Origin of the sequence: Desulfonauticus submarinus (genome assembly GCF_900104045.1) — a bacterium.
GTDB lineage: Bacteria > Desulfobacterota > Desulfovibrionia > Desulfovibrionales > Desulfonatronovibrionaceae > Desulfonauticus > Desulfonauticus submarinus.
On sequence record NZ_FNIN01000001.1, the window covers coordinates 57,672 to 173,014 of the forward strand.

At 31.4% G+C, this 115,343-nt stretch carries 107 protein-coding genes and 5 tRNA genes (2 of these 112 cut by a window edge); 82 read left to right on the forward strand and 30 right to left on the reverse strand.

The genetic code is table 11. The features are described from left to right. Together crcB and BLP60_RS00310 are read right to left on the reverse strand one after the other, a co-directional pair. A protein-coding gene (crcB, locus tag BLP60_RS00305; protein WP_234970918.1) for a fluoride efflux transporter CrcB crosses the window boundary here: on the reverse strand, positions 1 to 158 show its 5' portion. 223 nt of this gene lie to the left of the window's left edge; 158 of the gene's 381 nt are visible here — the first part of the coding sequence; the start codon lies at positions 156 to 158; the stop codon falls past the left edge of the window. A gap of 119 nt (positions 159 to 277) precedes the next feature. Continuing rightward, entirely contained in the window at positions 278 to 1,174 is an 897-nt protein-coding gene (locus BLP60_RS00310) for an NAD(P)/FAD-dependent oxidoreductase (protein WP_092061626.1), read from the reverse strand. 167 nt (positions 1,175 to 1,341) lie between these two features. Between BLP60_RS00310 and BLP60_RS00315 the strand changes: the two genes are divergently transcribed. From BLP60_RS00315 to BLP60_RS00355, 9 genes are all read left to right on the forward strand, one after another. Then, a complete protein-coding gene (locus BLP60_RS00315) occupies positions 1,342 to 2,004 on the forward strand; it encodes an AAA family ATPase (RefSeq protein ID WP_092061629.1) in 663 nt (220 codons plus the stop codon). Positions 2,005 to 2,192: 188 nt separating this feature from the next. Then, positions 2,193 to 2,858 (forward strand): response regulator transcription factor, encoded by a 666-nt coding sequence (locus BLP60_RS00320; RefSeq protein WP_092061633.1) that lies wholly within the window; start codon positions 2,193 to 2,195, stop codon positions 2,856 to 2,858. 176 nt (positions 2,859 to 3,034) lie between these two features. Next, on the forward strand, positions 3,035 to 3,673 hold the full coding sequence (locus BLP60_RS00325) for a histidine kinase (RefSeq protein WP_159427659.1): 639 nt from the start codon (positions 3,035 to 3,037) through the stop codon (positions 3,671 to 3,673). A 125-nt stretch (positions 3,674 to 3,798) separates the two neighbouring features. Further along, complete coding sequence (locus BLP60_RS00330; protein WP_092061639.1) at positions 3,799 to 4,152, forward strand: hypothetical protein; 354 nt, start codon at positions 3,799 to 3,801, stop codon at positions 4,150 to 4,152. Continuing rightward, on the forward strand, positions 4,140 to 7,679 hold the full coding sequence (locus tag BLP60_RS00335) for a pilus assembly protein (RefSeq protein ID WP_092061642.1): 3,540 nt from the start codon (positions 4,140 to 4,142) through the stop codon (positions 7,677 to 7,679). Before BLP60_RS00330 ends, BLP60_RS00335 begins: the two co-directional genes overlap by 13 nt. A gap of 14 nt (positions 7,680 to 7,693) precedes the next feature. Next, positions 7,694 to 8,149 (forward strand): pilus assembly FimT family protein, encoded by a 456-nt coding sequence (locus BLP60_RS00340; protein ID WP_092061645.1) that lies wholly within the window; start codon positions 7,694 to 7,696, stop codon positions 8,147 to 8,149. Then, complete coding sequence (locus BLP60_RS00345; protein ID WP_092061648.1) at positions 8,127 to 8,525, forward strand: prepilin-type N-terminal cleavage/methylation domain-containing protein; 399 nt, start codon at positions 8,127 to 8,129, stop codon at positions 8,523 to 8,525. The genes BLP60_RS00340 and BLP60_RS00345 overlap by 23 nt, the downstream gene beginning before the upstream one ends. A gap of 14 nt (positions 8,526 to 8,539) precedes the next feature. Beyond that, positions 8,540 to 9,424, forward strand: coding sequence for a PilW family protein (locus BLP60_RS00350; protein WP_092062831.1), 885 nt, complete (start codon positions 8,540 to 8,542; stop codon positions 9,422 to 9,424). A 13-nt stretch (positions 9,425 to 9,437) separates the two neighbouring features. Beyond that, positions 9,438 to 9,851 carry a hypothetical protein gene (locus tag BLP60_RS00355; RefSeq protein WP_092061651.1) on the forward strand — a complete coding sequence of 138 codons (414 nt, stop codon included), beginning with the start codon at positions 9,438 to 9,440 and terminating at the stop codon, positions 9,849 to 9,851. Between the two features lie 48 nt (positions 9,852 to 9,899). Here BLP60_RS00355 and BLP60_RS00360 read toward each other — a convergent pair whose 3' ends face one another. After that, positions 9,900 to 11,138 carry a uracil-xanthine permease family protein gene (locus BLP60_RS00360; protein WP_092061654.1) on the reverse strand — a complete coding sequence of 413 codons (1,239 nt, stop codon included), beginning with the start codon at positions 11,136 to 11,138 and terminating at the stop codon, positions 9,900 to 9,902. A gap of 64 nt (positions 11,139 to 11,202) precedes the next feature. Then, complete coding sequence (upp, locus tag BLP60_RS00365; RefSeq protein ID WP_092061657.1) at positions 11,203 to 11,829, reverse strand: uracil phosphoribosyltransferase; 627 nt, start codon at positions 11,827 to 11,829, stop codon at positions 11,203 to 11,205. 259 nt (positions 11,830 to 12,088) lie between these two features. On the opposite strand from upp, the gene BLP60_RS00370 reads away from it, so the two are divergent. The 3 genes from BLP60_RS00370 to hslU are packed head-to-tail and all read left to right on the forward strand — an operon-like array spanning position 12,089 to position 14,543. After that, positions 12,089 to 12,634 (forward strand): O-acetyl-ADP-ribose deacetylase, encoded by a 546-nt coding sequence (locus BLP60_RS00370; protein WP_092061660.1) that lies wholly within the window; start codon positions 12,089 to 12,091, stop codon positions 12,632 to 12,634. Positions 12,635 to 12,644: 10 nt separating this feature from the next. Then, positions 12,645 to 13,178, forward strand: coding sequence for an ATP-dependent protease subunit HslV (hslV, locus tag BLP60_RS00375; protein WP_092061663.1), 534 nt, complete (start codon positions 12,645 to 12,647; stop codon positions 13,176 to 13,178). Between the two features lie 51 nt (positions 13,179 to 13,229). Further along, on the forward strand, positions 13,230 to 14,543 hold the full coding sequence (hslU, locus tag BLP60_RS00380) for an ATP-dependent protease ATPase subunit HslU (protein ID WP_092061666.1): 1,314 nt from the start codon (positions 13,230 to 13,232) through the stop codon (positions 14,541 to 14,543). 99 nt (positions 14,544 to 14,642) lie between these two features. On the opposite strand, the gene BLP60_RS00385 is transcribed toward hslU, so the two are convergent. The 3 genes from BLP60_RS00385 to BLP60_RS00400 all read right to left on the reverse strand — a co-directional run bounded on the left by BLP60_RS00385 (position 14,643) and on the right by BLP60_RS00400 (position 15,901). Then, positions 14,643 to 15,314, reverse strand: coding sequence for an adenylate kinase (locus tag BLP60_RS00385; RefSeq protein WP_092061669.1), 672 nt, complete (start codon positions 15,312 to 15,314; stop codon positions 14,643 to 14,645). 423 nt (positions 15,315 to 15,737) lie between these two features. Next, positions 15,738 to 15,814, reverse strand: a tRNA-Asp gene (locus tag BLP60_RS00395). 11 nt (positions 15,815 to 15,825) lie between these two features. Continuing rightward, a tRNA-Val gene (locus BLP60_RS00400) sits at positions 15,826 to 15,901 on the reverse strand. Between the two features lie 123 nt (positions 15,902 to 16,024). On the opposite strand from BLP60_RS00400, the gene BLP60_RS00405 reads away from it, so the two are divergent. From BLP60_RS00405 to BLP60_RS00485, 17 genes are all read left to right on the forward strand, one after another. Then, a complete protein-coding gene (locus BLP60_RS00405; protein ID WP_092061675.1) occupies positions 16,025 to 16,618 on the forward strand; it encodes a TetR/AcrR family transcriptional regulator in 594 nt (197 codons plus the stop codon). A gap of 14 nt (positions 16,619 to 16,632) precedes the next feature. Next, positions 16,633 to 17,775 carry an efflux RND transporter periplasmic adaptor subunit gene (locus BLP60_RS00410; protein WP_200779087.1) on the forward strand — a complete coding sequence of 381 codons (1,143 nt, stop codon included), beginning with the start codon at positions 16,633 to 16,635 and terminating at the stop codon, positions 17,773 to 17,775. A gap of 142 nt (positions 17,776 to 17,917) precedes the next feature. After that, positions 17,918 to 21,064: an efflux RND transporter permease subunit gene (locus BLP60_RS00415; protein WP_092061678.1), complete on the forward strand. Its 3,147-nt coding sequence runs from the start codon at positions 17,918 to 17,920 to the stop codon at positions 21,062 to 21,064. 19 nt (positions 21,065 to 21,083) lie between these two features. Beyond that, positions 21,084 to 22,526, forward strand: coding sequence for an efflux transporter outer membrane subunit (locus BLP60_RS00420; RefSeq protein WP_159427660.1), 1,443 nt, complete (start codon positions 21,084 to 21,086; stop codon positions 22,524 to 22,526). Between the two features lie 549 nt (positions 22,527 to 23,075). Next, positions 23,076 to 24,743: a CTP synthase gene (gene pyrG, locus BLP60_RS00425; RefSeq protein WP_092061684.1), complete on the forward strand. Its 1,668-nt coding sequence runs from the start codon at positions 23,076 to 23,078 to the stop codon at positions 24,741 to 24,743. Positions 24,744 to 24,745: 2 nt separating this feature from the next. Continuing rightward, a complete protein-coding gene (kdsA, locus tag BLP60_RS00430; RefSeq protein WP_200779088.1) occupies positions 24,746 to 25,558 on the forward strand; it encodes a 3-deoxy-8-phosphooctulonate synthase in 813 nt (270 codons plus the stop codon). Continuing rightward, positions 25,548 to 26,081, forward strand: coding sequence for a KdsC family phosphatase (locus tag BLP60_RS00435; RefSeq protein ID WP_092061689.1), 534 nt, complete (start codon positions 25,548 to 25,550; stop codon positions 26,079 to 26,081). Before kdsA ends, BLP60_RS00435 begins: the two co-directional genes overlap by 11 nt. Further along, entirely contained in the window at positions 26,074 to 26,613 is a 540-nt protein-coding gene (locus BLP60_RS00440; RefSeq protein ID WP_092061692.1) for an LptA/OstA family protein, read from the forward strand. The genes BLP60_RS00435 and BLP60_RS00440 overlap by 8 nt, the downstream gene beginning before the upstream one ends. Then, the gene (lptA, locus tag BLP60_RS00445) at positions 26,597 to 27,115 is read left to right on the forward strand and encodes a lipopolysaccharide transport periplasmic protein LptA (protein WP_092061695.1); all 519 of its coding nucleotides are present in this window, start codon (positions 26,597 to 26,599) and stop codon (positions 27,113 to 27,115) included. The genes BLP60_RS00440 and lptA overlap by 17 nt, the downstream gene beginning before the upstream one ends. Further along, positions 27,108 to 27,830, forward strand: coding sequence for an LPS export ABC transporter ATP-binding protein (lptB, locus tag BLP60_RS00450; RefSeq protein WP_092061698.1), 723 nt, complete (start codon positions 27,108 to 27,110; stop codon positions 27,828 to 27,830). Before lptA ends, lptB begins: the two co-directional genes overlap by 8 nt. 134 nt (positions 27,831 to 27,964) lie before the next feature. Then, complete coding sequence (gene rpoN / locus BLP60_RS00455) at positions 27,965 to 29,398, forward strand: RNA polymerase factor sigma-54 (protein ID WP_092061701.1); 1,434 nt, start codon at positions 27,965 to 27,967, stop codon at positions 29,396 to 29,398. Between the two features lie 23 nt (positions 29,399 to 29,421). After that, positions 29,422 to 29,961, forward strand: coding sequence for a ribosome hibernation-promoting factor, HPF/YfiA family (hpf, locus tag BLP60_RS00460; RefSeq protein WP_092061704.1), 540 nt, complete (start codon positions 29,422 to 29,424; stop codon positions 29,959 to 29,961). Between the two features lie 3 nt (positions 29,962 to 29,964). Then, positions 29,965 to 30,414 carry a PTS sugar transporter subunit IIA gene (locus BLP60_RS00465; RefSeq protein WP_092061707.1) on the forward strand — a complete coding sequence of 150 codons (450 nt, stop codon included), beginning with the start codon at positions 29,965 to 29,967 and terminating at the stop codon, positions 30,412 to 30,414. Further along, entirely contained in the window at positions 30,414 to 31,292 is an 879-nt protein-coding gene (rapZ, locus tag BLP60_RS00470; RefSeq protein WP_092061710.1) for an RNase adapter RapZ, read from the forward strand. The genes BLP60_RS00465 and rapZ overlap by 1 nt, the downstream gene beginning before the upstream one ends. A gap of 1 nt (position 31,293) precedes the next feature. Then, on the forward strand, positions 31,294 to 31,704 hold the full coding sequence (locus BLP60_RS00475) for a PTS sugar transporter subunit IIA (protein ID WP_092061712.1): 411 nt from the start codon (positions 31,294 to 31,296) through the stop codon (positions 31,702 to 31,704). Positions 31,705 to 31,724: 20 nt separating this feature from the next. After that, positions 31,725 to 32,174, forward strand: a complete 450-nt coding sequence (locus BLP60_RS00480; RefSeq protein WP_092061715.1) for a PTS sugar transporter subunit IIB — start codon at positions 31,725 to 31,727, stop codon at positions 32,172 to 32,174. 76 nt (positions 32,175 to 32,250) lie between these two features. Then, positions 32,251 to 32,883, forward strand: a complete 633-nt coding sequence (locus BLP60_RS00485; protein WP_234970926.1) for a PTS sugar transporter subunit IIC — start codon at positions 32,251 to 32,253, stop codon at positions 32,881 to 32,883. Here the strand turns inward: BLP60_RS00485 and BLP60_RS00490 are convergent. The 3 genes from BLP60_RS00490 to BLP60_RS00500 are packed head-to-tail and all read right to left on the reverse strand — an operon-like array spanning position 32,819 to position 36,358. Further along, the gene (locus tag BLP60_RS00490; protein WP_092061721.1) at positions 32,819 to 33,553 is read right to left on the reverse strand and encodes an RsmE family RNA methyltransferase; all 735 of its coding nucleotides are present in this window, start codon (positions 33,551 to 33,553) and stop codon (positions 32,819 to 32,821) included. The two genes, BLP60_RS00485 and BLP60_RS00490, sit on opposite strands and share 65 nt — an antisense overlap. Before the next feature lie 7 nt (positions 33,554 to 33,560). Further along, complete coding sequence (gcvT, locus tag BLP60_RS00495) at positions 33,561 to 34,637, reverse strand: glycine cleavage system aminomethyltransferase GcvT (RefSeq protein ID WP_092061724.1); 1,077 nt, start codon at positions 34,635 to 34,637, stop codon at positions 33,561 to 33,563. Between the two features lie 11 nt (positions 34,638 to 34,648). Beyond that, positions 34,649 to 36,358, reverse strand: a complete 1,710-nt coding sequence (locus tag BLP60_RS00500) for a hypothetical protein (protein ID WP_092061726.1) — start codon at positions 36,356 to 36,358, stop codon at positions 34,649 to 34,651. Positions 36,359 to 36,483: 125 nt separating this feature from the next. On the opposite strand from BLP60_RS00500, the gene BLP60_RS00505 reads away from it, so the two are divergent. From BLP60_RS00505 to BLP60_RS00515, 3 genes are read left to right on the forward strand one after another with little or no spacing between them, the layout of a single operon-like run. Then, entirely contained in the window at positions 36,484 to 36,693 is a 210-nt protein-coding gene (locus BLP60_RS00505) for a DUF6485 family protein (RefSeq protein WP_092061729.1), read from the forward strand. Between the two features lie 2 nt (positions 36,694 to 36,695). After that, positions 36,696 to 37,643, forward strand: coding sequence for a GAF domain-containing protein (locus BLP60_RS00510; RefSeq protein ID WP_092061733.1), 948 nt, complete (start codon positions 36,696 to 36,698; stop codon positions 37,641 to 37,643). A 5-nt stretch (positions 37,644 to 37,648) separates the two neighbouring features. After that, a complete protein-coding gene (locus BLP60_RS00515; protein WP_092061736.1) occupies positions 37,649 to 38,671 on the forward strand; it encodes a rod shape-determining protein in 1,023 nt (340 codons plus the stop codon). On the opposite strand, the gene BLP60_RS00520 is transcribed toward BLP60_RS00515, so the two are convergent. Next, positions 38,668 to 39,159, reverse strand: coding sequence for an NUDIX hydrolase (locus tag BLP60_RS00520; protein WP_092061738.1), 492 nt, complete (start codon positions 39,157 to 39,159; stop codon positions 38,668 to 38,670). The genes BLP60_RS00515 and BLP60_RS00520 overlap by 4 nt on opposite strands. On the opposite strand from BLP60_RS00520, the gene rimI reads away from it, so the two are divergent. After that, positions 39,158 to 39,616 carry a ribosomal protein S18-alanine N-acetyltransferase gene (rimI, locus tag BLP60_RS00525; protein WP_092061742.1) on the forward strand — a complete coding sequence of 153 codons (459 nt, stop codon included), beginning with the start codon at positions 39,158 to 39,160 and terminating at the stop codon, positions 39,614 to 39,616. The two genes, BLP60_RS00520 and rimI, sit on opposite strands and share 2 nt — an antisense overlap. Then, positions 39,613 to 41,985, forward strand: a complete 2,373-nt coding sequence (locus BLP60_RS00530; RefSeq protein ID WP_092061745.1) for a transporter substrate-binding domain-containing protein — start codon at positions 39,613 to 39,615, stop codon at positions 41,983 to 41,985. Before rimI ends, BLP60_RS00530 begins: the two co-directional genes overlap by 4 nt. Positions 41,986 to 41,993: 8 nt before the next feature. Here the strand turns inward: BLP60_RS00530 and BLP60_RS00535 are convergent, their stop codons facing one another. Further along, positions 41,994 to 42,920, reverse strand: a complete 927-nt coding sequence (locus BLP60_RS00535; protein WP_092061748.1) for a radical SAM protein — start codon at positions 42,918 to 42,920, stop codon at positions 41,994 to 41,996. Between the two features lie 331 nt (positions 42,921 to 43,251). Here BLP60_RS00535 and BLP60_RS00540 point away from each other — a divergent pair, with 331 nt between their 5' ends. The 4 genes from BLP60_RS00540 (at position 43,252) to BLP60_RS00555 (ending at position 45,729) form a co-directional block, all read left to right on the forward strand. Beyond that, positions 43,252 to 44,454 (forward strand): phosphoglycerate kinase, encoded by a 1,203-nt coding sequence (locus tag BLP60_RS00540; RefSeq protein WP_092061751.1) that lies wholly within the window; start codon positions 43,252 to 43,254, stop codon positions 44,452 to 44,454. Further along, a complete protein-coding gene (gene tpiA, locus BLP60_RS00545) occupies positions 44,451 to 45,200 on the forward strand; it encodes a triose-phosphate isomerase (RefSeq protein WP_092061754.1) in 750 nt (249 codons plus the stop codon). The genes BLP60_RS00540 and tpiA overlap by 4 nt, the downstream gene beginning before the upstream one ends. Positions 45,201 to 45,227: 27 nt before the next feature. Continuing rightward, the gene (gene secG / locus BLP60_RS00550; RefSeq protein ID WP_092061757.1) at positions 45,228 to 45,581 is read left to right on the forward strand and encodes a preprotein translocase subunit SecG; all 354 of its coding nucleotides are present in this window, start codon (positions 45,228 to 45,230) and stop codon (positions 45,579 to 45,581) included. 62 nt (positions 45,582 to 45,643) lie between these two features. After that, positions 45,644 to 45,729 (forward strand) — tRNA-Leu (locus BLP60_RS00555). An 89-nt stretch (positions 45,730 to 45,818) separates the two neighbouring features. Here the strand turns inward: BLP60_RS00555 and BLP60_RS00560 are convergent. Next, positions 45,819 to 47,039 carry an LL-diaminopimelate aminotransferase gene (locus BLP60_RS00560; RefSeq protein WP_092061760.1) on the reverse strand — a complete coding sequence of 407 codons (1,221 nt, stop codon included), beginning with the start codon at positions 47,037 to 47,039 and terminating at the stop codon, positions 45,819 to 45,821. Between the two features lie 253 nt (positions 47,040 to 47,292). Here BLP60_RS00560 and BLP60_RS00565 point away from each other — a divergent pair, with 253 nt between their 5' ends. Next, the gene (locus BLP60_RS00565) at positions 47,293 to 48,198 is read left to right on the forward strand and encodes a DMT family transporter (protein ID WP_092061763.1); all 906 of its coding nucleotides are present in this window, start codon (positions 47,293 to 47,295) and stop codon (positions 48,196 to 48,198) included. On the opposite strand, the gene BLP60_RS00570 is transcribed toward BLP60_RS00565, so the two are convergent. Continuing rightward, positions 48,182 to 48,541, reverse strand: a complete 360-nt coding sequence (locus tag BLP60_RS00570) for a DUF4870 family protein (protein WP_092061766.1) — start codon at positions 48,539 to 48,541, stop codon at positions 48,182 to 48,184. The two genes, BLP60_RS00565 and BLP60_RS00570, sit on opposite strands and share 17 nt — an antisense overlap. 164 nt (positions 48,542 to 48,705) lie before the next feature. Beyond that, entirely contained in the window at positions 48,706 to 50,316 is a 1,611-nt protein-coding gene (locus tag BLP60_RS00575) for a B12-binding domain-containing radical SAM protein (protein ID WP_092061769.1), read from the reverse strand. 176 nt (positions 50,317 to 50,492) lie between these two features. On the opposite strand from BLP60_RS00575, the gene BLP60_RS00580 reads away from it, so the two are divergent. From BLP60_RS00580 to BLP60_RS00635, 12 genes are read left to right on the forward strand one after another with little or no spacing between them, the layout of a single operon-like run. Next, positions 50,493 to 51,146, forward strand: a complete 654-nt coding sequence (locus BLP60_RS00580) for a lactate utilization protein (protein ID WP_092061772.1) — start codon at positions 50,493 to 50,495, stop codon at positions 51,144 to 51,146. Positions 51,147 to 51,205: 59 nt separating this feature from the next. Continuing rightward, positions 51,206 to 54,673 (forward strand): DNA polymerase III subunit alpha, encoded by a 3,468-nt coding sequence (gene dnaE / locus BLP60_RS00585; RefSeq protein ID WP_092061775.1) that lies wholly within the window; start codon positions 51,206 to 51,208, stop codon positions 54,671 to 54,673. 1 nt (position 54,674) lies between these two features. After that, positions 54,675 to 55,055 (forward strand): 6-carboxytetrahydropterin synthase QueD, encoded by a 381-nt coding sequence (queD, locus tag BLP60_RS00590; RefSeq protein ID WP_092061778.1) that lies wholly within the window; start codon positions 54,675 to 54,677, stop codon positions 55,053 to 55,055. Next, the gene (dtd, locus tag BLP60_RS00595; RefSeq protein ID WP_092061781.1) at positions 55,056 to 55,514 is read left to right on the forward strand and encodes a D-aminoacyl-tRNA deacylase; all 459 of its coding nucleotides are present in this window, start codon (positions 55,056 to 55,058) and stop codon (positions 55,512 to 55,514) included. Positions 55,515 to 55,535: 21 nt separating this feature from the next. Next, on the forward strand, positions 55,536 to 56,669 hold the full coding sequence (locus BLP60_RS00600; RefSeq protein ID WP_092061784.1) for a PP2C family protein-serine/threonine phosphatase: 1,134 nt from the start codon (positions 55,536 to 55,538) through the stop codon (positions 56,667 to 56,669). Between the two features lies 1 nt (position 56,670). Beyond that, positions 56,671 to 57,090, forward strand: a complete 420-nt coding sequence (locus BLP60_RS00605) for an ATP-binding protein (RefSeq protein WP_092061787.1) — start codon at positions 56,671 to 56,673, stop codon at positions 57,088 to 57,090. Then, the gene (locus tag BLP60_RS00610) at positions 57,075 to 57,413 is read left to right on the forward strand and encodes an STAS domain-containing protein (RefSeq protein WP_092061790.1); all 339 of its coding nucleotides are present in this window, start codon (positions 57,075 to 57,077) and stop codon (positions 57,411 to 57,413) included. Before BLP60_RS00605 ends, BLP60_RS00610 begins: the two co-directional genes overlap by 16 nt. An 18-nt stretch (positions 57,414 to 57,431) precedes the next feature. After that, positions 57,432 to 58,544 carry a FapA family protein gene (locus BLP60_RS00615; RefSeq protein ID WP_092061793.1) on the forward strand — a complete coding sequence of 371 codons (1,113 nt, stop codon included), beginning with the start codon at positions 57,432 to 57,434 and terminating at the stop codon, positions 58,542 to 58,544. Between the two features lie 24 nt (positions 58,545 to 58,568). After that, on the forward strand, positions 58,569 to 59,327 hold the full coding sequence (locus tag BLP60_RS00620; protein ID WP_092061796.1) for a motility protein A: 759 nt from the start codon (positions 58,569 to 58,571) through the stop codon (positions 59,325 to 59,327). A 1-nt stretch (position 59,328) separates the two neighbouring features. Next, positions 59,329 to 60,054 carry an OmpA family protein gene (locus tag BLP60_RS00625; RefSeq protein WP_092061799.1) on the forward strand — a complete coding sequence of 242 codons (726 nt, stop codon included), beginning with the start codon at positions 59,329 to 59,331 and terminating at the stop codon, positions 60,052 to 60,054. Between the two features lie 21 nt (positions 60,055 to 60,075). Next, positions 60,076 to 61,659: a CgeB family protein gene (locus tag BLP60_RS00630; RefSeq protein WP_092061802.1), complete on the forward strand. Its 1,584-nt coding sequence runs from the start codon at positions 60,076 to 60,078 to the stop codon at positions 61,657 to 61,659. A gap of 1 nt (position 61,660) precedes the next feature. Continuing rightward, on the forward strand, positions 61,661 to 63,028 hold the full coding sequence (locus BLP60_RS00635) for a glycosyltransferase family 9 protein (RefSeq protein WP_092061805.1): 1,368 nt from the start codon (positions 61,661 to 61,663) through the stop codon (positions 63,026 to 63,028). On the opposite strand, the gene BLP60_RS00640 is transcribed toward BLP60_RS00635, so the two are convergent. The 4 genes from BLP60_RS00640 to BLP60_RS00655 are packed head-to-tail and all read right to left on the reverse strand — an operon-like array spanning position 63,025 to position 67,181. Continuing rightward, a complete protein-coding gene (locus BLP60_RS00640) occupies positions 63,025 to 63,585 on the reverse strand; it encodes a nucleoside deaminase (protein WP_200779089.1) in 561 nt (186 codons plus the stop codon). The genes BLP60_RS00635 and BLP60_RS00640 overlap by 4 nt on opposite strands. Then, positions 63,582 to 64,877: an L-cysteine desulfidase family protein gene (locus BLP60_RS00645; protein ID WP_092061807.1), complete on the reverse strand. Its 1,296-nt coding sequence runs from the start codon at positions 64,875 to 64,877 to the stop codon at positions 63,582 to 63,584. Before BLP60_RS00645 ends, BLP60_RS00640 begins: the two co-directional genes overlap by 4 nt. Positions 64,878 to 64,890: 13 nt before the next feature. Further along, positions 64,891 to 65,475, reverse strand: coding sequence for a hypothetical protein (locus BLP60_RS00650; protein ID WP_092061810.1), 585 nt, complete (start codon positions 65,473 to 65,475; stop codon positions 64,891 to 64,893). A 2-nt stretch (positions 65,476 to 65,477) separates the two neighbouring features. After that, positions 65,478 to 67,181: a long-chain-fatty-acid--CoA ligase gene (locus tag BLP60_RS00655; RefSeq protein ID WP_092061813.1), complete on the reverse strand. Its 1,704-nt coding sequence runs from the start codon at positions 67,179 to 67,181 to the stop codon at positions 65,478 to 65,480. A 192-nt stretch (positions 67,182 to 67,373) separates the two neighbouring features. Here BLP60_RS00655 and BLP60_RS00660 point away from each other — a divergent pair, with 192 nt between their 5' ends. The 9 genes from BLP60_RS00660 (at position 67,374) to BLP60_RS00700 (ending at position 75,470) form a co-directional block, all read left to right on the forward strand. Further along, positions 67,374 to 68,792: a DegQ family serine endoprotease gene (locus BLP60_RS00660; protein ID WP_092061816.1), complete on the forward strand. Its 1,419-nt coding sequence runs from the start codon at positions 67,374 to 67,376 to the stop codon at positions 68,790 to 68,792. Between the two features lie 8 nt (positions 68,793 to 68,800). After that, entirely contained in the window at positions 68,801 to 69,652 is an 852-nt protein-coding gene (ispE, locus tag BLP60_RS00665) for a 4-(cytidine 5'-diphospho)-2-C-methyl-D-erythritol kinase (RefSeq protein ID WP_092061819.1), read from the forward strand. 6 nt (positions 69,653 to 69,658) lie between these two features. Beyond that, positions 69,659 to 69,733 (forward strand) — tRNA-Gln (locus tag BLP60_RS00670). Between the two features lie 21 nt (positions 69,734 to 69,754). Then, positions 69,755 to 70,708: a ribose-phosphate diphosphokinase gene (locus BLP60_RS00675; protein WP_092061822.1), complete on the forward strand. Its 954-nt coding sequence runs from the start codon at positions 69,755 to 69,757 to the stop codon at positions 70,706 to 70,708. Between the two features lie 22 nt (positions 70,709 to 70,730). Then, a complete protein-coding gene (locus BLP60_RS00680; protein WP_092061825.1) occupies positions 70,731 to 71,336 on the forward strand; it encodes a 50S ribosomal protein L25 in 606 nt (201 codons plus the stop codon). Between the two features lie 69 nt (positions 71,337 to 71,405). Continuing rightward, positions 71,406 to 71,987 (forward strand): aminoacyl-tRNA hydrolase, encoded by a 582-nt coding sequence (gene pth / locus BLP60_RS00685; RefSeq protein WP_200779090.1) that lies wholly within the window; start codon positions 71,406 to 71,408, stop codon positions 71,985 to 71,987. A gap of 126 nt (positions 71,988 to 72,113) precedes the next feature. Beyond that, on the forward strand, positions 72,114 to 72,662 hold the full coding sequence (locus tag BLP60_RS00690; RefSeq protein WP_092061828.1) for a CarD family transcriptional regulator: 549 nt from the start codon (positions 72,114 to 72,116) through the stop codon (positions 72,660 to 72,662). Between the two features lie 184 nt (positions 72,663 to 72,846). Then, positions 72,847 to 74,094 carry a transcription termination factor Rho gene (rho, locus tag BLP60_RS00695; RefSeq protein ID WP_092061831.1) on the forward strand — a complete coding sequence of 416 codons (1,248 nt, stop codon included), beginning with the start codon at positions 72,847 to 72,849 and terminating at the stop codon, positions 74,092 to 74,094. Continuing rightward, complete coding sequence (locus BLP60_RS00700; RefSeq protein ID WP_092061834.1) at positions 74,091 to 75,470, forward strand: beta-barrel assembly-enhancing protease; 1,380 nt, start codon at positions 74,091 to 74,093, stop codon at positions 75,468 to 75,470. The genes rho and BLP60_RS00700 overlap by 4 nt, the downstream gene beginning before the upstream one ends. 8 nt (positions 75,471 to 75,478) lie before the next feature. Here BLP60_RS00700 and BLP60_RS00705 read toward each other — a convergent pair whose 3' ends face one another. The 8 genes from BLP60_RS00705 to BLP60_RS00740 are packed head-to-tail and all read right to left on the reverse strand — an operon-like array spanning position 75,479 to position 84,003. Continuing rightward, on the reverse strand, positions 75,479 to 76,699 hold the full coding sequence (locus tag BLP60_RS00705) for a phenylacetate--CoA ligase family protein (protein ID WP_143338897.1): 1,221 nt from the start codon (positions 76,697 to 76,699) through the stop codon (positions 75,479 to 75,481). Between the two features lie 20 nt (positions 76,700 to 76,719). Beyond that, positions 76,720 to 77,514 carry an ABC transporter ATP-binding protein gene (locus BLP60_RS00710; RefSeq protein WP_092061840.1) on the reverse strand — a complete coding sequence of 265 codons (795 nt, stop codon included), beginning with the start codon at positions 77,512 to 77,514 and terminating at the stop codon, positions 76,720 to 76,722. Between the two features lie 4 nt (positions 77,515 to 77,518). Further along, positions 77,519 to 78,688 carry an ABC transporter substrate-binding protein gene (locus BLP60_RS00715; protein WP_092061844.1) on the reverse strand — a complete coding sequence of 390 codons (1,170 nt, stop codon included), beginning with the start codon at positions 78,686 to 78,688 and terminating at the stop codon, positions 77,519 to 77,521. A 43-nt stretch (positions 78,689 to 78,731) separates the two neighbouring features. Continuing rightward, on the reverse strand, positions 78,732 to 79,781 hold the full coding sequence (locus tag BLP60_RS00720; protein ID WP_092061847.1) for a branched-chain amino acid ABC transporter permease: 1,050 nt from the start codon (positions 79,779 to 79,781) through the stop codon (positions 78,732 to 78,734). Further along, positions 79,778 to 80,665, reverse strand: coding sequence for a branched-chain amino acid ABC transporter permease (locus BLP60_RS00725; RefSeq protein ID WP_092061850.1), 888 nt, complete (start codon positions 80,663 to 80,665; stop codon positions 79,778 to 79,780). The genes BLP60_RS00720 and BLP60_RS00725 overlap by 4 nt, the downstream gene beginning before the upstream one ends. Before the next feature lie 2 nt (positions 80,666 to 80,667). Next, on the reverse strand, positions 80,668 to 82,560 hold the full coding sequence (locus tag BLP60_RS00730; RefSeq protein WP_092061853.1) for an AMP-binding protein: 1,893 nt from the start codon (positions 82,558 to 82,560) through the stop codon (positions 80,668 to 80,670). Positions 82,561 to 82,564: 4 nt separating this feature from the next. Further along, positions 82,565 to 83,359 (reverse strand): ABC transporter ATP-binding protein, encoded by a 795-nt coding sequence (locus BLP60_RS00735; RefSeq protein WP_092061856.1) that lies wholly within the window; start codon positions 83,357 to 83,359, stop codon positions 82,565 to 82,567. After that, a complete protein-coding gene (locus tag BLP60_RS00740) occupies positions 83,344 to 84,003 on the reverse strand; it encodes a CBS domain-containing protein (RefSeq protein ID WP_092061860.1) in 660 nt (219 codons plus the stop codon). Before BLP60_RS00740 ends, BLP60_RS00735 begins: the two co-directional genes overlap by 16 nt. A 342-nt stretch (positions 84,004 to 84,345) precedes the next feature. On the opposite strand from BLP60_RS00740, the gene BLP60_RS00745 reads away from it, so the two are divergent. The 5 genes from BLP60_RS00745 (at position 84,346) to BLP60_RS00765 (ending at position 90,560) form a co-directional block, all read left to right on the forward strand. Next, a complete protein-coding gene (locus BLP60_RS00745) occupies positions 84,346 to 86,355 on the forward strand; it encodes a PAS domain-containing sensor histidine kinase (protein WP_092061864.1) in 2,010 nt (669 codons plus the stop codon). A gap of 1 nt (position 86,356) precedes the next feature. Next, positions 86,357 to 87,547: a response regulator gene (locus BLP60_RS00750; RefSeq protein WP_159427661.1), complete on the forward strand. Its 1,191-nt coding sequence runs from the start codon at positions 86,357 to 86,359 to the stop codon at positions 87,545 to 87,547. Next, positions 87,544 to 88,740, forward strand: coding sequence for an HD domain-containing phosphohydrolase (locus BLP60_RS00755; RefSeq protein WP_092061870.1), 1,197 nt, complete (start codon positions 87,544 to 87,546; stop codon positions 88,738 to 88,740). The genes BLP60_RS00750 and BLP60_RS00755 overlap by 4 nt, the downstream gene beginning before the upstream one ends. After that, the gene (locus tag BLP60_RS00760; protein ID WP_092061873.1) at positions 88,733 to 89,950 is read left to right on the forward strand and encodes an MFS transporter; all 1,218 of its coding nucleotides are present in this window, start codon (positions 88,733 to 88,735) and stop codon (positions 89,948 to 89,950) included. The genes BLP60_RS00755 and BLP60_RS00760 overlap by 8 nt, the downstream gene beginning before the upstream one ends. Before the next feature lie 133 nt (positions 89,951 to 90,083). Beyond that, positions 90,084 to 90,560 (forward strand): chemotaxis protein CheX, encoded by a 477-nt coding sequence (locus BLP60_RS00765; protein WP_092061876.1) that lies wholly within the window; start codon positions 90,084 to 90,086, stop codon positions 90,558 to 90,560. A gap of 46 nt (positions 90,561 to 90,606) precedes the next feature. Here BLP60_RS00765 and BLP60_RS00770 read toward each other — a convergent pair whose 3' ends face one another. Both BLP60_RS00770 and BLP60_RS00775 read right to left on the reverse strand, forming a co-directional pair. Beyond that, complete coding sequence (locus BLP60_RS00770) at positions 90,607 to 91,302, reverse strand: metal-dependent hydrolase (RefSeq protein ID WP_092061879.1); 696 nt, start codon at positions 91,300 to 91,302, stop codon at positions 90,607 to 90,609. A 20-nt stretch (positions 91,303 to 91,322) separates the two neighbouring features. Then, positions 91,323 to 91,904, reverse strand: coding sequence for a UbiX family flavin prenyltransferase (locus BLP60_RS00775; RefSeq protein ID WP_092061882.1), 582 nt, complete (start codon positions 91,902 to 91,904; stop codon positions 91,323 to 91,325). Between the two features lie 73 nt (positions 91,905 to 91,977). Between BLP60_RS00775 and BLP60_RS00780 the strand changes: the two genes are divergently transcribed. Beyond that, positions 91,978 to 92,054: transfer RNA gene (locus BLP60_RS00780), tRNA-Arg, on the forward strand. 2 nt (positions 92,055 to 92,056) lie between these two features. Here BLP60_RS00780 and BLP60_RS00785 read toward each other — a convergent pair. Continuing rightward, complete coding sequence (locus BLP60_RS00785) at positions 92,057 to 93,307, reverse strand: sigma-54 interaction domain-containing protein (RefSeq protein WP_092061885.1); 1,251 nt, start codon at positions 93,305 to 93,307, stop codon at positions 92,057 to 92,059. A 231-nt stretch (positions 93,308 to 93,538) separates the two neighbouring features. Between BLP60_RS00785 and tssJ the strand changes: the two genes are divergently transcribed. The 16 genes in view from tssJ to BLP60_RS00865 are tightly spaced (at most 51 nt apart) and all read left to right on the forward strand, a layout consistent with a single transcriptional unit that may run on beyond the window. Then, complete coding sequence (tssJ, locus tag BLP60_RS00790; RefSeq protein ID WP_092061888.1) at positions 93,539 to 94,126, forward strand: type VI secretion system lipoprotein TssJ; 588 nt, start codon at positions 93,539 to 93,541, stop codon at positions 94,124 to 94,126. 1 nt (position 94,127) lies between these two features. Beyond that, positions 94,128 to 95,525, forward strand: a complete 1,398-nt coding sequence (gene tssK, locus BLP60_RS00795) for a type VI secretion system baseplate subunit TssK (protein ID WP_092061892.1) — start codon at positions 94,128 to 94,130, stop codon at positions 95,523 to 95,525. Between the two features lie 24 nt (positions 95,526 to 95,549). Beyond that, on the forward strand, positions 95,550 to 96,215 hold the full coding sequence (locus BLP60_RS00800) for a DotU family type IV/VI secretion system protein (RefSeq protein WP_092061895.1): 666 nt from the start codon (positions 95,550 to 95,552) through the stop codon (positions 96,213 to 96,215). A gap of 11 nt (positions 96,216 to 96,226) precedes the next feature. Continuing rightward, positions 96,227 to 99,706, forward strand: coding sequence for a type VI secretion protein IcmF/TssM N-terminal domain-containing protein (locus BLP60_RS00805; RefSeq protein WP_092061898.1), 3,480 nt, complete (start codon positions 96,227 to 96,229; stop codon positions 99,704 to 99,706). Beyond that, positions 99,669 to 100,397, forward strand: coding sequence for a hypothetical protein (locus tag BLP60_RS00810; RefSeq protein WP_092061901.1), 729 nt, complete (start codon positions 99,669 to 99,671; stop codon positions 100,395 to 100,397). Before BLP60_RS00805 ends, BLP60_RS00810 begins: the two co-directional genes overlap by 38 nt. A gap of 21 nt (positions 100,398 to 100,418) precedes the next feature. Then, on the forward strand, positions 100,419 to 101,978 hold the full coding sequence (tssA, locus tag BLP60_RS00815; RefSeq protein WP_092061905.1) for a type VI secretion system protein TssA: 1,560 nt from the start codon (positions 100,419 to 100,421) through the stop codon (positions 101,976 to 101,978). Positions 101,979 to 102,001: 23 nt separating this feature from the next. Next, positions 102,002 to 102,487: a type VI secretion system contractile sheath small subunit gene (tssB, locus tag BLP60_RS00820; RefSeq protein ID WP_092061908.1), complete on the forward strand. Its 486-nt coding sequence runs from the start codon at positions 102,002 to 102,004 to the stop codon at positions 102,485 to 102,487. A 14-nt stretch (positions 102,488 to 102,501) separates the two neighbouring features. Then, a complete protein-coding gene (gene tssC / locus BLP60_RS00825; protein WP_092061911.1) occupies positions 102,502 to 103,986 on the forward strand; it encodes a type VI secretion system contractile sheath large subunit in 1,485 nt (494 codons plus the stop codon). Between the two features lie 23 nt (positions 103,987 to 104,009). Continuing rightward, complete coding sequence (locus tag BLP60_RS00830; RefSeq protein ID WP_092061914.1) at positions 104,010 to 104,501, forward strand: Hcp family type VI secretion system effector; 492 nt, start codon at positions 104,010 to 104,012, stop codon at positions 104,499 to 104,501. Between the two features lie 51 nt (positions 104,502 to 104,552). Beyond that, positions 104,553 to 104,972: a type VI secretion system baseplate subunit TssE gene (gene tssE / locus BLP60_RS00835; protein ID WP_092061917.1), complete on the forward strand. Its 420-nt coding sequence runs from the start codon at positions 104,553 to 104,555 to the stop codon at positions 104,970 to 104,972. Further along, positions 104,972 to 106,690 carry a type VI secretion system baseplate subunit TssF gene (gene tssF / locus BLP60_RS00840; protein WP_092061920.1) on the forward strand — a complete coding sequence of 573 codons (1,719 nt, stop codon included), beginning with the start codon at positions 104,972 to 104,974 and terminating at the stop codon, positions 106,688 to 106,690. The genes tssE and tssF overlap by 1 nt, the downstream gene beginning before the upstream one ends. Next, positions 106,654 to 107,637, forward strand: a complete 984-nt coding sequence (tssG, locus tag BLP60_RS00845) for a type VI secretion system baseplate subunit TssG (RefSeq protein WP_092061922.1) — start codon at positions 106,654 to 106,656, stop codon at positions 107,635 to 107,637. The genes tssF and tssG overlap by 37 nt, the downstream gene beginning before the upstream one ends. A 44-nt stretch (positions 107,638 to 107,681) precedes the next feature. After that, positions 107,682 to 110,276, forward strand: coding sequence for a type VI secretion system ATPase TssH (tssH, locus tag BLP60_RS00850; protein ID WP_092061925.1), 2,595 nt, complete (start codon positions 107,682 to 107,684; stop codon positions 110,274 to 110,276). Positions 110,277 to 110,308: 32 nt separating this feature from the next. Then, on the forward strand, positions 110,309 to 112,648 hold the full coding sequence (locus BLP60_RS00855) for a type VI secretion system Vgr family protein (RefSeq protein ID WP_159427662.1): 2,340 nt from the start codon (positions 110,309 to 110,311) through the stop codon (positions 112,646 to 112,648). A 36-nt stretch (positions 112,649 to 112,684) separates the two neighbouring features. After that, the gene (locus BLP60_RS00860) at positions 112,685 to 113,740 is read left to right on the forward strand and encodes a pentapeptide repeat-containing protein (protein ID WP_092061931.1); all 1,056 of its coding nucleotides are present in this window, start codon (positions 112,685 to 112,687) and stop codon (positions 113,738 to 113,740) included. 27 nt (positions 113,741 to 113,767) lie between these two features. Then, positions 113,768 to 115,343: the beginning of a DUF2169 domain-containing protein gene (locus BLP60_RS00865; protein ID WP_092061934.1), read on the forward strand. It continues 2,168 nt past the right edge of the window; 1,576 of the gene's 3,744 nt are visible here — the first part of the coding sequence; the start codon lies at positions 113,768 to 113,770; its stop codon lies off the right edge, out of view.

A 115,343-nucleotide genomic window follows, 5' to 3' on the forward strand; every position in this document is an offset into this window, starting at 1 on the left:
ATTAAACCAAACAAAAAGCATCCAGTTATATTTACTATAAAAGTTCCATAAGGAAAGTTATGGCCTACAAATTTATAAATTAATCCTGATAGCCAATATCTACTTAGCGCTCCGCTTCCACCAAAGATAAAAATCCACATACCTTTTTGCCAAAACACCTAAACCTCCCTTAAAAATTAAAAATTAAGCTTAAATAAAGTAAAAGTCTAGGGTGAGTTTTGGGGAAATGAGGTTAGTTTGAAAAGTAAAGAGAGGACAAAAGCCCTCTCTTTGTTTTTTAGGATTTAGTAAGAGTTTTTATATAATTTAGTGCAGATTTACCAGCAATTGCGCCTTCTCCTACAGCAACACTTATTTGTAAAAATCTCCCCACACAGTCTCCTGCTGCAAATACTCCTGGAATATTTGTTTTTTGTTCAAAATCAGCTTCAATAAAAACTCCTTTTCTAGTAAGACCAAGGGTATAAGCAAAGTCTAAAGAACTTGCTTCTCCCATAGCAATAAATAGTCCATCTAATGGTTCTATGTCTCCATTTTCTAAAACTATTTGTTCTAGGCCTTTGTTTCCCTTAAGAGAAATAATTTTGTCTTTGCGTACAGGGATTTTAAAACTTTCTAGCTTTTTTGCAAATTCTTGAGAAAAAGAAGGTTTTTTCCCTTGGGTAAAGATAGTTATTTGTTTTGTATATTCTGTTAACTCTAAGGCTTGATTAGCAGCAAACACACCTTCTCCTAATACAGCTACTTTTTTATTTTTATAGAAAAATCCATCACAACTAACACAATAAGAAACACCTTTACCTTCATAATCCTTTAAATTATCAATTCCTGGTCTTACTCTGGTTACTCCTGTAGCTAAAATAATGGCTTTACTTTCATACTGATTTGTTTCTGTTTTTACTAGAAAGGTGTTTTGATTTGAAAAGTGAATTGAAAGTACTTTTTCGCATTTAATTTCTGCGCCAAATTTTTTTGCTTGTTCTATGCCTCTTTGAATGAGTTCTTTACCTGTGATTGGCTTAGGAAAGCCAAAATAGTTATCTATAACATATTCTCCTGCTACTTTTGGATTGCATCCTAAAACAAGAGTACTTGCTCCACCTCTTGCAGTATATATAGCAGCAGAAAGACCTGCTGGACCTGCGCCTATGATAATAATATCTTTTTGTTCCATAAAAAACTCCTTTTTTGGGATTATATTACATTTTTATTTTAAATTAGTTAAGATTTTTTTATTTATTAGTCTAGAGGAGTAAGTATTTTTTTAATTTTGTTAGTGGTTGACACAAACCTCACTCTAACTATACCTAAAAATTAAGACAAAAAATTAAGGGGCACTCAATGCAAAAGCTACCTATAGGTATTCAGACTTTTAAGAAGATTAGAAGTGCAGATTACGTGTATGTGGATAAGACTAAGTTTATCTACAAGTTAATTAGTGAAGGTACTAATTATTTTTTTCTTTCTCGTCCTAGAAGATTTGGTAAGAGTCTTTTTTTAAGCACATTAAAAGAGGTTTTTGAAGGAAACAAAGAGCTTTTCAAAGGTCTATACATTTATGACAAATATGATTTTACTCCTCATCCTGTGATTAGAATCTCCTTTGGTAGTGGAGATTATTCTATAATAGACAGTATTTATGAAGAAATAAACTATATTTTGAGAACCAATATAAAGCACCTTAAAGTAGAATGTTCAAATCTTGAATTTTATAAAAGTTGTTTTAAGGAGCTTATAGAAAATACTTATTTTAAATATAATTCTTCGGTAATAGTGTTGATAGATGAATATGACAAGCCTATTTTGGATAATATATTGGATAAAGACAAGGCAAGGACAGCTAGGGATATTTTAAAAAATTTCTATTCTGTTTTAAAAGATATGATTATAGAATTTAAAGTAGATAGTAAAGAAGACCCAATCAAACAAATAGAAGACAAAAAATATTATCAAAAATATCTAGCAGAAAATAAACCTATTTATCTGCTTTGGAATAAAATTTGATAGCAAAGATAAAAATATTACAACTTGGGAAGTTAAAAAATTATAAAAAATATTTATGATGAATTATTAAAGATTTTTAGGGGTGGAATAAATTAAATAATTAGCAAAATTTTTTTATGATGGTGGGGAAAATATTGTAAATGGAGAAAAGAATAATCTAATTTGTTTAAGAGGACGTTAAAGAGTTTATGCAAAGTAAAAAAACTCTTCTTTTAATAGAAGATGATGAATATTTAGGACTTGCTGTTAAAAAGTATTTGGAATCTAAACATTATATTGTAAAATGGTTTAAAGATGGAAGAAATATAGATAAAATAAATTTAAAAGATATAAATTTAGTTATTTTAGATTTAATGCTTCCTTATGTTAGTGGAGAAAAAATTTTATCAATTTTAAAAGATAGTTTTTATGATTTACCTATAATTATTTTAACTGCTAAAAATGAAATTTCTTCTAAAAAAGAATGTTTTGATAAAGGTGCTGATGATTATTTAACTAAACCTTTTGAAATTTTAGAATTAGAGCTTAGAATTAAATCTTTGTTAAAAAGATTTTCTAAGAGTCAAGTCCAAGGTAAAAAAGTTTGGATCGATGATATATGTGTTGATCTTGAAAGTGGTCAGATTTTTAAGCAAAATAAAGAGATAAAAATTAGTAAGAAATGTTGGGAGATATTAAAGATTTTGTGTTTAAAAAGAGGGGAGTTGGTTTCAAAAGAAGAAATCATGAAACTAGTTTGGGATAATGTGATAGTTGGAGAAGACACTTTAAGAACTTATATTAAAAATTTAAGAAAAATTTTACCATCTAATTCTATAGAGACTTATAAAGGAAGGGGATACAAATTAAAATAACAACAGAGAAATCTATACTTTTAAATTTTTGTCTAGTCTTAATATTGTGTCTTCTTTTATTGTCTATAGGTATTGGTGTTTCCTTTTATTCAGAGTTATTTTTCTATGGATTTGTTCCTGCACAAATTTTAGAGATATTAAAAAGATTATTTTTTCACTTGTTGTTATGGGAACTCGTGTTGGCAATAGCTATAAGTTATGTTTTTTTTAAATTATTTTATTCTTATGTCTTACAAAAAGAAGAGTTTGATGAATTTTTAACAATTTTATTTCAGTCTATTTCTCATAAATTTGGGAACTGGCTTTCTGCCCAAAAAATAAATCTTATTTTAGTAAAAGAAAATCAGGATATTGAAGCAATAGAGTGTATGCAAAAGTCAATTGATTTTATGGAAAAAGATTTGCGTCAAATTTTACAAGTAGTTTCTACGTTTCAGAGTGGGAAATATAGTATAGAAAATATAGATGTTGCTAAACTTATAACAGATATTATAAAGGAGTTAACTCCTTTATATTTCAAGAATACAAAAATTCATTTACAACCAATTAAAATAAATGCTCTTAAGGTAGAAATTAAGCTGATGTTATTTTTACTTTTAGAAAATGCTTTTAAATATTCTCAAAATAAAATTTTTATTCGTACTGGCAAATTCAAAAAAAGATATTTTTTTGTGTCTAATGATATTAATGATAATATTTCTTCTGGGTCTGGGTTGGGCCTTTTTTTGGTTAAAAAAATAGTAAAAAAAAGAAATATTTATTTTAGAGTAAAACAAAAAAATGGAAGATTTTTAGCCCTTATTGTTTGGACATAAGTTTCCACAATTTTCACGATTTTTCCATGAAAATGGGGTTGAATTTTGGGTTAAATAGTTTATTTAGAAAATATAATCTAAGTGAAGATTGTGTTTTTAAGACGGTAAAAAAGGAGAGAGTAAGAATGAAAATAAAACATGTGTTTTTTTTAGGCTTGTTTGTGATAGGAATAGTTTGTTTTTCAGGTATTAACTCTTATGCTCGAGAATGTTCTAGTATGGAAGATGCAATTTTGTTGGAGGGCAAGGTACTAAAAATAAATGAATATAAAAAGGCTGTTTTTATTAAGGTACTAGGTGAAAGTGTATATAGGGGTAAACATTGGTTTAAAGTAGCAAATAAAGAAGGAATGCAATGTATTGGGATAGGTAAAAAGATTTTTTTTGTGTTAATAGATGACTTTAAACCGTACTCTTATATTTGTATACCATGTAATAATATGCCTTTATTAAAAGGAGGGGCTAAATGTTTAAAATAAATAAATTAATATTAATCATTGGTTGTCTGGGATTGTTTTTGATGCCTGTTTTAACATGGGCTACAATGTCAGATTATTGTGCCACTCCTCCTTTTTTAAGTGCTTCTGTAAAACCCAATATATTATTTGTAATTGATAAAAGTGGAAGTATGGCCTGGCTGGCTTATGGAAATGCTTATGATAGCAGTGAGACGTATGAGGGATATTTTATCCCTACTAAGAATTATAAAAAAATAGATGGGGTATGGCAAGAGACTAATGATCCTGAAAGTTGTAGTTTTACTCAGGCAGCACGTACTTACGTTAGTGGAAGAAGTATTTCTGGAGTATGTAGTGGAAGTAAGCTTAACTTTGCTAGAATGGCAAGAATAGATTTGTTGCGCTGGGCTATTACTGGGGGAAGGCCAGATAGTTGTGGAGGAGTTACAGATAAAGATTGTGATCCTGATTTAGCGTGTACAGGAAGTTACTGTACATTAAAAACAAATTATGGAGTATTAGTAAAAGTACCCACGTCTAGAATAGATGGTCTTGTCCAACGTTTAAGAGAGGAAAAGCCAGAGTCAAGGCCGAGGCTAGGGGTGTTATTTTATAGTACGTATATTTATCCGGATAAAGTATATATAGGAGATTACCCTAATGGTGGAGAAGCAGATACTGATCATCCTTATACTTATTTTACTCGTTATATTAATGCAATTAATCCTGGTGGTTATACAGCTACAAGTCCAGCAATGTGGGAAGCTTATGATTATTTTAAACAACATAATGATCATCGATATTCTAATGGATTTTTAATGAAAGATAGTAGTCATTTGTTTAGAGATCCTTTGTATGTTTGTGATGCGAATAAGCAGAACTGTGAATTTGTGCCATGTGCTAAAAATTTCATTATATTAGCCTCAGATGGTCAATGGAATGTGGGAGGTAATCCTATCATAAGAACATGTAGTATTAATACTAATTTTGAAAATTATTCAGCAGACCCTGTAGTACCAGCGTATAGAGTTCATGCCGATGTTTTAAGGCAAGCTAATGGCATAGATGTCAACGTAAATAAGGTATATTCTCTCGGATTGTTTTTAGGAGGAACAGGAGAACTTTCTTTAAAAAACGTGGCTATGTATGGATCTTTTGATACTTCTGGGAATAAGAGATGGCCAGGGAATAAAAGTGGCTATCCTTTTGATGTTTGTTTTATGGATGACTGTGGCAATGGCGCTGGGAGTGCATGTACAAATTTACCTCCTTCAAGTTATGATTGGGATACTGACGGGAATGGTGAACCAGATACTTTTTTTAATGCTAAAACTGCTTCTGAAATTAAGGATACAATTACAGCTTTTATTCAGGCTATTTTAAAAGAAGCATCTTCTGGTACATCTGTGTCTGTGCTTTCCGAGAAAAGAAAACAAGGAGCTTTAATTCATCAGGCAGTTTTTTATCCGCAGAAAAGATTTTTTGATGCAAATGGAACGAGTAAAAAGGTAGATTGGATTGGGAATATATTTACTTATTGGTTCCTTAATACCAAGGAGGCTCAAAATATTCGGGAAGATACAGATCAAGATAAAATTTTAACAGTTTTAAGCGATAATATTTTAGGCTTTAGTGTGGATAATCAAACAGGTGAGCTTACAATAAATGTTTATAACAGTAGTGCTAACGGTAGTGCGGATGTGCAGGTTGGTTCGTATTCTGCTTTAGAAGAAATTAAAACTTTGATCAATGTAGGAAAAGTTTTGGAGCTTACTTCTGCAGATGATAGAAAAATTTATGGAGCATATACAGATACAGAGATGGCAGAATTTACTGTTGCTAATAAAACTAAATTTCAAAATTTATTGTATCAAGATTCATCTAAAGTTGATAGTTGTCTTACAAGTTCTGGAGATGTTGCAGAAAATATTATTAAATATATTAGAGGAGAAGATATTAGTGGCTGTAGAGTTAGAAGGATGGCTAATGGAGTTTGGAAATTAGGTGATATAATTTATTCTACTCCAGCTGTTGTAAATTATGGTGAGTATGGAGTAATTTTTACAGGTTCTAATGATGGTATGTTACATGCGTTTAAGGTGGGTAAAACAAGGGCTGATGGTCTTAGTAAAGGACAGGTAGTAAAGTTATGTGATGATAGTTCTGCGGTATGTCAAACAGTAGAACTTGGAAAGGAATTATGGGCGTTTATACCTAAAAATGCAATGCCTTATTTGCGGTATTTAGCTGATCCTGATTATCCTTCTTGTCATTTATATTATGTAGATATGCCTCCTTATATAATAGAAATGGGTTCTAAAACAATATTAATTGGAGGAATGAGGCTAGGCGGAGGATGTGGTGCTTCTGGAAGCGATGTGGTTCATCCACCTAGTGACGTATGTTCTGATCCTGCAAGTTCTAGTTGTGTGGGTAGATCATCTTATTTTGCTTTAGATATTACAGACCCAACAACCCCAAAATTCCTATGGGAATTTAGTAATAAAGATTTAGGTTTTACTTATTCTGGACCTGCACATATAAAATATGGTGGTAATCATTATATTATATTTGCCTCTGGCCCAACAAGTTATAGAGGAGATGTAGAACAAGATTTAAAGATATTTGTTCTTAAACTTACAAGTGAAGGAAAAATTGCTTTAAACTATCCAAAAACTATTAATATAGCGCAGAAAATTCCTTATTTTGCAAATTCTTTTGCAGGCAGACTGTTTAGTGAAGGGATAGATATGGATAGCAGTGGACGAAAAAATGGCTCTTCGGACTATTTGTATTTAGGTGTTAATAAAAAGGATGGAAGTTCATGGGTTGGGAATCTGTTGCTTATAAAAATAAATAATGATAATCCAGAATATTGGGGATATGAGAAAGTATTTAATACTGATTTGGAACCAGTTGTCTCTAAAGTAGAATATATGAAATGTTTTGATAAGAATTTTATTTACTTTGGTACTGGTAGGTGGTTTTATAAAGAAGATAGCCCTGGAAGTGGTTCAAGTGATGTTAATAGTTTATATGGCGTGAGAATTGACGATTGTATTCAAAATGATAATTGTGAGGTAAGTTCTATTGTTGAGACACCTGCAGATGCTTGTCATTCTATAGATACAAATGATCTTGGTTTTGCTTGGAGAAAGAAGTTAGATCCAGAAAGTGGTGGATACTTTAAAGAACGAATGATTTCAGATCCTGCTGTGGCTTCAGACTATGATGTAGTCTTTTTTGCTACTACAGAACCAAATGGAGATGTTTGCTCTTTTGGTGGAAGATCGAGGTTATGGGGGTTAAATTGTATTTCTGGAGCTGGTTTGACTCAGGATTGTAATGGAAAATATAAACCTAAAGCATTTGATAAAACCGTATATTTACAATTGTCTAAGGGAAATATTGAACAGATTAAAAAAGATGATTTAGGTGCAGATGGTTCAAGTGGATGGTTTACAGGAGTTACCCCGGAAACAGCTCCCATTATTCCTCCCTCTCCTGGAGGAAAAGTGGGTAAAATTTTATTATGGATTGAAAAATAGGAAGATTTGTGCTTATGAAAAAGAACAGTAGAGAAGGATTTACTTTAACTGAGGTTTTAATTGTTATAGTGATTATTGGGATTATGACGGCAATGGGAGTACCTGCTTTTACTAAATGGATTCAAAAATATCATATAGAATCTGATGTAAAAAATATGGCAGCTCTGTTACAAGAAGGAAGGGTGCGTGCTTTTACTCATAAAGTTAGTTTATCTTTTAGTATAAGTAATAAGCAGGCTTGCTTAAAAGAGAATACAGCTATTATAAAGTGTATAAATTTAAATACAGGATTTAATAATGCTACTCTTAACATAAGCAAAAGAGGATATTTTGAGAATCAATCTAGCGTTATTCCTAGTAATATCGCTAGTGTTGTTAATGTTAGTCCAGAATATTCTTGTATAACTGTTTCTAGGTTAAGAGTAAGAATGGGGGCAGTAGATAGAAATGGTGCGTGTATACTTAAATAAAAATAATATGAAAGGTTTTACTTTAGTTGAGGCTATTGTTTCAATGCTTATCTTGTCAATCCTATTAATAGGATTGCTTGCTTCTTTTTTAAAAGCAATAGATATTAATGTTTATAATTATTTAAGAGATGAGGCAGTGAAAATAGCTCAATTTGAATTAGAAGAGTGTAGAAATAAACCATTTTCTAACATTGTAAATAGTAATTCTACAGTAAATGTTCAATTTAGAAATTCTAATTATGTTTATAATGTAGTAAAAACAGTAAATGATTTAGTTGGTATGAAAGAGGTTAAGGTTCAGGTAGATTGGAGTTATAAGGGAAGAAATTGTTCTTATTCTGTAAGTACGGTAATTAGGGACCAATCAAACTACTAATTGGGAAGATTGTTATGAATAATAGAGAAAAAGGTGTTGGCTTAATCGAAGTATTGGTATCAATGGCAGTTATTTTATTAATTCTTGGCATTACGTATAAAAGTTATAATACTTTATTGGGTGGATTTAAAGAAGAAACTAAGTCTGTGGAAACTCAGATAGAAAAATTAACTTCTTTAGAACTCATTAGGTTAGATATTGAGCATGCTGGATATGGGATTGCTTCAGATACCAATGATAAAATTATTGCTTTTGATAATTCTACAAAAACATTAACTATTAGAAGTACAATCAACAATACTGACAAATCTACGCGAGGTTATGTGTTAGCTGATTGTATATCAAATAAATGGGAAGATAGAAGAGAAGATCAGACAAATAATAATTTAGTTTATATTTCATTAGGAAACAAAACATTTGTCTCTAATGGAGTATATAATACTTGTCCTGGGACAGATGTTTATTTAGGCTTTCCTTATGAAACAAATGCCACAGGATGTAGTTCACAAAAATGTAGCAAAATAGAATACGCTTTAAGCAATAATCAGGATTTGGATAAATGTAATCCATATACTCGTAATTTGCAGAGATTGGTTGGAGGAGGAACGACTCCTATTGTTAATTGCGTGGCTGATTTTCAAATTCGGTTTGAACTTGATACAAATGATGATGGAGTAATTGATAATATAACTACAACTGCTCCTACTACTAATAGTGATATTAGAAAACAACTAAAAGCTGTGAGAGTTTATTTATTGGTTCAAGAAGGACAAGAGGATAAGAAATATAATTTTACAGGTAACTCTACAATTGATGGCATAAATTTACAACTTCCTACAGATTATCAACATTATAGATGGAAGGTTATTAAAATGATTGTGAAACCTCTTAATTTATAAACAGAGGATAATAATGATGAGAACAAAATATAATGAATCAGGTATTGCTTTAATAAGCACTTTAGTTTTAGGTTTAATTGCAATGGGATTTATCTCTGCCTTGTTTTATATGCTAACAACAGGTAGTACTCTTTCTGGAAGTCAGAAAAAATATGAAGGAGCATTAGAAGTCAGTAAAGGTGTAACTGACTATATAATTGTTAAAATTCTTGATGATCAACTAACATGCAATGGAGGCGGTACATGCAATAAAAATAGTACGGTTGATATTGTTGGTTTTAATGTTCCTGGGTATACAATGAATGCAACTTTAGTAGATAAAATTGGCACTGTTAATTATTCTATTTATGCATTTCAGATAGATGTTAATTCTACAGTAGGTGGAGAAAAGGCCTCTATTGAATTTGTGTATAGGGTTGATTTGTAATTTTGATTTTTGAGATAATGAACAAAAAGGGGGATATATCCCCCTTTTTTATTCTCTTTTTCCAGGTAAAATCAAATTTAAAAATACACCAACAATACCTGCAAGTCCAATTCCTTTTAGAGTAAACTCGCCTGCAGAAAAAGCCATTCCTCCTACACCAAAAATAACTATAATTGCCACTATAGCAAGATTACGGGCTTCCATTAAGTCTGTTTGAGCTTTTACTAATGTATTTATTCCTACAACCATAATGGCTCCAAAAAGTAAAATAAGTATTCCTCCCATTACAGGCACAGGAATAGTTTGAAGAAATGCGCCTAATTTCCCTACAAATGAAAGTAAAATAGCACAAATTGCTGCCCAGGTCATAATTGCAGGATTAAATATTTTTATTAAAGCTACAGCTCCTGTAACTTCTGAATAAGTTGTATTTGGTGGGCCTCCTAAAAAAGAGGCTAAAGAAGTTGCAAGACCGTCTCCTAAAAGTGTCTTATGTACTCCAGGATCTTTTAAATAGTCTTTTCCTGTAACTGAACTTATAGCTAAAATATCTCCAAAATGTTCAATTGCAGGTGCAATGGCTACTGGTGCTATAAATAATATAGCTTGAAGGTTCCATTCTGGAAAAGTAAAGTTTGGTATTGCAAACCAAGGGGCTTTTAAAACTGGGCTAAAGTCTACTAAGCCTAGGGGAATAGAAATAATATAACCTACGATTATACCACATAAGATAGGAATAAGTTTAAATATACCCTTTCCAAAAAGGGATACTATTACAGTAGTAATTAACGATATCATAGATACTGCAATAGCTATTTTTTCAGGTACTAATACAACACTTCCGTCTCCTGTTTTTCCCATTGCCATATGCACTGCAACAGGAGCTAAGATAAGTCCTATAACCATAATAACAGGACCAGTAACAATCGGAGGAAGCAGATTTTCTAAAATTCTTACTCCTTTAATGGATATGAGTATACTTAAAAGAATATAAATTACCCCTGCTGCTGCCAAACCACACAAAGTACCTGGTATGCCCCATGTTTTTACTCCGTATATGATAGGGGCAATAAAGGCAAAGGAAGATGCAAGAAATACAGGTACTTTGCCTTTAGTAATTATTTGAAAAAGTAGAGTTCCTGCCCCTGCAGTAAATAGAGCTACATTAGGATCAAGTCCTGTTAAAATTGGTACTAATACTAATGCACCAAAGGCTACAAAAAGCATTTGTGCTCCGATAATAGAGTCTTTTAGCCTAAAATTGTACTTTGTTGGATCTTGCGCCATAAAACCTCCTTTTACCGTTCAATGGTTTTTAAAAAGATCAAAAAAATAGGCACCCTTTTGGTGCCTATTTAGTGCCAAATATTTTATCTCCTGCATCTCCAAGCCCAGGTAAGATATATCCTTTGTCGTTTAGTCGATCATCTATAGCAGCAGTAAATATTTCCACATCAGGATGTTTTTCTGTAACCTTTTTTAATCCTTCTGGTGCAGAGACTAAAAAAAGTCCTTTTATTTTTTGACAACCAGCTTTTTTTAAAAGTTCTATGGTAGCTATTAAAGTTCCGCCAGTAGCTAACATAGGGTCTAGAATAAGGGCAATTCTATTTTTGATATTTTTAGCTAGTTTTACATAATATTGAACAGGTTTTAATGTTTCTTCATTCCTATATAATCCTACAATACTGACTTTTGCCCCAGGTATTAGGTCTAAAACACCATCTAACATGCCAAGTCCTGCTCTTAAAATAGGTACAACAGTGATTTTTTTACCTTTTATGGTTTCTACTTCTACATTACCAGCCCATCCTTGAATTATCATTTTTTCTGTTTCTAAGTCTTTAGTTGCCTCGTAAGTTAACAGTCTTGCTATTTCTGAGGCTAGTTCTCGAAAATTTTTAGTGCTTATATCGTGTTTGCGCATTATCCCAAGTTTATGTTTTACAAGGGGATGGTCTACTAGAGTTACAGCCATTTTTTCCTCCTTTTTTTGCCAAATTGCCTATGCTTAATCGGAAATGGTTTGTTGGGTCAAGTAAAGTTTTGAATATAAAAAGGTAGAAGTCAGGCTTGAAAATTAGATAAGATAATTACTTATTTTTTTGTTTAACTTATATAATTTTTTGTAATTGTTAGGATTTTTTAATTTTTTGTTAATTAAAGAATGATGGACTTGACTTTTTGATGATAATGCTCATCTTTTTATTATTTTTTTGAGTTAAAAAGAGGGAGCTATGGATAAGATAAGAATAGGTCCAGAAAATTTTTATCTTGTACACGGAGATATTACAAAGGCTAAAGTTGATGCTATTGTAAATGCAGCTAATCCACAATTAGCTGGTGGGGGTGGCGTAGATGGAGCTATTCATAGAGCTGCTGGCCCTGATCTTTTAAAAGCAGGACAAGAAATAGTAGCTAAGCAAGGATTTCTTGCTACTGGAGAAGCTGTGATTACTCCAGGCTTTAACCTTTATGCAAGGCATGTTATTCATACAGTGGGTCCTATCTGGCAAGGAGGGCGTAATAGAGAAAAAGAGCTATTAAAAAAAGCATATTTTTCTTGTTTAAAGTTAGCATATGATTATAAGATTAAAACAATTGCCTTTCCAGCTATAAGTTGTGGAGTATATGGTTTTCCTTTAGATTTGGCAGCACCTATTGCCTTGGATGCTTTGAATGAAGGTTTAAAAAATAAATGGATCCAAGAGATTTATTTTTATCTTTACAATAAGGAAGTGTTTAGAGTGTTTTTAGAGGAAGCTAAAAGATTGTTTAAATAGGAGTGAATTTATGGAAGTTAGAGGTACAACTATTTTGGCTGTTAGAGCTAAAGATGAAGTGGCTATGGGAGGTGATGGCCAAGTAACAATGGGACAAGCTATTGTTTTAAAACATAAAGCCAAAAAAGTAAGACGTCTTTATCAAGGAAAGGTTTTAGCTGGTTTTGCAGGAGCTACAGCAGATGCATTTACTTTATTTGAAAAGTTTGAAGGGAAACTGGAAGAATTTAATGGTAATATCTTACGGGCAAGTGTGGAATTGGCCAAAGAATGGAGAATGGATAAATATTTAAGACGATTAGAGGCTATGTTAATAGTAGCAGATAAAGAACATATTCTAGTTTTAAGTGGTACAGGAGATGTAATTGAACCAGATGATGGGGTTGTGGCAATTGGTTCTGGGGGAGCATACGCCTTAGCTGCTGCTAGAGCTTTACTGAGGAATACAGATTTAAAAGCAAGAGAAATAGTTAAGGATTCTTTAAATATAGCTGCTGAAATTTGTGTTTATACAAATCAAAATATTGTTTTAGAGGTTTTATAATTTTTAATTGGTCAAGCCAATAAGTTAGAAAATATCAAAGAGGAGATGCATATGGAAAGTACTCTTACTCCACGAGAAATAGTTTCAGAGTTGGATAAATTTATTATAGGACAACAAGAAGCAAAAAAAATGGTAGCTATTGCCCTTAGAAATAGGTGGAGAAGACGTCAACTTGATCCTGAGCTTAGGGATGAAATTGCACCTAAAAATATTTTAATGATTGGTCCTACTGGAGTAGGAAAAACAGAGATCGCTAGAAGACTTGCTAAATTAGCAGGTTCGCCTTTTTATAAAGTTGAGGCAACAAAATTTACAGAAGTAGGTTATGTGGGACGAGATGTGGAATCTATGATCCGAGATTTAATGGAAATAGGTGTTAATATGGTTAAAGAAGAAGAGGCAAAGAGAGTTAGGTTGAAAGCTGAAGCCAATGCTGAAGAAAAATTATTGGATATTTTGTTGCCCAATATTAAAAGTGATGACTCTCATAATACAAGAGAAAAATTTAGAGAATTGTGGAGACAAGGTAAACTAGATGATAGATTAGTAGAAGTGAATATAAGATCTTCAAGTGGTCCTAGAATAGAAGTAATGGCTATTCCAGGTATGGAAGATATGGAAATGCAGTTTAAAGATATGTTTAGTAGATTTTTTCCTAAGAAGAAAAAGAGTAAAAAAGTAAAGGTAAAAGAAGCCTTTGAATTATTAGTGCAAGAAGAATGTGAACGTTTAGTGGATATGGATAAAGTTATAGAAATGGCTAAAGAAAGAGTAGAACAAAGTGGCATTATTTTTATTGATGAAATAGATAAAATTTGTGGTGGAAATGGACAAACTAAGGCAGAAGTTTCTAGGGAAGGAGTACAAAGAGATTTGTTGCCAGTAGTGGAAGGGTGTGTGGTAAATACAAAGTATGGAATGGTTAAAACAGATCATATTTTATTTATTGCTGCTGGTGCTTTTCATCTTTCCAAACCTTCTGATTTGGTACCAGAGTTACAGGGTAGGTTTCCTTTAAGGGTAGAATTAAAATCTTTAACCAAAGATGATTTTTATCGCATTCTCACAGAACCTCAAAATGCTTTGACTAAACAATATAAAGCTCTACTTGCTACTGAAGATATAGATCTAGAGTTTACAGATAGTGCTTTAAAAGAGATGGCAAGCTTTGCTCAAAAGATAAATGAAGAAACAGAGAATATAGGAGCTAGAAGGCTTTATACTTTAATGGAAAAGATTTTAGCAGACTTGTCTTTTGAAGCTCCTGAAATGAAAGGACAAAAAGTAGTGATAGATGCAGAGTACGTTAAAGATAAACTTAAAGATGTAGAGGAAAATAGAGATTTATCTAGATATATTTTATAAGTAGTGTTGTTTAAAAGAGGAAATAAAAATGGGGGCACTTTAAAAAGTGCCCCCATCTGCTAAAGAAAAGATTGTGGATTTAAAGATTGTAATCTTAAGTTAATCTAATTGGGCTAAAAGAGTATCTTTTATTTCTTCTATTGTCCCTTCGCCATTTAATTCTATATATTTAAACCCTGCTTTAGGTGCTAATTCTTTAAAATAGTAAGCTGCAGCAAGAGTTCCTGTATTAGTATCATAATAAATATCATGTCTTTTGTTGATAGCAGCTTCGTCTTGATCATCTGAGCGGCTTTTTAACTCGCCACCACATACTCTACATTTTCCATCCACAGGCTTTATAGCATCGATATAGATATTGTTAGGATGATTAGGATCATTCACGCAGATACGACGTCCCATAATTCTATTTTTAGCTATTTCTCTGGGTAATAAAATTTCTATTACATAGTCTAATTTCATTCCAGCTTCTTGAAGGGCTTCCCATAATTTTTTAGCTTGATTGATATTGCGAGGGAATCCATCTAATAACCAACCATCTTTTCCTTTTTCTTTTAATGTTTCTAAAACCATAGGAATAGTAATTTCATCAGGCACTAATTCGCCTTTATCAATATACTCTTTTGCTTTTTTACCTAATTCTGTGCCTTGAGAAATATGTTCTCTAAAAATAGCCCCAGATTCAATATGGGCTAAATTGTATTTTTTCTTAACTAAAGATCCTTGAGTCCCTTTACCACTTCCATTTGGTCCAAAAATTAGAATATTCAATTTTACTCCTCCTTTTTATTTCTTTTTATTTAAGAAAATTTTCACAATCCTAAACTCTTTGTCTTGTTTTGTCAATTAGTGGGAATAACGGTGTTTAAAAACTTAGGAATAATATTTTTAGTTGTTAGTTTGGTCAGTTGTTAGTTAATTTTAAGCAAAGAAAAATGGAAATAATTGCTTAATTAAAGATATTTTTTTCACAAACAATATGGACTTTAATAAACAATTCAGCGTATACTCAGGCACAGGCCTTCACATACTACAGCTTGATATTTACAATAGGGGCGTTCAAGTTTGTTTAGAGGAAGTTTTTGGTGGCAAGAAGGTGAGTGAAATTTTTTGGCATTTAAAAAAAGAAAAAACCTCTTATGAAAGAGGCTTTTTAAAAAGTGCCAAACAAAGCTAATATGCGTTCAGTTTTAATGGCGGGGTCGACGGGACTTGAACCCGCGGCCTCCGGCGTGACAGGCCGGCGTTATTACCATCTTAACTACGACCCCGCTTATCAAAGTGGTGGGCGGAACAGGGCTCGAACCTGTGACCCCCGGCTTGTAAGGCCGATGCTCTCCCAACTGAGCTACCCGCCCCCGTGAGGCACACTTTTTATATATTTGGGTATTGCTTGTCAACATTTTTTTTAAATGAAAAAAAGATGACATTTTAAAATAGTTGTGTTAGTAAGTGCTAACTTTCATTACTTGGGGGATGTGATGAATAAAGTAGAAAGTACAAGGGATAAAATTATTACAGCAGCATACAATTGTTTTTCTGAAAAAGGGTATTTAGGTACAAGCACAAAAGAAATCGCAAAAGTTGCAGGTGTTTCTGAAATTACTTTGTTTAGGCATTTTGGTAAAAAAGAGGGTATTTTTGAAGCTGTTATTAGGAATTATTCGATTTTATCTGAATTACAAAAAATTTCTTTTCGGATAGAAGGGGCAAGTTTGTATGATACTTTAAAAATTATTGCTGAAAGGCTTTATTTTACATTAAAAGATAGAAAAAAATTTATAAAAATTGTGTTTTCTGAAATTAATAGATATTCTGATAAAATTAGAGAAATTTATAAAAATTTTATTGAAGAATTAGATAATCTTATAGTAGATATACTTGTAAAATATCATAAAAAATCTATATCTAAAGATATAGATATAAAAATAGCTGTGAAAGGTTTTATTGGTATGGTTTTTTGTTATTTTCAAACTAATGAAATTTTCTTATGTGAAGAAGTAAGCTTTGAAGATATAGACATTGCTTTATCAACTTTTGTTAATATTTTTTTAAAAGCTTTAAAAAATATGTAATTTGGAGGTATGGTATGAATGTAAAACGCATTATTTGTGTGAAAATTTTAATAATAAATTTTTTGTTAATATGTTTACTTGTTGCTTGTGATAGGGAAGAAAAAAAATCTTCTATGTCGAGGCAGCTGCCTAAAGTTTCATACATAATAGTTAAGCCTGAAAAAGTGGTATTAAAAACAGAGTTGCCTGGTAGAGTTTCTTCGTTTCAGTCTGCTCCAATTATTCCCCAAGTAAGTGGTCTTATAAAGAAGAGGCTTTTTAAAGAAGGTTCTATGGTAAAAAAGGGAGATTTACTCTATATAATTGATTTTTCAAGATATGAGGCAACACTAGACGCAGCCAAAGCTTCTCTTGAAATGGCTCAGGCTAAGTTATTGGCTTTGGAAAAAAAGTGTAAGCGTTTTAGTGAACTTATTAAGACAAAATCTATTAGTCAGCAGGCTTATGATGATACTTTGGCTGCGTTAAAACAGTTAAAGGCAAATATAAAACTTTATAAAGCTCAGATAAAATTAGCTCAAATTAATTTGAATTATTGCTATATCAAAGCTCCTATTTCTGGTAAAATTGGCAAATCATTTATCACAGAAGGAGCAACAGTTGTTGCTTATCAGCCATCTCCTCTTGCTATTATCCAGAATTTTGATCCCGTTTATGTGGATATTCCTCGTTCTATTGCTGAACTTGAGGAGTTAAAAAGGAAAATTAAATATGGTGTGTTAAAAAGTGGTGACAAATTAAGAAATAATGTTGAATTAATTTTAGATAACGGGAGAATTTATAAATATAAAGGAAGATTACAATTTGAAGATGTTACAGTTGATAAAACAACAGGATCAATTAATTTAAGAGCTATTTTTCCAAATAAAAAATATGAATTATTGCCAGGAATGTTTGTAAAAGCAGTTATTACTGAAGGAATAAAGCAAGATGCTATTTTAGTCCCTCAGGAAAGTGTTTTAAGAGATCATAAAGGAACTCCTTATGTGTATGTAGTAAACGATGATAATAAATTGCAAATAAAATATATAAAGGTAGATAGAGTTATAAAAAATAAATGGTTTGTAAGAAGTGGTTTAAAATCAGGTGATAAGGTAGTTGTTTATGGGATTCAATTTATTAGGCCGGATATTTCTGTAATGGCAGAACCACTTTAAATTTTATAGGAAGTGTTTTGTAATTTGAAAGCTGGAGATTACAGGTGGTTAGTTAGAAATAACTTTTCTAAGTAAGATGAAGATTTATGTTTTTTAAAATTAGCTGTTTTTAAGTATTAGTGATAGAAGTAGGAGGCTTTGAATGTCGCGATTTTTTTTAAAACGTCCAGTTTTTGCATGGGTAATTGCTATTGCTATTATGTCTTTTGGACTTTTGGGAATAAAATTTTTACCTGTTTCTCAGTATCCAGAATTAGCTCCTCCTATGATTTCAGTAGAAGCATTTTATCCTGGAGCTTCAGCTGAAACAGTAGAGAGTACTGTAACGCAAATTATTGAGCAAAAATTAACAGGACTTGATGGTCTTTGGTATATAAGTGCAAAAAGTAGTTCTTCTGGACAAAGTAGAATAGATCTTACTTTTGCTCCGGGGACAGATCCTGATATTGCTTGGTCAAAAGTGCAAAATAAGGTGCAATTAGCTACAGCGAGCTTGCCTGACGTAGTACAGCAACAGGGAGTTAGGGTTAGTAAATCTACAAAAAATTATCTTTTGATTTTAGGTATTGTTTCTAATGATGGGAAATACACAGGAAATGATTTAAAAGACTATGCAAAATCAAATATTGAGACAATTTTGGCAAGAATACCTGGTGTTGGAGAAGTAGAAGTCTTTGGTACAGAGTATGCGATGCGTATTTGGTTAAATCCAGATAAGCTTAATAAATATAACTTAACTATAGAAGATATTGTTAAAGTTTTAAAATCTTATAATGTAGAGGTTTCTGCAGGACAATTGGGTGGTGCTCCGTCTGTAAAAGGTCAAAGGCTTAATGCTGTAATTATTGTGCAACATTATCTTCAAACTCCAGAAGAATTTTATAAAATACCTATAAAAATTAAACAAAATGGTAGTTCTATTTATATCAAAGATGTTGCAAAAGTAGAATTAGGTACTGAACGTTATGATATATTAGCACATTATAATGGAAAACCATCTGCATTTTTAGCTATTAGAAAGCAGGCTGGAACAAATTCTCTTGAGGTCGCAGATAAAATAAAAGAAAAAATGGAAGAAATGAGCAAATATTTTCCTCAAGGAGTAAAAGTAGTATATCCTTATGATACTACTCCTTTTACAAAGGTTGCAATTCATGAAGTTGTAAAAACACTTTATGAAGCTATAATTTTGGTTTTCATTGTTATGTTTATATTTTTGGGGAGTTTTAGAGCAACAATTATACCTACAATTGCAGTTCCTGTTGTAGTTCTTGGAACGTTTGGTGTTATTTGGGTCTTAGGTTTTTCAATAAACATGCTTACAATGTTTGCAATGGTTCTTGCTATTGGTTTGCTTGTTGATGATGCTATTGTGGTAGTGGAAAATGTAGATAGAATCATGGAGGAACAAGGTTTATCTCCAAGAGAAGCAGCTCTTAAATCCATGGAGGAAATTTCAGGGGCGTTGATTGGGATTGGACTGGTTCTCTCTGCAGTTTTTTTACCAATGGCATTTTTCCCAGGCTCTACTGGAATTATTTATCGGCAGTTTTCAGTAACTATTGCTGCAGCAATGTTACTATCTGTTATAGTCGCTTTAATTTTGACTCCTGTGCTTTGTGCAACAATATTAAAGCCTAAGAAAAGAGGACAGCCTATTTATGAAAACACATTTTTTCTTTTTAAACCATTGTTAAAGATATTTAATAAGGGTTTAGATAAAGGTAGAAATATTTATATTTCTGTTGTTGGGTATACGCTTGAAAAAAAAGTAAGGCTTATTTTTATTTATATTATTATTGTAAGTATTACTGGTTATTTATTTCTTAATATGAAAACAGGTTATTTACCAAATGAAGATCAGGGAATTTTACTCGTACAGGCAGTGTTGCCTTCTGGTTCTACATTAGAACAGACTGAACAAGTTATGAAGAAAATAACAAAATATATTGATGAAAATGAGAAAAATGCAATAAAATCTTTTGCCTATGCAGCAGGAATGTCTTTTGGAGGACAAGCGCAAAATGTGGCTTTGGGTTTTATAAGTTTAAAAGATTGGAATCTAAGACAAAAAGAGAATTTATCTGCCACTGCAATTGCAGGACGTTTAATGAGATATGTATCAACTTTTAATGAGGCAAGGGTTTTTGCTTTTCTACCTCCTGCTATTATAGAGTTAGGCAATGCAGCAGGTTTTGATTTTGAGCTTCTTGATTATGGAGGGGGTGGTTATCAAAAATTAATGCAAGCAAGAAATAAATTGTTGTATATGGCAATGAAAGATCCACGATTGATAAGAGTAAGACCAAATGGCATGGATCCAGTTGCTGAATATAAAATTGATGTGGATTGGGAAAAAGCAGGTAGCTTAAAATTACCTATTCAATCTATAAATTTAAATATAGCTGCTGCTTTTGGAGGAATGTATGTAAATAATTTTGTAAAAAGTGGACGAGTGAAAAAGGTATATCTACAGTATGATGCTCCTTATAGAATGTTACCAGAAGATTTAAAAAAGATTTATATTAGAAATATAGAAGGTAAAATGGTTCCTTTTAGCTCATTTGCTAAAGGGAGATGGATATACGGCCCCCAACAACTTGAAAGATACAATGGTTTTCCTTCTATCAATATATGGGGAGAGCCAGCTCCAGGCTATAGTTCTGGTGATGCTATGAAAATTATGGAAGAACTTGTTAGTAAATTGCCAAAAGAAATAGGTTATGCTTGGACAGGATTATCATATCAGGAGAAGATGGCGACAAATCAGGGTCCCCTTGTGTATGCCTTTGCGATTTTTGTTATTTTTTTAGTACTTGCTGCTCTTTATGAGAGTTGGCCAATACCAATTGCTATTTTGTTAAGCATGCCTTTAGGCGTAATTGGTGGAATTATTGCAACAAACTGGAGGGGATTTGATAATGATGTGTATTTTCAAATAGGCCTTATTACTACTCTTGGATTGACCACTAAAAATGCTATTTTGATTGTTCAATTTGCTAGAGAAAGAGTTGATGCAGGTTATGAATTAATAAAAGCTGTACTGGAAGCTGCAAAGCTTAGGCTTCGTCCTATTTTGATGACTTCTTTTGCTTTTGGATTTGGTGTTTTGCCCCTTGCTATATCAAATGGTGCTGGAGCTGGAGCACAAAATGCAATAGGAACAGTTGTTTTAGGCGGTACAATAACTTCTACATTTCTTGCTACTTTATTAATTCCACTTTTTTATGTTCTCATATATAAACTATTAGGAAAATATAAAAATAAAATTGAAGTGAAAAAGTTGTAAAGAGAAAATGGGAGGTGTAATGAAAAAAGAATTTATTATAATTTTATTTATATTTACTATGCTTAGTAGTTGTAGTTTTAAACCAAAATATGTAAGACCTAATGCTCCGATTCCTAAAGAATTACCTACAGATGGAGTCTATAGTAATATTTCTTATGAAAATATAGATATTCCAAATAAATTAAAATGGGAAGATTTTTTTATAGATTCAAAGTTAAAAAATATTATAAAAATAGCACTGGAAAATAATCGTGATTTAAGACTTGCCATTTTAAATGTAGAAAAAGCAAGACAAATTTATGGCATTAAGCGGGCTGATTTATATCCTTCTATATATGCTACTGCCAATAGCAGTAGAAAACGTATCTCAGATGATCTTTCTCCATTAGGAAAAGGATATATTCAAAGTGAATATAGTGTAAATTTAGGACTTGCAGAATGGGAAATAGATTTTTTTGGTAGAATTCGTAGTTTAAAAGAAGAAGCATTAGAACATTTTTTTGCGGCTAAAGAGAATAGAAGGTCGGCACAGATTTCCTTAATTACAGAAGTTGCTCGAGTATATTTTATTTTAGCATCTGATATAGAACATTATAAAATTGCAAATAAACTTTATAAAATTGCTGAACATAATTTTAAGTTAATAGATAGTCAGTATAAAGCTGGCATTGCAAGTGATATTGATTTAAACAGAGCAAAAAGTGTTTTAAATGAAATAAAAATAAATATAATAACTTATGAGCAACAAATAGAAAAAGATAAAAATGCTTTGAATTTGCTTGTAGGAAATAAAGTTAGTAAAGATTTATTACCAAGTGGTTTGCAATCTAACTTTCCAATGAAAGATTTTTCGCCAGGACTTTCTTCTTTGGTCCTTTTAAATAGGCCTGATATTTTAGCTTTAGAACATAAACTTAAAGCAGCTTATGCTAACATAGGGGCTGCAAGAGCTGCTCTTTTTCCTAGAATAAGTCTTTTAGCAGGAATTGGGACAGCAAGCAATGAGCTTTCTGGATTATTTGGTTCTGGTTCTTATGTGTGGAAAATAAGCGGAAATGCGGCTTTGCCTGTATTTGATGCTAGAGTATGGACAGCATATAAATTAAGTAAATTACAGAGAAAATTATATTTAATTCAATATGAAAGGACAATACAGAACGCATTTAAAGAGGTTTTGGATACGTTGGTTATTAGATCTACTATTGATAAGCAAATAGCATCGCAAAAAAATGTTATACAATCATTGCAACATATTTATAATCTTGCCTATAATAGGTATAGGCAAGGTATAGATAGTTATTTTTTTGTGCTTACAGCTCATAAAAATTTGTTATATGCAAAACAAAAACTTATAAGATTAAAATTAGCTAAATACATAAATCATGTAATGATGTATTCTGCTTTTGGTGGTGGAGGAGATTTTAATGAAGAGAATGATAAAAATATTTTAAGTGAAAAGTAAATATTTTTTTAAAATATATTTTTTAAAGAAGATGTTAATAAGGTTAAGTTAGAACTTAATTAAAATGATTTTTATTTAAAATTTTTAGTATACATTAACTTTGATTTATTTTTATTTTATTCAACTAAAATCAATTATTTAAGAATAAATGTGAAAATTGTTTAGGATAAATATGTTTATGAGCTTGATTTAAAAATTATCTTGAGATAGTTAGAAAAACAATTAGAGAAATTGGATTTATATATAAAAAATATTAAACAATTTTTTATTATACTAATATAAAAAATTGATTTCTATAATATTTATCTATTTATTAAAAAATAAAAAGTAAGATTCATTGCAAAGAGGTTATGGTTAGTTGTTATGGAGATTGTGCTCAAAAATATAGTGTTTTAAAAGATAAAGCTTACCTGATTATTAAAAAATAAGGTCTTTTTTTGTTTTGTAATTTTTTCTTCAAAAACATTCCCTTGGCAAAAAACTAGGTCTAAGTTATAAAGTCTAATTGTGAGTTTTGGTATAAGTACTTTTTAAACAAAGGAAGGAAAAATGAGTGCTATTGTTAATTCTAAATTAAAGACCAAGTTTATTTTTATAACAGGAGGAGTTTTATCCTCGTTGGGCAAAGGTTTAGCAGCAGCATCTTTAGGAGCATTGTTAAAAGCGAGAGGATTGAAAGTAACAATTCAAAAATTAGATCCTTATATTAATGTTGATCCTGGAACAATGAATCCATTTCAACATGGAGAGGTATATGTTACCGAGGATGGTGCTGAGACAGATTTGGATTTGGGGCATTATGAGAGATATTTGGATCAGTATTTTGGACAGATTAATAATTTTACGTCTGGTCGTATTTATCATTCGGTTATTTCTAAAGAAAGAAGAGGAGATTACTTAGGAGGAACTGTTCAAGTTATTCCTCATGTAACAGATGAAATTAAAAGAGCTATTTTAAGTGTAGCTCAAAATGAAGAAGATGTGGCTATTATTGAGATAGGGGGTACAGTAGGAGATATAGAGGGGCTTCCTTTTCTAGAAGCAATTAGGCAGCTTAGAACAGACTTGGGTAAAGAGAATGTTTTATATATTCATTTAACTTTAGTTCCTATTATTCGAGTGTCTGGAGAATTAAAAACTAAGCCTACTCAACATAGTGTTAAGGAACTTAGAAGTATTGGTATCCAGCCAGATATTATTTTATGCCGTTCCGAAGTTGATTTATCAGATGAAATAAAGGCAAAAATTGCTCTTTTTTGTAATGTAGATAGGGATGCAGTATTTACTGCCAAAGATGTAGAAAATATATATGAAGTTCCTTTGGCTTTATATGACGAAGGAATTGACCAAAAAGTAGCAATTTTACTTAGGCTTCCTGCTAAAAATCCAAATTTAGATCAATGGGAGCAACTTGTTTATAAATTAAAACATCCCAAAGGCGAGGTTACCATTGGTATTGTTGGGAAGTATGTAGAGTTAAAAGAGTCTTATAAAAGTTTACACGAAGCATTAGTTCATGGTGGAGTAGCTAATGACCTTAAAGTAAAATTAAAATATATTAACTCTGAAGAATTAGATAAAAAGAATTTGGAAGTTAAACTTAGTGGAGTAGATGGAATACTTGTTCCTGGTGGATTTGGTTCAAGAGGCGTGGAAGGTAAAATTTTAGCGATTAAATATGCAAGAGAAAACAAAATACCTTTTTTTGGTATTTGTTTGGGAATGCAGTGTGCTGTTATTGAGTTTGCAAGAAATGTTTTGGAACTTGAAAATGCAAATTCTGAAGAGTTTGATCCAAAAACAGATCATCCTGTTATTTATCTTATAACAGAATGGTATGATTATCGCGCAAATAAAATTCAAAAAAGAGATAAGAATAGTGATAAAGGTGGGACTATGCGTTTGGGGGCCTATCCTTGTGTATTAAAAGAGGGCACAAAGGCTTTTGATGCTTATAAAAAGCGAGAAATTATGGAAAGGCATAGGCATAGATATGAGTTTAATAAAAAATATGCTAAAGACATGGAAAAGGCAGGCCTTATTATTAGTGGAGCTTCTCCTGATGGAGAATTAGTTGAAATTGTAGAATTAAAAGAACATCCGTGGTTTTTAGGATGTCAGTTTCATCCAGAATTTAAATCTAACCCTATGAAGCCTCATCCTCTTTTTAGAGATTTTATAGCAAGCGCAAAAAGTTATAAAAATAAGAAAGGTTAATTATGGATTGTTTCAAACTTTTTGAACAAACTAAAAAAAAATTGTTTTTTATTGCAGGGCCATGTGTCTTAGAAAATTTAGATTTGGCTTTAAAAGTAGGTGAAGAACTTGCAGAGATCAGGAATAAATTAGGAGTTACAATTGTTTTTAAAAGTTCTTTTGATAAGGCTAATAGAACATCCTTAGAAAGTTTTAGAGGTCCTGGCTTAGATTTAGGTTTAAAATGGCTGGAAAAGATAAAAAAAATTACAGAACTTCCTGTTTTAACAGATTATCACTTGCCTGAACAAGCTAACGTTGTTGCTGAAGTGGCAGATATTTTACAAGTCCCTGCATTTTTATGTAGACAGACAGATTTACTAATAGCTGGAGCAAAGACAAATAGGATTGTAAATATAAAGAAAGGTCAGTTTATTGCACCTTGGGATATGAAAGCAGTAGTTGGTAAAGTTGAGTCTTTTGGGAATAAAAAAATTTGGCTCACTGAAAGAGGCTTTTCATTTGGATATAACAATTTGGTAGTGGATATGAGAAGTGTGCCTTTAATGGCAGAGTTGGGTTATCCTGTTGTTTTTGATGCCACTCATTCAGTTCAAATACCTGGAGGAAGAGGCACTAGCTCTGGTGGAAATAGAGAATTTGTTCCTTGTTTAGCAAAGGCAGCTGTTGCTGCAGGAGCTTCTGGAGTGTTTATGGAAGTTCATCCTGATCCTGACAAGGCTTTATGCGATGGTCCAAATTCTTGGCCTTTAAATCAAACTTATTCTCTTATGAAAAAATTATTGGAAATATGGGAAGTTGTTTATGAAAAGTAGAGTCTTTGATTTGGCTAAGAAAATAAAATTATTGGTTTTAGATGTTGATGGAGTATTAACTGATGGTGGACTTTATTATAATTTAAATGGTCAAGTTTTAAAACGGTTTGATGTTCAAGATGGGATGGGCATAAAAATTGCCCAAAGGGTGGGCTTAAAAATAGCAGTTATTTCTGGTTTAAGATCAGAAGTGGTGAAGGCTAGATTAGATGAATTAGGAGTATTAGATTATTTTCCTGGATATAATCATAAATTACCTAAATTAAAAGAGTTAAAAGAAAAAAACGTGTTACAATGGTCAGAAATAGCTTATTTAGGAGATGATTGGGTAGATGCTGCACCTCTAAAACAAGTGGGATTGCCAATGGCAGTGGCTAATGCTGTACCAGAAATTAAAAAACTTGCTCTTTGGGTTAGTTCTAAAAAAGGAGGGCATGGAGCAGTAAGAGAAGCCATTATGTTTATTTTGACTGCGCAAAATAAATTAGATGCTGTCTGGAAAGAGTGGGTTAGTCTTGATTAAAAAAATTGGTACTATAGGTCTGATTTTTTTACTTGGTTTAATTTTGTTTTATTTTATTGGAAAAGAGGAAGTTCCTTCTTCTTTAAAAATTAGTAAAATTAGGGGTAAAATGCATCTACAAGGGATTGAACTCTTGGCTGGAAATAGTGGAAAGTTAAAATGGAAGCTTAAGGCGAAGCAAGCAGACTATGTAGGAAAGGAGATAATATTAAAAAATATAGTTTTTGAGTATATGTTAGATAAACATATTTTTGTATATAGTGATGAAGGCAAAATAATAGATAATAACTCTCTTATTTTATTATATCCGCGTGTAAAAATAAAAATGAGTGATGTTATTTTATTTTGTGATAAATTTATTTATGATAAAAATAAAAAGAAAATATTTATGAATGATAATTTTGAGATGAAAAAAGATAATTATTTTAAAGTAATATCCAATAAAGCTTTATTTGATATAAAAAGTAATAGCTTTTATATTTTAAAAAATGTTAAAAGTATATGGTGGTTAGAAAATGAGAACAATATGTAATATATTAATGTTTTTTTTAATGTTTCAAGCTATATGCTGGGCAGAAACGAATAAAGAGCCTATTAAGATTGATTCTGATAAAATGGTCTATAAAAAGGAAAAAAATATTGTAGAATTTGTAGGTAATGTTCACGTTGTTCAAGGAAAATTAAATTTATGGGCTGATAAAATAGATGTATATTTAAAGGGGAATACAAATAAGGTGAGTTTAGATTTAGCAAATTCTGCTCAGAAACAGAAAATAGAAAAGATTATTGCGAGGAATAATGTAAAAATTCAACAGGAAGATAAGTTTGCTATTTGTGGTAAAGCTGTTTATTGGCCTGCATCTCAAAAGATTGTTTTAGAGTTAGAGCCAAAACTGAGACAAAAGAAAAATGAGATTAAGGGAGAAAAAATAGTTTTTTATCTTAATAATAGCTCAGTGGAGGTTCTAGGTAGTAAAAAGAAAAGAGTGGAAGCGATATTTTTTCAGGATTTAAAGGATAAGAAAGGTGAGTAAGTTAGAGGGGATAGACTTAAGAAAACGTTATGGTCAGAGAGAAGTTGTTCGAGGTATTCGTTTAGAAGTTTTGCAAGGAGAGGTTGTAGGTCTTTTGGGGCCAAATGGGGCAGGAAAAACTACTACTTTTTATATGTTGGTGGGAATAATTTCTCCTACAAAAGGAAAAGTTTTTTTAGATGGGAAAGAGATTACTTTTTTATCTTTGCCCAAAAGAGCTAAACTGGGAATTAGTTATTTGCCTCAGGAAAACTCTATTTTTAAAAAGCTAACTGTAGAGGAAAATTTACTTATTATTTTAGAGTATACTAAATTGAGTAAAAAGGAACAAAAAGAACGAGCAGAAGAATTAATGGAAGAATTAGGTATTAGCAAACTGGCTAAACAAAAAGCCTCTTATTTGTCTGGAGGAGAAAGGAGACGTCTAGAAATTGCAAGATGTTTAATTTTAAGCCCTAAGTTTATTCTTTTAGATGAGCCTTTTGCAGGTATTGATCCCATCGCCATAGATGATATTCAAAAGATTATTATGCGTTTGAAAGAGAAAAATATAGGGGTGTTGATTTCAGATCACAATGTGAGAGAAACTTTGAGAATATGCGATAGGGCTTATTTGGTTTATGATGGGCAAGTATTTTTAGAAGGAAGTCCTAAGGATATTGCTAATGATGCTCAGGCTAGAAAACTATATTTAGGTGAGACTTTTTCTTTGTGATTAAATTTAAATTTTTTTAACTTAATAATCTTAGTAAGATAATGCCCCTCATGATATTGTTTCTATTAAAAGATTTACACCATAGAATTTGTTGATTATATTTATAATAATTAGGTTATTTAGAAGGAATAAATATGGCTCTTCAGTTGAAACAACAATTAAAACTTAGTCAGCAGCTAGTAATGACTCCTCAACTTCAGCAGGCAATCAAGCTGCTGCAGCTTTCGAGAATAGAATTAGTAGATTTAGTTCAACAGGAGCTGTTAGAAAATCCTCTTTTAGAGGAAGCTGAGAATAATGAGAGTATTGAAAAGATACAAAAGGAAGAAGATGAATTTTCTGAATTTAAAGTAGAAGAAGAAAGTTTAATTAAAAATGCCGAATGGGAAAATTATTTGGGCCAGTTTTCTAGTTTTTCTAAGGATTATAAGGAATTGGAAATTCCAGAAGAAATACTTTCTGTAGAAGCTAGGTATGCTCCTAAGCCTAGTTTAGAAGGTCATCTGCTGTGGCAATTAAATTTAGCTCCTTTTACAGAGAAACAAAAGGAAATAGGTAGAGAAATTATAGGTAATCTTGATTCGAGAGGATATCTGACAGTAAATACTTCAGAGATTGCATCATCTTTAGATGTAAAAGAGGAGGAAGTAGAAGAAGTCTTAAAAAGGATACAACAGTTTGATCCTATTGGGATAGCAAGTAGAAACTTAAAAGAGTGTCTTTTGATTCAATTAAAACATTTTGACTATGATGATCCTATATTAAATTTGCTAGTAGAGCATCATTTAGAGGATATAGAAAAAAGAAAGATTGATAATATATTAAAAAAATTAGGTATTTCAAAAGAAAAGTTACATGAATATATAGAGATATTAAAGTCATTAGATCCTTATCCTGGATCTCAATATTCTAATGAAGATGTTGTTTATATTAGTCCAGATGTATATGTGTTTAAATATGAAGATGAGTTTGTTATTTTATTAAATGAAGATGGTATTCCTAATCTACGTTTAAATCCTTTATTTGAAGAAATAGAAATTAAGAGGGGGCGTAAAAAAAAGAACTCAAGTAAAGATATAGAATATCTACAAGAAAAAATGCGTTCTGCTGTTTGGTTGATTAAGAGTTTACAGCAAAGGCAAAGGACCTTGTATAAGGTAGTAGAAAGTATACTTTATTTTCAAAAAGATTTTTTTGAAAAAGGTGTTTCTTGTTTAAAACCTCTTACATTACGGGATGTGGCAGAGTATATTGGTATGCACGAATCTACTATTAGCAGAGTAACAAGCAATAAATATATTTCTACTCCTTTTGGCTTATTTGAGTTAAAATTCTTTTTTAATAGTGGACTTAGTACCAAAGATGGTAGTAATGTAGGTTCTGAGAGTATTAGAGCTAGAATAAAAGAGATTATTGATGCAGAAGATAAAAAAAAGCCTTTAAGTGATGAGGCTATTGCCAAAAGATTACAAAAAGAGTTAGGAGTTAGTATAGCAAGAAGAACGGTTGCAAAATATAGAGCTGCTTTAAATATTCCTTCTTCTTCAAGGAGGAAGAAGATATTTTAACCTTAAACTGTTAGGAGGCGTGTATGCAAATTAAATTTAATTTTAAAAATTTTGAGCCGTCTGATCATTTAAAAAGTTATGCTCAAACTAGATTTGAAAAATTAGCCAAATATCTAAGCAAAAACGATAATCCTGAACTTCAAGTGAACTTTGAAGTAGAAAAATATAGACATATAATAGAGGCAATTTTAACTGCTAAAAATTTACATATTTCTGCTACAGAAGAAAATGAGGATATGTATGCTAGTGTAGACCTGGTTTTAGATAAACTAGAAGCTCAGGTTAGAAAAATAAGAGAAAAGGCAAAGGATAAACATAAAAGTAAAAGTAAGACTAAAGTTAGAATGGATATTATTAAATTTAATAAAGAAGAAAAAAGTGGTCCTATTATTGAAAAAACAGATCATTTTGAACCAAAACCAATGAGTGTGGAAGAGGCTGCCTTGCAGTTGGATACTTTAAAATATGACTTTTTAGTATTTTTAAATGCAGAGAATGAAAGGGTAAATGTTATTTATAAAAGAAAAGATGGAAATTTTGGTTTAATTGATCCAGGAATATAATTTATGAAGTTATCTAATTATATTAATGAAAAATTAATTATTTCAAACCTTTCTGCCAGGACTAAAGTAGATGTCCTGGCAGAAATGGTTAAGTATGTGGAGAAATTATATCCATCTCTTCAAGATAAAAATGTCTATGAACTATTAGTTGATAGAGAAAAATTGGGCACTACAGGCATTGGCAATGGAGTTGCTATCCCCCATACTAAGCTAGAAGGAATAGATAGAGTAATTTTATTAGTAGCTCGAAGTATTGAAGGAGTAGACTTTGAATCATTAGATCAGAATCCAGTGCACATTTTTTTCTTATTGCTTGCTCCTGAAGAGAATCTTGGAGAGCATCTTAGGATTTTAGCCTATATATCTCGTCTTTTACAAGACGAAAGTTTTAGAAAAGCATTTTTAGAAGCTCAAGATAAAGGTGAATTGTATATGCTTTTAAAAGGTGTCTAATGAATTATACATTTTCTCTTGTTCTTATAAGTGGGTTATCTGGTGCTGGTAAAAGTACAGCGTTGAAAGTTTTTGAAGATTTGGGTTTTTTTTGTATTGATGGATTGCCTTTTTCTTTAATAAAACCTTTAATTGAGTTGTTTGAACAAAATTCTCTTAAAAAATATCGTGGTCTTGCCTTAGGAATTGATATTAGACAATTTGATTTTGGGTCTGGTTGGGATGAATTAGAGTCAACTCTTAAAAAGAGAAATGTTTATTTTGAACTTATATTTTTAGAGGCCAGTGAAGAGATAATAGTTAAAAGATATTTTACCACAAGACGTCCCCATCCCTTAAGTAGTGAGGGTAAAGGATTAGAAAAAGCTATTTTGGAAGAAAAACAAAAACTTTCTGTGCTTAGAGAAAAGGCCCATTTGGTTATTGATACTACATTTTTTTCTATTCATGATTTAAGACGCACTTTACAAGAGAAATGGATATGTCATGATAGTGTTTGTGCAGGGCTTCGAGTTCATCTTATTTCTTTTGGATTTAAGTATGGTGTCCCTTTGGAAGCAGATATTGTCCTTGATTTAAGATTTTTGCCAAATCCTTATTTTAAGGAAGAGCTTAGGGATTTATCTGGTCAAGAAAAGATAGTCCAAGAGTTTATTTATGGAAATAAGGAATCTAAAAAATTTTTAGAAAAATTAAAAGAGTTTTTAGAGTTTACTTTACCTCTTTATGCTAAGGAGGGAAGGTATAGACTTACCATAGGTTTTGGTTGTACTGGAGGAAGACATAGATCTGTTGCTACTACAGAATTAATAGCATTGTTTTTAAGAGAGAAAAAATATTTAATATCAGTAGAACATCGTCATTTGGAGTTAGGTTAAAATGGTTGGATTTGTAATTGTTACTCATGGTAAATTTGGAGATGGACTTTTGAATGCAGCTGAAATGATAGTAGGGGATATTCCACACTGTACTGTTATTAGTGTGGATGCTAAAAGACCAATAGAGCAAATTTTAAAAGAAATTGAGCAGTCTGTTAAACTCACAGATAATGGAGATGGGGTATTGGTTTTTACTGATATGTTTGGTGGAACGCCTACGACATTGAGTCTTTCTTTATTGGGTAAGAAGTCTAATTTAGAAGTTATTACAGGTGTTAATCTACCTATACTTATAAAAGCTGCTACCTCTAGAAATTTGTCTCTTTTAGAGTTGGCGAGTGAATTAAAAAAGGCTGGAAGGCAGGGGATTAAAGTTGCTGGAGAAATATTAAAAAACCCAGTAAACAGTTAATTTCTTGATGGGTAAAGAGTATGTGGGTTAGGATAGATAATAGATTGCTTCATGGCCAGGTATTAGAAACATGGCTTCCTTATGTGAATGCAAAAACTATCCTTGTAGTAAATGATCCTTTAGCAGCTAATACCATTCAACAAGATATAATGCGTCTAGCTGTTCCAAGAGGAATAGATATTTATTTTCTTTCTTTAAGACAAGTTTTGACTTTTTTAAAAAATAAAAAATGTACAGATGCTCTGGTTCTATTTGCTAATTGTGCTGATGCAAAGATAGCCTTTGACAGGGGATTTACTTTTAAGATATTGAATATTGGTAATCTTCATTATGAACCAGGCAAAGAACAAGTTTGTGATCATATTGCTTTAAGCAAGGAGGATATTTCTTGTTTACGTTATTTAATTAGAAAGGGAGTAAGCTTAGATTTTAGGTGCGTTCCCCATAAACAGGTACAGGTTACTTTATGAGCTTTTTAAACTATCAAATAATTCTTTTAATTAGTTTTTTTTTGCTCTTTTTTCTGCCTTTCGTTTTCAAATCAATATAGGATTTTTTGAACGACCCTTAGTTTTATCTTTTTTTTGGTCTCTTGTTTTTAAAGATAACCTTCCTTATCTAAATATAGGAATATTTTTTGAGCTTTTTTGGTTAGATCTTTTTCCTGTTGGAACATTTGTGCCTCCACAACATATTGTTTCTACTATAATCAGTCTATTTATAGTATATACTTTCAAAGTAAAAAGCTTAAATCATATTTTATTTATTATTATTATGGCTAATTTATTTAGTTATTTTTGGGATTGGTTTGAAGTTAAAACTAGGCAATGGAATAATTATATTTATAATAAAATATTAAAAAGTTTAAAATTACGTTCTGAGATAAATATGTCTAATATAATATTATCTTCTATTGGAAAGATGTTTATAATGAATTTTATAATCTTTTTTGTTGTTTTGATTTTTAGTTTTTATATATACGAATATATATCTTTTTATATACCACAAACAAAAATTTTAACTTGGAATGTTTTATTTATTATATCGTTAGTTGGTGCTGTATTAGGATTACGCTTACAAAAGTTATATATAGTTTTATCTTTAGGTATTATGTTTATTCTTTTTTGTTATTTAATTGTTTGGAATGGTTGGATAAATATAAATATCCTAAACCTATAATAGTTGCTGTCTCTATTCTTAAAATAGAATTACCTAAAGATATAGGTAAAAATTTTTGCTCAATTAAAAACTTATATTCCTGGGGACAAAATCCACCTTCTGGACCGATTATTACTAAAATGTCTTTTCTAAATTTGAAGTTGGAGATAAGATTTTTTTTTTCTTTTTCCCAAAAGAAGATCTTATTCTCAATAGTATCATAGCTCGAACAGAGATCTCTTAAACTAGAATAGAGTTTAATTTGAGGGATCCATAAATTTTGAGATTGTTTGGCCGCAGAAATTATTTTTTTTTCCCAAGAAGATTTTTTTTCTTTAGGAAAAGGTGGAGAATATGTTCCGGGCCAAAATATTATTTCCCAACATTGAAGTTCTACACATTTTTCTAAAATAAGATCTCTTTTATTTGCTCTTTGCCATGCTAATCCTACGATAATTTTACTTTGAGGTTCAGGATGCACTTTTATATTTAAACATTCTAATTCAATTTGTTTTTTTTGAATGTTTTTTACTTTAAAAAGACCTTCTTTTCCTTGGCCATCAAAAAGTCTTATAATATCCCCTTTTTTACCTCTTAATACTTTTAAAAAGTGATAACTTTCCTCTTTGTCCAAATGAAAAGGGGGCGTCCATTTTTGAGGACAAAGATAAAAAGAATTTAACCTAGGCATTGGAATGTTAAATTAATTTTATTCTTGCTGTGCCCTTTTTATAAAAAGGAAGAGTTGTTTTTTGGGCTGGAAGTTCTTTTTTCCCTTGGTTGATAGAAAAATTTTCTTTATCAGCATATTCTTTTTTTACATAAGCGAGAGCGATAGAGTGTCCTAATGACGGAGCAAAAGAGCCGCTGGTTATTTTGCCTATTTTTTGTTCTTCAAAGTAAATAATATCATTATGTCTAGGACTACGCCTACTTTTAATTTCTAATGCTATTAGTTTTTCTTTGATTTTAGCTAAATTATTTTTTCCAATAAAGTTTTTTTGAGAAGTGATTAAAAATCCGTATCCTGCTTCTATAGGAGTATGATTTTCATCTAATTCTTGTCCATATAAAGGTAAACCCACTTCTAAACGTAGTGTATCTCGTGCTCCCAAACCAGCTGGTTTTACTAAAGAATGAGATAATAAGGTTGTCCATATGAGCTCGGCCTTATCCCATGGTAGGTAAAGCTCGTATCCTAATTCACCTGTATAACCTGTACGGCTTATTAAAATAGAGAAGTCTTTAAACTTTGTTTGGATAAAAGAAAAATATTTTAAGTTATGAAAGTCTTGTTTAAATACCTCTTCTATAACCTGAATGGATTCTGGACCCTGAACATCAATTTTAGCAGTTTCAAAAGATTTGTCTTCTATTGTACTGGTTTTTAAATGTTCTTTTAACCAATTAAAATCTTTTTCTATTCTAGCTGCATTTACTACTATCATAAAGCTTGTAGGGCTAAGTTCATAGACAATCAGATCGTCAATAACGCCGCCATTTTCATTTAACATAAAACCATATTTGCATTTTCCTGGAGATAACTTATCAAAATCATGCGTTAATATAGAAGCCAATTCTTCTTTAGCATTATTACCAGAGACAATAAATTCTCCCATATGAGATATGTCAAAAATACACACTTTTTCTCTGCAATGCTTATGTTCTTTAATTATTCCTTCATATTGAACAGGCATTTCCCAACCGCCAAACTCTACCATTTTTCCTTTATTATTTTTATGCCAGGAATTAAGTGGTGTTTTATGTAATGTCATTATTTTCTCCTTTATTGCACTTTATTTTTTTGGATTGCTTTTAGTTCGTCAAATAAGGCTACTAATCTTCCGTAAAGTTTTTTTATTTTTAGGCCATATGTTGTTAACTTTTCATCTTTTTGTTGGATATATTTTTTTTGTAAGTATCTATCATTTAAGATTTTTTCAATTATCGAGATAGCTTTAGAAATAATATCTTCAAAATAATTTACAGCTTCAAATCGTAAGTCGTTTAAAATTTGTATACATAATTCTAACATAGTAAGGTAGTCAATTTTTTTATTGTTATACACTCTATTTTTCAAGTCTTCTAAGGTTTTTATTTTTCTTGCTTGTCTAATATAACTATATTTTTCCCATACCTCTCTATAGAGAAGATTATATTCATTAAAAATATCAAACATATCAGAGTTTAATAGATAATTATCTAAAACTTTTGTAACATTAGCATAAAATTCATCTGAATATCCTATAATTCTTCTTTGATGTTTAGATAACCAAGAATATAAAAATTTTAACCTTTTTTCGTGTGTATCTGTTCCTTCAACAATTTCTCTCTTATATTTTACTCTACCTGTAAATTCGCCTTTAATTATGTCATTAAGTTTTAGCACTAAAGTATAGGTGTCTTTTATAATATTGATATTATTTATAACCTCTCCAGTTAAAGGATGTATGATTTCTTGTTCACTAATTGATAAAGCTCTATCTTCTCTTATGTTATTTGGGTCATACTTATGTTGCTTATATAATACTCTTAAGATAACTACTTTTCTTTTTTCATCTAGATAGAATCCGTTTTTCATTAAAAAGGAGTGGACATCTTTTTTAGGGTTATCAACTTCTACCAAAGCTATTTTTTCAACTTTTGGATAAAATTTATTGCTAGGATGATAATAAAGAGTGGTAATAGTTCTATCTGATTGGCCTAAAACTCTAATAAGAAATTTTTCTCCCAGTTTATAAAGTCTGCGAGCAAAGAGAGCAGCAGAGGTTCTTCTTTCCGAGACAATGGGAAAACCATATAGTTCCATTAAAAATTGATAAACAAAATTGCGGTTTAACTCGTAAAGAATGTTGTCATTGGGTTTAAATTTTTTTATCCTTAACCCAAATCTTTTGAGCTCTGTATCTAAATCTGATGGAAATGAGGCGTAAATTCCTGCTAGATAGAAGTTTTTTTCCCCGTTTAAGGCCAAAACATGGCCTCTATCCATTTGAAGAATAAAAGGTAATAAATCTGGATAACTAGCAAGAGAGGTTAAGTCTTGGATCTTAAATTTAGTTCTAAATTTTTCTTGAAGTGTTTTGGGTAGTCTGGCTAAAAAAGTGTTGAGGTTGTTTTCTTGAATTATATCAGGAAGAGGGCATACTTCTTGATTTTCACCATGTTCTTTTAAAGAGTGAAGAATATCAAATTGAAAAATTTCATTGAAATAATCTAAATTTCTTTCAAGCGCTACTAAACTAAAGCCAGGGAGGTTTTCATATTCGTACAAATCTGCTTCAAAAGAGGGTAAAAGTTCTCGTGCTTCTACTATGGGATATTTAGGGAGTGTAAAGTAGGGTTTTACTAAACAGAGTTTTATCTGGACGATATCTAAAAAAAATTTTAGATTAGCAATGGAGTTTAATTTGCACGCACACGAGGGAGTTGTATTGTTTAGCCAGTTTGTATTAGGTATTTGCGTAAAAAGTTCTTTCCAAGATTTTAAACCCATCTTAGCTCCCTTAAAAAAACTAATATTCTTTAGCTCAAAAGAGAAAAATATTCAATACTTAAATTGTATTGACCTCTTAGGTGCTGTGTCTTACAAAGGACTGAATTTATAAAAAGGAGGAAACTATGAGTAAAACAGATAAGTGTCCTCGAGCAAAGATAAATGCTAGTTATTGTACGTGTACATATCCTGGTTGTCCTAGACATGGACTTTGTTGTGAATGTTTACATTATCATCGGCAACGAGGAGAGCTTCCAGCCTGTTATTTTACAGAAGAAGAAGAGAAAACATATAATCGTTCTATTGAATTTTACTGTCAACGCCATATAAAGTAATTATGATTAATACAGGGTGTTTAGATAAAATACTTTCTTTGGTTTGTACTGTTTTTGATGCGTATTCTGCAGTATTTTTTTCTAGAATAACTGATTCTAAGTATATTTTGAAGTCTCATTTTAGTTTAGGAGATAGTATATCTCGGGATATAGAAGTAGATTGTGGTTGTGGGTTAGTAGGGTGGATTTTAAAGCATGATAAACCGTTGCGACTAAATAAGTTCAACAGGGAGCAATCATGCTTAGGATATTATGAGAAAGGCGAGGAAAATAAAATAAAGGCTTTTATGGGATGTCCTCTCCCAGAGGGAAGAGGAGTTTTATGTGTTGACAGTAAGAGAACACATCATTTTAGTGAGAAAGATTTAAAAATTTTGATTCAATTTGCTGATTTAATAGATTTATTAGATCAGAAATTATGTCAAGCAAGTTTAGAATTTAAAAAGATATTATATTATACTTATTTAAAATTAGCTATTTCTTTACCAAAACAGTCATTAAGATGGGATGAATTTTTGAAAAAATTATTAAAGATTCTTCAAGATGCTTCTGGATTTAAGTATGCTTTTTTTGTGGTTAGGGATGAATTGGGCAAGGCTTTTTTAGTAGAAGGAATGAATAAAGAAATAGAGGGTATTCAGGTTGGGGAAAAATATCCTATGTCTACAGGCTTACTTGGCTGGGTTTTTAACTATGGAAAAGATATTATTAGGAGTGAACATGGTAAAAGAGATTTGTGTCTTTTAGCTGGACAAGATAGTAGAATAGAATTTAGGAGTTTTGTTTGCTTACCTCTCAAAGTTAATAAGAAAACTCGGTCTGTTTTAGTGATAGCTGATGATGAATTTAAGGAGATAGATAGCGAGTTAGAAGAATTTTTGTATGCTTTAAAAGACTACTTAAGCTTATTTTTAGAAGATTTGTATTTTAAAAACAAAGCAAAAGGGTAAAATTTATGTTGAGAAAATTATTTGGAATGTTTGGAAAAAGTTTGGCTATGGATTTAGGAACTGCCAATACTCTTTTGTATACTCCTAAGGATGGTATAGTTTTAAACCAACCTTCTGTAGTGGCTGTAGATGTGAAAGGAGATAAAGTTTTAGCAGTTGGAAATGAGGCCAAAGAGTTTTTAGGTAGAACTCCAGATAAGATACGAGCTATTAGGCCACTAAAGGATGGAGTAATTGCTGATTTTGAAGTTACTAAAGTTATGATAATGTATTTTTTAAAGGAAGTGATAAAAGGTTTTAAGTTGTTCAAACCAAAGCTAGTAATCGGAGTTCCTTCTGGAATAACTCAGGTAGAAAAAAGAGCTGTTATCGAGTCAGGTCTTCAATCTGGGGCAAGAGAAGTTAAGTTAATAGAAGAACCAATGGCAGCTGCCATTGGAGCAGGTTTACCTATTCATGAACCTAGAGGGAATATGGTAGTGGATATTGGCGGTGGCACTACAGAGGTAGCAGTGATTTCTTTATCTGCTATAGCTTATGCTGAATCTGTTCGAGTTGCAGGTGATGAAATGAATGAGTCTATTCAAAGATATATGCAAGAAGAATTTAAGGTACTTATTGGCGAAAATATGGCTGAAGAAATTAAAATAAGAGTAGGGTCAGCTTATCCTCTTTCTGAAAAGCTTATTTGTCGAGTTTTGGGGAAAAATTTAATAGATGGCACGCCAAAATCTGTAGAAGTTACAGATGGTCATATTAGGGAAGCAATTGCTGAACCTGTTAATATTATTGTGAAATCAGTTCATATCGCTTTAGAAAAAACACCTCCAGAGTTGGTAGGAGATATAGTAGACAATGGGTTATTATTAGCAGGTGGAGGAGCATTGATTAGAGGCCTTGATAAACTTATTTCTAAAAAAATAGGTGTAAAAGTTAACATAGATTCTGAACCTCTTACCACAGTAGTAAGAGGTGCTGGACAAACTCTTCTAGAAGAAAAGAAGTTTAATCAGGTTTTTATAAATTAGAGGTATATTTTTTCTAATATAGAAATACATAAGGGAGTAAATAGAATTTTAGATTTTAAGACTGTGATTTCGTGAGGAAAAATACATAATAAATCTTTTGTTTGCAGAATATTGCTCTCTTGATTGATAGTACATTTATAAAGATAAATAAATTCATTGCAGAGAGTATAGTTAGATTTGATAATATATAAAAAATCAATTCTATTGGGATGAGGTTTAAGTGAGGAATAAATAATATTTTGAGCTAACTCTATGCTACTATAAGTAGGGTAAAAATGGATATTGATTAAGTCATAGTGCCCGAAATAGGGCTTATTTTTATTTTTTCGTTTTTTTAAAATAATTTTTTTATCTTTAGAAAAAGCTAATACTGCAATTAGACGATGTAATAATCCTTGTTTATGGATTTCATTTTCAGGTAAGTGGGCAATTACTCTGTTTTGTTTATCTACTACCTCTAAAAAATTAATTTTTTTTTGTATCCCCATGAGTTTAAATTTTAATCAAATTTTTCTAGAAAATCTAGAGCAATTATGGTATATTGAAAATAGCTGTTTTCCATACCCTTGGACAAAAAAACAATTAGAGAGTGCTTTAAAACAAAGCAAAGTATATTTTTTTGGGATTTTTGTTCAAGAAAAAATAATAGCATATACTTCATTAGTGTGCTTAGGTTGGGAAGGAGAGATCTGGAATTTAGCTGTTTTACCTAATTGGCGAAGGCAAGGGGTTGGCTCTTATTTACTTTCTAAAAGTTTGGACTTTTTTAATGATAAGGATGTAAAAGAAGTGTTTTTAGAAGTACGAGAAAGTAATATACCAGCACTTCAGCTTTATTTAAAATTTGGTTTTAAAAAGATTGGTATAAGAAAAAATTATTATCCAGATACCAAAGAAGATGCGATTGTGATGAAAAAAGTTTTAATATTGGATAGGATGAAATGAGATTTATAGGGTTAAGTATAATTTTTATTTGTTTATTTAGTGAAATTTGCTTTGCCCAAAAGATAGTAGTTGTTGGAGATAAAAACTATGCTCCTTTTGAGTTTTTAGATGCTAATAATATTCCTCAAGGTATTTCTGTAGATATTTGGAAGTTGTGGTCTAAGAAAACAGGGATAAAAGTTGAATATAGACTAATGGAGTGGAATAAGGCTTTGGAGGCAGTTAAAAATGGAGAGGCAGATGTAGTAGGAGGCATTTTTTATAGCAAAAAAAGAAATAAATTTTTTGATTTCTCAAACCCTTATTTTTCCATAGATACAAGAGTATTTTTTAGTAAAAAAATTTTTGGTTTAAAAAACTTGAATTTAAAAGGATTTGAGGTTGGGGTAGTAAAAGGTGATTATGCTGAAGAATTTTTGAAAACAAAGTATCCTCATTTACGATTAAAAGATTTTTCTAGTATAGATGATTTAGTAAAAGTAGCTATAACTGGTAAAATAAATGTTTTTGTTGGAGATAGGCCAGTTGTTTTGTTTTATCTTGCTAAATATAATAAAATGGATTCATTTAAATACTCAAATGATATATTATATGAAATGTCTTTACATGCAGCAGTTAAAAAAGGAAATAAAAAGTTATTGTCAATAGTAAAGCAAGGTTTTGATTTAATTTCAAAAGAAGAAATAGATAAAATTGTTAAAGAATGGACAGGAATAAATGAATATAAGATTTTTTGGAGAAAATATAAAATTGTTTTTATTACCATTATATGGATAACTGTTTTCTTTTTTATTTTAAGTATTATTTTTAAATTACAGGTTAAGAAGGCTACAAAAAAGATTAATGAGCAAAACAAACAGCTAAAGGAAATTAATGAAAGGCTAAATATAACATTAGAATCTATTGGAGATGGGGTAATTGCTACAGATAGTAGGGGAAAAATTACAATGTTTAATTCAGTTGCAGAAGAGCTTACAGGCTGGAAAAGAGATGAAGCCCTAGGTACTTCTTTTGATTTGGTGTTTGAGATTGTAAATGAAAAAACAGGAGAGAAGGGAATTAGTCCATTTGAAAAGGTGTTAAATACTGGCAAGATTGTAGGGTTAGCAAATCATACTGCGTTAATAAGAAAAGATGGAAAACGCTTACCTATTTTAGATAGCGGAGCTCCTATAAAAACAGAGCAAGGAGAAATTATAGGAGTGGTAATCGTATTTAGGGATGCCACTCCTCAAAGAAAACGGGAAAATGAGTTAATTCGAATGGAAAAGTTGGAGTCTCTTTCTTTAATAGCAAGTGGTATTGCTCATGATTTTAATAATTTGTTAACTGCTATGATAGCTAATATTGATCTTTTAAAACGAGGTATTTCTGAAGAAAAAGATATGCAAAGGTTATCTAGAATAGAACGGGCTTCTTTTAAAGCTAAAGAGATGGTCCAACGTTTGATGGTATTTGCTAAAAATTGGGAGCCAGTAAAAAAAGGTTTTTTTTACACTGACAAATTGCGGGAAACTGTGGAATTTATTTTAGCTGGCTCAGGGATTAAAGTTGAATTTAATATATCAGAAGATTTATTTCCTATTTTTGGAAGTGAAACACAAATTAGCCAAGTGATTGAAAATATAGTGTTAAATGCTAGAGAGGCCATGCACGATAATGGTATTTTAAAAGTTTCTGCTGAGAATTTTATATATTCTGGCAAAAATAATAAATTACCTTTAAATCCAGGAGAATATATTAAGATTAAAATTGAAGATAGTGGGCCAGGAATTCCTCCTGAAATTAGAGAACATATTTTTGAGCCTTATTTTTCTACCAAAGAAAAAGGATCTGGGTTAGGATTAGCAGTAAGCCATCAAATTGTTGAGGATCATAAAGGATATCTTGAGTTAGTGGATACAGAACAAGGAGCCTGCTTTGTTATTTATTTGCCAAAAGCAGAAGTTCGTGTAAAAGATAAACAAAAAGAAAATTTATTTGATTTAGATTTGACTAATAAAAAAATATTGTTTTTAGACGATGAAGAATTAATAAGAGAAATGATGCAAGATGCATTTAGTGAATTAAATGCACATATTGATACATTTGCTTTAGGAGAAGATGCTTATAAAGCTTATGAAAGATCTTATAGAAATAAACAACCTTATGATTTAGTTTTTTTAGATTTGACTATTCCTGGCGGTATAGGAGGAAAGGAGGTTGGGGAGAGAATTTTAGCCTTAAATCCTCAGGCTAAGATGGTTTTAGTAAGTGGATATAGTGATAGTTTTATTTTAAAAAACTATAAAAAATATGGTTTTTGTGCTATGTTAAGAAAACCTTTTAGTATAGATGAATTGGTTCATATCTTGCGTAAGATAATTTGAAATTTATCTTAAGTAATTTTTATGAATTTAAATATTTTGGGTATACTGTTATCTATATATTTAAATCCCATTTTTTTAGCTAGGTTAATATATTTAGCTATAGTTTCATAACTTACACTTTGATTAAGTTCTGGATATTTATCTGCTAGGTAGTGAGGATAGTATTGGCTCATTATATTCAAATAGATATTGTGTAGTTTGTGTTTATGCAAAAAAAAGAGCCATTTTTCCGTTTCACTTAAATTATTTGGCAATACAAGATGTCTGATAATTAATCCTTTATTAGCAATATTATTTTTTAATTTAATCCCACCAACTTGCTCATACATTTCTAATATATTTTGTTTTGCTATTTTTGAATAGTTTTTCGCATTACAATATTTTTGAGATTTGTCTCTAGAAAAGAATTTAATATCAGCTAAATAAATATCTACAATATTTTTTAACTTTTTTAGTGTTTTAATTCCATCAAAACTGCTTGTATTGTAAACTATAGGAATAGATAGCCCTTGTTGTAATGCTATCTCGAGTGCTTTTAATATAGCATATACAACATGAGATGGTGTTACCAAGTTGATATTATGAGCTCCTTTTTTTTGTAGTTTAAGCATTATATAGGCAAGTTGATTATGATGCATGGTTTGGAATTCTGAGTTAGTTTGACTTATTTCATGATTTTGACAAAAAACACAACCCAAATTGCAATGAGCAAAGAAAATAGTTCCAGAGCCTTTTTGGCCTACTAAGATATCCTCTTCGCCAAAGTGAAGGTTAAAACTTGCTACTTGGGAGAGAGCAAGAGTTTTGCAAAATCCTTTTTCTTGTTTTAAGCGGTTTACTTTGCAATTTCTTGGGCAAAGATTACAGTTTTGTAAATTTTTTTTAAACCACGGAATAATTTTTTGGATTGCTTTAGTTTTAGCGTTTTTATTCATTTAAGTTAACTTTTAATTTTTAAGATTGTCATCTAATAAATTTTGGACTGAGAGGTTTATTAATTCAAGAATTATTTGAAAACAAGTTTTTATAGTATGAATTAAAGACATATTGTTGAGAATATAACAAGAGAATATAAATCTTAGAATACTATATTCTTAAAAAGTTTTAAAAAGAAATTTGAAGGTTATTTTAAAATTTGCTGTATGTTTTGTTTTTGATTCTTCTAAGAGTTGAAAATTGGTATTTTTTCGGTTAATAAAATATCGAGTTAACCTATTTTTTTAGAGGAAAAACCTTTAAAATATTTTTATTTTAGGAGTTTATTGTATGCGTTATTTAGCTGATATTGATGTAAAAAATAAAAAAGTTTTGGTAAGAGTGGATTTTAATGTTCCTTTAGAAGATGGAGTAGTGCGAGATGATACTAGAATTAGGGCTAGTTTAAAAACTATTGACCATCTTCAAGAACAAGGGGCAAAGATTATTTTATGTTCCCACCTTGGAAAACCAAAGGGAGAAAAAAATCTTAAATTTTCTTTAAAACCAGTGGCTCAACGTTTAGGTGAACTTTTACATAAAGAAGTTAAATTTTGTCCTGATTGTATAGGAGAAATAGCTCAAAGCATGGTAAAGGAACTTAAAAGTGGAGAAGTTTTGCTTTTGGAAAATCTTAGATTTTATCCAGGAGAGCAGCAAAATGATTTAGATTTTGCCAAGGAATTAGCAAAATTGGCAGATATTTATATAAATGATGCCTTTGGTGTTGCCCATAGAGCCCATGCTTCTGTGGTAGGAGTAACTAAGGCAGTAAAAGAGTGTGGTGCTGGTTTCCTGTTGCAGAAGGAAATAGAGTATTTATCCAAGGCCTTGAAACAGCCAAAGCGTCCTTTTGTGGCAGTACTGGGAGGAGCTAAGGTTTCTACTAAATTGGGAATTTTAAAGGCATTTTTAGAAAAAGTAGATAAAATTATAGTTGGCGGAGCAATGGCTAACACGTTTTTAAGTGCGAAAGGCTATAAATTAGGTGCCTCTTTAGTGGAAGTAGATTTGTTGGAAACAGCACGAGAAATTTTAAATAAAGCCAAGAAAAAGAATGTTGCCTTTTATTTACCTGTAGATTTTATTTGTGGTCCTGGTCCTGAAGAAAAGGTAGGCAAAGGCGTATGTCCTTTTTTGGAAATACCTGAAAATGAAATGGCTTTAGATATAGGTCCTGCTACTTCTATTTTATATGCAGAAGCTTTAAAAGATGCTAAAACAGTAGTTTGGAACGGACCTATGGGAGCTTTTGAAAATCCAGCATTTTCTCAAGGATCTTTAAATCTTGCTGAAGATATTTCAAGGGTAGACGGTCTTACTATTGTAGGAGGAGGAGATACTGACGCTCTTATTCATAAAGCAGGAGTTGTAGAAAAATTGAGTTTTGTTTCTACAGGTGGAGGCTCTTTTTTAAAGTTTATGGAAGGTAATGAATTACCTGCGTTGTTGGCTTTGGAAGAATGTGAACAGAAAAAAGGAGAAAGGAAATGAAACAACTAATAGCAGCTAATTGGAAAATGTATAAAAAGTGGGAAGAGGCCTTAAGTACTGCAAGAGAAATATTAGTGGGGACTCATAAACAACTTCCTGATAACAGGGAAGTTCTTATTTTCCCCTCATTTCCTTTATTAAAAGTAGTGAGCGAAATTATTGCTGAGCAAAAGGGATATTATTTAGGTGGCCAAAATTTTTATCCTGCTTTAGAAGGAGCTTTTACTGGAGAAGTGAGTCCTGTTCAACTTTTGGACTTGGGGTGTTCTTATGCATTGGTAGGCCATTCTGAACGTAGACATATTTTTAAAGAAGATGATTCTTTTTTAGCAAAAAAAGTAAAGTTTGGATTAGAGCAAGGTCTTAAAATAGTTTTTTGTATAGGAGAAAAATTAGAAGAAAGAAAAGCTAATAAAGTAAAAGAAGTTTTGCTCTATCAATTAGAAACTGGCTTACAAGATATTGTCCTTGAAGATTCTGAAACATTAACTATTGCTTATGAGCCTGTTTGGGCAATTGGGACCGGAGAGGTTGCTAACACAGAAGATATTTTAGAAGCTCATAAAATTATTAGGGATTTTTTAAAAGAGAGATTTAAATTTGGAGAAGAGATTAGGATTCTTTATGGAGGAAGTGTAAAGCCGGCTAATGCCTCTCAAATACTATCCCTTGACAATGTGAATGGAGTCTTGGTAGGTGGAGCAAGTTTAAGTGCTGATAGTTTTAATCAAATTATCTTGGCTTAAAAATAGCTTTTTAAGGAGGCGGTTAAGTTGGAAACTTTTATTATAACTATCCATATTATTGCCTGTATTGCTTTGGTTATTTTAGTTTTATTGCAGTCAGGAAAAGAAGGAATGGGAGTTATTTTTGGAGGAGGGAGTAGTACAGTATTTGGGAGTTCGGGCGCTGGAGGATTGTTGGCTAAACTTACTGCTGGAGCTGCGATTATTTTTTTCTGTACTTCTCTTACATTTACGTATCTTTCTGCTAAAAAACACGTGCAAGAGAAGTCTTCTGTAATTTTAGACAATCCTGTAGAGCAGCCAGCTTCTACTAGTCCTGCACCAAATGTGAACCCAAATAAGTCTGATATTCAAGAAAAAACTGGACAAAATAAAAAGTAGAGGATATAAGCCCATCTTCTTAAAGTTAAAGCAATGTTAATGTTCTTTAAAATCAAATAGATGCCGAAGTGGTGGAACTGGTAGACACGCCATCTTGAGGGGGTGGTGGGCCACGCCCGTGGGGGTTCGAGTCCCCCCTTCGGCACCATTTTTTTAATTAAGAAATTAAGAAAATAAAAAACCCAGCTTGTAAGCTGGGTTTTTTATTTGGGTAGTTTATTAAAGATATGATTACAATTAGAGTATATTTTTAATTCTTTGCATTGCTTCTTCTACATTTTCTTTGCTATTAAAGGCGCTAAGTCTAATATATCCCTCTCCACATTTACCAAAACCTTCTCCAGGAGTACATACTATTCCTGCTTTTTCGAGTAAAAAATCAAAAAAGTCCCACGAGTTTTGTTTACATTCTATCCATATATATGGTGAATTTTCTCCACCTACACAATGGAATCCTAAATTTTGGATAGTGTTTTTAATAAGTTTTGCATTATTTAAATAATAGGTAATATTTTGTTTTACCTCTGTTTTACCTTCAGGAGAATATACTGCTTCAGCAGCCCGTTGAACAGGATAAGAGACTCCGTTGAACTTTGTTGACTGGCGTCTTAGCCAGAGACTATGAAGTGATACAGGTTTTCCATTTTCAGTATAAGCAACACATTCTTTAGGCACCACAGTAAAAGCGCATCTTGTGCCAGTAAATCCTGCAGTTTTAGAAAAACTTCTAAATTCAACCGCAACTTTCTTGGCATTTGGTATTTCAAATATAGAGTGTGGGATGTTAGGCTCTTGAATAAAAGCTTCATATGCAGCATCAAAAAGAATGAGAGCTTTATTTTCTAATGCAAAGTCAACCCACTTTTGGAGTGTGTTTCTATCAATAGTGGCTCCAGTAGGATTATTGGGGAAACATAAATAGATTAGATCTACTTTTTGGTTGGGAAGATCAGGTAAATAATTGTTTTGTTTAGTAGAAGATAAATAAAATAAATTTTTATATTGCCCATTTTTAAATTCACCTGTTCTTCCTGCCATTACATTAGTATCTACATATACAGGATAAACAGGATCAGGGACTGCTACTTTAATTGTCTGGGAAAAAAGTTCTTGAAAATTACCTGTATCACATTTAGCTCCATCACTAATAAAAATTTCATCAGGTTCAATGTCAATATTATTTTTTTGAAAATCAAATTTGGCTATTTTTTCTCTTAAAAATAGATAACCTTGTTCTGGTCCATATCCTTTAAAAGTAGATGTATCTGCCATTTCATCTATGGCACAATGCATCGCTTTAATACATGCAGGTGGTAAAGGTAAAGTTACATCACCTATTCCCATTTTAATAATAGATACATTTGGATTTTGTTCTTGAAATTTTTTTACTCGTTTAGCTATTTCAGAAAATAGATAAGATGACTTTAGCTTTAAAAAATTCTCATTTACCTTAATCATAACATCTCCTTTTTACAATTTTACATTGACTTATTGTTTTGAGATAAAAAAGAAAATTTTAATTAACTATGTTGTAAAAAATTGTTTTAATGGATTAATTTTTGAATGATCTGAATTTATTTATTATATTTATAAATATATAGGTATGTCAATTTTTTTGCTTTATTTTGAATTGACAGATTAACTAAAAAAGATAAAAAACACGTTTTTTATCCTTTTAATAGATTATTAAAAATAATTTTGAGTGAGAAAAATGAGAGATAATTTTAGAATATTAAAAGCTGATATTTTTTTATTAGTAGCTGCATTTATTTGGGGTGCTGCTTTTGTGGCTCAGCGCGTTGGAATGGATTACCTTCCTCCGTTTTATTTTAATGGAATTAGATTTTTGTTGGGAGGAATAACTTTATTACCCTTAGTTTTGATAAATAGTAAAAAATCTAATCAATTAAACTTTTTTCAAAAAAGAGATGTAAAGGGAGTATTAGTTGGAGGGTTTTGTTTAGGTAGTATTTTATTCGTGGCTAGTAGTTTACAGCAAATAGGGATGATTTACACTACAGCTGGAAAAGCTGGATTTATTACAGGTCTATATGTAGTAATAGTTCCTATTGTAGGATATTTTTTAAAGCAAGATATTCATTTTGGAGTTGTTATTGGAGTTATTTTATCTGTTATCGGTTTATATCTCTTGTCGATAAATGAAGATTTTACAATCGATAAGGGAGATTTTTTTGTATTTCTATGTTCAGTGATGTTTTCTTTTCATGTTATAGCAATTGGATATTTTGCTCCTAAATATGATTGTATCTTTCTTTCTTGCATTCAATTTTTTGTTAATGCTTGTTTAAGTTTAATTGTAGCGTTTTTTTGGGAAAGTATTTCTTGGCAAGCTATATATGGTGGATTGTGGCCTATTTTATATGGTGGTTTTATGTCTGCTGGTATTGCCTTTACTTTACAAGTTGTAGCCCAAAAAGATGCACCCCCAGCTCATGCTTCTATTATTATGAGTTTAGAATCAGTATTTGCTGCTTTAACAGGTTGGTGGATTCTCGGAGAAGTTTTGTCTTTAAGAGCCCGCTGGGGGTGCATCTTTATGTTTATTGGTGCTGTTTTAGCTCAAATTTGGCCCTATGTTTTTAAAAGAAATAAGTAGTTACGTTTTCTACTTCTTTATGTTCATTTAACCACTTTAATCCTTTGACACATCGTATTATCCACCAGATAAATAGGGCAATAAATAAAAGATACCCTATAAGGATCACACACAATAAGGCAGAAATAAAACCTCCAATAAAACTTATCCAAAAAGTTCTAATTTGCCATCTAAAGTGGGTGTTTATCCACTCTGGGTTGCTGTCTTTTTTGTAAATGTAGGCCATAATAACTCCAATAATGCTGGTCACACCAAATATAAGTGCTGCTAAATAAAGAAAATAAACAATTTTGGCAGTTTTTACGAGTTGTTGTTCTTGGCCGGATAAGACTTCATTTGTCATAATGACCCCCTCTTTGTTTTTTTGATATTTTTTAGATTTGCCATTGACAAGTTTGATACTTTCTAACTCAAGATAAAATTTTTGTAAATTTATTTGTTATTTAAGTAATAATCTTTGTTGTAAAAAATAGTCGAATAGTGTGTAGAAAGATAGCTGGCGCGTATCTATATGAATATTTTTTGTCCTGTTTTAGAGGTAATAAATTTTAACCTAGAAAATAATTTATAGAAAATTTCCCATTTAAACTTTTTTAATTCCACAAATTGTTTACCTGTATAGGCATGTAATTTTTTTTCATAGATTAGTTTTCTAAGAATTTCTAATCCTATATTGATACGTTTATTAGATGTTTTATGGGATAATAAAAGATTGTTGAGGCTTGTATTGATATCAAATTGTTTTAAAAAATTAATAATTCGAGTACAAATAAAAAGAGAATAAATGTCTTCTCTAGAGAAATGTTTAGTTTCTATTGCCATGGCTGAAGATCTCGCAAGAAAAAAGTCTTTTTCTTTTAATGGAGAAAATTGGCAGGCAATTTTTGAGCCAGGAGCAAGATAAAATATAGAGGGGCCTATTAAAACTGGTTGTCTTGCTAAAAAGATAAGAGTTGTAAGCATAGAGGAAATAGATTCGTGAGGTAGCCCTAAAATTTGATAAGCTGTCATATTAAACTTTAATTTAAAGCCAGTTTGAATAATCTGAGTAAATTTTTTTACAGTATGGGGTCTATGACATGATCGTAATACACTTTCATCAGAACTAACTAATGAAAGGTTGAGATCTGTAAAACCAATTTTTTTCATTAACAAAAGCAAGTCATTGTCTAAATGAAGATATGAAATTCCATTCATTGCTAAAAATCTAATTTTATTTTGAGGAAATTCTTTTATAATTAATTTGCATAATTTTTTCATATCATCAATGAAGAAGGTAAGGTTGTCGTCTTCAAAGTCAAAAACCCTATAACCTTGTTTATATCTTATTTTTATTTCTTCTAAAATATTTTCGACGCTTCTTTTTTTATATATAGGAAAAGTAGATTTTGCAGAGCAAAAAGTACATTGATGAGGACAACCTCTTGATGTTGTTATGAAATAAAGAGGTTTTTTTTGGAATTGATAATTGTTGAGAGAAAAGTCAGATAAATCTGGTAGAGGTAATTCTTCAAAAGGATAATTAGGTTTTTTTGGATTTAAAAAGAATTTATTGTTTTTTTTAAATCCAAGATTTGGTACTTGTTCAAATTGTTTATTTCCTTGAAATTGTTTTAGTAGCTCTATAAGAGGCTTTTCTCCTTCTCCATAAATTACAAAATCAATCCAAGGACTTTGTAATATTGACAAGGGTTCAGCAGAAACATGACTTCCACCAGCTATTATAGGGACAGGACATACTTTTTTTATTTCTTTGGCAAGCGTTAGAGCTTCTCGAAAGTAGGAGGAAAATAGGATAGAGATACCTATAATATCAGGATTTTCTTGAGCAATTTTTTCAGCTGCTTGTTTAAAATCTGCTCCAAAATGATAATAATGATAGAAAGTGCAAAATGGACTAATATCTGGGCATGGATAAAATTCTCTTAAATAGTTTAACTCTGAGGGGAGCGAGATTGTTTTGCGTCCAAAATTTTGATGAAAATCTAGTATTTTTACTGTTATATTGGGTAGAAATTTTTTTATTGCAGCTTTGAGATAAGCTAGCCCTATAGGTTGAAGACGAATTTTGGTTTCGTAGAAATCTTGAATAGGAGGTTGTATGAGAATAAGTTTCATTATATATTTTCCTTATTTTAGTTTGAATTGAATTTTTTTTTAGATTTAAAATATTAAGATGGCAAGAAAAGGGCTAGACACAAGTTGGTTAGTTTCCTAAAAACTAATTTACCTGAAAACAGACTAGCATTTTTATTCTTTGATTATTGTTTAGGGAGAAAAGGAGGGCTTGTAAAATGAAGGATTTTGTTAAGAAATTTTGGGAGTTACGTTTATTAAAAGTAAAAGAAGCCTTAGAAAAAAATAATTTTGAGGTTTTTTTAGTTAAAGATGAATTAGAAGCTAAAAATATAGTTTTAAATGAACTTTTGCCTGCAATAAACCCTAATTCTTTATCGTGGGGTGGATCAATGACTTTTGTTCAAACTGGCCTTTATGATAGTTTAAAGCAAACAGATGAATTTGAGATTATTGATACCTATGATAAGAGTTTGTCTTCTGAAGATATATTGGAAAAAAGGCGTAGGGCCTTGTTGGTAGATTTATTTTTTACAGGAACTAATGCTATTACAGAAGATGGATGGCTAGTTAATTTAGATATGATTGGTAATAGGGTTGGGGCTTTAACTTTTGGTCCGAAAAAAGTAATAGTTTTGGCTGGAAAGAATAAAATTGTTTCAGACTTGGATGAAGCAATGCTTAGGATAAAAACTTATAGTGCTCCTGCTAATACGATGCGTTTAAACAAAAAAACTCCTTGTTTTAAAACAGGTTTTTGCCATGATTGCTCTAGCCTTGATAGAATTTGTAATGTATGGAGTATTATTGAGAAATGCTATCCTCAAAAACGAATTTCTGTTATTTTAATTTCTAAAGATTTAGGACTCTAATAGATTTAATATTTTTTAATTTTTTTACTTTCAAAGGTTGTTTTGAAGGAGATGTTTAGATGTCTTTTACTCATTTACATTGTCATACAGAATATAGTCTTTTAGATGGTGCTATTCGTTTAAAAGATTTGTGCGCAAGATCGAAAGATTATGGTTTTGATGCTGTATGTATTTCCGATCATGGTAATCTGTTTGGAGCCTTAACCTTTTATCTTTTGGCTAAAGATTATGAGTTAAAGCCGATTATTGGATGCGAGGTATATCTTACACCAGGGAAAATGGAAGAAAAGGGACCAGATAGGTTTCATTTGGTATTGCTAGCAAAAAATGAATTGGGATATAAAAATTTAATTAAATTAGTAACCTTAGGATGGAGGAAAGGATTTTATTATAAACCTCGCATAGATAAGACAGTATTAAAGCAATATAGTGAGGGTTTGATAGCTTTGTCAGCTTGTTTAAATGGAGAGATACAGGCTGCTTATTTTAAATTTGGTCCTGATAGAGCAATTCAAATAGCACAGGAATATGTTCAAATTTTTAAAGATGATTTTTATCTAGAAATGCAGGCTAATGATTTAAAAGAACAACAAGAAATAAATGAATTTTTATATGAAGTTAGTAAAAAGTATAATATACCTGTAGTTGGAACAAATGATTGTCATTATTTAGATAAAGATGATGCAGAAGCTCATGATGTTTTACTTTGTATTCAAACTAATGCTAAAGTAGATGATAGAAAAAGAATGAGATTTGAAACAAAAGAACTTTATTTTAAATCTCCAGAGGAAATGGAATCTTATTTTTCTTTTTGTCCAGAGGCTTTAAAGAATGTAGAAAGAATTGTAGAACAATGTAATTTGGAATTGAAATTAGGTACTCCTCATTTTCCTTGCTATGATTTGCCTAAAGGAATTACTTTGGAAGAGGAATTCATAAAATTAGCTAAACAAGGGCTTAAAAAAAGATTACAATATTTAGATTATGTTCAAGATGAAAAGGTTTATTGGGATAGATTAGAGCTAGAATTAGATATAATTTGTCAAAAGGGTTTTCCTGGTTACTTTCTTATTGTTCAAGATTTTATTAATTGGGCTAAAGCTCAAGATATTCCTGTTGGCCCAGGGAGGGGATCTGCTGCTGGAAGTTTAGTGGCATACTCTCTGGGAATTACAAATTTAGATCCAATTAGATATAATTTGTTGTTTGAGCGATTTTTAAATGTAGAAAGAATGAGTTTGCCCGATATAGATGTAGATTTTTGCTTTGAAAGACGAGATGAAGTAATTCAATATGTTACTGAAAAATATGGTAAAGACAATGTAGCTCAGATTACTACTTTTGGGACAATGAAGGCAAAAGCTGCTGTTAGAGATGTAGGAAGAGCGTTGGGTTTAAAGTTATCTTTAGTGGATAAAATTGCTAAGCTTATTCCTGATGAAGGTAAAATTACTATTAAAAAGGCGCTTGAAATAGAACCAGATCTACAAAAACTTTTTGAAACAAGTGAAGAAGTTCAAAAATTATTAACTATTGCTCAAAAACTGGAAGGTCTAGCTAGACACGCATCTACTCATGCTGCTGGAATTGTAATCTCAGATAAGCCTATGTGGGAGTATTTGCCTTTATATACAGGGAAAAAGGGAGAAGTTGTAACTCAGTATGATATGAAGAGAGTGGAAAAAGTTGGTTTGATTAAGTTTGATTTTTTGGGTTTAAAAACACTTACTGTAATTAGTAATACTTTAAAATTAGCCCAGAAAAATGGCAAGAAAATTCCAGACTTAGATACTTTACCTTTAAATGATAATAAAACCTTTGAGCTTTTATGTAAGGGACAAACAGATGGTGTGTTTCAGTTAGAAAGTAGTGGAATGCGAAAGGTTTTACAAGATTTACGTCCTAGTTGTTTTGAGGATATTATTGCCCTTTTAGCCTTGTATAGACCAGGACCTATTCAAAGCGGTATGGTAGCAGATTTTATTGATCGTAAACATGGGAAAAAAGAGGTTAAGTATCCTCATCCTGATTTGGAAAATATTTTAAAAGAAACTTACGGAGTTATTTTATATCAAGAACAAGTTATGCAGATTGCCTCTGTTTTAGCCAACTATTCTTTAGGAGATGGTGATATCTTGCGAAGAGCCATGGGGAAAAAAGATCCAGCAGTTATGGCTAAACAGAGGAGTAAGTTTTTGGAAGGGGCAAGGAAAAAGGGAGTAGAGGAGGAGACAGCAGAATATATTTTTGATTTAATGGAAAAATTTGCTGGATATGGTTTTAATAAATCTCATAGTGCCGCTTATGCTTTAGTTTCTTATCAAACTGCATATCTTAAAGCTCATTTTCCAGCAGAATTTATGTCTGCCTTAATTACCTCAGAAGTTCATAACTCTGATAAAGTGGTAATGCATTTAAATGCAGCTAAAGAGATGGGATTAGAAATTTTGCCTCCTGATGTGAATAAAAGTTTTTTTTATTTTAGTGTGGAAAATGAAAAGATTAGGTTTGGATTAGGAGCTATTAAAAATGTAGGTATAAGTGCGATTGATAGTATTGTTAATGAAAGAGAGAAAAATGGACCATTTTCTTCTTTTTTAGACTTTTGTAGAAGGGTGAATTTACGTAAAGTTACTAAAAGAGTTTTAGAAATGCTTATTAAAAGTGGAGCAATGGATTGTTTTGGATGTTCCAGGAAATCTCTTTTAGAATCTATTGACAAAGTAGTTGCAGAAGCACACAAAAAGAATAAGATTAAAAATTGTTTGCAAAAAAGTTTACTTGGTATGGATAATTTTAAAGAAGAATGTAATTTATCTGGATTAGGAATAGATATACCAGAAAAGGATATTAAAGAATTTAGTGAAAAAGAAAAGTTAAGATTTGAAAAGGAATCTTTAGGTCTTTACTTAAGTGGCCATCCTTTGTTACCTTATAAAAATGATTTGACTCGTTTAAGTTTAACTACGATCGAAGATTGTAAAAAACTTGCTCCTAATACAAAGGTAAATGTATCTGCAATTTGTGTTGGTAAAAAAATACATGTAAACAAAAAAGGTCAAAAGATGGCTTTTTGTCAAATAGAGGATTTTACTGCTAGTTGTGAATTAGTAGTTTTTGCTAAAATTTTTGAAGAGAGCGTTAATTTATTGGAGCAAGATGAGCCTTTATTTATTGAAGCTAGAATTAGTAGCTATGAAGGACAAGAGCAAAATAACGGAGAGGAAGGAGTAACAGAAGAAGCAAATAAAGTTGTAAAATTAATAGCAGATAAAATTACATTGATTAAAGACGTGATTACACGTAACCAGGAACCTGTAACTTTAAATCTCTCGTTAGATAGTGATGTTATGGTAGTTGATCAATTGAAAAATATATTTTCTAAATATCAAGGTAATACAGAAATAAGATTAAGGATTAATAGTAAGGATAGCTATTGTATTTTACATTTAAATCCTATTTGGCGGATAAATCCTTGTACTGAATTTTGGAACGAAGTTAATTCTATTTTAAAAATGGAGGTATAGATTGAAAGGTATTTATCGTTTACGAATAAAAGACAAATTTAGTGCTGCTCATAGTCTTAGAAATTATAATGGGAAATGTGAAGAATTACATGGACATAATTTTGGAGTTGAAATAGAAGTATATGGTAAAAAATTAGAAAAAGATACTGAAATTTTAATAGATTTTAAAATATTAAAAAAGTTTTTAAAGGAAGTTTTGAATTCGCTTGATCATAAGTTTTTAAATGATCTTCAATATTTTCAAAAATATAATCCATCTTCTGAAAATATAGCTTGTTATATTTATAAAAATCTCCAATCTAAGCTACCCTCAGGTGTGAATTTAAAATATGTAATGGTTTCAGAAGGAGAAAACTCTATGGCATTTTTTGAGGAGGTTTAGGTGAGGTTAGTAATTCAACGAGTAAAAAGAGCAGAAGTATTAGTAAAGGATGTTGTATTTTCTAAAATTGAAAAAGGGTTATTAATTTTATTAGGTCTTAATAAAGAAGATAAATTTTTAAAAGATAAAGATATAAATAAAATAGTTCAAAAGGTTTTGAATTTACGTATTTTTGCCGATAAAGAAAATAAGTTGAATTTAAGTCTTTTAGATGTAGGAGGTGAGATTTTATTAGTTTCCCAATTTACTCTGTATGCTAATTGCCGCAAAGGAAGAAGACCTAATTTTTCTATGGCCATGCCTGGTGAAGAGGCTAAAAAAATGTTTGCAAAAATAAAAAATATTTTTTTATCTTCCTATAAAAAGGTGTATACAGGAGCGTTTGGAGAAGAAATGGAGATTAAACTGATAAATGAGGGACCAGTTACTATAATTTTAGATAGTCAAGACATTTTGTAAAAATGGGATGGAAGTAGAGATATGGCTAAAAGTAAAGTTTTGATTGCAGATACTTCTGAAGCTACAATAAAAGTGTTATCTGCCTTTTTAAGTGCAGAATTTGAAGTACATAGAGTATTTGATGGAGAAGAAGTTATTGAAAAATACTATGATATTAAACCAGATATTATTTTATTAGACTTAAATCTTCCTAATATGAATGGATTAGAAATTTTAAATTATATTCGTAATGTTGTTAATGATCAAGATATTTATATTATTGTGTTTGTAAATGAAGAAAATAATAGATTAAGAATAGAATCTCTTAATGCAGGAGCAAATGATCTATTAGCAAAACCATTTTCTAAAGATGAAGTAAAAGCGAGAATTCAAGTTGCCAAAAGACAAGTTGTTTTATTACAAAATTTACAAAGAGCGTATAAGCGCATTAATAAAGAAGTGAATTTAGTATCTGAACTTCAATTAAAGCTTTTGCCAAAAGAAAGTTTTATTTTTAAACATATTGGCTTGCAGTCTTATTATAGACCATCTGGTCAAGCAAGTGGTGATTATTATGATTATATAAAGATTAATAATAGTCTTTTAAGATTTTGTGTGGCTGATGTTTCTGGGCATGGAACAAGAGCAGCATTTATTATGGCTATAGTGAGAACAATTTTTCGTTTAGAAGAAAGTAAAAACTATACTTTACCTAAGGTAGTTGATTTATTAAACAAAAGTCTCATAGATGTTTTAGGAGATGAGTCAGATTTTGTTACTCTATTTGTAGGAGAAATTGATTTAGAACGAAAAGTTTTTTCGTATATTAACGCAGGTCATTGTCCAGCAGTAGTTAAGATTGATTCCAAGATAATGCATTTAAAACCAGATTATCCTGTTTTAGGATTTTTTCCTATAGATCCAGAAACAAAGTTTTTACATTATAAAGATAAATTTAGCATTTTACTTTATACAGATGGATTTTATGAATGGAATATAGATGAAGAGGAACAATTTGGATTAGAAAGATTTTTACAATTAGTAGATGAGTATTTAAAAAAGGAAGACAAAATTTATCTTGAAGAAATTATTTTATCTTTAGAAAGGGTTAGCGAATTTTCTCCTATGTATAGAGACGATCTAACTGCTTTGTTTGTATATACAAAGGATAGTTAAGATGGAATTTATTTTAGAAACCAATGCATCATCTAAGGAAGTAAGGCTTGTTATAGTGGCGGTAATATCTATTTTACGAAGACTGGTCAAAGAAGATGTTTTATATGATGTAGAAATTGCTTTAAGTGAGGCTTGTACAAATGTTGTTATTCATGCATATAAAGGTGATATTGATAGCAGAGATAAGAAGATTAGGATAAAGTTAGAGATAGATAAAAAGAAAGGTATTTTGTTGGAAGTAATTGATTGGGGTAAACAGTTTATACTTCCTCAAAATTTACCAGATCATGATGCTGAATCTGGAAGGGGAATTTATATTATCCGTAAGGTTATGGATAAGTTTTATTATAAAAGGGTGGAGGAAAGAAACCATATATTGATGTATAAAAAGATGGAGGCTGAGCAATGGAAAATGTCCTGATCCAGAAGAAAGAGGATATTTACCTAACTAAAATTGTGGGAGAGTTGATCTTAGAAAATGTAGAAGAACTTAAACCAAGGTTGGAAGAGATCTTAGAAGAGGATTGGAAGGTTTTAGGAATAGACTTATCTGAAATTCAGTTTATGGATAGTAGTGGCATAGGTTTTTTAGTGGCCTTAAGTAATAAGGTCAAGCAGAAAGGAAAAAAGTTTGTATTAGTAAATCCTTCTGTTCAGGTAATTAAAACATTAAAGCTAGTAAATATATATCATTTTTTTGATAAAGTAGATGATAGTGAGGATCTTATTACTTTAATTGAATAATTAACAGAAGAAGAGATCATGTTATATTATCTTCATCATTACTTTGATCCAGACTTTGATTATCAAAATTTAAAACCTAAAGTAAGTGAACAAGGTAGAGCAGATCATTATAATTTGGATTATGTCCAAAATGTAATTAGTGGACAGGTTTTAGCAGAATGGAGAGAAATTTCAGAAGAAGAAGCCTCTAAATACGATGCTCGCTTTGTTAGTGATAAAAAAACATGGCCTTTGGGCCCTAATGTGGGAATAAATCCTCAAGATAAAAATCAGATTATTGCCAAAGCCAATGGTTATGTTTTTTATTATGATGGAAAGATTGCAGTAAAAACTGTTTTAAATGTGCGTAGAGATATAGATTTTCATACGGGTAATATTTATTTTGTAGGGGATATGATTATTCATGGCAGTGTCCGCTCTGGGTTTGAAGTAAAGGCTAATAATATTCGTATTAAAGGCAACGTAGAAGCAGCAAAAATTTTTGTTGGTGGTTCTTTAGTGGTAGAAGGAGGAATTAAAGGGGGAGGAAATGCAGTTATAGAGGCAGAAGAGAATATAAAAGCAAATTTTTGTGAAAAAGCAAGTTTACGAGCGGGCAAAAAAATTCTAATAACAGGTTCTGCTCTTCATTCTAGGCTATTTGGGAAAGAATATATTGTTGTTCAAGGAAGGCTACAAGGAGGAATGGCAGTTAGCGAAAATTTGATTTATGCTGAAGAACAGTTTGGTGGTGGTATGGGGTGTAAAACAGAGTTAATTTTAGGATATGATAGTGATCTTATTAAAGAAAATTTTGAACTAGAACTTGAAATATCTAAACTTACTAAAGAATTAACAAATCTGAAAATAAAAGTAGAAAAAGGAGAGCCTTATCAAGAAGAGTATGGGCCTAAACTAGAGAAAATAGAAAAAAAATTAACTATACTTCATAAAAAAAGAGCTAAAGTACATCAAAAAATGGATATAGATTTTAATAAAAAGGCTAAAGCAGTGTGTCCTGGACAAATTAGACCAGGAGTAGAAATAAGTATAGGGCCCTATTATTATAGGGTTGATGACTTTTTAGAAAATGGAAGATTTGAAATAATAGATAATGATATAATTTTTAAGCAGCCTGCTATTCAAAAATAAGTTTTTAATGGAGCAGAATACAAGATGGATATAGGGACCATTTTAGGTATAGTATTGGCTTTTGGTTTAATTGTTGGTTCTATTTTTATGGGAGGGAATTTTGGCGCATTTATTGATATTCCCTCTATTTTAATTGTTGTAGGTGGAACTGTTTCTGTTACCTTTGTAATGTTTCCTATGGGAATGGTACTTGGAGCTATTAAAGTTATGCTCAAGGCTTTTTTTGGTTCTTCTCCTGATCCAAAAGCACTAATAAAAAATATTGTTGATCTTGCTAATTTGGCTAGAAAAGAGAGTGTTGTGGCCTTGGAAAAGGCAAATGTTGATGATCCATTTTTAAAAAAGGGAGTTTTACTAGTTGCTGATGGTACAGAAGAAGGTTTAGTGCGTTCGGTATTAGAGACAGAGATAGCTTTTATGAAACAAAGACATGCCACAGGACAGGCTATATTTAAGTCAATGGGAGATATGTCTCCAGCTTTTGGTATGATTGGAACCTTAATTGGTTTAGTTCAAATGTTACAAACTTTAGATGATCCTTCTTCTATTGGTCCTGCTATGGCTGTTGCCTTGCTGACTACATTTTATGGTGCTGTTTTAGCTAATGTGGTTTTTATTCCTATTTCAAAAAAATTGGAACAAAGAAGTGCAGAAGAAGTTTTATTTATGGAAATTGCTGTAGAAGGAATTATTTCTATTTTAAATGGGGAAAATCCTCGTATTACTCAAGATAAATTAGAGGCTTTTTTAGCTCCTGCTCTAAGGGAAGGAAGCACAAGTTAAAATGGCTAGAAAAGAAGAATGCAAATGTCCAGATGGTCTGCCTGGGTGGTTAGCTACTTTTGCTGACTTGATGTCTCTTTTATTAACTTTTTTTGTCTTATTGTTATCCTTTTCTAATCAAGATGTACAAAAATTTAAAGATATGTTGGGTTCTATTAAAGAAGCTTTTGGAGTACAGGTACAAAGAAAACAAGCTGATTACATAGCTTTTTCTCCTACTAGATACGAAAGAAAAGATATAAAATTGGATAAAGATACCAAAGTACTGTTGGGTATGGTTCTGAAATTAAAGGCTGTATTAGATGAAGATGAATTTTTAAAAAAGAATGTAGAAGTTACTTCTGATGATAATGGAGTTTTAATTCGAGTTAGTAGTGGAGTGATGTTTGATCCTGGTGGAGCGGTGTTAAAACCAAAGGCATACCCTATTTTAAATGAAGTAATAAAGATATTAAAAGAAAATAATTTTGATTTAGTTGTGAGAGGTCATACAGATGATAGACCTGTTAGAAGTAAAAAGTTTCCCTCTAATTGGGAACTTTCTGCTGCAAGAGCTGCAGCAGCAGTTCGTTATATTATTCAAAAGGGAGGGATTAACCCTTCACGAATTAAAGCTGTAGGTTATGCTGATACTAGACCCTTAGTTCCAAATACTTCAGAAGCTAATCGTGCTCTTAACAGAAGGGTAGAATTTTATTTTCATCGTCCTCAAGTTGAAAGTTGGTAATATTTAACTATAATTATTTATATGGAAAAAGAAGATTATTTAGGAGCTTATCCTAATCAATTTTTAAAAAAGGTTGAAGAAAAATTATCTCATTTATCTAACCATTTGCCAGTCTTTTTAGGCTACTCTTTAAAACTTATATCCTTTTTACAAAAAAAATATAAAACAGCAGCATTTGTAGTACCATCTTATGCAAAAGAAAAATTTAAGATAATAAAAGGTTTTTTGTTTATTCAAACGAGTAATCCTGAATTAGCCCTTAATCAACTTACTAAATGGCAAATTGCTAATAAAGGCAACCCTTTTTTACCTATAACTATACCTTATTTTTGGAAAAAATATCCTAAATTTTATCGTCCTCTTTTTAAATGCTTAGAAGCAAATAGAAGGTTTAATTTTTGGCAACAAGCTAGATATAAAAAGTTTAAGAATAAGCCTAAGATCCTTTTAATAACTTCAGAATATTTTTTGATGGGAGAGGTTATTACAGCGTGTAAGAGACTGGATTATGATTATTATCTTCTTCATTTACCTAATCAAGAGATAGGTTCAGAAGAATTTGTAAAATATTTTTTACAAGCAGTTATTACTTTTAAACCAGACTTTGTTTTGACTATAAATCACTTAGGAGTAGATAAGGAAGGTATTTTGATAGATTTATTGGAAAAGATGGAGCTTCCTTTAGCCTCTTGGTTTGTAGATAATCCTCATCTTATTTTGTATATGTATAATAAAGTAAAAAGTGATTTTACTGTTATTTTTACTTGGGATAAAGATAATATTAAAGTTTTAAAAGAAAAAGGATTTGATAAAGTATTTTATTTACCTTTGGCCACAGATGTTCAAAGATTTAATCCTAAGAATAATAGTAAAATTAGAAGTCGTTTAATTAGAGATGTATCTTTTGTTGGAAATTCTATGTTTTTTAAAGTTTTAAAAAGAAGAGAAAAGCTAGAACAATTTAAAGATATATTAGCTAAATATGAACAAATAGCTCTTGATTTTAAAAATAGTGATTTTCTTATAGTAAATGAATTTATAGCTAAATTTTTCCCTGAGATATATAAAAAGTGGACTAAGTTGCCTACTATAGAAGACAAGTTGAACTTTGAAACTCTTATAACTTGGCAAGCAACTTTAGAATATAGAAGAGAATGTATTTTAGAGATTTTGAAGTTTAATCCTTTAATTGTTGGGGATAAGGGATGGTTTAAAATTTTACCTAAGTCTAACTGGATTTATCATAAAGAGTTAAATTATTATTCAGAACTTCCTTTTTTCTATGGAGAAAATAAAATTAACTTTAATTCTACTAGTGCTCAAATGAAAGGTGCGGTAAACCAGAGAGTGTTTGACGTGCCTGCTAGTGGTAATTTTTTACTTACTGACTACAGAGAGCAAATAAGAGAATTGTTTGAAATAGAAAAAGAGGTCGTGTGTTATAAAAATAAAGACGAGATTGAAGACTATATAAATTTTTACTTAAAGCATAGTAACTTACGATGCAAAATTATTGAAAACGCAAGAGCTAGAATTATAAAAGAACATACCTATGAACAAAGATTAACATTTCTATATAAAACAATGTATTCGTGCTTTTCTTAAAATGAAACCAATTTTAATTATTCAGTTACAAAGAATGGGGGATATGATTTTAACTTATCCCCTATTTTTATGGTTACAAAAGGCTTATCCTAATCATCCTATTTGTTTTTTTGGAGAAGAACATATTTGTAAGCAAGTAAAAGATTTTTTCCCAGGAGCAATTTTTTTTTCTTGGACTACATTGGCAAAAGTATTACATACAGACTTTTTTTTTAGTTTAAATTTAAGTCATAGAAAAGAAGCAGCCCGTTTAAATTATCTTGTTAGAGCTGAACAAAAATATGGATATGTGGAAAATAGAGATGGACACCTTTATATTAAAGGTAAATGGCAACTTTATAGAGCTTCATTAGTTCAAAATAATACATTTAACGCTTTCCATTGGGCGGATTTAAATGCTCTTGATGTGATTTCTTTAGATACTATTAAGAATCATAAATGGTCTTTTTTAACAAATTCTTTGAGTTTTCCTTTAAAATTAGGTCTTTTTTTAGGAGCTAGTGAGGAGTCTAAATATCCAAATAGTATTTTTTGGGAAGAACTTATAACCTTTTTTTTAAATAAAAATAGGAAACCTTTTTTGTTAGGAGGATTAAAAGAAAAAAAATTAGCCAATAGTTTGATTGAAAAATTTGGCCTTCCTAAATCAATGGATTTTACTGGGAAGTTTAATTTGGTGGAATTTGCTAAAAGTATTTCTTTTTTTGATTTATTTATTACTCCTGATACCGGTCCAATGCATATAGCTACTTTTATGGGAAAACAGGTTTTAAATATTTCAATGGGAAATGTTAGTCCTTGGGATACAGGACCTTACTTACCTGGAAATATGGTAATTAGAAGATATACAGATTGTTTTCCTTGTTGGGAATGTAATTTTAATTATGAATGTAAAAATAACTTTTCTGCTCGTTTTGTGTGTAAACTTTTTGAGAATGAAGGTAACTTTGAAGATAAAGAGTATAGATTGTATTTTGTAAGTAGAAAAAATGGCTTATTCTATTTAAAATCTAAATTTATGTATAAAAATGATATAGTAAGAGAATTTTGGTTTTTAGTATTCGGAACACTATTGGGATTATGGAATGAAGAGTATCAAATAAATAAAATTTTAAGAAGAATATCAATATATGATGAAGATATAATTAATTTACTTTTAGCTCAAGCACGATATTGTTTAAATGAAATTAAAGTGATTTTTAAAAATAAAGAGATTAATACTAATTTTTGGAAAAAATTTGATATCTATTTTAGACCTCTCAGTAGTTATTTTATTTTAGAATGGCAAAATAATAATTTTAGTATGTCTTGTTTAAAAAGAAGTATTTATTTCTTAGAGAGATTTATTGCTTGGCTAAAGTCAGTTTAGCCATTATAAATTATGCCTTGTTTGTTTTTATATTCTAGTAAGACCTTTCTAGCTTTATCAGCTAAGACATTTGTTTTTAATTGAATACCTTTTTGTTGAAGATATTGCCAAGATTCTGGGAATACAGGGCCTTCATCAAATCCTATTTCTCTCGCGTATTTAGCTGGTGCTCCATATACGACTTTTTTAACTCCAGACCATAAGCAAGCTCCTAAACACATGGCACATGGTTCTGAAGAAGAAAATAATTCAAATTCTTCGTTATCAAAGTTTAGAGTATAAGATTTTAGTTTTTTTTGAGCTAAAATAAAAGTTACAATCTCGGCGTGGAGGATGGAAATGTTGGCATAAGTAACTAAATTTACTCCATAAGCGAGAAGTTTATTAGTTTTTGAAGAAAAGATTGCTGCTCCAAATGGCCCACCTGTTTTTTCTTCAATATTTTTTTTAGCAAGAAAAATGGCAAATTCCATTTTGCTTGTGTCATTAGAAAATGCAGAAGGTGGAGTTAGAGTTTTGAGCCAAGGCGGTAGAGGAATTGTAATATCTTGGATCATAGGCAAGGACTTTGCGTTTTATTAGTCATAATTTCAAGCATTACTTCATTTGCCTTTTCCATACCGAAGTCAATTATTTTGCTTAGATTTTTTATAGTATCTTCTCCTGTTAGGCCAACAAATCCATCACTATAAGTGATGCCGTTGTTATTTAGGGCCATATAAGCAGCTCTTAGACTAGAATCAGCAGAGCTAGCTACTTTAAAGGCACATCCGTTTTTAGCACCGTCACAGAGCATTCCTCCTAAGTCGCTGATGAGATTGTTTATAGCCAAATAGATTTTATCCATATCTTTACCTGCTTGTTGATACACTATTGCCACTGCAGCTCCTACTCCTGCAGCAATAGCACATCCGCATAGAGAAGATAGGTTTCCTGTATAACATTTGATGTAACTATTTATTAAATGTGAGAGAGCAATGCTTTTTACTATTTTAGCTTCTTGTATTTTAAAATATTTGCCAACAAGATATGGTACAAGAATAGCCACAATGCCTTGATTACCACTTCCTCCACTAGACATGACTGGACAATTTAGACCACTCATTCTTGCATCAGTAGCTGAAGCAGTGGCTATTTTTATAGTTGCAAAAATATCATTTGAAATAAATCCTTTATGTAAGAGGTCTTTGAGATAATAGCCCACTTTTTTTAGTTTTTCTCCTTGCTTGGCTGCTTCTAAGTTTAAATCAACTCCTTTTAAAATATATTTATAATCTTGGTCATCAATTTCATTCTCAATGATATCAATAAAATTTGCTATGGAAAGTTCTTTTAATTTTTCTTTGTAGGAATAATCATGGCTTTGAGTTTTTTCTTCTTGTTTTAGTATGATCTGATTATTTACTTTAATTTGAGTGATATTAGTATGCTCGTCTTGAATTATAACCTCTACAATTTCATTTTTAGTTGATATTAGTTCTATTTTTATGAAAAGTTTAGCCTTTGAATTATCTAAACATAAAGATGCCTTTTTTTGCTCAATGATTTTTTTAGCTTGGGCAATAATTTCAGGAGTTGATTTTTTTAAAATTTCCATTTTAAGTTCGGGTTTTTTTATAAGTGCGCCCATTACTCCAGCTATTAAGTTACCTTTTTCTCCATTAGTGTTAGGTATAGTTACTGCAAATCCGTTTTTATATACTCCAGGATCAACAGTGATTTTTATGTTTTTTAGTTCAGCAGATGTATAACTTGATGCAGTGCTTGCTGCATAGGAGATAGCAATAGGTTCAGTACAGCCTAAGGCAGGAAAAACTTCATGTTTTAAGATTTTTTTTAGAATATTCAATTCTGTTTCTCCATTATTTGTTAGGAGAGTGGGAAGATTTATCGTCCTCTAGCATTTCTTCTAATTCATCAATATCTTCTAGTAATTCTTCCATCTCTTCCTCTTCTTCTGGTTCTTCTGGAAGAGTGGATGATTCTTCTTCTAAAGATAGGTCGTCTAGTAACTCAGACATAATTTCGTCATGGTTATCTTGGGAGGCAGTAGAGATAGAGTCCTCAGTACCTTCTGAAGATGGTTCTTCAAAAATATTTTCTGGAGAAAATTCGATTTCCATTTCTTCAGATTCATTAGAAATGTTTGAGTCTGAAGTAATATTTGCCTCTAGTAGAGGAGCATGCTCGTCTTTTGATTTTTCTACTGGAGTTTCTTGTTCTAAAGAAAACACTGATTCTTCATTGTTTTCAAATTCAAATTTTTCTTCTTGGGGAGAAATTTTTGTTTCTTCAAGTTCTTGTGTTTCAAGGTCAGAAAAATTTCCTGACACAAAGTTTAACCATCCTAATCCCAACTTTTCTTTTTCTTCTTGCCAACTTTTTCCACATTTAGGACAGTTATCAAAATGGTCAAACGTAGTATACTTGCATTTAGCACAATACATGGTTAACTCTCCTTTTGTTGTTTGGGTAATTTTTTTAATTCTTCTTCTTTTAAAGCCCTTCTTAAAATTTTTCCTACCATTGTTTTTGGTAGTTCTTTTCTAAACTCTACTTGACGCGGAACTTTGTAATTGGCAAGCTTTTCTTTACAAAATTTTATAATTTCTGCTTTTGTGATAGTTTCTCCTTCCTTAGGCACAATATATGCTTTTACTATTTCTCCTCTTGTAGGGCTAGGTATTCCCACAGTTACAGCCTCTTTTACTTTTGGATGCTCATAAAGTACTTCATCTATTTCTCTGGGATAAATATTATACCCTCCAGAGATAATTAAATCTTTTTTTCTGTCAACAATAAAAAAATAACCTTCCTCATCCATATAAGCTATATCTCCAGTATAAAGCCAATTGTTTCTAAGTACATTTGCTGTTTCATCAGGTCTATTCCAATATCCTTTCATTACCTGAGGGCCTTTTATTATTAATTCTCCTACTTTACCAGGGGGCAGAGGTACTGTGCCGACTTCCATATCTACAATACAGGCATCTGTATCTGGAAAGGGTAAACCAATAGAACCATATTTCTTTTTTCCTTTTAGAGGATTTAAGTGGGTTATTGGAGAGGCTTCAGTAAGTCCATATCCTTCTATTATTTCTGCGCCTGTTAACTTTTTAAATCTTTCAATTAATTCTACAGGAATTGGAGCAGATCCTGAAATACAATATTTTATGGAAGATAAATCAAATTTTTGAAGATTTTTTTGTTGCAAAATAGCTGTAAATATAGATGGTGCTGAGGGGAAGATAGTGGGTTTTAATTTATCTATGATTTTTAAGACGTCTAAAGGGGAAAATCTAGGCATTGGTATAATAGTGGCTCCAATAGCAGTAGCGAAATTTACACAAACAGTTAATCCATAGATATGAAAAAACGGCAAAATAGCAAGAAAGGTATTTTTTTCATTTTTCATTTCATGTAGTATATGTATACATTGCTGAATATTTGTACCCATGTTGTAATGGGTTAACATAACCCCTTTGGAAACACCTGTTGTCCCTCCTGTATATTGGAGTAGCGCAATATCATTTAAGGGATTTGGTCTAAATTTAATTGATTTATTATTTTTGTTTAATAGTGTTTTCCAAGGAATTACTTGGGAAGAGAATTTAATTTTAGGAGAAGTTTTTTCTCTTGTTGTTTTAATTTTGTATAAAAGATTTAAAGGAAATTTTAAACAGTCACTTATTTTTGTTATAAATATTTTTTGAATTGGTAAATGAGGTAACATTTTATTGATTTTAGACCAAAGTAAATCAAGAGTAATAAGAAATTTTGCTTGAGAATCATTGAAATGGTGGAGTATTTCCTTTTCCATGTAGAGAGGATTTGTCATTACTATTACTCCACCAGCTTTTAAAGCTCCCCAATAACTTAAAATAGTTTGAGGTAAATTGGGAAGTATAATAGCTATTCGGTCTCCTGGACGAAGACCTTGTTTTTTTAAGTTAGAAGCAATAAAGTCTGTTAGGACTTTTAACTTTTTATATGAAATTTTCCAATTATTGAAGATAATAGCAGTTCTGTGAGGATATTTTTGAGCTGTACGATCTAAAAATTCGTAAAGAGGCAGTTTCTCGTAGTGAAGTTTTGGGCTTATGCCTGGATCATAGTGTTTTAGCCATGGTCTTTTAATTTCATCAATAAGCATTGTTTTTCCTTTTGCTATGAAGATAGAAGTCTTTCAGGTAATCTAAAAAAAAAATTCTCGCAAGTTTTGTCTATATTTGAAATGGGGTAGATTATAAGACAATGGATTGACTAGTTAAGAGATGGTGATTACTTGGTAAACTTATGGCAGAGCTCTGCGGTTGAAATTTTTTTCTGCTTAGGGAGGCTAGAAATGAAAAAGCGGGTTTTCTTTTTTAATTTGGTAGTGAGTTTTTTATTTTTGGTTAGTGTGGCATGGGCTGGATTACCTGATTTTACTGAGTTGGCAGAAAAAGCAGGAAAGGCTGTTGTTAATATTGGAACAGTTAAGGTAATAAAAGGACCTAATTTAAGAGGTTTTTTTCATAATTTTCCTAGAGGTGGCACTCCTTTTGATGACTTTTTTGATCAGTTTGAGAAGTTTTTTGGAAGACAATTAGAAAAACCCAGAAAACAGAGATCTCTTGGTTCTGGATTTATTATTTCTCCTGATGGTTATATTGTAACTAATAATCATGTAGTAGAAGGTGCAGATCAAATTAAAGTTACTTTTCATAGTAAAAACGGGGAAAAGACTTATAATGCAAAGATAGTAGGAACAGATCCAGAAACAGATTTAGCCTTGTTAAAAATTAATGCTCATAATTTGCCTACGTTAGAATTTGGAGATTCAGATAAGTTAAAAGTTGGACAGTGGGTTGTGGCAATAGGAAATCCTTTTGGCTTAGATCATACAGTCACTGCTGGTATTGTTAGTGCTAAAGGTAGAGTAATTGGCGAGGGTCCGTATGATAATTTTATTCAAACAGATGCTTCTATTAATCCAGGAAATAGCGGTGGACCTTTGTTAAATTTAGATGGAAAAGTGATAGGTATTAACACCGCAATTATTGCTTCTGGGCAGGGAATAGGTTTTGCGATTCCTAGTAATTTGGCTAAACGCGTAATTGAACAGCTAAAAAAGAACAAAAAAGTAAGACGTGGTTGGTTAGGAGTTACTATTCAAGATGTAGATGAAAATACAGCAAAGGCTTTAGGACTAGAGAAAGCAAAAGGAGCTTTGGTTGCCTCTGTAACTCCTGGAGATCCAGCAGATAAAGCAGGCGTTAAGCCAGGAGATGTGATTATTGCTGTTAATGGAAGACCAGTGGAAGATTCTTCTGATCTTACGAGAAAAATAGGCAATCTTTTACCTGGGACTAAAATTACTATTTCTGTGTGGAGAAAAGGTAAAATAAAAGAATTAAAAGTAATATTAGGAGAAAGAGATTTAAGAAAACTTGCTCGAACAAGTTCTAAAGTCCAGGAATTTACGTTTGGAGAACTTGGTATAAGTGTGAGACCAATTACTCCAAAAGAAGCTAAGGCTTTAGGTTTAAATAGTGTAAAAGGTCTTTTGATTACTGCTGTGGAAGATAATTCTTTGGCAGATAGAAGTGATATTCGTCCAGGTGATGTTATTTTGGAAGCTAATGGGCATGAAGTAGATAGTGTTCATGAGCTTGAAAAGATTTATTTAAAAGATGCTAAACCTAAAAAAGTGTTGATGTTATTGCTTAGACGGAATGGACAAAATTTATTTAGAACAATTTCTTTAGAAGATATAAAATAGTGTTTTAAATGGATGAAGTTTTATTAGTTTCTAGATGTAAGGTTAATTTGTTTTTAAAGATAGGAGAGAGGTTAGCAAATGGTTACCATTTGCTAACCTCTCTGTTTTTTCCTCTACCATATCCAACGGATGAAATAAAAGTAACGTTAACTTCTGAAGAAAGTTTTTTTTTGACTTCTAATTTTAAATTTTTAGAACAAAATAATATTTTAGAAAAATGTTTTTGGCTTTTTAAAAAGGAAACAGGATTTCAAGGAGGATGTAAAGTTTATTTAAATAAAAAAGTACCAATTGGAGCTGGACTTGGAGGCGGAAGTGCTAATGCGGCAGTGTTTTTGAATTTTTTAAATCACCTTTTACCAACTCCTCTAGGTAAAAATTCTTTAATTAGAATAGCTTCTCAGTTGGGTGCAGATGTTCCTTTTTTTTTATTTAACAAACCTTCTTGGGTTGAAGGGATTGGAGAAAAGATAGAGCCCTTAGCTATTGATTTAACAGGGCTGAAAGGCTTGTTAATTTGTCCAAAAATTAAAATTTCTACTAAATGGGCTTATGAATGTTGGGATAAAATCCAAATATCTAAAAAATCTTTCTTGACATTATCCGCTTGGATAAATAAAAAGTCTGTTTCTCAGGGACGGATTGTTCTTTTAAATGATTTTGAAAAGATAATATTTCATGCCTACCCTCAAATGAGAGAGTTAAAAGAGGAAATGTTTAAGCTTGGTGCTTGCGGGGGAGGTTTGAGTGGGTCTGGTTCTGCAATGTTTTTTTTGTTTAGGGAAACAAAAAAGCAAAAACAGGCTCAAGCAGTTCTAGACAAATTAGGTTTATTGTCGTATAATTATTCTTTTGTCTAACCTTGCTGGGGCGTCGCCAAGTGGTAAGGCAACGGGTTTTGGTCCCGTCATGCGAGGGTTCGAATCCTTCCGCCCCAGCCATTTTTTTGAGTGTGGTTTCAAATGCCAAGACATGGTGAATTAAAAATTATTACTGGGACAGCAAATCCTGCCTTAGCAGAGGCAATTTGTAATCATTTAGGGATGACTTTGTCTCCTACGCTGGTTAGTACGTTTAGTGATGGTGAGATTAGAGTAGAGGTTGGTGATAATGTAAGGGGAGATGATGTTTTTGTTGTCCAACCTACGTGTGCTCCTGTAAATCATAACTTAATGGAACTTTGTTTGATGTTAGATGCCTTAAAAAGGGCAAGTGTTGGGCGTGTTACTGCTGTAGTGCCTTATTATGGGTATGCTAGGCAAGATAGAAAAGTTGTTCCTAGGGTTCCTATAAGTGCAAAATTAGTAGCTGATTTTATTACTACTGCAGGGGTTAGTCGATTGTTAACAGTTGATCTACATGCAGGTCAAATTCAAGGCTTTTTTAATATCCCTGTGGATAATCTTTATGCAGCAGAAGTATTATTGGATTATATGAAATCTATTGAAGGAGATGTTGTAGTTGTGTCTCCTGATGCAGGTGGAACTGAAAGAGCAAGGGCCTATGCAAAAAGATTGGGGGCTGAACTTGCTATTATTGATAAACGAAGAGATACTCCAAATAAAGCTCAGGCAATGAGAGTTATTGGAGAGGTTAAAGATAAAGTTGCTATAGTGCTTGATGATATGATTGATACTGCTGGTACCATGGTGGAGGCAGGTAGAGTTTTAAAAGAAAATGGGGCAAAAGAAGTGTATGCTTGTGCTACTCATCCTGTTCTTTCTGGTCCAGCAATAGAAAGACTTAAAAAATCTTGTTTTAAAGAGATTATAGTTACAGATACCATTCCTTTAAAGGAAGAAGCTGAGAAGTGTGGAAAGTTTAAAGTTATATCTGTTGCCAGTCTTATTGCAAAGGCAATTCACAACATACATACAGAGTCTTCTGTAAGTGTGTTGTTTTCTAGGATTAAGTAAAGTTATTTGTAAGGAGTCAAATATGGCTGAGATGATTAGTCTGCAAGTGGAAAAGAGGGAGACAAAAGGAAAAGAGACAAACAAAAAATTGAGAAAAGAAGGGTATATACCTGCTGTTTATTATGACTTTAAAGGCGATAATATTTTGCTTCAAGTTAAAAATGGCCCTTTTTTAAAGGCTTGGCATCAGGCAGGAAGTACGAATGTGGTAGAATTGAATATTGTTAATGGTGGAAAAGATGAGAAAAGATCTGCTTTGATATGGGAAGTGGAAAAGCATCCTGTTAAAGATCAAGTTGTCCATATTGATTTTTATGGCCCTAATCTAAAAGAAGAAGTGGATGTATCTGTTCCTGTTAAAGTAGTTGGAAAAGCCAAGGGAGTAGAAAAGGGAGGTATTTTAGAGATATTTAGAGAAGAATTAGAGATTAGATGTTTACCTCTTAATATTCCAGAGTTCATAGAGATAGATGTAAGTGAACTTGATCTTAATCAAAATCTCCATATAGATGAGTTAAGTATGCCAGAAGGGGTTAAAGCTGTTTTTGATGAGAATTTTGCAGTAGTGGGAGTAGTAGAACCAGAAAAAGAAGAAGCTGAAGAGGAAGAAGAGGAAGAGGAAGAATAATTTTTTATAAATATACTTTGTAGTATTTAAAAAAGCCCCTTTTAAGGGGCTTTTGTTTTGTAGAAAGAAATGATTAAATTAGTGGTTGGTTTAGGAAATCCAGGAGCTAGATATAAAGATACGCGGCACAATATTGGCTTTCAAATTGTTGATAGGTGTTTAGAAGAAAAGGGTTTAAATGTAGAAAAAGAAAATTTTTCTTTAGGAGAGTTGTTTTTTATTCGGGAGTTAGATAATAAACAAAAGATATTTTTTCTTAAACCTTTTACTTATATGAATGCAAGTGGTATTGCAGTATCTAAGATTGCTTTTTTTTATAAAATTTTACCTTCAGAAATATTAGTGATTCATGATGAATTGGATTTACCTCTTGGAAGATTGAAATTTAAGGCTGGGGGAGGAACAGCTGGACATAATGGTATAAAGTCTATTTGTAGGGAATTGGGCAACCGAGACTTTTTGCGTTTAAGGGTAGGAATTGGTCGCCCTCTTTATGGGGAAGATATTGCATCTTTTGTCCTTTCTCCTTTTTATAAAGAGCAACAAAAAAAATGGCAAGATGTGATTAAAATAGCTAAAGAAGCTGTTTTTTGTTGTTTAAAAGAAGGTTTTATTAAAGCTCAAGAAAAATTTAATCGGAAAAATATATAAATCTCCTGCTTTCTTTTTTATTTAAGTCTTCGCAAAAACCATAGACTTATTTTTGATTTTAGGCTAACATATATATAACTCAGATAATGGTGAAATAGTCTATCTAGAATAGAGGAGGCCGTGGTTGTGTTTAATGTGGGAGAATTAGTTGTTTATCCTGCTCAAGGTGTAGGAATGGTGGAAAGAATAGAGGAGCAGGAGATTGGTGGAGTAAAAACCCAGCTTTATATTGTAAGAATTCTTAGTAATAATGTTACTTTAATGGTACCTGTGAGCAATGCTGAAAATGTAGGATTAAGATCAGTATATAGTAAAGAACAAGGAGAGGGAATTTTAGAGTTTTTAAAAGATCGTTCTGATTTCACTGGTTATACAGGGCAAAATTGGAATCGTCGTTATAGAGAATATTCTGAAAAGTTAAAAAGTAGTGATTTAAAAGATGTAGCTTATGTTTTAAAAGAGTTATATCTTATTAGTCAGGATAAAGAGTTGTCTTTTGGCGAAAGAAGATTATTAGAACATGCTATGTCTCTTATTTCTATGGAACTTTCCTATGCTTTAAACATTCCTCAAAGTGAAGCCAAAAAAAGAGTAGAAGAGTTATTTGCTGATATTTTGGGTAAAAAACAAGAAGAAGATGAAGAAAATCTTGAACAAAGAGATAATTCAGAGTAAAAAAGATATTGATTTTTTGTTTTTTACTTTCTAAAGGAGATTTGATCTTAAGTTGTAAGTATCCCTTCATTTCTGACCCAACCGTTTTTTTAAATCTGTGTTGTTCTATTTAAATATTTTTTGTTTGGTTTATATTTAAACTTAATTTAAAGAATATAAAATTTTGTAAGAGGAGTGAAAGTGTATGAATTTATCTGAGTTGAAAAAGAAATCAATGGCAGAATTAATGGACCTTGCTTCTGAATTTAAAGTAGAAAATCCTAGTGGCCTAACTAAACAAGAATTAATTTTTTCTATTTTAAAAACCTATGCTGCCCAAAATGGTTCTATTTATGGAGAAGGTGTTTTAGAAATTCTTCCTGATGGTTTTGGTTTTTTGCGTTCTCCTATGTATAGTTATATGCCTGGACCAGATGATATTTATGTGTCTCCATCTCAAATTAGAAGATTTGGACTTAGAACTGGAGATGTAGTTGCTGGACAAATTAGACCTCCAAAAGAGGCTGAGCGTTATTTTGCTTTATTAAGAATTAATGAAGTGTGCTTTGCTCCTCCTGAAGATGTTCGTAAAATCATTCTTTTTGATAATTTAACCCCTATTTATCCTAATGATAGATTTATTATTGAAAATGGTGCAGAAAATTATTCTTCTCGTATTATAGACCTGTTAACTCCTATAGGAAAAGGACAAAGAGGGCTTATTGTTGCTCCTCCTAGAACAGGGAAAACAATGCTATTACAAACTATTGCCAATTCTATTAATGCTAATCATCCAGAAGTTTATTTAATTGTGTTATTAATTGATGAGCGACCAGAAGAAGTGACTGATATGGCACGTACAGTAAAGGCAGAAGTTATTAGCTCTACTTTTGATGAGCCACCTCAGAGACATGTGCAGGTAGCAGAAATGGTTATTGAAAAGGCTAAACGCTTGGTAGAGCGAAAAATGGATGTAGTGATTTTATTAGACAGTATTACTAGATTGGCTAGAGCCTATAATGCTGTTACTCCTTCTTCTGGACGAGTTCTTTCTGGTGGTTTAGACGCTAATGCTTTACAAAGACCAAAAAGATTTTTTGGAGCTGCAAGAAATGTAGAAGAAGGTGGAAGTTTGACCATTATTGCAACTGCACTTATTGATACAGGCTCTAGGATGGATGAAGTTATTTTTGAAGAGTTTAAAGGTACTGGAAATATGGATTTATATTTAGACAGACATTTAGCTGAAAAACGTATTTTCCCTGCAATTGATATTAATCGTTCTGGTACTAGAAAAGAAGAACTTTTATTACCTTCAGATATTTTAAATAGGGTTTGGATTTTAAGAAAGGTATTAGCACCTATGAATCCTTTAGAGAGTATGGAATTTTTGCTTGATAAAATGCGTGGAACAAAATCTAATAAAGAATTTTTAGATATGATGAATAAATGATCTTCCGCACTGTTCGTTTTATTTTAAGTATTTTTTTATTTTGCTTTTATCCCTATACTTGCAATGCGTTTGGGGAGTTTAGCTTAAAAAAAGAAGCTGAATTAGGGAAAAAATTTAAAAAAATTATTCGTTCCCATCTTCCTTTAATTCAAGATCCTGAAATTAATTCCTATGTTCGTCAAATGGTCTTTAAATTAGCTAAAAGTGCTCCTTACTATCCTTTTAAAATTGAAGTTGATGTGGTTCAAAACAATGCTATGAATGCATTTGCAACCTTGGCTGGCTATATGGTGGTATATTCAGGTATGGTTGAAAAAGTAGACTCAGATAGTGAACTTGCAGGTGTTTTAGCTCATGAATTAGCTCATCTTACTCAACGTCATGTGGCTAAAAACATAGAACGTTCTCAACTAGTAAGCGTAGGAAGTATACTGACTTTACTGGCAGGTATCTTAGTAGGAGGTAATACTCAAGCAGGACAGGCTTTGATGATAGGCTCAATTGCAGGAGCTCAAAGTGCTCTTTTAAAATATACAAGAGAAAATGAAAGAGAAGCAGATCAAATAGGATTAAATTATTTGGTTAAAGCAGGATATGACCCTTGGGGAATGGTGGAAGTTTTTAAAAAAATAAGGAAACAACGTTGGTTAAGTGGAGGAACTTTACCTTCCTACTTATCAACTCATCCTGCAGTAGAAGAAAGGATCGGATATTTAGAAGATAGATTAAAACGTTTACGGGTGAAATCAGAGTTAAAAAAAAGTGTAGAACTTCAGCTTGTCCAGACTTTATTAAGATCCAAATATAATAGTCCTAAGGTGGCTTTACATTATTTTAAGGGTAATAGCTGTTATGATTTACTAGGCAAAGGGATTGTTTATGCCCGACTTAATGCTTTGGAAAAGGCGAAAAAATATTTTATTCTTTTGAATGATATTCCTGATTGTAAAAAAAATGCTGTATTTTATAGAGAAATTGGTAAGTTTTATTATCAATATGGCGAGTTAAATAAAGCTCTTTTGAATTTACAGAAGTCGTTTTTATTAAATTCAAAAGATAGTCTTACTCTTTTCTATTATGCAAGGGCTTTGGCAGAAGAAGGATTAATAAAAGAGGCTGAGAAATATTTCCAGGAATGCTTAGTAAAAATGTTTTATAATGCCAATGTTCATGAAATAGTAGGGATATTTTATGGTAAACATAATAAGATGTTTAAAGCTCATTTGCACTTAGCTTATGCTTACCTTTTGCAACATAAGATAAAAAAGTTTAAATTTCACTTAAAGAAAGTTAAATTACTTGCTAAAACTTCTTCTCAAAAGCGAGAATTAGAAAAACTTCAAAAAGAATATAAAGAATTAACTAATAATTACTAATGATTATCTTAGGCCCATTTTCTTTGATCTACTATTTTAGAAGATAGCGATTTTGAATGTATTTCCACTCCTGTAAGCAGTTTGATTTTTTCTTTAAATAATGAAACTAGATGAGTACTATTAAAATCTGTATTTGTTTCTATTTTCAAAGTTAATTTGTCTTTCTTATTAGGATTAGTAATAAGTAATTCCCATGATTTTATTTCAGGAAAAGCTTTTATTACTTCTGCTACTTGATGCTCATAAACAAACTGTCCTTTTACTTTTACAGTATTATCTGTTCTTCCTAAAATACCTACTAGTCGTGGACTTGTTCTACCACATGGGCAAGGACTAAAATCTAATTTAGATAAATCTCCTGTTCCTAGTCTAATTAGAGGATAGACAGAGGAAAAAGGCGTTACTACAACTTCTCCTATTTCTCCTGGAGGAAGTGGTTTTCCTGTATTTGGTTCACATATTTCTACCCAACAGCGAGTAGAAAGGTGCATTCCATTAGCGTGTTCGCATTCGTAAGCGATACAACCTACATCAGCTGTTCCATATCCTTGGCGCAGAGTAATATCGAACATATTTTCTACTTCCTTACGCAAAGAATTGGTAAGAATTTCAGCAGCGCTAAAGGCAACTCTTAAGTGAAAGTCATTTTTAAGATTTAAACCTTTGCTTAGTGCCTTTTCCCCAATTGTTTTTAGATAAGAAGCCATTCCTACAAAGCCTGTTACTTTTAATTTGGTCATTATTTCTATTTGAATGTCAGTATTACCAGGTCCTGCAGGGATTATTGCACAACCAATTCTTCTAAGAGGCTGTTCTAACATGAGTCCTGCAGGAGTTAAATGATAGCTAAAGGTCATTTGAACTATATCTTTTGGTCTAAATCCCATGGCATAAAAAGCTTCAGCCCATCCCCAATAGTCAGGGTCATTTCCTTCTGGATCAAAAAGTGGCCCAGGCGAATAATATATATGGGCAAGTTCGCCTATTTCTGTAGCTAAAAGATTTGAAAAGTGTTGTTCCTGAATATCGATAAGTTTTTTTTTAGGTAAAAAGGGAATATTTTGAAAATCCTGCTCTGTTTCTATGGAAATATTTAAGTTAGATATTCTATTTTGAAATTCTTTAACTTTATGTTTGGCTAAATTTACTGTTTTTAAGAGGGTTCGAAATTTTTTTTCTCTTAATTCTTCCCATGGGATGGTTTCAAGGTCATGAAAAGTTTTGTTCATTTTTTTGCCTCTTTTTGGTATTATAACCATCTTTTTCTTCTACGATAATGTTTTACATTCCGATAGCTTTTTTTCTCTCCTCCATGTCCCATACCTAAATAAAATTCTCTTACATCAGGATTGTTGAGAAGTTCTTGAGCTTTGCCTTCCATTACAATTCTTCCATTTTCCATTATATAGGCAAAATCTGCAATATTCAAGGCAGCTCTTGCGTTTTGTTCTACTAAAAGGACAGATACTTGTTGTTCTTGATTGATTTTAGTTATTATTGCGAAGATTTCTTCTACTAAAAGAGGGGCAAGACCAAGGGATGGTTCATCTAATAATAGGAGTTTAGGGTTAGCCATAAGCGCTCTTCCAATAGCTAACATTTGTTGTTCTCCACCTGAGAGATATCCTGCCCATTGCTTGCGGCGTTCTTTTAATCTAGGAAAATAAGTATATACTTTTTCAAGATTTTTTTGAAAATTTTTAGGATTGGTATATGATCCACAGCGTAGATTTTCTTCTACAGTAAGTTCCTCAAAAACACGTCTTCCTTCCATGACTTGAAAAATACCTAAGCGAACTATTTTTTCTGGAGAAAAATTTTGTATTTCTTGATTGTGAAATAATATTTTCCCTTCGGTTACTTCTCCATTTTCAGTTAAAAGTAACCCAGAAATTGCTTTTAATGTAGTTGTTTTGCCAGCACCATTAGCACCAAGAAGGGCTGTAATTTTGCCCTTCTTGGCTGTTAAAGATAATCCTTTTAGCACTAAAATGATTTGATCGTAAACAACTTCTACATTAGCAAGTTTTAAAATATTTTCCATAATCTTATTTGCCTAACCATTCTTTTTTTCTTTTTAAATTAACTTGTTGAATAAATTTAAATTTTCCTTTTTCAATTTTGTAAATGAATACAGACATATTAGGTCGATGATCATCTGGAAAATAACTAATAGGAGGAGTTAAACCTAGGGGATTAAAATTTCTTAAATTTTCTAGAGCTTGTTTAATACGGGGACCAGAAATTTTTCCCTCTTTAGCTGCCATTTCGATTCCTTTGGCCATTACAAGCATAGAGGCAAAGCCTCTAATATAGTGAGTCATTTGAGGTTTATTTTGAGTTATTTGTTTTATTATTTTCATTCCAGGGACATCTTGACCATATATTGCAGCTGCTTGAAGAGAATACACTCCTTCTGCTGTGTTGCCTGCTAACTTAATTAAATTTTCATCTCCTCCCCAAATATTTACAAAGAAAACAGGATGAAAATTTAATTTTTTGGCATCTTTTAAAATTACTGCAGTAGAGGGAGTTGTGCCTCCAATCCAAACATAGTCTGGATTTTTTTTCTTTAAGCTTAAAAGCTGAGTAGTAGCGTCAATAGCCTTTAAACTAACATTTTCTTCTCCTACTATTTCATACCCAAGTTTTTGAGCATAATTTTTGGCTGCAGGAATAGGAGCAAGTCCATAAGGATGATCTGGGTAAATAAAGGCTATACGAGGAGCTCTTTTTTGTTTCCAATTATCTTTAAAAAATTTTAAAGCAGCTCTTAGTTGAGTTGAGTAGTCAGCTGCAATAAAAAAATTAAAAGGTGCTTTTTTGGGATTGGTTAAGTGGGCTGAATAAGAAGCAGAAAAAGTAGGTATTTTATCTCTTGCTACAAATCTTGTCAGGGCTTCTGTGTCTTGCGTACCCCATCCTTGAAGGGCTACAATATGTTCTTTTTTAACAAATCGTTTGTATGCACTAATTGCTTGTTGAGCATTATATGCATAATCTACTTGGATTGCTTTTATTTTGTATCCATTAATTCCGCCTTTACTGTTTAGATATTTTATACAATCCATAACTCCTTTAGCATAGGATCTGCCAACAGCAGAAGTAGGTCCGCTAAGATCAGATAGAACCCCTATTTTTATTTCTTTTGCCCATGCTATAGAGAAAGTTAAATTTATACTTATAAACAACATTAACCAGAATCTTAATTTTTTCATAAAAACCTCCCCAAATTTTTAGTTAATAAAAAGTTAATAAAATTTAGTGTGCAAAAGGATAAAGTTTAAAATAAGACTTTATAAGGTGCCATCTATGGGCTAAGCCTTCTGGTTCAAATATTAAAAATAAAATTAAAATAAGACCGAATATTCCTTCTTTTAGACCTAGGACATAGGTACTTATATCAGGAAACATAGAACTTAAATTTTGTGAAATAATAGAAAGTAATTCTGGTAAAAGCGTGATAAACACTGCTCCCATAATACTTCCTAACACTTTTCCAAGACCGCCAATAATAATCATAGCAAGATAAGATATAGATAATCCTACTCCAAACTGTTCTGGGGTGATGTACATAGAATAACTTGCCCATAGTCCACCAGCTATGCCTGCAAAAAAAGAGCTTATGCCAAATGCATAGAGTTTATACTGAAATAGATTAATCCCTATAACTTCTGCTGAAAGATAAAAGTCTCTAATAGAAACAAAAGCCCTCCCTAATTTCGTACGCATAATATTGGTTATAAAAAGAGTAGTTATAGTCACAAAACCGAGAAGAAGATAAAACATTTTTGAGTCATTATCTAAATAAATTCCTAAGATAGTAGGAGAGTCGATGGCAAGTCCATTAGAGCCTCCAGTTATACTATCCCAGTGAAGGAAGATATATTCTAATATAAGTTGAGCTGCCAAAGTAGATATAGCTAAATATATACCTTTTAAGCGTAATGAGGGTAGTCCAAAAATCATGCCTATTAAAGCTGTTATAAGACCTCCTAAGAGAAGAGCAAGGAAGAAGTTTAAGCCTAGATTTAAGAAAAAAGCAGTGGCATATGCGCCTACTCCAATAAAGGCTCCATGTCCTAAAGAAATTTGTCCACAACTACCTGTTAGTAAATTTAGAGATACAGCCCCTATTATAGCTATAAAGATTAAATTAAAAAGAGATAGAATATAAGAATCACATATATACGGAGCAAATACTAGAAATAAAAAAAATAGAATAAAAGATATTTTTTGGAATCTACTTGGAAATATTTGATTTTCTTCTGAGTAACTTTCAAAAAAAAGTCCGCATTTATTTGTTTTCATATTCTTTCTACCTCATGACTACCAAAAAGTCCGTAGGGTTTTACCATTAAAATAATTACCAAGATAATAAAGGAAGCTACTTCTTTCACTCCGCCTAAATGTAAAAACTCTTTAGCAAGACCATCACAAATATTTTCTAATACACCTATAATAAGTCCGCCTAGAGCAGCTCCTAGTAAACTATCTAAACCACCTAAAATCACTGCTGGAAAAACTTTTAGGCCCAAGGAACCCAATTCAGAATTTATTCCATTGATATTACCTAAAATAATTCCTCCTATTGAGGAAACTACACAAGCAATGCACCAAGAAAGGGCAAAGATATTTTTTATTCCTATACCCATAGACTGAGCAGCCTGTTGATCAAAGGCTGTAGCCCGCATGGCAATGCCTAGGGTAGAAAACTTAAAGAATAAAGAAAATATAATGAGAAGAAGGATAGAGAGGATAAAGGCAGCTATATAAACTGGAGCTATGGGTAAATTAAAAATAAAAATAGGAGTATTAGGCAAAACCTGAGGATAAACTCGAATTTGTGTTCCCCAAATAACTTGCACAATAGCCTTTAATACAGATGATAATCCAATTGTTACCATAATAACACTAATTATTGGTTCTCCTATAAGAGGACGTAATACCATCTTTTCTATACATAAACCTAATATAATAGAAAATAATAAAGTCATAATAAATGATATCCAAAATGGTAGGCCTATTTGTACAGTAAGGGCAAAACAAATATAAGCACCTACCATAACTAATTCTCCTTGAGCAAAATTGACCACTTTTGTAGCTTTATAAATAATAACAAACCCAAGAGCTACTAAAGAATATATACTTCCTATTACTAATCCATTTATAAATAGTTGTAGATAATATTCCATTTTTACTCCAATTTTCTTATTTTTATTTCTCCTTTAAAGAGTTTTTTACTGCCATCTTGATAAACTATTTCTGTTTCTAAAATAGTCTTATTTTTATTTTCATACATTGCGTCAATAAGTTTTTTATAACGTTCTGCAACAAATTTACGGCGAATTTTTTTTGTTCTAGTTAATTCTCCATCATCAGCATCTAATTCTTTAAAAAGTAAGGCAAAAGATTTTATTTGGATATTTTGAGGCAATGTTTTATTGATTGAGGAAATTTCTTTTTCTATTAATGCATAAATTTCTGGTTTAGATGCTAAGTCTTGATAGGTGGTATAAGTAATTAATTTTTGTTCAGCAAAACGTCCAACAATGTCCATATCAATACAAATAATGGCTACGATAAAATCTTTACCTTCTCCTATAACCATTGCTTCTTTAATATAAGGAGAAAATTTTAATTTGTTTTCCAAGAATTGAGGGGAAAATTTTGTTCCATTTTTAAGATGCATAACATCTTTTAAACGATCTATTACAACTAATTGTCCATTTTCTTTAAAGTATCCTGCATCACCAGACTTTAACCAACCACTTTCCAAGGTTTCTTCTGTAGCCTTTTTATTTTTATAATATCCTTTAAACACTGCAGGACTTTTAGAAAGGATTTCTCCTTGTTGAGAGATTTTGATTTGAGTTTCCGGGATAGGTTCGCCTACGGTATCAAAATCTATTTTTTTATTTCTGTGAATACAAGAGATGCCAGAAATTTCTGTTTGTCCATATATTTGCTTTAGGTTTATTCCCAGGGCATGAAAGAATCTGAAAGTATCAGGGCCAAGTGCTGCTCCACCAGTAGACGCAGATCGTATCCTAGAAAATCCTAATCTATCTCTTAAGGCTCTAAATAAAAAAAGATTTGCTAAAAAATATTTTAACTTAGTTATTATAGATAGAGGTTGTTGATTTAATATTTTATCTGCATATTCTACTCCCCATGGATAAAAAAGATTAAATAAAAATCTTTTTAGAGGAGTAGTTTCCATAATTTTGACTTGAACTTTGGCAGCTAAATTTTCCCATACCCTAGGCGGAGAAAATATTAAATGAGGACCAATTTCTCTTATATTTTCCTGAACAGTATCTGGTTCTTCAGGGAAGTTGACACAAAAACCAAAGAGTAAGGCAGAAGCTGTTGCCATCATTTGTTCTCCCATCCAAGCTAATGGCAAAAAGGAAACAAACTCGTCAGAAGGATATTTGGGATCAACCAGCCCTAAATTCCAGGCCATTGAAAGAAGATTGACATGAGATAACATCGCCAACTTAGGTTTCCCTGTAGTTCCAGAAGTAGTTGCTATAAGACATATATCTTCTGGATGGGTATTCTTTGCCCATTTAGGGAATAAATGTGATTCTGATTCACCTAGTTTCTCAACTTTTTTAAAGTCTAGAAGTCCATCTACTTGATAATTATGTAATCCTTTGGAATCGTGGTATATTATATATTTTAAGTGTGGCAGGTCGTTGCGGATACTTAAAATTTTATCTACTTGCTCTTGATCTTCTGCTACTACTACTTTAGCTTGAGTGAGTTCAAAGATATACTTTATTTCAGATGCCTGGGCATCCTGATATAGTCCTAAAGCAATTCCTTTTAAAGATTGAATTGCTATTTCTGCAAAAAGCCACTCTGGTCTGTTATCTCCAATTAAGATTAAAATATCATCTTGCTTTAGTCCTAGTTTTTTTAACCCAGCGGCAAAAGAGGCTGTGTGTTGGTAGTAATTATCCCAGGAAAATTTTTGCCAGATACCCAAATATTTTTCTCTTAAGGCAGTTTTATTAGGCCATTTTTGAGCATTTTTAAGTAAAAGTTGGGGTAAAGTAGTGTAGTAAGGTTTGCTCTCCATAAAATTAACGTCCTGTAAACAAACTGTCTTCTTCTCCTAAATAAGCTGCAATAACTTTAGGGTTTTTTTGAATTTCTTTTGGAGTTCCTGTAGCTAATACTTGTCCAAAATCTAAAACCACAATAGAATCGGAAATATCCATAACCACTCCCATATCATGTTCTACTAGTAAAATACTAATGCCCCATTCTTCATTTATGTCTAAAATATAGCGTGCCATATCTTCGGTTTCTTCTAAGTTCATTCCAGCCATTGGTTCATCTAATAATAGAAGAGTTGGGTTTAGAGCTAATGCCCGACCTAATTCTACTCTTTTTTGTACTCCATATGGCAAAGAGCCTGCTATTTTATGGCGATAAGGCGAAAGATTTAAGAAATCTATAATTTTTTCTATATCTCTTCTATGAGTTTCTTCTATTTTTTTTGCCTTTCCAAAATAAAACATGGAGGCTAATAGCCCATAGTTTAAATGAGTATGCCTTCCTACCATTAAATTTTCTAATACTGTAAGTCCTTTGAATAAAGCAATATTCTGAAATGTTCTTGCAAGACCTAACTTAGCCCGTTTGTAAGGAGGTAGCTGCAATATATTTTGACCATTTAAAGTTATTTTTCCTCTGTCTGGTTTGTATCGCCCACTAATGCAATTTAACATGCTGGTTTTACCAGCTCCATTTGGACCAATAAGAGAGACAATCTGTCCTTTTTTAATTTTAAAACTTACACTAACTAAGGCTGCAATGCCTTTAAAAGTAAGAGTTATTTTATCTACTGTTAATAAATTTACATTTTTTCCCATTCTTTACCAAAATCCTCTGGGCCAACAACTTTATATTTTCTTTTTAACAATTCTTTTAGAATAGGAGTTGGATCTTCTGTTTGTACTCTAAAAACAACCATTCTTTTGTTGGCATGAAAAAATGTACCTGTTGAAATAATACTTATATTTAAATCTGCTATTAATTTAGAAACTTCTGCTATAACTCCTGTTCTATCTTCTACTTCAAATGCAATTCTAGATCCTCCTTGCATGAGTCCCATTTCTTCTACTAAGACTTCTAACATAACAGAACGATTAATATAACCAATAAGCTTATTTTTGCTGTTTACCACAGCTAAACCAGGTAGATTTTTTTCATACATTAATTGGGCTGCTAGCTCTATTTCTGTGGATGGATGTACGCTAATTAAGTCAGTTCGAATTAATTTATCAATAGTTAGTTTTGTTAAAAGATAGTTTATTTCATGCCTACTTAAAGAAGTAGCAGGAGAAGGAAGTGCAGCTCGAACATCTTCTTTCCGAATATATCCTACTAATTTGCTTTTATCCTTTACTAATAACATCCACAGTCGCTTTTCTTCCATGATTTTATCTGCGTCCAAGATCAAATCATTTGGAGATAGCGTGGGGAAGTTAGTTAGCATTTTTAATCCTACATACATAATGTCCTCCTTATAAGAAAAAATTTTGAGTAAAGCTAAAAAAAACTAGTTAATGGTTAATATTAATCTATAATTGGCAAGATTCAAAGTTTTTTTGGTAAAAAAGCAAATTAGAGGTTTAAAGTTTGAATTTTGTCTAATGACTTTGTTTTTCTATAACTGTCTTATGTAGTTGTTGAATTAGGGTGAGGTTTATTAGTTAATTAGCGAATTTTTTTGTAATTTTTTTTATTTTTTCTTGACTTTATTTTTTTTTATTGCACAAAATAATAACCAAAATATAAGAAAAAGTTGTTTGTCTGTAAAATAGTTTAGATAACCTTAAAAAATGAGGTTAGTGCTATGTTGAAAAAAGATATTTTTTCATATCAAAATAAAAAAATTATACCTCGATATTTACCTGGAACTTATAAAAAAAGAAAATTAAAAACTTTTCCCAAACAGGACATATTGTCTGTTTGTAGTGGATTAATTGAATCTGTATGCGATGGGTTAGTAATAGTTGATTCTAATTTTAAGATTGTTAAGACAAATAAAAATTTTTTAAAAATAGTGCAAAAGGATCAGGTTGTTGGAAAATATATTTTTGATATTCTTCCTGACAATACTTTTATTTCTATATTAAAGAAAAAGTTTAATAACGATACATATTTGGGAGAAAATATTTTTTATTTTAATAAAAGGTCATTTAAGCCAACAATTTCTTTATTAGGAGATAATCTTTATGTAATTGTATTGCAAGATTTTACTTTCATCAATACATTTCAAAGTGTTAATAAAAAATTAAAGTCAAGAGAAAAGTGGTATAAAGCTGTTGTTAATAATATTCAATCTGGATTGGCAATTGTAGATTATGATACAAGAAAAATTTTAGATATTAACCCAGAGCTAGAGAAAATACTTTTAATAAATAAAAATGATATTATAGGAAAATCTTGTTATGATTATTTATGTGGAGGAGATAGAAGAATATGTGCAAATATTTTTGAAAATAATAATTTAGAGTATAATATAGTAGTGAAAAATAGAGATGGAAAAGATGTTTATCTTTATAAAAAAGTTACAGCATTAGATATAGAAGGTAAAAAATATATTTTAGAATCTATTGTCGATATTACAGAATTAAAAAAAGTTGAACAAGAGTATAAAAATATTAGCACACGTCTTAAGATATTATTTAATAGTTTGCCTTTTTTGGTTATAGCTATTGATGTAGAGGATAAGATAATAGAATGGAATCCTTTGGCAGAAATTTTATTTGGATTTAAAAGAGAACAAGTAGTAGGGAAAAATTTTTCTGAAATTAAAGATAAAGTGAAATGGAAGGAAACTTTGAGCTTAAGCCCTAATGAGGATTCTTTTAAGTTAGAGTCGCAAATGGAGGTTCGTTATTTACGTTCTGATGGTAAAAGTGGCTTTTTAGATCTGCGTTTTATTGATTTTAGAGAACTTCCAGGGGATGGAGATGAAAAAATATTACTTATTGTAGGCAATGATATTACAGAATTTAAAGTTATTCAAAGTCAACTTTCTCAAGCTCAAAAGTTGGAAGCCATTGGACAGTTGGCTGCGGGTATAGCTCATGAGATTAATACGCCTGCTCAGTATGTTAGTGATAACTTGTATTTTCTTTCAGAAACTTTAGAAGATTTAACTAATTTAATAGAAGATTTACGGCAGTGTTTAACTTCTTCAAAAAATATAGAAGAAAGTAAAAGAATATTAAAAGAAAAATTAGAATCAATGGATATAGATTTTATTTTAGAAGAATTTCCCAAGGCTATAGAACAGAGCTTGGAGGGAATAAAGAGAATATCTAAGATAGTACAATCTATGAAACAATTTGCTCATCCTGGCTCTGGAGAAGAAAAAGTATTTACTAATTTAAATAAAGCTATAGAAAATGCCTCTATTATTACTAAAAATACATGGAAGTATGTAGCTGATTTTGAGTTGGATTTAGAAGAAGATTTACCTTTAGTTAAGTGTTATCCATTTGAAATTAATCAAGTGTTGTTAAATATGATTGTTAATGCTGCAGATGCTATAAAAGAAAAAGTAGGAGAAAATGCATCAAAAGGAGATAAAGGAAAGATTAAAATCACTACTCGAAAAGTTGGAGATAGAGTAAGAATTTTAATTGAAGATACAGGATGTGGAATTCCTGAGGATATTTTGCCTAAGATCTTTGAACCTTTTTTTACTACCAAGGAAGTTGGAAAAGGTACGGGACAGGGATTGGCTATCTCTTATAATATTATTGTAGAAAAACATAAGGGATTGCTTAGTGTTCAAAGTGAGGTGAATAAAGGGACAGTTTTTAATATAGAAATTCCAATTGATGAGGAGTGATATGGGTAGACCTAGAATTATATTTGTTGATGACGAAGTTAATGTATTAAATGCCTTAAAAAGGAGTTTATTTTCTTTACGTAAAACGTTGGATATGGTTTTTGAAAATGTTCCAGAAAAGGCTGTGCAAAAGTTAAAAACAGAACATTTTGATATTATTGCTACAGATATGAGAATGCCAAAAGTAGATGGTAGTGCAATTTTAAGAGTAGCAAGTGAATTGCAACCTCAGGCTCTTAGGATTGTTATTTCTGGTTATTCAGAAGAGGAAACTATTTTAAAAACAGTGGGATTGGCACATCAATTTTTGGCTAAGCCTGTATCTCCAGAGGAATTAAAAAAGGTTATAAAAAGAGGTTTTGCTATTAAAGATATTGTGGAAAACGAGGATATTAGAAAATTAGTAGGTAAATTAGAAACAATTCCTTCTGTACCAAAGGTTTATAATGAATTAGTAAAAGCATTAAATTCTAATAAAGCTACACCTAAAATGCTGGCTCAAATTATTATGCAAGATGTGGGACTAAGTAGTAAAATTTTACAGTTAGTTAATTCTGCATTCTTTGGGCTGTTAAGAAAAGTTAGAAGCATTGAGGAAGCTGTAGTTTTTCTTGGAATAGATACTATTAGGTCATTAGTTTTAGGTGTAAATTTGTTCAAAACCATGCAAAATGTAAGTATTAATGGGTTCTCTTTGTCTAAAAGAATAGTGCATTGTTTGAATGTGGCTTCTCTAGCTAGACAGATTGTGTTAAAAGAAAATTTAGAAAATGTAGAATTGGATGATGTTTTTTTAGCAGGTTTAGTTCATGACTGTGGTTTAGTGATTTTAATAGAGAATTTTCCAGATTTATATAGAAAGGTTCTTAAATTATCTGAAGAAAAAAAGCTCCCTCTTTTTAAAAGTGAAAGATATATTTTTGGGGTAAGCCATGCAGAGGTCGGAGGATACTTGTTGGCAATGTGGGGATTACCTGAAAACATTGTACGGGCTGTATGTTTTCATCATGAGCCCTTGAAAGATTGTTTTAATTATATTAATTGTACTGTGGTTTTACATATTGCCGATGCTTTAGTAGAAAAATTAGATGGAGACTTTTCTAGTTCTTTAAATAAAGAAGTGATTCAAAAATTTTCTTTACAAGATAAGATAAAAGAATTTTTAGGTTTATTGAAAGGAGAAGATGAATGATTCTAGAAAAGATTTTGTTTGTAGATGATGATACTAAAATTTTAGATGGATTTAGAAGAACGCTTAGAAAAAAATTTAGGGTGGAAACTGCTGTAAATGGAATGCAAGCATTAAAAATTCTAAATAAAGATAAAAATCCTTATGCAGTAGTAGTTGCTGATTTAAAAATGCCTCAAATGAATGGATTAGAATTTTTAGTAAGAGTAAAGGAACTTTTTCCTTCTATAGTGAGAATGATGCTTACTGGCCATGGTGATTTAGATGATGCTATTCAAGCTATAAATAGTGGGGAAGTTTTTCGTTTTTTAGTAAAGCCAGTAAAGCCAAAAGATTTAGAACAAGCTCTTTTAGATGGAGTAAAATATTATAGATTGCAAAAAACAGAAAAAGAACTTTTAGAAAAGACTTTAAAAGGAGTAATTGATATTTTAGTAGATATTTTGAATATGACCAATGATGAGGCCTTAGGAAGAGCATCTAGGATAAAGAGATATGTGCGAGATGTGGCTATTACTTTAGGAGAGATAGATATTTGGAAATACGAAACAGCAGCTCTTTTATCTCAAATAGGATGTATTATTTTACCTCCTGAGGTTATAAAAAAAGTGAGAACAGGAGAAAGATTAGAAGGAGAAGAGTACCAACTTTATATGCAGCATCCTTTTATTGCCTCAGATTTATTAAAAAAAATTCCTAGGATGGAAGAGGTAGCAGAAATTATAGCTTATCAACAAAAAAATTATGATGGAACAGGTTTCCCCCTAGACCCCCTTAGAGGAGATAAGATTCCTTTAGGAGCAAGGATTTTAAGATTTGTATTAGATTTTGACTTGCATATTTTAAGAGAAAAGAGCAAGAAAAAAGCCTTAAATAAAATGCTTGAGCATAAATCTCGTTATGATCCAAAAGTTTTTAAAGCATTTTTAGAAGTAGTCAATTTAGATGACGAATATAAAGTAAGGGTTGTTACAGTAGAGGAAGTTATTCCATATATGATTTTTATAGAAGATATTTATAGTTTAAATGGAATGCTACTTTTAAAAAAAGGTCATGAAGTTACGCCTGCTTTAGCAGAAAAGTTAAGATTTTTAGATAAGACCTATGGAATTAAGCAACCCCTAAAGGTTTTAGTCCCTCCGAAGTTTTTAATAGAAAAGAGAACAGGAGCCCTTACAAAAGGTTCAAGTGGATAAAATAGTCAACAGAGTAAAATTAAAACAGCGTTCTATTTTAAGTTGGTGTTTATATGATTTTGCTAATTCTTCTTACTCTGCTGTTATTATTGCTGTAATTTTTCCTGTTTTTTTTGTTTCCCATATTGTGGGAGGACCTAGGGGCGATTTATTATGGGGTAGAGCCATTTCTCTAAGCATGTTTGTAAGTGCTATTTTAGCTCCTATTTTAGGAGCTATTGCTGATTTCTGTAAAATCAAAAAATTTTTTTTTATCGGATTTACTCTGTTAGGAAGTTTGATTGTATGTTGCATGTCTTTTTTACAAGCAGGTGATATTTATTGGGCTTTTTGGTTAATAGTTTCAAGTAATATTTTTTTTGAATCTAGTTTAATCTTTTATAATTCGTTTTTGCTAGATATATCTTCATATGAAGTGCGAGGTAGAGTCTCTAGTTGGGGATTTGGCTTAGGATATATTGGTTCTATTTTCGCTTTATCTATAGGCTTATATTGGATAAAAAGGGATTTAATTTTTTTCACATGGTTAAGTACAGGGCTTTTTTGGCTTATTTTCTCTTTTCCTGCCTTTATTTTTTTACCTAAAGATACAAATAGAGTTCAAATCTATCACGGAATTAAGAAAGGAATTAATTTATTTAAAGAAGCAGTAAAAAGTGTTTTTATTAATAAAAATTTATTGAAATTTTTATTAGCTTATTTTTTATATATAGATGCAATTAATACTATCATAGTATTTTCTAGTATATTTGCTTCATCAAGTTTAAAAATGTCTCTTACTGAATTAATTTTTTTGTATATAGTTGTCCAATTAAGTGCTGCTATAGGTTCATTTCTCTTGTCAAAATATATTGATATTAAAGGTCCAAAAATTATTATAAGTTATTTATTAGTTTTTTGGTGTTTAGTTATCATAGGTGTATATTTTGTGAATAATAAAGATCTATTTTTTCTTTTAGCTTGTATAGCTGGTTTTGGATTAGGAAGTATTCAATCTAGTTCTAGAGCTATGTTTAGTTATTTTATTCCAAAAGGAGAAGAATGTAAATTTTTTGGTTTTTATGGATTTATTGGCAAGTCATCTGCGATTATAGGACCGTTAGTTTTTGGTCTAATATCATATTATACATCAAATCAACGTTTTGCTGTGTTGAGTTTGTTAGTTTTTATTATTTTAGGTCTTTTATTTATAAATTTAATAGATGAATGATATAGTCAATTTGTGTTGTTTATTTTTAAAATGGTCTCATGAAAAATAAGTAAATTTAATTGAAATAAAATCTGGATTTTTTAGATAGGATTGTCTAAAATGCATTTAAAAGATTGAGTTAAGAGGGATGCTCATGGAAGATAAGGTTAAGCAGGTAGTAAAAAAAGTAGTAGATGCTGTTACAAATGTACTTGGCACTATGGCTATGGTTGAAGTAAAAGTTGGAAAGCCATATTTAAAAAAAGAAAATTCAGCTCATGGAGATATTTCAGGTATTATTGGTTTTTCTAGTCCGAATGGTAAAAATAAAGGAAGTATGTCAGTAACTTTTACTGAACAGAGTGCTTTGGGTGTTATAGGGCAAATGTTAGGCGAGGAGTTTACTGAATTAAATAAAGATGTGATAGACGCAGTTGGTGAGCTTACTAATATGATTTCAGGTCAAGCTCGTAGAGGTATGGATGAAATTGGTATGACTTTTGAAGCTGGAATTCCTTCTGTAGTGACGGGGAAAAATCATAGTATTAGTCATGTCTCTAATTCCGCTATTTTAGCTATACCATTTGAAAGCCAGTTTGGACCAATTATTGTTGAAATTTGTTTTGCTTAGTTAATTTAAAAAACAAAAAGGCAGTGAAAACCACTGCCTTTTTGTTTTAAGATAATTTTATTATTTCTTCTACGTTAGCTTCTATTAATTGAGTATTAGGTGCATATTGAGTTAAGTATTTTTTAAATGCATCTGTATTTTGCTCTAAAACAGGAAATGATCCCCAATGCATTGGAATTACATTTTTACATTTAAGCATTTTACAAGCATAAGCTGCCTGTTTAGGATCCATTGTAAATGTTCCACCAATAGGAAGCAAAGCTAAATCAATATTATATAATTCTCCCCAAATGTTCATGCTATTAAAAATTCCTGTATCTCCAGCATGATATATAGTATATCCATTTTCAAGTTGAACTATAAATCCAACAGGATTTCCTTTTTCCGAAGAATGAAATGCTTGGGTCATAGTAATTTGAATATCTTTGAATTTTACTGTGCCTCCAATATTAAAGCCAATTCCATTTAAAATTTGCTCGGTTGGAACACCTTGAGAGGCACAAGCATTGGCTATTTCTACAATAGTTCCCAAGTGGGCTTTAAAGTGCTTACATATTTCTATTGCTTGTCCTAAGTGGTCTGCATGATCATGGGTTACTAGAACTAAATCTACTTTTTTTAAATCTTTAAATCCTATTTTAGCTGCAGGATTGCCTTCAAACCATGGATCAATTAAAATATTAAGATTAGGAGTAATTATTTCAAAATTTGCATGACCATGCCATATTATTTGGTTAGACATTTTATCCCTCCTTGTTAAAATTAGAAATTTTTAAATAATTTTTTATCGCCCCATCTGGGAGAGAGATTATGTTCTATTTGTAAATGGTCAAGCACTTTCGCAACAAGTTGATTAATTAGGTCAGAAATAGTTTTAGGTTTAGTATAAAAATTAGGACAAGGAGGTAAAATGGTTGCCCCTGCTTGTTTTAATTGCATCATGTTTTTGAGGTGAATTAAATTAAGTGGGGTTTCTCTGGGCACAAGGATTAATTTTTTTTCTTCTTTTAAACAAACATCAGCGGCTCTATGAATAAGATTGTTTCCAATACCCATTGCAATATATCCTAAGGTAGCCATTGAACATGGAATTATTACCATTCCGTTATGTTGCCATGAGCCGCTTGCCATAGGGGCTTCTAATTGATTTTCTGAGTATAAATTGTATTTAGAAAACTTTTGTTTCCAGTTAGGTATCTCTAAATCAAGAACTTTTTTTCCTGCATTAGAGATTATTATAAATGTACTGATATTTTTATGCTGGTTTAAGGTTTCTACTAACTTTAAGCCATAAATTACCCCACTTGCGCCTGTAATAGCTATAATTATTTTTTTTTGCTTCATATTTAAAAAATTTAGGTCAATCTTTATTTCTTGACAAGAGATTTTATTGAGACATAGAAAGAGCTTTCTTAAAGGGCAATTAGCTCAGTTGGATAGAGCGTCAGCCTCCGGAGCTGAAGGCCGCAGGTTCAAATCCTGCATTGCCCACCAAATTAACTTATTCCTAATCTTTTCATTTTTTTTCGAAGTCCTTCTCTGCTTATTCCTAATCTCTTGGCAGCTTCTGTTTTATTTCCTTGGGTACTTTCTAAAACCTGTTGAATAAGGATTTTTTCAGCTTCCTTAAGAGTTAAGTTATTATGATGGCTCATAAGTTGAAGTGGGTTGCTATTTTCTTGAGAGATGGTGATTTTTTCTGATAGATCTTTTACATCAATTGTTTCTGTATCACTCAATACAATAGCTCTTTCAATTTCATTTTTGAGCTCTCTTACATTACCAGGCCAACTATAATTTAAAAGAGCTTGTTTGGCTTGAGGAGTAAGGTTTTTTACTTTTAATCCTAATTGCTTGCAGGTGTTTTCTAAAAAAAATTTTATTAAAAGAGGAATATCATCGGGTCTTTCTCTGAGAGGTGGAATGTGAATATGGATTACATTCAATCTATAAAATAAGTCTTCTCTAAAGGATCCTTTTTTAATCTCTTTTTCTAAATTTTTGTTAGTGGCTGCAATGATTCTTGCTTGGACAGGAATAGGCCTTTTCCCTCCAATAGGAGTGATTTTTTTTTCTTCCAAAGCTCTTAATAATTTTGCTTGATTAGAAAGACTTAAATCACCTATTTCGTCTAAGAAAATAGTCCCTTTTTTAGCAAGAACTAATTTCCCTTCTCTTTTATCTACACCAGTTGCTACACCTTTTTCTATTCCAAATAATTCAGCCTCAATTAAATCTTTAGGTAAGGCTGAACAATTAATAGCAATAAAAGGATGATTTGCTCTTATACTAGAATAGTGGAAGGCATTAGCTATAACTTCTTTTCCTGTTCCTGTTTCTCCTGTAAGCAAGACAGGAAAAGGGGTATTAGCAGTTTTTTTAATTTTCTCTATAATATTTAAAACAGCTTTAGATTTGCCAATAATGTTTTGAAAAGAAAATTTTTGGTGAAGTTTTTGCTTTAATTCAGCATTTTCGTCTTTGAGTTGTTGATGAGCTTTTATGAGGTCTTGTTGTGTTTGCCTGAGTTGATCAATAATAGTTTCTAAATGAAATTCTCTTGCTTCTACTTTTACCAACATTAAACCAAAAGATTCTGCTAGCCTCGCTATGGGTTTGGGATAATTATTAAAATTAGTCATTTCAAAAAGTTGTTTAGCATATTCATAGTTTCCATTAGCAATGCTTTCACATATTTCAATAAGATTGTTGTAAAAGTTTTTTTCTTCTAAATGATTTCCTATCATAGCAATTATCCTCTTTTTGTTTAAGAAGAAATATTACCAACAATGTTGTCTAAAAAGCAAATTTTTTTTGCACCTCAAATAGAAACCCCCTTTAATTATTTAAGAAATTTTTTGGTCTGTTTTTTGCTGTGTTTTTTTAGCAAGCTATAAAAAAATCTTAACTTGACTTTTATTTATATTTTGCAATAATCATCTGTAATAATAGAAAAAAAGGAGTTTTATTTTTTTAAAATGAAAATATGTTACTTTAAAAAGGGTCTTTTTTTTATTTTATTAGTTTCATTAGCAATGATAAGCATTTTATTATGTTCTTGTGGAGGAGAAAAGAAACCTACTATACTGGAACCAAAATGGTCTTATGCTTCTGCTGCTATTAAAATAAGATATAAAGCGACTAAGGATCTTAATTTTTATAATGGTGAAGCCCATAGCGTGATATTAAAAATTTTTCAGTTAAAAGATTCCTCTCATTTTAAAGATCTGGTTCAAAGTAAAGGTGGTTTGATAAGAGCCTTACAATTTTCTGGTCAGACACAATTTTTAGGTGATGCTCAAAGCGATGTTGTTTCATATAAACAGTTTATTGTTATGCCAGGAGAGGAGAAAGTAATTTCCTTAGATCGTTTAGAAGGAACAAAATGGATTGCTATTTTGGCGGGCTATTATAATCTTGATCCAATAAAGTCTGTAAAAATTTTTCAAATTCCAGTGATATATAAGGAGGAAGGTTTAATTTTTAAAACTAAAACTGTTAGTTTGGGAGAACTGTTTGTTAATCTTATTTTAGGTCCACTTGGGATTCAACAAATAGGAGGATAAGTTGCAACCACTGAAACCTATATTATGGCATCAAGGTCTTTTTTTACAACCTCAGCATTTTCAATATTTAGAAAATTATTTTAGCTCACTAACTCATCTTTTATTTAAATACAGAGAAAACGAGTTTTGGGGTGTTGTAAGATTACAGATTAATGAAACCTCTTTAAATGAGTTTATTTTTGATATTTTAAATGGCGAGTTTGTATTTAGAGGAGGAGAATGGATAGCATTTCCTGGAAATGCTCACTTGAAAAGACGGTCATTTGAAGAAGAATGGACAGATCCAGATAAACCCTTTTATGTTTTTTTAGGACTAAAAAAAATTGCTCGAGATGAAAAAAATGTTTTTCTATGGGAAGAAGGTACAGAAGTTTCTTCAGACCTTAGTGTGAGGTTTATAGCTAAGGAAAATCCAGAAGAAGTCCAAGATCAACTTGATCCTAGTGCACCTGTTGGTCACCTAAAAAAGATGGAATATTTTTTAAAGATTTTGTGGGAGACTGAAGTCCAAGGAATAGCTGACTATGATATAATACCACTAGCCAAGCTTATAAGGGAAGGAAATAATATTAAATTAGCAGAAGATTATGTACCTCCATGTTTAACAATAGCGTCTTCTCAAGTATTGCTAGGTTTATTTAAAACAGTTAGGGATCAACTCACTTCTCGCTGTAAACAATTAGAAGAATTTAAAAATCCTGGAGAAGTTGAAAAGATAGATATAGATAGTCAATATTTGACTTATCTTCTAGCTTTAAGATCTTTAAATAGATATGTACCCGTTATTTATTCTTTATTTGAACAGTCTAAAACTACATCTCCAAGAGATGCTTATACTCTTTTATCTCAAATTATAGGAGAGCTAAGTACATTTTCTCAGAGAATTAATGCTTTAACAGAAACTGAAAAAGGAATTAGACTTCTTCCTAATTATAATCATGAAGATCCTTTTCCTTGTTTTAATGAAGCTAATAGATTAATATGGGAATTATTAAATGAAATTGTTATTGGTCCAGAACATATTATTAAACTAAATAAAGAAGATTTATATTGGATAGCAGAATTACCAGCAGATAGTTTAGACCTTAGAAATGATTTTTATTTAGCATTGCATACTAGTTTAGATAAGAATTCTGTTTTGGAGTCAGTAAGTCAATTAGTAAAATTGTGTTCTTCTCAGGAAGTATTAACTCTTGTGTCAAGAGCCTTACCAGGAATTCCTTTGAATTATATAGAAGTGCCACCACCTGGCCTACCTAAAAAAATGAATAGTCATTATTTTAGAATAGCTAGAGAAAATAAATTATGGGAATATGTAGAAAGAGATAGAGATATTGCTTTGGTTTGGGAAGGATGTCCAGAAGATTTAAAAGTGGAAGTTGTTGTTTTAAAAAAGTAAATAGAGTAGGAAGGAGAAGTTTGAATGAGCTCTAACTACAGATTAGTAGATTGTTTTATGGAAATATTTTCTTATACTTTATATTTTCTGGAACAAATACAACAAGGAGAAAATATTGAATTTGAGAAAGTAAGAGAAGATTATAACTTATTACTTAAGGATTCAGCTAAAATGGCAGCTAAAGCTGGATTTTCAAATGTAAAATGGAAAAAAGGAATTTTTCCAGTAGCTGCTTTTGTAGATGAAAAAATTTTGTGTTCTAAGTGGCAAAATAAAACTAAATGGATAAATTTTCAACTTCAGAGAAAACTTTTTAATACTACAAATGCAGGAGAAGAGTTTTTTCGTACTCTGGAACAGTTATCTTCAAAGGATAAAGATGTGAGAGAAGTCTATTCTTATTGTTTAGCTTTGGGATTTAATGGAAAATATTATAGCGAAGAAGATAAAGAAAAATTACAAGAGATTAAAGCAGATAATTTACTTCAGTATTTTAATGAAGATGAAGATATGGGACTTCCAGATTTACTATGTCCAGAAGCTTATCCATTAGAAATTCAGAAACGGTTAAAACCTTCTTATTTTTCTAGAAAATCATGGGTTCTTTTTGTTATTCCGTTAATTTTATTAATTAGTGTGTTCGTAATGAGTAAGTGGCATTTAGAACTGACATTTAAAACCTTGTTTTAAAGGATGGAGTTGTGAAAACAATCTGGAAGATATTAGGGTTTATTGTAGTTGTTGCTTGTCTTCTAGGTATATTAGTCATTGGTTGGCTAGAGGAATGGTCATGGTGGCTTATAGGAGCAGTATGTTTTGTTTTTATTGGAGGAATTGTCGCAGTTATTTTTATAAAGCGTTATATTGCAAGACGTAAAGAACGTTTATTTGTAAAACGAGTTATTGAACAAGATTCTAAAATAATAGAAGAGTCTCCAGAACATTCTAGAGTTGATCTTGAAGAGATGCAAGCAAAGTGGAAAGAAGCGATATCGCTTCTTTCTAAATCTCATTTAAAAAAATATGGAAATCCTCTTTATGTATTGCCTTGGTTTTTGTTTTTAGGTGAATCTGGTTCAGGAAAGAGTACAGCCTTAAAAAATTCGAGGTTAGCCTCTCCCTTAACAGATATACCTAAAGTGTCTGGTATTGCAGGGACAAGAAATTTTGATTGGTGGTTTTTTGAAAAAGCAATCATTTTAGATACAGCAGGAAGATACTCTATTCCTATTGATGAAATACAAGATAAAGAAGAATGGGAAAACTTTTTAACATTAATTGCTAAGTATAGAAAAAAAGAACCTTTAAATGGCATAGTTGTCTCTATTTCTTGTGAAGATTTATTAAAAGATGATAATGCAAAACTTACAGATAAAGGTCAGTTTCTAAGAAAAAGAATAGACCAAGTAATGAGAGTTACGGGATATAAAATTCCTATTTACCTTTTAGTCACAAAAGTAGATAAAATCCATGGATTTATAGAGTTTGTGTCTGCTCTAGGGGACAAATACTATAATCAGTGCCTTGGTTATATGGTAAAAGAGGATAAACTTGATTGGCGAGGGGTTTTAAAAGAATCCTTAACTTATATTGGGGATAAATTAAGAAAGTTTCGATTTCTTATTGTTCAACAAAGTCGGGGTGTGAACCCTGCGTTATTGCTTTTTCCAAAAGAGTTAGAACGTCTTTCTCCAGGATTAGAAGCTTTTTGTGAAGGATTGCTTTCTCCTAATCCTTATCAAGAAGAACCCTTTTTTAGAGGGATTTACTTTAGCAGTGCTAAACAGGAAGGAGAAATTTTATCAGATTTTTTAACTAACTTTTCCCTAACTAAATTTGCAGTTATTAAGAATTTTATTAAGGAGAGAGGACTCTTTTTAAGAGATTTTTTTGCTTCTATTTTACCCTCTGATAGATATCTTTTCATGCCTTTAAGGGAATATCAAACGTGGAAGAAAAGAACATTTACTATTGCTTTTGTGGCCTGGATTCTCCTTGTTAGTGGGACAATAGGATTAATTTTGGGTGCATATAACCATAATTTAAGTATTTTAACAAAAATAAAAGATATTTCTAAGATTTCTTTTAAAGAAGATATCAATTCAAATCTTATTTTACTTTCAAAGTATGGAGAATTAATTCAAGATCTTGAAAGTGAAAATAATGATTATCCTCTTCCAATGATGGGGTTTTCTTATAGTCATAATGCAATAGATAAGCTTAAAAACATATATGTTGAAGTATTTAAAGATAAAATTTTAGAACCTATAGATAATAATATTGTAATTTCTCTTCGTACCCTTTTAATTTCTGATAAAGAAAATAATTCTTTGAGGATCATAGATTTTATTTTAAATCAAGTTGTGCTTTTAGAATATTTTATAAAAAAAGATGATAAAAATACAAATAATATGTTGTCCAATTTAAGTTATGATTTACCTTTAGTGTATAATAGAGTTAAAGAAGAGATTTCTCCGTATTTTTCTAAAGGATATAATTTATATTTAGGATTTTCTTCTAAAAAATACTTGGGGTCTAGACTTGAATTTAGGCTTAATCTCTTAAAAGAGATTTTATCTTCTGTTGGAAGAGATTTGCATTGGGTTATTTATCATCCTGATTTAAATCAATATAATATTAGTTTATCAAGATTGTGGGAGTATACTAATAATTTTGAAAATGATTCCTTTGTTCCTGGAGCTTTTACAGTAAAAGGAAAGAAATATATAGACAATTTTATATCTTTTCTAAAAACAGCTCTAAATAAAAAAGGAGTTTTAACTCCTGAGGTAGAGAGATCTTTTTTTAAATGGTATAAAGAGCAGTTTTTTGAGGAGTGGAGAAAGTTTTTACAGAATTTTTCAGATGGTGAAATGGCTTTAGAAAATTGGTCTTCTCGTCATGAAATGGCGATGAAAATGTGTTCAGAAGATAATCCTTATTATGGTGTAATAGAATTATTTGTTAAACAAGTGCAAGGAGTGTTTGGCAAAGATAAAAAGACACTTCAAAAGGATATTCCAACTTGGGTAAAGCCTATTTTAATTTTATATTCTGCTTGGCAAGAAGCTCAAAGTTTAGATCAAAAAAAGAGCCAATCTTTACCTTTAAAAGAAAAATTAAAACGCAAAATTTTGGGAGATTTTTTTAAGTTTAAAAAGACAGCTTTATCTTTAACTAATGATAAAGAGTTAAAACGTTATCAAGATATTTTAAAAATAGCTAAGTTATGGCTGAAATATAAACAAGATATGCAAAAATTAGTTCACATAACTACAGATAGTGCTACTGCTTTTCAACTTACTTCTGAATTCTTTCCTTATGGGACAAATCCTACTGCTAGTAAATCTGTTTTTTATATTGTAAACAATGATATATTTTCTTTAAAGGTTTTGTTAAAAAAATATGGTGATAATTCGATTGCTAATTATTTATTGGCTGCTCCTTTTAAGTATGTTGTAGATTATGCTATTATGGAAACAGCCTGTGTTTTACAACAGAAATGGGAAGAAGAAGTATTAGGTAAGATAGAAGGATTAAATCATATAGAGAAGATAAAATTGCTTTTTAATGGAGAAAATTCATTAGTTGATAAATTTTTACAAAACACAGCAAAGCCTTTTGTAGGCTTGGATCGTTTTGGATATTATCCGCGTAAGGCTTTGGGAAAGAAATTGCCTTTTACTAAGAGTTTTTTTGGATTTGTAAATCAGGGTAAAAATTTGTTTTTTACTTCTAAAAAAACATTTGAAGTTTATTTTAGAACATTGCCTGTTGGTGCCAATAAAGATGCCAAAATACAACCTTATGGGTGCAAACTTAGTTTGCAATGTGCAGAAAAAATTTATGAATTAGAAAATTTCAACTTCCCTTCTTCAGAAACATTTAAGTGGTCTTCTGACCAATGTGGAGACGTAACCCTTTGGATTTATTTACCTGGCTTGAAATTGAAAAAAGTTTTTTCTGGCCCTTTGGGTTTGGCCAAGTTTTTGCTGAGGTTTAGAGATGGAAGTAGTACTTTTTATCCTAAAGAATTTGGGTCTGATAAAGAATTTTTGCAGTCACAGAAAATTAAGTGGATAAAGGTTGGATATGAGATTCAAGGGGCTGAACCAATCATTAAAATGCTTCAGGATATTCCAGATGAAATTCCTACAGAAATTCTTACCTGCTGGCATTGATAAAGAGATATGGACAACTTGGTATTTTGGGCTTTGGGGCAAGCTGCCAGTATTTCCTGATTTTGTAGATGTAAAGCCTAAATATGAAAATTTAAGCTTTTTAGATCTTTTTAAAAACGGCTGGTTTAAAAGAGAATCTTTTAAAAAGGGTTGTGTTTGTAGCTTAAAGAATAATAAGATGGAAATAGCTTTATTTAAGATGTCTCAAGATAGTTTAGGAAGAAGTTGTCCTTTAGTGGTGTATGGAATTGGTAGGAGTATAAATGGGCTCTCAGGGTGGCGATGGATGTCTTTTTTGCCTGAGATATTATGTTTTTTAAATGAAAACTTAAATAAAAATTTTAATTCATATAAAGAATTAATGCAAGAAGTAGAGCAAGAAAGAAGGTATGTTATAGAAAAATATGATATGAAAAATAATAAAAAAGAATTATCCACCTTTATTTTAAAAATAAAAGATGATATAGAAAAATATAGATCATACTTATTGAAACATAAAAGTATCTATTTAAAGATAGATGATAATATGTTAATAGATAAAAAGAAGTTATACTTATTTTGGAAGGCTTTTGATATGTATTTTAATATGTTTCCTCAAAATTGTGTATTGCATTTTTATAATGATAAAGTAGTTCTTGGAATGTTATTTCGTGATTTTAAAATGCAAGACTTTGAAGGATATGTTGAATAACCATATATTCAAGGGGATAGTATGGAATTAGAAGGTTTAGGAAAAACTCCTATTAGTGAAGAGAGTCCTGCTGGCCAAGAGATTTCTTATGAGCCTGAGTTTGAAGCTTTACAGTCTGAGATTGATAAAATGTCTGTTGTATCTGCTGCAGGAGAAGTTGATTGGAAAAAAGTGGTTGAATTAAGCTCCACTTTACTTGCTCAAAAGGGAAAGCATATTTTAGTGTGTGTATATTTAACTAGAGGATTAATGGAGATTCAGGGATTTAAAGGATTATGTTTAGGTACTCAAATTTTAAAAGATTTAATAGAAAATTTTTGGGATACTCTTTATCCGCCAAAAAAGAGAAAACGAGGTCGTATTAATGCTTTAAAATGGTGGGCTGATAAAACAGAATCATTTTTGCGTTCTTTAACTGATGGTCCGGATTTAGATAAAGAAGAAATAAGTAAATTGAAGGCTAATATAAAAGAGTTGGATTCTATTTTAGAAGAAAAATTAGGTGAAGATGCTCCTATTTTGCGTTCTATTCTTCAGGCTATTGATAGACTTCCAATAAAGGAAGAAGTTAAAGAGCAGGCTCCTAGCGAAGAAGTTGTTCAAAAAGAAATAAACCAGACTCAAGATGCTAACTTTTCTAGTGGGTCGGTAAGTCATTTAGAAGGGATTAGTGTTGGTGAGTTAGAGTCTGAAAAGGATGTTAACAGATTTTTAGCTCAATGTACCTCTGCTTTAGGACAAGTAGTTCATTTTTATTTAAATCAGGATTTAGCAAAGCCTTTGCTTTATCAGGTTAATCGTTTTTGTGCTTGGGTAGATATAGATGCTCTTCCTATGGTCCAGGATGGAAATAAAACAATGATTCCACCTCCTGATGAGACGATTCGTTCTAGTATTCAAGGCCTTATTGCTAGTAAGGAATACGAAGATGCTATAAGAGCGTGTGAGTCTAGGGTAAGAGAATTCGTTTTTTGGTTAGATCTATCTTATTGGACAGCTCAGTGTTTGCAAGAACTTGGAGGTAAATATAGTAAGGCGTATGATGCTGTTAGCTATACTACTTTTGCTTATGCTCAACGATTATCTGGTATTGAAGCTTTAACATTCTCAGATGGAACTCCCTTTCTTAGTCCTGAGGCAAAAGCTTGGTTGAGAGAGGTAGGCAATGAAAATTCAGATATAAGTGGAACGACACAAGCAAGAGATTCTTTTTTTACAGAATTGGAGCAAAAGGCCAAAGAATTTTTAAGTAAAAAACAGGTAATTAAGGCCATTGGTGTTTGGCAAGAAGGTATAGAAAAAGGAAAAGGAATTCGGCAGAAGTTTTTATGTAGAATGGCTTTAACTAGGCTTTTATTTTCTGTGGGTAAAAAAAATCTTGCTATTCCACAAGTGTTGTTATTGTTAAAGGATGTCAAGAATTATGCGTTAGAGGATTGGGAGCCAGATATAGTGACTCAGGCTTTTAGCTTAATGCTTGAGGTATTAGATGGAGTAAAGGGGCAAGAGGAAATAAGGCAAGAAATAAAAGATAGATTAGTTTGCCTTAATCCTATTTTGGCTTTTAAGACTTTAAAATAGTAAATTAAATAAAGGAGGGAAAAATGGAAGGTTCTATAGCTCCTAAAGAACGAGTTAATATTACTTATAAACCCGCGACAGGAGATGCTCAAGAAGAGGTAGAACTCCCTTTAAAGTTATTGATAATGGGGGATTTTACTTTACAAGAAGATGAGAGAATGGTGGAGGATAGAGAACCTATTAGCATTGATAAGAATAATTTTAATGATGTGCTAAAAGCGCATAATTTAGAATTACAATTCACTGTTCCTAATAAGTTAAGCGATAATGAAGAAGATGAGGAACTTTCAGTTAACTTAAAGTTTGAACATATTAGAGATTTTGATCCAGATAATGTTGTTAAGCAAGTTCCTGAATTAGCAAGGTTAATGGAATTGAGAGAGGCTTTAGTGGCTTTAAAAGGTCCTTTGGGTAATATTCCTGAGTTTAGGAAAAAGTTACAGAAACTTATTGAAGATCCAGGTACTAGAGAAAAGATTTTAAAAGAATTGAATTTGGATAAGGAATAAAAGGAGGGTTAATTATGAGTGCGGAAGAAAAACAGCAGCAACAACAAGCCCCTGCTCAAGAAGGTGAAAGTTCTCTTTTAGATGAAATTATTGAGGCTACCCGGGTTAAGCCTTCTGATGAGACTTATTCTATCACTAAAAGGGGAGTGAAGGCCTTTATAGATGAATTGTTAAAACCTTCAAGAGAAGGTGTAAAAGTTAGTAAGTCTCTTGTAGATGAAATGATTGCTCAATTGGACTCAAAGCTTTCTGCTCAGGTAAATGAGATTTTACACCATAAAGATTTTCAAACGTTAGAATCTGCATGGAGATCTTTAAAATATTTAGTTGATAATACAGATTTTAGAGAAAATATTAAGATAAATATGGTAAATATTAGTAAACAGGATCTGTTAGATGATTTTGAAGATGCTCCAGAAGTAACTCAGTCTGGATTATATAAGATTGTCTATTCTGCAGAATATGGGCAATTTGGTGGGCAACCTTATGGAGCAATGATTGGTAACTATGATTTTGGTCCAGGTCCTCAAGATATTAAATTACTTCAAAATGTTGCAAGTGTAGCTGCTATGGCCCATGCTCCTTTTATTGCAGCAGCTTCTCCTGAATTTTTTGGCATAGATTCTTTTACAGAACTACCAAATCTAAAAGATCTAGAAGCTATTTTTGAAGGTCCTCAATATGCGAAATGGCGTTCTTTTAGGGAATCTGAAGATGCTCGCTATGTGGGGCTTACTTTACCTAAGTTTCTTTTACGTCTTCCTTATGGCCCTGATACTGTTCCCGCAAAGACCTTTAATTTTAAAGAAGATGTTTCTTCTGGAGATGATGCTTTCTTATGGGGAAATACAGCTTTTGCTTTTGCTGCCAGGCTTACTGATAGTTTTGCTAAGTATAGATGGTGTGCGAACATTATTGGTCCTCAAGGAGGAGGAGCGGTTGAAAATCTACCAGTTTATAATTTTGAATCCATGGGTACTTTACAAACAAAGATACCTACACAGGTATTAATTTCAGAAAGAAAGGAATATGAATTAGCAGAACAAGGGTTTATTGCTTTAACTATGAGAAAAGGTTCTGATAATGCAGCTTTCTTTTCTGCAAATTCCTGTCAAAAGCCTAAAAGTTTTGGTAATACTAAAGAAGGTAAAGAAGCAGAATTAAATTATAAGTTAAGTACTCAACTCCCATATATGTTTGTAGTAAATCGTCTAGCTCATTATATTAAGGTTATTCAGAGAGAACATATTGGTACCTGGAAACAACGCGGAGATCTCGAAGACGAACTTAATAAATGGATTAGACAGTATGTTGCAGATCAGGAAAATCCTGCTCCTGGTGTAAGGTCTAGACGTCCTCTTAGAAGAGCTGAGATTAAAGTAAGTGATGTAGCTGGTGATCCAGGATGGTATAGTGTAACAATGAAGATTATGCCTCATTTTAAATATATGGGAGCAAACTTTACTTTATCTTTGGTTGGTAAATTGGATAAAGAATAGTAATTAAAACAAAGGAGGTTAAAATGGCGTTAACAGGTTATTTAAAGGTTGTTGGTAAAAACCAAGGAGAAATCCAAGGCGATTGTAAACAAAGTGGAAGAGAGAATTTGATAGTGGTTTATGAAGTAGATCACAGTGTTGAAGTTCCTCGTGATCCACATACGGGAATGCCTACAGGGCAACGTATTCATTTGCCTTTAAAAATTACTAAACATTTAGATCAAGCTAGTCCTAAATTGAATCAAGCTTGTACTTCAGGAGAACAACTTTCTGAGGTTACTTTGCAGTTTTATAGGATAAACGAAAAGGGGCAAGAAGAACATTATTACACCATTAAATTGGAAAATGCTATTATTGTTAAAACTAGATGTTATAAGCCTTTGACATTTTTAGAAGAAAATAAACCATACAAAGATATGGAAGAGATATTCTTTTCTTATGAAAAGATTATTTGGACTTATGAGCCTGATGGTGTGGAAGCTGAGGATAGTTGGTTAGCTCCTAAATCTGCATAAGCACGGTAAAGGGACACCTTAAGGTGTCCCTTTATTTTAGGTAAGATATTTATGAATGGATTAAGATTGTTGGAAAGAATTGCTTTAATGGAAGAAAATCCTGATCAAAGAGTTTTTTTTGATAGAGAACAGGTTATTAATTCTATTATTATGAATTTGACCAATATTTTAAATACAAAAATAGGTAGTGCTCAAACAGTTCCAGATTTGGGAACACCTGATTTTACTAATTTTTTAGGAAGGCCTAAAAGTGAAAATTTTGAGGAACTAAAGCGTGTTATTCAACATGTCATTGAGAAATATGAGCCTAGACTTCAAGATATTAAGTTAGAAGAAATAGAAGATGAGAATGATCCTTTTTCTTTAAGTTTTAGAGTAGAAGGAAAAGTGTCTACAGAGAGAGGAGAAATGGAAATATATTTTGTTTCAAGAGTGCGTCCAGAAGGAAGAGTTGAGGTGGGAGAAAAATAATGCTGGTAAAGGATTATTATCAACAGCAATTGGATAGATTACGAAGATTAGCTCAAGAATTTGCAAAATCTCATCCAGCTCTTGCTCCTATGTTGTCTGGTCAATCTAGAGATCCAGATGTGGAAAGATTATTAGAAGGAATGGCCTATTTGACAGGCATGCTTACTGCTAGATTAGATGATAGTTTCCCTGAGATTGTTCATACTCTTATTCAGCTTTGCTCTCCTCAATATTTAAGACCAATCCCTTCCAGTACGATTATTCAATTTGTCCCTGATAGAAGTATTAAAGATTGTTTGACGATTAAAGCAGGTACGGAAATTAATTCTATTCCTGTAGAAAAAGAACGTTGTATTTATAGAACTTGTATAGATGTATTGGTATATCCGATTTTTATTTCAGAAGTAGAACATAAGGAAAATATTGGTCAAGATCCTGTTATTAGAATTTCATTTCAGGGAAGAGATTCTTATCCAGAAAATCTTCCGCCTTATATTCGACTTTTTTTAAGGGGCAGTTTTGTTCATACCTCAAATTTATTCTATATTCTTACCACTAAAGTAAAAAAGATAGTTTTTAAAGATGAGAATAAAGAGCTATCTTTATCTCCCAAAGAGATAAAAGCACCTTTTTTTAGTTTAGAAAAAGCCCTTTTCCCTTATCCGAAAAATTCTTTTCCTGCATTTCGTTTATTTCAGGAGTATTTTGTTTTACCAGAAAAATTTTTATTTTTAGATATTTATGGATGGGATAAATGGAGAGAAAGTGGAGGAAATCCAAATTTTGAAATAGAGTTTTTATTAGACAAAAAGACAGAATGTGGGCGAATAGAAGAAAAAAATTTTTCTTTATTTTGTACTCCAGCGGTCAACTTATTCAAACATGAAGCTGTTCCTATAGAGTTAGATCATCGTTCTTTTGAATATAAAATTATTCCAGGAGGACAAAAAGGAAGTACATATTCTATCTTTAGTATAGATAGAGTTATGGGTATTGTGCAGGGAAGTGTAGAAAAAAAAGAGTACTTGCCTCTGGAAATAATTGGAACAGATAAAGTAAGTGGGACATATTACCAAAATATCAGGTTGTCTCCTACTTCAGGTAAGCCAGAATTATATGTTAGTGTGGGGTATAGTGGAAAAGAAGATTTGCAGAGAGAAATTTTAGTTATAGATTTAACATGTACTCATGGGGAAAGAGTAAACTCTTTACAAATAGGTGATATATGTGAAGAAACAGACTCTTCTCCTACTTTATGTTCTTTTGAGAATATTATTACTCCTACTCCGAACTATTATCCTGTGATAGATAAGGATAACTTATGGAGATTTATGTCCCATTACAACATCAATATTTTTTCCTTAAAAAATGCAAGCAAATTAAGGGAAATATTAAGTCTATATTTGGATTTTCAAATAAAAGATACGCAAAGATTTTTTGCTAATAAAAGGAGAATAGATGGGATTCTAGATCTAAAGATTAAGCAAGGAGCAAGATTGCATAAGGGAAATATGTTGATGGGACATGATATAAATATAGTTTTATCTTCAGAAAATTTTAGTAGCTATGGAGATATGTATATTTTTATAAAAATTTTAGATTATTTTTTCTCTTATTATGCAGCAATTAATTCTTATATTAGGCTTGTTGTAAAAGATTCAAAAACAGGAGAAATTTTAGAGTGTCCAGCCAGATTTGGGGAACAGCTATTAATTTAAAACAAGAACTTGAACAACATTCTTCTAGTTTTAATTTTGTCCAAGCAATACGTTTGTTAAGAGTATTGTTAGATAAAAATAAATCTTTGGATAGAATATTAGAAGAGGATGTATTTGTAGAACCATTGCTTTCTTTAGCTTTTCCAGGGAGTGATATTTATAAGATAGAAAAAAGAGATGATAAATACCATGTGTTAGCTACTTTTTTGGGATTATATGGTCCATCATCTCCCTTACCCGTTTATTATACAGAAGAAATTATTAATGAAAGATTAGAAGAAAAAAGTGTTAAAAAAGATTTTTTGGATATATTTAATCATCCTTTTTATGAATTATTTATTAAAATTTGGTTAAAATATAGAATATGGTTGAAGATAATTGATGAAAAAGATGAAGAAAGTTTGAATTTTATATATGCTTTTTTAGGATTAGATTATCTTGAAATTGAGTCTAAAGAAAAGAGAAACTTTTTAAGATATGCTGCTCTTTTTTGCCAAAGACCAAGATCTGCTATAGGCATTAAAGCAATTGTTTCTGATTTTTTGAATGAAGATAAGGTAGAAATACGACAATGTGTTGAGGTACAGGTTGAAATTCCTGTGCAACAACGAGTGGCTTTAGGTAAAGAGAATACCGTATTAGGAGAAGATTTATTTTTAGGGAAGAAGGTTTCTAGCAGAAACTTAGCAGTAGAAATTAAGGCTGGTCCTTTAAAAAAGGATGCTTTTAAAAAGATTGTTCCAGTAAACAATAATTTTAAAAGATTACAACATTATTTAAGATTATATATGGAACTTCCTTTACAGTGCAATTTTATTCCTGTTTTAAAATCTTCTGATGCTTCTCCACTATCTCTGGGTAAAGAATGGTGTTTTTTAGGGGTTAATAGCTGGATATATACAAAAGATAAGTACAAAGATAATTTAGTAGGTTTATGGAAGATTTAAATAATCAACTATAATTAAATTTAAGATCGTAAAGGAGTTTTAATATGCAACATGATTTAAGAAAAATAGTAAATAAATTTAACTCCACGGCTGCAGAAGTTTTACAAAATGCTGCTGGTTTGTGTGTATCCAGAACCAATTATGAGATTGCAGTAGAGCATTATTTGCTTAAAGCAATAGAAAATATTGGTGGGGATGTGCAGCTTATATTACATCATTTTGGAGTGGATACTGGAGAAATTCAAGCAAGAATTCTTGATGCTTTAGAAGATTTTAAAGCAGGTAATACAGGAAAACCAATATTTTCACCTTTGTTAGTTGACCTATTTGAAAGTTCTTGGCTTGTAACATCTATTGATTTGGGACTGAATAGGATCAGTACAGGAAGCATATTTTTAACTTTTTTAAAAAAACCAACATATTTTGGGGCTGGTAGTTATATTGATGTATTGGTGGAAAAAATTGATATAAGAGAACTAGAGGAAAATTTTTGGAATATTTTAAAGAACTCTAATGAATATCAAGAAGTAGCTCGAGAACAAGCAGGTGGAGCTCCTGTAGCTGAAGGAGGTTTTGTAGAAAAATATTGCCAAGATTTTACTGCTAAAGCAAAGGAAGGAAAAATTGATCCTGTTTTTGGAAGAGAAGATGAAATAAATCAAATTATAGATGTGTTAGCTAGAAGAAGAAAAAATAATCCTATTTTAGTTGGAGAACCAGGAGTGGGTAAAACTGCGGTTATTGAAGGTTTGGCCCTTAGGATTGTGGAAGGTGATGTACCTGAAATGTTAAGAAATGTACGTTTGCTTGGCTTGGATATGGGTTCTTTAGAGGCAGGGGCAAGTGTTAAAGGGGAGTTTGAAAAAAGGTTAAAAGGTGTTTTAGATGAGATAAAAGCATCAGAACAATCTACTATTTTGTTTATAGATGAAGCACATACGTTAATTGGAGCTGGAGGAAGCGCGGGCAGTTCAGATGCTGCTAATTTATTAAAACCTGCTTTGGCTAGAGGAGAAATAAAGGCTTGTGCAGCTACAACTTGGAGTGAATATAAAAAATATTTTGAAAAAGATCCTGCTCTTGCAAGAAGGTTTCAATTAATAAAGCTTGATGAACCAGATGTAAAAACGGCAATTATGATTTTAAGAGGATTAAAATCTTTTTATGAAGAAACACATAAAGTTACAGTATTAGATGATGCTATTGTAGCAGCTGCAGAATATGCTGATAGATATATTACAGGAAGATTTTTACCAGATAAAGCAATTGATGTATTAGATACAGCATGTGCTAGAGTTAAAATTAATCTTTCTTCTAAGCCTGCTAAATTAAATGCATTGGAAAAAGAATTGCAATCTCTTCAAAGAAAACAAAAAGGGATAGAAAGGGATAAATTGCATGGTAGGGTTATAGATGAGGAAGATTATGATAATACTTTGAAATCAATAGAAGTTATTCAAAAAGATATAGAGGAACTTAGAAATAAATGGTTGCAAGAAAAAGAAATAGTGGAAAAATTATTGGATTTACGTTCCAAATTACAAGAAGTTGAAGATAAAGAAAGTATTCAAAAAGAAATAAAAGAATTAGAAGAGAATTTGCAGGAACTACATCAAGGCGATCCTCTTATTCGTTATGAAGTGGATGTGGATGTGGTAGGGCAGGTAATTTCAGATTGGACAGGCGTTCCGTTAGGAAAAATAAAGCGCGATGAAACTGAGAATATTTTAAAGTTAGAAGAAAAATTAAGAGAAAGAATAAAAGGTCAAGATCATGCACTCACAATGATTACCAAAGTTATCAAGGCTGCTAAATCTGGGGTTAAGCCGCCGACTCAGCCAATGGGGGTATTTTTGTTAGTAGGCCCAAGTGGAGTGGGCAAAACAGAGACAGGTCTTGCATTAGCTGATCTACTTTTTGGAGGAGAGCAACATGTTGTTACTATAAATATGAGTGAATTTCAGGAAAAACATACAGTAAGTCGTTTGATCGGTTCACCTCCTGGTTATGTTGGTTATGGAGAAGGAGGCATGCTTACAGAAGCGGTGCGTCAACGTCCTTATACCGTAGTCTTGCTAGATGAAGTGGAAAAAGCTCATCCTTCTGTGATGAATCTATTTTATCAAGTATTTGATAAAGGTGTATTAACCGATGGTGAGGGCAAGGAGATTAGTTTTAAAGATACAGTTATTCTACTTACTAGTAATTTAGGAACAGATATTATTCAGGAAATGACAAAAGAAGAAGAAAAACCGCCAGCAGATGCTGTAATGCAGGCAATTAGACCATTGCTTTCAAAGCATTTTCAACCTGCTTTATTAGCTAGAATGACAGTTATTCCATATTTTAGTCTGGATAAGACAACCCTTAGAGAGATTGTAATTTTAAAATTAAATAAAATGTCTGATACGGTTTATAATAATAACCGTATAAAAATAAATTATACTCCTGAAGTTGTTGATAAGATAACAGAACGATGTTCAGAAGTAGAGACAGGTGCACGGAATATTGATTATATATTACAAGGCAATATTATGCCTAAGATTGCAGATAAAATACTAGAAATGATGGCAGGCGAAAAAGAAATAAATAAATTACAGTTAATAGTTAAAGAAGATGGCTTTGAAGTAATAGAATAAATAATTAAACTTTTAGCTTAATGGAGTATAAAATGCAAAAAGAAAGACGATTTGCATTTATATCTTTTGATTTTCCTGCTGATACGTTTCAAGTAGTACGTTTTAATGGAGAAGAAGGTTTATCTAATTTATATAGGTTTGAAATAGATTTGATTTCTAAAGAAAAAGATTTGGATTTAGGAGATATATTACAAAGTCCTGCTCAATTTAAAATTTTTCGAGAAGATGGAGTTGCTTTATATAATGGGATTTTAGAGGAATTTGATCAATTACATTACTATGAAGAATATACATTTTATAGAGCAGTTTTAGTTCCCAAATTGTGGTGGTTATCTCAAACCTATCATAATCAAGTGTTTTTAAACAAAAGTATTTCTGAAATTTTAAAAGATATTTTACAAGATGGAGGATTATTAGAAACGGATTTTGAATTTCGCATTCAAGAAGAATATAAACCACTGGAATATGTGTGTCAGTACAATGAAACGCATTTAAATTTTTTTCAACGTTGGTTAGCACGAGAAGGTATGTATTATTTTTTTGAACAAGGTGAACATAGTGAGAAATTAATTATTACAGACACAAGAATGGGGCATAATGTGTTTTCTGAAGGAGAAAATTTAACTTATGTTCAGTTTTCTGGGCTTGATGATATTCATAGAGAAGAAATTGTTTATGGATTTTATTGTAGACAAAGGAGAATGCCAAAAAATTTACGTTTGAGGAATTATGATTATGAAAAATCTTTAATTATTTTAGAGGGAGAGAGTGAAGTTAGTGAAGATGGCTTAGGTACAATTTATCAGTATGGAGAATATTTTAAAGATAATACAGAAGGAAAACGGTTAGCAAAGATTAAGGCAGAGTCTTTAAAGTGTAAAGAGAAAATTTTTAAGGGGCAAAGTACAGTACCATATATAAGACCTGGTTATTTTTTTAATTTAAAGAATCATTATAGAAGAGATTTTAATAAACGCTATTTAGTAATTAACACTTATCATGAAGGATCTCAAGCAGCTTATTTAATAAGTGGACTTTCTGTTGATTTAAAAGGTATTGAAAAAGAAAATTATTATAGAAATGAGTTTGAAGCGATAGAGTCAACTTTGCAGTTTAGAACAGAAGAATATAAAGAAAAACCAAAATTTTATGGTTTTTTAAATGCTAAAATAGATGCAAAAGGAAGTGGAGAATATGCTGAAATTGATGACCAAGGAAGATATAAAGTTATTTTACCTTTTGATATTTCAGGATCTGATCCAGGCAAAGGGTCTGCTCCTCTTCGCATGATGCAACCTTATTCAGGTCCTAAAGAAGGAATGCATTTTCCTTTGCGTAAAGGAACTGAAGTGCTTTTAGCTTTTATTGATGGAGATCCAGATAGACCTGTTATAGCTGGAACTGTGCCTAATCCAGATACACCTTCTCCTGTTACAGCAGAGAATCAAACTATGTGCAAGATTAATACTCATGGTGGTAATAAAATTCACATAGAAAATGAAGAAGGTAAGCAAAAAATATTATTTCATACTCCTACCCAAGGCTCATTTATTCGTTTGGGCGCTGGAGGCAAGGATCCTGGTCTTATACCCAATTCTGACAATATATCTATACCAAATATAGAAAAGGTTATAAAAGAGCAACTAAAAGCTAATGGTAGTGAAATTCTTGATACTGCAGGAGATGAAATTTCTGGTTTAATAGACAAGGTAAAAAAACTTTGGGATGATTCAGGTAAACCTGGTGGTGTTAGGTTGTTTTCTCTTGGTCCTATTTCATTAACTGCGGCAAGGAAGGATGAAACTTTTCTTGGTAGTAGTGCTAGTACAATTTTAGGAATGAGATCAGAGCTTACTATAGGTTCTCATTCATTAACTACTATTATTAGTTCAACTACTAACCGTCTTGGTGGACATGAAACTTTTAAATCTTGGAGAATAGCATTTATACCTTTTTATAATAATTTTGCAGGTATCGTTAAGAAAATTACTGGTATAAATTTTAAAGTTGCCTCTGAAGAAACCAAGGTGGTTGAAGCAGAAGAAGCTAATATTGCTGCTGTAAAAAATGAATTATCAGAGAATCAAGCGACAATAGCTGCAGAAGTTATGAAACTAAAAGGAGAGCTTACAGAATTGAGAGGAGAAGTTACAAAGTTGGAAGGTGAAAATACTGCTTTGCAAGGAGAAGTGACCGAGTTATCTGGAGAGGTTACAAAATTGGCAGGGGAAACTACTGAACTTAAAGGAGAAGTGACTGAAATTAAGGGAGAGCAAACTAAAATAATGGGAGAACTTACTAAAATTGCAGGAGAGGAAACTTCTCTTGCAGGAGAAAGTACTGAAATGGCTGGAGAGAAGATAGTATTTTAAACTAACTGATATAATTATTAATTCTTTTAAATTATCATGGATAAAAAAGAGATACTTCAAGCAATAGAAAAAAATCAAACCATTGAGAATGTGGATATTTCAGGGATTGATCTTAGTGGAACTGATCTTACGGGAGGTAGGTTTGAGAATGTTTGCTTTAAAGGTGCTAATTTAAGGGGAGTAAAGATACGTAAAACAGGGTTTAGAAATTGTGATTTTCAAGGAGCTATTTTAGATGAAGTAGATTTTACTCAGGTTGATCTGAGAAAAATGAATTTTCAAAATGCTAGCCTAAAGCAAATAAAATTCCATATGACTTTGTTGCAAGATACAGATATGAGAGGGGCCAATTGCTCTGGAAGTATTTTTAGTTGGCTGCCTATGCAAAGAGTAAAGTTGGATAGGGCAAATCTCTCAAATATTAAATTTGAAAAGGTGATAATGGGAAAAGCAAGTCTTAAAGGAGCAGACTTTTCAGGTTCTAGACTAACAAAAGTAACATTTAATGGAGCTAATCTTAAGGGTGCTATTTTTAAAGGCGTTAGTTTTTTAAAAATTTTATTTCGTGAATGTGATTTGGAAAATCAAGATTTTAGAAATATTAATTTCCAGCAAGTAAACGCTGATAGTTCAAATCTTCAAGGTGCAATTTTTTCTGGCGCTAATATTACCATGAGTAACTTTCAAAATGCTAATCTTAAAAAAGCAATTTTTGATAAAGCAGTAGGTGAACATGTTATGTTTATGTCCGCAGATCTTAGAAAGGCTCAAATGCAGTCCAGTTGTATTCCTAAGTCTTATTTTGGACAGGCAAAACTATCAGAAGCTGATTTTAGTAAAGCGGATCTTACTAATTGTGTATTTGAAGGAGCTGATTGTAAGTTGACTGTGTTTAAGGAAGCACGTTGTCAATATGCAGATTTTTCATACGCAGATTTAAGAGGAGCAGATTTTACAAAAGCTAATCTTGTTTTGGCCAGAATGCATTTGACTGTTGAAGAAAATACTAAGTGGGAGGGTGCTTTAAAAACTCCTATCAGAGGGGTAGATAAAGAACAGGCAGAAGCAGAAAAATGGGAACCAAATATTTAAATAAAAAAAATAAAAAGTGATTGTAAGATGAAAATATTGAAAGATAAAAAACAATCTCTTTTATTCAGTCCATTAGGTATAAAAGGTACCATGTATATGGTATGTACTGTTTTGCTTTTTTTTGATTTAGACGATCCAGATACTCTTTGTACAGAGCAAGAATTATGGCAAACTATACCACCTTTGCTAGGGAAGGGAAATGTTTTGGACATGAGCATGCCTAAACCACGAGGTGAATTTATTGTAATAGGCAAGTGTTTTACTCCTAGAGGAATTCCTGAACCCGCATCTCAAGTGTCTGTACGTGTTGGTAATATAAAAAAAACTCTTTTTGTTTTTGGAAATAGATATTGGAAAAAGAGTTTAGGTGGTAAAGTCATTACTGATCCAGAGCCTTTTAAAGAAATGCCAATTACTTGGCAAAATGCTTTTGGGGGCAAAAAATATAAAAAAAATCCTCTTGGAAAGGGGATTGATCCTGTTGTTTTGCCTAATGGTAAAGAGGTTATACCTCTTCCCAATATTGAAGATCCAAAACATCTTATTGGTTCTCCTCTAGACAGGCCCGCCCCTATGAGTTTTGGGCCAATAGATCTTATGTGGCCTCAGCGTTTTAAAAAACAAGGCACATATGATGAAAAATGGCTTAAAGAAAGATGGCCTTATTTTCCTGATGATATGAATTATGAGTTTTTTAATTGTGCCTCTGAAGATCAGTTTTTCCCAAAGTTTTTCAAAGGAGATGAATCCATTGAAATTGTTAATATGAATCCTGATATCCCGGTTTTAAAATCTCGACTTCCAGGGATAAGGGCTAGGTGTTTTGTTACAAAAAAGAAAAAGATTGACGCTCCTCCAGAGGAGGATAGTTTTGTTGAAGTTGAGATGCATAGAGATACAGTATGGTTATTTCCTGAAATACGAAGAGGTATTCTTATTTTTCGAGGAACAACAGAAATTCAAGATGATGAATATGGCGATATAAGATGGATTTTTCTCAAAAATGAACAATTATCAGAGGAACCAAAACCGATTGAATATTATTTAGAAGAGCAAAAAAAACGGCTTGAACGGGGCGTTCCTATAGATACGGCTCCTTTTGAAGCAGCAAACCAAAAAATTGCTAAGGCTATAAAACGATTTAAATTTCTTCCTAAAGAAATTGAAGAAAAAAAATTAAAAATGATGGGTAAAAGACCCAAGATGCGCTATTCAGTGGACGAAATAGCAGAAAAGTCAATAAGTGATATAGAACAAAAAAGGGTTCTTTTGGATACGTTGGAAGCTAAAGCCAAGGAAATGCATGCCAAATGGGGGCATTTAGTAAAAATCCCTCTTGAGAAATTTGGGCAAATTAGAAATCATCTGGATACAATGAAAAAAAAGGTGCTTAAAACTGCTTCTCGAGTAAAAGAGATGCAGAAAGAGGCAAGTAAACAAAATGAAAAGGCAGCGAAAAATATAGCTCAATCAATTAGAGATAATGTACCTGAAGATTTGCTTAAACAAACAGGAGTGGATCCAGATAATTTGATTCCTGAAGAAAAAAGAGAACCATGGCCAGGAAGAGGTTTTCCTCTTGTGATTCAATGGCGTAAAAATC

Bases quoted from the DNA above. Each gene is read 5' to 3' on its own strand.
- BLP60_RS00310 (WP_092061626.1), bottom strand. From the start codon at position 1,174: ATGGAACAAAAAGATATTATTATCATAGGCGCAGGTCCAGCAGGTCTT.
- BLP60_RS00315 (WP_092061629.1), top strand. From the start codon at position 1,342: ATGCAAAAGCTACCTATAGGTATTCAGACTTTTAAGAAGATTAGAAGT.
- BLP60_RS00320 (WP_092061633.1), top strand. From the start codon at position 2,193: ATGCAAAGTAAAAAAACTCTTCTTTTAATAGAAGATGATGAATATTTA.
- BLP60_RS00330 (WP_092061639.1), top strand. From the start codon at position 3,799: ATGAAAATAAAACATGTGTTTTTTTTAGGCTTGTTTGTGATAGGAATA.
- BLP60_RS00335 (WP_092061642.1), top strand. From the start codon at position 4,140: ATGTTTAAAATAAATAAATTAATATTAATCATTGGTTGTCTGGGATTG.
- BLP60_RS00340 (WP_092061645.1), top strand. From the start codon at position 7,694: ATGAAAAAGAACAGTAGAGAAGGATTTACTTTAACTGAGGTTTTAATT.
- BLP60_RS00345 (WP_092061648.1), top strand. From the start codon at position 8,127: ATGGTGCGTGTATACTTAAATAAAAATAATATGAAAGGTTTTACTTTA.
- BLP60_RS00350 (WP_092062831.1), top strand. From the start codon at position 8,540: ATGAATAATAGAGAAAAAGGTGTTGGCTTAATCGAAGTATTGGTATCA.
- BLP60_RS00355 (WP_092061651.1), top strand. From the start codon at position 9,438: ATGATGAGAACAAAATATAATGAATCAGGTATTGCTTTAATAAGCACT.
- BLP60_RS00360 (WP_092061654.1), bottom strand. From the start codon at position 11,138: ATGGCGCAAGATCCAACAAAGTACAATTTTAGGCTAAAAGACTCTATT.
- upp (WP_092061657.1), bottom strand. From the start codon at position 11,829: ATGGCTGTAACTCTAGTAGACCATCCCCTTGTAAAACATAAACTTGGG.
- BLP60_RS00370 (WP_092061660.1), top strand. From the start codon at position 12,089: ATGGATAAGATAAGAATAGGTCCAGAAAATTTTTATCTTGTACACGGA.
- hslV (WP_092061663.1), top strand. From the start codon at position 12,645: ATGGAAGTTAGAGGTACAACTATTTTGGCTGTTAGAGCTAAAGATGAA.
- hslU (WP_092061666.1), top strand. From the start codon at position 13,230: ATGGAAAGTACTCTTACTCCACGAGAAATAGTTTCAGAGTTGGATAAA.
- BLP60_RS00405 (WP_092061675.1), top strand. From the start codon at position 16,025: ATGAATAAAGTAGAAAGTACAAGGGATAAAATTATTACAGCAGCATAC.
- BLP60_RS00410 (WP_200779087.1), top strand. From the start codon at position 16,633: ATGAATGTAAAACGCATTATTTGTGTGAAAATTTTAATAATAAATTTT.
- BLP60_RS00415 (WP_092061678.1), top strand. From the start codon at position 17,918: ATGTCGCGATTTTTTTTAAAACGTCCAGTTTTTGCATGGGTAATTGCT.
- BLP60_RS00420 (WP_159427660.1), top strand. From the start codon at position 21,084: ATGAAAAAAGAATTTATTATAATTTTATTTATATTTACTATGCTTAGT.
- pyrG (WP_092061684.1), top strand. From the start codon at position 23,076: ATGAGTGCTATTGTTAATTCTAAATTAAAGACCAAGTTTATTTTTATA.
- kdsA (WP_200779088.1), top strand. From the start codon at position 24,746: ATGGATTGTTTCAAACTTTTTGAACAAACTAAAAAAAAATTGTTTTTT.
- BLP60_RS00435 (WP_092061689.1), top strand. From the start codon at position 25,548: ATGAAAAGTAGAGTCTTTGATTTGGCTAAGAAAATAAAATTATTGGTT.
- lptA (WP_092061695.1), top strand. From the start codon at position 26,597: ATGAGAACAATATGTAATATATTAATGTTTTTTTTAATGTTTCAAGCT.
- rpoN (WP_092061701.1), top strand. From the start codon at position 27,965: ATGGCTCTTCAGTTGAAACAACAATTAAAACTTAGTCAGCAGCTAGTA.
- hpf (WP_092061704.1), top strand. From the start codon at position 29,422: ATGCAAATTAAATTTAATTTTAAAAATTTTGAGCCGTCTGATCATTTA.
- BLP60_RS00465 (WP_092061707.1), top strand. From the start codon at position 29,965: ATGAAGTTATCTAATTATATTAATGAAAAATTAATTATTTCAAACCTT.
- rapZ (WP_092061710.1), top strand. From the start codon at position 30,414: ATGAATTATACATTTTCTCTTGTTCTTATAAGTGGGTTATCTGGTGCT.
- BLP60_RS00475 (WP_092061712.1), top strand. From the start codon at position 31,294: ATGGTTGGATTTGTAATTGTTACTCATGGTAAATTTGGAGATGGACTT.
- BLP60_RS00480 (WP_092061715.1), top strand. From the start codon at position 31,725: ATGTGGGTTAGGATAGATAATAGATTGCTTCATGGCCAGGTATTAGAA.
- BLP60_RS00490 (WP_092061721.1), bottom strand. From the start codon at position 33,553: ATGCCTAGGTTAAATTCTTTTTATCTTTGTCCTCAAAAATGGACGCCC.
- gcvT (WP_092061724.1), bottom strand. From the start codon at position 34,637: ATGACATTACATAAAACACCACTTAATTCCTGGCATAAAAATAATAAA.
- BLP60_RS00500 (WP_092061726.1), bottom strand. From the start codon at position 36,358: ATGGGTTTAAAATCTTGGAAAGAACTTTTTACGCAAATACCTAATACA.
- BLP60_RS00505 (WP_092061729.1), top strand. From the start codon at position 36,484: ATGAGTAAAACAGATAAGTGTCCTCGAGCAAAGATAAATGCTAGTTAT.
- BLP60_RS00510 (WP_092061733.1), top strand. From the start codon at position 36,696: ATGATTAATACAGGGTGTTTAGATAAAATACTTTCTTTGGTTTGTACT.
- BLP60_RS00515 (WP_092061736.1), top strand. From the start codon at position 37,649: ATGTTGAGAAAATTATTTGGAATGTTTGGAAAAAGTTTGGCTATGGAT.
- rimI (WP_092061742.1), top strand. From the start codon at position 39,158: ATGAGTTTAAATTTTAATCAAATTTTTCTAGAAAATCTAGAGCAATTA.
- BLP60_RS00520 (WP_092061738.1), bottom strand. From the start codon at position 39,159: ATGGGGATACAAAAAAAAATTAATTTTTTAGAGGTAGTAGATAAACAA.
- BLP60_RS00530 (WP_092061745.1), top strand. From the start codon at position 39,613: ATGAGATTTATAGGGTTAAGTATAATTTTTATTTGTTTATTTAGTGAA.
- BLP60_RS00535 (WP_092061748.1), bottom strand. From the start codon at position 42,920: ATGAATAAAAACGCTAAAACTAAAGCAATCCAAAAAATTATTCCGTGG.
- BLP60_RS00540 (WP_092061751.1), top strand. From the start codon at position 43,252: ATGCGTTATTTAGCTGATATTGATGTAAAAAATAAAAAAGTTTTGGTA.
- tpiA (WP_092061754.1), top strand. From the start codon at position 44,451: ATGAAACAACTAATAGCAGCTAATTGGAAAATGTATAAAAAGTGGGAA.
- BLP60_RS00560 (WP_092061760.1), bottom strand. From the start codon at position 47,039: ATGATTAAGGTAAATGAGAATTTTTTAAAGCTAAAGTCATCTTATCTA.
- BLP60_RS00565 (WP_092061763.1), top strand. From the start codon at position 47,293: ATGAGAGATAATTTTAGAATATTAAAAGCTGATATTTTTTTATTAGTA.
- BLP60_RS00570 (WP_092061766.1), bottom strand. From the start codon at position 48,541: ATGACAAATGAAGTCTTATCCGGCCAAGAACAACAACTCGTAAAAACT.
- BLP60_RS00575 (WP_092061769.1), bottom strand. From the start codon at position 50,316: ATGAAACTTATTCTCATACAACCTCCTATTCAAGATTTCTACGAAACC.
- BLP60_RS00580 (WP_092061772.1), top strand. From the start codon at position 50,493: ATGAAGGATTTTGTTAAGAAATTTTGGGAGTTACGTTTATTAAAAGTA.
- dnaE (WP_092061775.1), top strand. From the start codon at position 51,206: ATGTCTTTTACTCATTTACATTGTCATACAGAATATAGTCTTTTAGAT.
- BLP60_RS00600 (WP_092061784.1), top strand. From the start codon at position 55,536: ATGGCTAAAAGTAAAGTTTTGATTGCAGATACTTCTGAAGCTACAATA.
- BLP60_RS00605 (WP_092061787.1), top strand. From the start codon at position 56,671: ATGGAATTTATTTTAGAAACCAATGCATCATCTAAGGAAGTAAGGCTT.
- BLP60_RS00610 (WP_092061790.1), top strand. From the start codon at position 57,075: ATGGAAAATGTCCTGATCCAGAAGAAAGAGGATATTTACCTAACTAAA.
- BLP60_RS00615 (WP_092061793.1), top strand. From the start codon at position 57,432: ATGTTATATTATCTTCATCATTACTTTGATCCAGACTTTGATTATCAA.
- BLP60_RS00620 (WP_092061796.1), top strand. From the start codon at position 58,569: ATGGATATAGGGACCATTTTAGGTATAGTATTGGCTTTTGGTTTAATT.
- BLP60_RS00625 (WP_092061799.1), top strand. From the start codon at position 59,329: ATGGCTAGAAAAGAAGAATGCAAATGTCCAGATGGTCTGCCTGGGTGG.
- BLP60_RS00630 (WP_092061802.1), top strand. From the start codon at position 60,076: ATGGAAAAAGAAGATTATTTAGGAGCTTATCCTAATCAATTTTTAAAA.
- BLP60_RS00635 (WP_092061805.1), top strand. From the start codon at position 61,661: ATGAAACCAATTTTAATTATTCAGTTACAAAGAATGGGGGATATGATT.
- BLP60_RS00640 (WP_200779089.1), bottom strand. From the start codon at position 63,585: ATGATCCAAGATATTACAATTCCTCTACCGCCTTGGCTCAAAACTCTA.
- BLP60_RS00650 (WP_092061810.1), bottom strand. From the start codon at position 65,475: ATGTATTGTGCTAAATGCAAGTATACTACGTTTGACCATTTTGATAAC.
- BLP60_RS00655 (WP_092061813.1), bottom strand. From the start codon at position 67,181: ATGCTTATTGATGAAATTAAAAGACCATGGCTAAAACACTATGATCCA.
- BLP60_RS00660 (WP_092061816.1), top strand. From the start codon at position 67,374: ATGAAAAAGCGGGTTTTCTTTTTTAATTTGGTAGTGAGTTTTTTATTT.
- ispE (WP_092061819.1), top strand. From the start codon at position 68,801: ATGGATGAAGTTTTATTAGTTTCTAGATGTAAGGTTAATTTGTTTTTA.
- BLP60_RS00675 (WP_092061822.1), top strand. From the start codon at position 69,755: ATGCCAAGACATGGTGAATTAAAAATTATTACTGGGACAGCAAATCCT.
- BLP60_RS00680 (WP_092061825.1), top strand. From the start codon at position 70,731: ATGGCTGAGATGATTAGTCTGCAAGTGGAAAAGAGGGAGACAAAAGGA.
- pth (WP_200779090.1), top strand. From the start codon at position 71,406: ATGATTAAATTAGTGGTTGGTTTAGGAAATCCAGGAGCTAGATATAAA.
- rho (WP_092061831.1), top strand. From the start codon at position 72,847: ATGAATTTATCTGAGTTGAAAAAGAAATCAATGGCAGAATTAATGGAC.
- BLP60_RS00700 (WP_092061834.1), top strand. From the start codon at position 74,091: ATGATCTTCCGCACTGTTCGTTTTATTTTAAGTATTTTTTTATTTTGC.
- BLP60_RS00705 (WP_143338897.1), bottom strand. From the start codon at position 76,699: ATGAACAAAACTTTTCATGACCTTGAAACCATCCCATGGGAAGAATTA.
- BLP60_RS00710 (WP_092061840.1), bottom strand. From the start codon at position 77,514: ATGGAAAATATTTTAAAACTTGCTAATGTAGAAGTTGTTTACGATCAA.
- BLP60_RS00715 (WP_092061844.1), bottom strand. From the start codon at position 78,688: ATGAAAAAATTAAGATTCTGGTTAATGTTGTTTATAAGTATAAATTTA.
- BLP60_RS00720 (WP_092061847.1), bottom strand. From the start codon at position 79,781: ATGAAAACAAATAAATGCGGACTTTTTTTTGAAAGTTACTCAGAAGAA.
- BLP60_RS00725 (WP_092061850.1), bottom strand. From the start codon at position 80,665: ATGGAATATTATCTACAACTATTTATAAATGGATTAGTAATAGGAAGT.
- BLP60_RS00730 (WP_092061853.1), bottom strand. From the start codon at position 82,560: ATGGAGAGCAAACCTTACTACACTACTTTACCCCAACTTTTACTTAAA.
- BLP60_RS00735 (WP_092061856.1), bottom strand. From the start codon at position 83,359: ATGGGAAAAAATGTAAATTTATTAACAGTAGATAAAATAACTCTTACT.
- BLP60_RS00740 (WP_092061860.1), bottom strand. From the start codon at position 84,003: ATGTATGTAGGATTAAAAATGCTAACTAACTTCCCCACGCTATCTCCA.
- BLP60_RS00745 (WP_092061864.1), top strand. From the start codon at position 84,346: ATGTTGAAAAAAGATATTTTTTCATATCAAAATAAAAAAATTATACCT.
- BLP60_RS00750 (WP_159427661.1), top strand. From the start codon at position 86,357: ATGGGTAGACCTAGAATTATATTTGTTGATGACGAAGTTAATGTATTA.
- BLP60_RS00755 (WP_092061870.1), top strand. From the start codon at position 87,544: ATGATTCTAGAAAAGATTTTGTTTGTAGATGATGATACTAAAATTTTA.
- BLP60_RS00765 (WP_092061876.1), top strand. From the start codon at position 90,084: ATGGAAGATAAGGTTAAGCAGGTAGTAAAAAAAGTAGTAGATGCTGTT.
- BLP60_RS00770 (WP_092061879.1), bottom strand. From the start codon at position 91,302: ATGTCTAACCAAATAATATGGCATGGTCATGCAAATTTTGAAATAATT.
- BLP60_RS00775 (WP_092061882.1), bottom strand. From the start codon at position 91,904: ATGAAGCAAAAAAAAATAATTATAGCTATTACAGGCGCAAGTGGGGTA.
- BLP60_RS00785 (WP_092061885.1), bottom strand. From the start codon at position 93,307: ATGATAGGAAATCATTTAGAAGAAAAAAACTTTTACAACAATCTTATT.
- tssJ (WP_092061888.1), top strand. From the start codon at position 93,539: ATGAAAATATGTTACTTTAAAAAGGGTCTTTTTTTTATTTTATTAGTT.
- BLP60_RS00800 (WP_092061895.1), top strand. From the start codon at position 95,550: ATGAGCTCTAACTACAGATTAGTAGATTGTTTTATGGAAATATTTTCT.
- BLP60_RS00810 (WP_092061901.1), top strand. From the start codon at position 99,669: ATGAAATTCCTACAGAAATTCTTACCTGCTGGCATTGATAAAGAGATA.
- tssA (WP_092061905.1), top strand. From the start codon at position 100,419: ATGGAATTAGAAGGTTTAGGAAAAACTCCTATTAGTGAAGAGAGTCCT.
- tssB (WP_092061908.1), top strand. From the start codon at position 102,002: ATGGAAGGTTCTATAGCTCCTAAAGAACGAGTTAATATTACTTATAAA.
- tssC (WP_092061911.1), top strand. From the start codon at position 102,502: ATGAGTGCGGAAGAAAAACAGCAGCAACAACAAGCCCCTGCTCAAGAA.
- BLP60_RS00830 (WP_092061914.1), top strand. From the start codon at position 104,010: ATGGCGTTAACAGGTTATTTAAAGGTTGTTGGTAAAAACCAAGGAGAA.
- tssE (WP_092061917.1), top strand. From the start codon at position 104,553: ATGAATGGATTAAGATTGTTGGAAAGAATTGCTTTAATGGAAGAAAAT.
- tssF (WP_092061920.1), top strand. From the start codon at position 104,972: ATGCTGGTAAAGGATTATTATCAACAGCAATTGGATAGATTACGAAGA.
- tssH (WP_092061925.1), top strand. From the start codon at position 107,682: ATGCAACATGATTTAAGAAAAATAGTAAATAAATTTAACTCCACGGCT.
- BLP60_RS00855 (WP_159427662.1), top strand. From the start codon at position 110,309: ATGCAAAAAGAAAGACGATTTGCATTTATATCTTTTGATTTTCCTGCT.
- BLP60_RS00860 (WP_092061931.1), top strand. From the start codon at position 112,685: ATGGATAAAAAAGAGATACTTCAAGCAATAGAAAAAAATCAAACCATT.